A 115343-nucleotide genomic window follows, 5' to 3' on the forward strand; every position below is an offset into this window, starting at 1 on the left:
CCGTCCTGCGGGCGGCCAAGGCGGCGGCGGTTACCAAGGCAACCGTCCTGCGGGCGGCGGCGGTTTCGGCGGCGGCGCGGGCAGAGGTCCGGCACCGGCTCCGGCGGCAGCGGCAGGACGCGGCGGCCAAGGCGGCGGCTTCGGCAGCCGTCCGGGCGGACAGCGCAGCGACAACCGCGGCGGGGACAATCGCGGCGGCGACTTCAATCGCAACGGCGCTGGCGGTGCCAAGCGCAAGGACAACGATTTCAACCGGCGCTTTGAAGAATCCGGGCGAGGCGGTCCCCGCAAGGGCAAGGGCGGTAAGAACGCCAGAGGCCGCAGCAACATGCCTCCGCGCGAGAAGATCGACAACACGCCGAAGAAAATCATTATCCGCGGCGAGATGACTGTCGGCGATATGGCGAAGCTGCTCCATAAAGACGCTTCCGAGGTCATCAAGAAGCTGTTCATGATGGGCGTCATGGCGACGATCAACCAGGATCTCGACATGGATACGATCCTGCTCATCGCAGGCGAATTCGGCGTCGAGACAGAGGTCAAGATCGCAGTCGAAGACACCAACTTCGAGACGATCGAGGAAACGGACGAAGAGGCCGATCTGATCACGCGTCCGGCTGTCGTCACGATCATGGGCCACGTCGACCACGGCAAGACGACGCTGCTTGACGCGATCCGCGAGACGCAGGTCGCGAGCGGCGAAGCCGGCGGCATCACCCAGCACATCGGCGCTTATCAAGTCGAAGTGCACGGTAAAAAAATTACGTTCCTGGATACGCCGGGTCACGAAGCGTTCACGACGATGCGTGCGCGCGGCGCCCAGGTGACCGATATTACGATTCTGGTCGTCGCGGCCGACGACGGCGTCATGCCGCAGACGGTCGAAGCGATCAACCACGCGAAGGCGGCGAACGTGCCGATCATCGTGGCGGTCAACAAGATCGACAAGCCGGGCGCGAACCCGGACAAGGTGAAGCAGGAGCTGACCGAATACGGTCTCGTTCAAGAAGCTTGGGGCGGCGACACGATCTTCGTCGAACTGTCCGCCAAGCAGCGCCTGAACCTCGACGGCTTGCTCGAGATGATCCTGCTCGTGTCCGAAGTGAACGACTACAAGGCCAATCCCGACAAGCGTGCGCGCGGCACGGTCATCGAAGCCGAGCTCGACAAGGGCAAGGGGCCGATCGCCCGTATCCTCGTTCAGAACGGCACGCTTAAGGTCGGCGACGCCTTCGTCGCGGGCGACTGCTTCGGCCGGATCCGCGCGATGACCAACGACCGCGGACGCCGGGTTAAGGAAGCCGGACCTTCGACGCCGGTCGAGATCACCGGCTTGACGGAAGTGCCGCAAGCGGGCGATCCGTTCATGGTGTTCGAGGACGAGCGCAAAGCGCGAGAGATCGCCGACAAGCGGTCGATCAAGACGCGTCAGGAATCGATGCGTTCCAACCAGAAGGTCACGCTCGAGGATCTGTTCAGCAAGATCAAGGAAGGCGAGATCAAGGATCTGAACGTCATCCTGAAGGCGGACGTTCAAGGCTCGCTCGAAGCGCTCAAGGGCTCCCTCGAGAAGATCGAAGTCGAAGGCGTGCGCGTCAAGACGATCCACAGCGGCGTCGGCGCGATCACCGAGTCGGACGTGTCGCTGGCGCTCGCGTCGGCCGCGATCGTCATCGGCTTCAACGTCCGTCCGGAGCCGCGCGCGGCGCAGGCGGCGGAGCAGGAAAAGGTCGACCTGCGTCTCCACCGCATCATCTACAAGGTGATCGAGGAGATCGAACAGGCGATGAAGGGCATGCTCGATCCGGTGTTCAAGGAGAAGGTCATCGGCCACGCCGAGGTCCGCGAGACGTTCAAGGTCAGCAAGGTCGGCACGATCGCCGGCTGCATGGTCACGGACGGCAAGGTCGCCCGCAATGCCGAAGTGCGCCTCGTGCGCGGAGGCGTCGTCGCCTTCGAAGGCAAGATCGATTCCCTCAAGCGGTTCAAGGATGACGCGAAGGAAGTTTCGGAAGGCTATGAATGCGGCATTACGCTCGACAAGTTCAACGATCTTCAGATCGGCGACGTTCTCGAAGCGTTCATCATGGAGTCCGTCGAGCGTTAATCCGCGCATGAAGCAGGGAAGAGGGGATGGACAGTGGCTAAATTCCGCGTCGGCCGTGTCGGCGAACAGATCAAGAAAGAGATCAGCTCGCTGATCCAGACCGAGCTGAAGGATCCGCGCATCGGCTTTATCACGGTGACTGGCGTCGACGTGACGGGAGATCTGTCCCAGGCTCGCGTGTATCTAAGCATATTGGGCAGCGACGAACAGAAAGAAGCGACGCTTCATGCGTTGGCCAAGGCCAAAGGGTTCCTGCGTTCTGAACTCGGCAACCGCATGCGCCTGCGGCATACGCCCGAGATCGAATTTCGGTTCGACAGCTCGATCGCGTACGGCAGCAGGATCGAAGCGCTTCTGGCGGACATCAACAAAGGAAATCAGCCTTCATGAACGCCTGGACAGCGCAGCTCGACGCCGCGGTCGACTTTATCCGGAAGCGGGACGACTTTCTCGTCGTCTCGCACGTTCAGCCCGACGGCGACGCCATCAGCTCTACGGTGACGGTCGCCTGGCTGCTGGGCAAGTTGGGCAAAAGCTACGCCATGTACAATGAAGGCCCCGTTCCCGAACGCCTGCATTACTTGATCGGGAGCGACCAGATCCAGACGAACGCGTCCGGCGAAGCCGGGCGCGCCTATCGTCATGTCATTGCAGTCGATTGCGCGGATTTTAGCCGCGTCGGCAATGCGACGGAGCGGTTCGACGAGAACTTCGAGATGCTGAACATCGATCATCATCCGACCAACAACGGCTTCGGCCTCGTTAACGTGCTGCGTTCGGATGCCGCCGCGACGGCCGAGATCTTGTACGAATTGATCGAGCGGACGGGCATTGCCCTGGATAAGGACGCAGCGACTGCCATTTATACAGGCATGCTAACCGATACCGGTGGATTCCGATACAGCAATACAACGCCGAACGTGCTCTCGATCGCTTCGCGCCTGATCGATCTGGGCGTGGACGGCCCGATGTTGGCCGAACTGTTGCTGGAGCGGATGACGCTGCAGCAGATGCTCGTCCTTCAACGGGCGCTGTCCCGTCTGACCTTCAGCGAAGACAAGCGCATCGCCTGGCTCTGGGTGACGCCCGAGGATATGACGGAGACCGGCGCCAAAAACGAAGACCTGGAAGGCATCGTGAACTTTCCTCGCAACGTCGAGGGCGTCGAAGTCGGCATCCTATTCAAGCAAAACGCGGAAACTTCGGTCAAGGTCAGCCTTCGTTCAACGGGGAAGGTCGACGTCGCTGCCGTCTCTCAGCAGTTCGACGGCGGCGGTCATGTGCGCGCGGCTGGCTGCAAAGTGACCGCGCCGCTCGAGGATGCGATCGGTCAATTGACGGCAGCCGTAGGAAAGGCGTTGGATTCGCATGACGCAAGCCAAAACGCATAACTATGAAGGCGTGCTGGCGGTATGGAAGCCCGCGGGCTGGACGTCTCACGACGTCGTGGCCAAAGCCCGGCGCATTCTCGGCGTCAAGCGGATCGGCCATACCGGGACGTTGGACCCGGCAGTGACCGGCGTGCTGCCGATTTGCATCGGCAGGGCGACGCGAATGGTGGAGTATTTGCAGGAGCTTCCCAAAACGTACGAGGCGACGATCCGGTTCGGCATCGCCACCGACACCGAGGATTTGACCGGCGAGGTGCTGGAAACGTGCGACGCCGGCGGATTGACGGAAGCCGCGATCAGAGAGACGATTCTCTCTTTTGTCGGCGACATCATGCAAGTGCCGCCGATGGTTTCAGCCTTGAAGGTCGACGGCAAGCGGCTATACGAGCTGGCGAGAGAAGGCGTGACCATCGAACGCCAGGCGCGCCCGGTGACGATTCACGAGATCCGGATCGGGGAGATCAAGACCGGCGTGCCGCAGCCCGAGGCTTCGTTTTCGGTGCGCTGCTCGAAGGGCACCTACATCCGCACGCTTTGCGTCGATATCGGCCGCAAGCTTGGCGTACCTGCCGCGATGGCGGTTCTTAAGCGGACGGAAAGCGCGGGGCTCGCGCCAGGCGACAGCTTGACGCTCGAGGAGATCGCGCGCTTGCGGGAGAGCGAAGAACTGGGGAGCCGGCTCGTTCCGGCGGACAGCCTCGTTCCGTTTCCGCGCGCGACCGGCGGATCGCCCGCGGCTTCGAACGCGCGGCAGGGCAAGCCGATTCCGTTCGAACTGCTCGCTCCGGAGCCCGACCAAGCCGGTTTGTGGCGCCTCTATCGCGATGACGGCGCTTTTCTGGGCCTGTTCGAGTCGGACATGCCGGGCCGACGGCTCAAGGCTGTCAAAGTATTTCATCCGGAAGAGTGACTTAAAGGACCGCCTGAAGGCGGTCCGCGCTCTTTCGAAGATGCGGGAGGACGGCAAGGTGGAACGTTACGATTTGACTCATACGATGTTGACGGCGGACGGCGGGCTGCCGCCCGGCGCTTGCCGGGACCGTATCGCGCTGGCGATCGGCTTTTTTGACGGCGTGCACAGAGGGCACGCCGAGGTGATCCGCCAGGCGGTGGCGTCCGCAAGAGAGCAAGGCTTCGCGCCTGCCGTGCTGACTTTCAGCCCGCATCCGCGAACCGTGCTCGGCAAGGACGGTTACCATACCGTTCTGACGCCGCTTGAGGACAAGCTGGCTTTGTTCGCCGAGCTGGGCGTCGAGTTGGCTTATGTCGTGGCGTTCGATCACGGCTTTGCGGAAGTGTCGGCTGAGAGTTTCGTCCGGCGCCTGCTGCTCCCGCTGGGGGTTCGATCCGCCGTCGTCGGCTTCGATTTCAGGTTCGGCCATCGCGGGCAAGGCGATGCGGAGGCGCTCCGGCGACTCAGCGAAGGCGCGATCTCGGTTCGCGTCGTCGAGCCGGTCTTCGAAGGCGATGCGAAGATCAGCAGCACCCGGATTCGCGCTTGTCTGGCGGCCGGCGATTGCGAAGCGGCATCCGTGCTGCTCGGGCGCCCTTACGCGATTTCGGGCGAGATCGTCCACGGCGACGCGCGCGGCCGCTTGCTCGGCTTTCCGACGGCGAACATGCAGCCGGCCGTCCCGTACGTCATTCCGAGGCATGGCGTCTACGCGGTGACCGTCGGCGGCGCGAACGAAGGGACGCTCGAGCTGGGCGGCGTCATCAACGTCGGCGTTCGCCCGACGTTTGACGCGCCGGGCGGCGCGCCGAGGCTGGAGACCAATCTGTTCGATTTCGAAGGCGATCTGTACGGGCGTACGCTGACCGTGCGGTTCCACCGATTTTTGCGCCCGGAGACGAAGTTCGCTTCCTTCGACGAGCTCAAGTCGCAGATCGGCAGAGACGCCGAGCAGGCCCGCGAGGAGCTGCGGGCGCTTGGATTGCGCTGAGGCCGTCGCCTCGGATTCAGGCACTTGTTGCTATGATCATAGGCATTGTGCTATACTATTGAACGTTGTCGGCTGTGCCGGCTTCATAAGAACCTTGGCTTGGCCGGACGCTCTCACCGGCGACAGCTCGGCCACAGGCGATTAGACAAATCGAACACGGAGGTGATTGGGATGGCATTGACGCAAGAGCGCAAACAAGAACTGATCGAGCTGCACAAGACGCACGCTTCGGACACCGGATCCCCGGAAGTTCAAATCGCGATCCTGACGGAAAACATCAACAACCTGACGACCCACTTCAGGTCCCACAAGAAGGACCACCACTCGCGCCGCGGCCTGCTTAAGATGGTCGGCCAACGTCGCAAGCTGCTGGCATACCTGAAGAACAAGGACGTCAAGCGTTACAGCGCGCTGATCGAGAAGCTCGGCCTGCGCCGTTAATTCGCTTAGCGACACAAGCAACCTGCTTAGCCAGTCGGGCATCGGCCCGGGGCGGCGGGTTGCTTTTTTCAAGCTTAGGGGTTGTTATCGACGCCTAAGATTCGTCCGGCAGGAAATAATAGAGAGTATGTCGAATTTACATATGTCTAATTTAGAGGAGGGATTGCACTGGCACACCAAGTAGAGATGTCGCTCGGCGGGCGTCCGTTATCGCTCGAGACGGGACGTCTGGCAAAGCAGGCGAACGGCGCCGTTGTCGTCCGCTACGGAGATACGGTCGTTCTGTCCACGGTCACGGCTTCTTCCGGACCGAAGGATCTGGATTTTTTCCCGCTCACCGTCAACTATGAAGAAAAATTGTACGCCGTCGGCAAAATTCCGGGAGGCTTCATCAAGCGAGAAGGCCGTCCGAGCGAGAAAGCCATCCTGGCTTCCCGCCTGACCGACCGCCCGATCCGTCCGCTGTTCCCCGAGGGCTTCCGCAACGACGTGCAGATCGTCAGCCTCGTCATGAGCGTGGATCAGGACTGCCCGCCGGAGATCGCGGCGATGATCGGCACGTCCGCGGCGCTCGCCATTTCCAACGTTCCTTTCGACGGTCCGATCGGCGGCGTCATCGTAGGCCGCGTCGGAGGCAAGTTTATCATTAACCCGACCGTCGCCGAGGAAGAAAAGAGCGACATGCACGTCGTCGTGGCAGGCACGAAGGACGCGATCATGATGGTCGAAGCCGAAGCCGACGAAGTGCCGGAAGCCGACGTGCTCGAAGCGATCATGTTCGGCCACGACGAGATCAAGAAGATCGTAGATACGATCAATCAGCTCGTCGCCGTCGCCGGCCAACCGAAGATGGAGGTCAAGCTGCATGCCGTGGACGCCGCCGTCGAGAGCGACGTCAATGGGTTTGCACAAGCAAGGCTCGTTGAAGCCGTCCGCATCGAAGAAAAACATGCCCGCCAGGAAGCGATCGACGCGATCAACGCCGAGACGGTCGAGCATTTCTCGGCAGTCTACGCGGACGAGCCAGGCAAGCTCGGCGACGTCAAGGAAGTGCTCTACGACATCGTCAAAAACGAAGTGCGTCGCCTGATCACGCACGACAAGGTACGCCCCGACGGCCGCAAGCCGGAAGAGATCCGTCCGATCTCCGGCGACGTATCGCTGCTGCCGCGCACGCACGGCTCCGGACTCTTTACCCGCGGACAGACCCAAGCGCTCAGCATCTGTACGCTCGGACCGCTCGGCGAAGTGCAAATTCTCGACGGCATCGGTCTCGAAGAATCCAAGCGCTTCATGCATCACTACAACTTCCCGCCGTTTTCGGTCGGCGAAGCCCGTCCGCTCCGCGCGCCAGGCCGCCGCGAGATCGGTCACGGCGCGCTCGGCGAGCGCGCGCTTCTGAAGGTCATCCCGTCTGAAGCAGAGTTCCCGTATACGATTCGTCTTGTCTCCGAAGTGCTCGAATCCAACGGTTCGACGTCCCAGGCGAGCATTTGCGCCAGCACGCTGGCGATGATGGACGCAGGCGTGCCGATCAAGGCGCCCGTCGCGGGCGTCGCGATGGGTCTTATCAAGGACGGGGACCACTTCACGATCCTGACGGACATTCAAGGGATGGAAGATCATCTCGGCGACATGGACTTCAAGGTGGCGGGCACGGCGAAGGGCGTCACCGCGATTCAGATGGATATCAAGATCGACGGCATCGACCGTTCCATCCTGTCGCAGTCGCTCGAGCAAGCGAAGGAAGGCCGCATGTTCATCCTCGGCAAGATGATGGAAGTCATGACCGAGCCGCGCAAGGAACTGAGCAAATACGCGCCGAAGATCATTACGATGCACATCAATCCGGACAAGATCCGCGATGTCATCGGCTCCGGCGGCAAGATCATCAACAAGATCATCGAGGAGACCGGCGTCAAGATCGATATCGAGCAGGACGGCACCGTCTACATCGCTTCCTCGGATGCGGCCGCCAACGACAAGGCTCGTTCGATCATCGAAGGCATCGTCCGCGAAGTCATCGTCGGCGAGACGTATCTCGGCACGGTTAAGCGCATCGAGAAGTTCGGCGCGTTCGTCGAGATCCTGCCGGGCAAAGATGGTCTGGTTCACATCTCCCAGCTGTCGACCGAGCGCGTAGCCAAGGTCGAAGACGCAGTCGCCATCGGAGACAAGATCATGGTCAAGGTCACCGAGATCGACAACATGGGTCGCGTCAATCTGTCCCGCAAGGCGCTGCTTACGACCGAGCAGGTACAGAGCGGCCAGTAATGGCCGCCAGCTCATCCAACCGCATATCACAAGCAAAAGAGACCGGTTTTTTCAGTCTCTTTTTTTATTTGCTTATAAATCGCTGTCCGCAGTCAGGAGTTATTCGCTCGCCGTCCCGTTTCATATTATCCGCCTCATTTGCATAGGATGTAGACAAGCGATGGGCGCATCCGCGCCCGGATGGGAGCTGGGAATCAGCCATGAGCAAAACGCGTTGGCCATCTGCGGTCATGCTGGCGCTGCTCGTCATATTGCTCGGGGCGGGGCGGTACGGTCCGTTGCACGCCTACGTGGAATCCGCCAAGTCCGCGAGCGGAGAGGCGACGTACGCGGAGACGGGATTCCTCGGCGATAAGGACCAGCTGGCGGAAGAGCAAGCGAGCGGGGAAGAACCGCTGAAAGCGTGGTTGAAGGCGGAAGCGCAAAAGCGCGCGATATCGCCAAGGGACGCCGTCGTCGACCGCGTATGGAAGGCAATACCGGGTTATAACGGCAGGGCGGTGGACGTGGACGCGACATATGCCAAAGCAGCGGCCGCGGGTTGGACGGCCGAGTCCGCATCGGCGGCGCCGGACAAGGTGCCGTGGGTGTACAAGGAGATCGCGCCCAAAGTATCGCTGCGGGATCTGCCGCCTTCGCCGGTCTATCGCGGCAATTCGGCGAAGCCTGCGGTCGGTCTGATGATCAATGTCGCATGGGGCAACGAATATTTATCTTCTATATTAAATACGCTGGACGAAGAGCATGTGAAAGCGACGTTTTTTCTGGACGGAAGCTGGCTTAGCAAAAACAAGGAAGCGGCTGATGAGATCAAACGGCGCGGTCACGAAGTATCCAATCACGCGTACTCCCACAAAAACATGAGTACGATTTCGGACGCCAAGCAGCTCGAAGAGATCGCCAAGACGCAATCGCTGCTGAAAAAGACGCTGGACATCGACAACCGCTTGTTCGCGCCGCCCTCCGGCGATTTTGACGCCAGAACGGTACGAATCGCCGCCGGCCTCGGGCTGACCACCGTCCTGTGGACGCTGGACACCGTCGACTGGAAGCGTCCGCCCGCTGCGGGCGTCGTTGCGAAGATCGCGGCTGGCGTAGGTCCGGGTACGCTCATTCTCATGCATCCGACGTCGACGACGGAGCAAGCGTTGAAGGGAATCATCCGTCAGTCCAGGGCGAAGGGGCTCGTACCGGGAACGGTATCCGAGGTGCTGTCCGAACGGCGGTTGGATGCCGCGGCGCTGGGTAATTAATTGTTCATGGAGGCGCTTTGGGGGCATCTTCGGTTGTGAGGGATGTCGATTTTTGATATCATGTTATCATTCATGGCAAGGGGGAGAACGGTTGAACAAGTACACGCTGAAGAACGGCTTGCGCGTGATGATCGAGAATATCCCGACCAGCAGGTCGGTTGCGTTCGGCATTTGGGTGAAGACGGGGTCCCGATACGAGACGACGGCGGACAACGGAATCTCGCATTTCGTCGAGCATATGCTGTTCAAGGGCACGCGCCGCCATTCGGCGAAGGATATCGCCGACCGCTTCGACGGGATCGGCGGCAACGTCAACGCCTTCACCGCCAAGGAGTACACCTGCTACTACGCCAAGGTTCTCGATCAGCATTTGCCGATCGCCGTGGATATTTTGTCGGACATGTTCTTCGAATCCCAACTCGCCGAAGAAGAGCTGGCGAAGGAAAAGAACGTGATCCTCGAAGAGATCGCCATGTATGACGATACGCCGGACGACACGGTTCACGACCTGGCTTCGACGGCGGCATTCGGCGATCACCCGCTGGCCTACTCGATCCTGGGAACCGCAGAGCGCCTGCACGCGATGGGACCGGACGATCTGCGAGGATACATGTCGCGCAGGTATACGATCGAAAATACGGTCGTCAGCCTCGCGGGCAACGTGGACGAGAGCGTGCTGAATTTGCTCGAAAAACACTTCGGCGACTTTGCGATTCATTCGGAAGCGCCTACGTTGTCCGCCCCCGCATTCAGGCCGGACGCGCTGTTCCATGCCAAAAAGACCGAGCAGAATCATTTGTGCCTCACCTTTCCGGGCTGTCCGATCGACGATCCGAAGATGTATGCGATGACGCTGCTCAACAATGCGATCGGCGGCGGCATGAGCTCGCGCTTGTTCCAGGAGATTCGGGAAAAACGCGGGTTGGCTTATTCGGTCTATTCGTACCATACGAGCAATGCGGACAGCGGGCTGTTCACCGTTTACGCGGGCACGGCGCCGAAGCAGACGCGAGACGTATACGATCTGACGATGGAGATGCTCGCCGAAGTGCATGCCAAAGGTCTGAGCGAAGCCGAAGTGAGCCGTGGCAAGGAACAGCTCAAGGGCAACCTCATCTTGAGCCTCGAGAGCACGAGCAGCCGCATGAACCGGTTGGGCAAAAACGAGCTGATGCTCGGACGCCATCTGTCGCTCGACGAGATGATCGAACGGATCGATGCCGTTACGATGGACGACGTCGCGCACATGATGAACCGTATTATGAGTCAGCCGGCTGCTTTGGCGCTTGTCGGTTCGCAAGAAAAGGTGTTGTCGGGAATAGGGAGGGAATTCGTTGTATCCAATCCAGTTGAAGCGGCTGCCGGGGAATGAAGACGTTCCGCTGCCTCGCCGGATGTCCGAATGTGCGGCGGGATTCGATCTGCACGCCGCTGTCGCCGAGCCGGTCGTGCTCGCGCCGGGCGAGCGGGCTTTGATCCCGGCGGGCTTCGCGATGGCGATGCCTGCAGAACTCGAAGCGCAGATCAGGCCGCGCAGCGGTCTCGCCTACAAGCACGGCATTACTTGCCTGAACTCGCCGGGAACGATCGATGCGGATTACCGCGGCGAAGTGAAGGTGCTGCTCGTGAATTTGGGACAGCAGCCTTTCGCGATCGAGCGCGGCGAGCGCATCGCGCAGATGGTGTTCCAGCGGGTGCCTCAGGTTACGATCGAAGAGACCGACGAGCTGCCGGATACGGTACGCGGCGCTGGCGGTTTCGGACATACGGGCGTTTGAACGTAAACGTCTTGCAGGGCATGCTTGCCCAGCAAGACGTTTTTTTATGGCCTGTGAACCATTAGCGCCACTCGGCAGTCTAATGTGGCGAATGAGGTCGGGCGCGTGGCGGCGGAAGGGGAAGCGAAGCGATGCTGAGGCCTGTTGGCAACGGACAGTCGGCGGGAGCCGGAGCTTCCGGCCGCTCGGCGAATCGTTCGTTCGGCGCGAGGCGAAAAACGCTTCGCGCTTTTTTGTTGCCCTTCGCGGCAGCGCCTTACTCCGCACCCGCCGGGGGGCGCCTGCATACGATGAGCTATGCAAGTCGCGATGCGTGCCGCCCGAGCCGCGACGCCATCGCCCGGGAGGCATCGACCTGGGCCGTCTGCGCTGAGGAAGCCGCTAGGCGCCAAGGTCAAAGGAGGGAGAAGTCATGCTTACGGGCGTGCATATTATCGTCGCCGGAGGCGACGCGCGGCAGCTCGAGGTCATTAGAAGGCTTACCGAGCTGGATGCGACGGTAACGCTGATGGGATTCGAGCGTCTCGACACGCCTTTTTCCGGCGTGACCAAGGCGGAATGGACGCCGGATGCTCTTAGAAGCGCCGACGCGCTGCTGCTGCCGGTGGCCGGCACGGAAGAGGACGGTGCGATTTCGGCGATTTTCACGGATCAAGAATTGAAGTTGACGGACGATTACGCGGCCGCTTTGCCGAAAACGTGCAAGGTTTACACGGGACTCGCAAGGAGCTATTTGCGCAAGCTCGGCGAGAAACACCGGCTGACGGTCGTTGAGCTCTTCGAACGGGACGACGTGGCCATTTACAATTCGATTCCGACGGCGGAAGGCGCATTGATGATGGCGATTCAGCATACGGACATTACGATCCACGGTTCGAGGTGCATGGTGCTCGGACTTGGCCGAACGGGGATGACGATGGCCCGTACGCTGCAGGGTCTGGGGGCGTCCGTGATGGCGGGCGTGCGTCGGGAAGACGCATTCGCGAGGGCGTACGAGATGGGCTTCGAACCCTTCTACATCGCTGATTTGGCGCGTCTGGCGGGGAATATTGACTTGATTTTTAATACGATACCGAATATGATAGTCACAGCACAAGTGATCTCCAAACTTCCCCTTCGCGCGGTCATTATCGACCTTGCATCCAAGCCCGGCGGCACCGATTTCCGGTTCGCGGAGAAGCGCGGCATCAAGGCGCTATTGGCACCCGGATTGCCCGGCATCGTCGCCCCCAAGACGGCAGGACGCATCATCGCGAACAGTCTGTGCCAGAGCATTCTGGACGACTACAAACAGGGGGAAGCGCCATGAATTGGCAAGGAATCACGGTCGGGTATGCGTTATCCGGCTCGCACTGCACGTTGCCGGAGATTATGCCTCAGATCCAGCGCTTCGTAGATGCAGGGGCGAACGTCGTGCCGGTCGTCAGCCAAAGCGTGCTGACGACGGACACCCGCTTCGGGGAATCGGCGCATTGGCGTTCCGAATTAACCCGAATGACGGGCAACGAGATCATCAGTACGATCGTGGACGCCGAGCCGCTCGGTCCATCCAAGCGATTCGACGTCATGATCATCGCTCCCTGCACGGGCAACACGACGAGCAAACTCGCCAACGCGATGACGGACGGACCGGTGCTGATGGCCGCCAAGGCACAGATGCGCAACGGCAGGCCGCTCGTGCTGGCGATCTCCACGAACGACGGCCTCGGATTGAACGCCGCTAATATCGCCCGGCTGCTCGTCGCGAAGAACATTTTCTTCGTGCCTTTCGGGCAGGACAATCCGCAGCAGAAGCCGAACTCGCTCGTCGCCCGCATGGATTTGGCGATCGATACGTGCGAAGCCGCCCTTCAAGGCAGGCAGCTGCAGCCGATGATTATCGAACGGTTTTTATACGCTTGATCTTATCCATATAGAGATTTTCGCTTGATTAGAGGGGAGAGTCATCATCATGTCTACGCCTACGTTGTTTAACGTCGCCGTCGTGGGAGCCACCGGCGCCGTTGGGGAACAAATCTTGAAGCAGCTCGCAGCGCGCAACTTCCCCATCAAGGAACTGAAGCTTCTGTCTTCGGCGCGCTCCGCCGGAACGAAGATCGAATTCAAAGGCCAGATCTATACGGTTGAAGAAGCGACGCCAGACAGCTTCAAGGGCGTCGAGATCGCGCTGTTCAGCGCGGGCGGCGACGTATCCAAGGCGCTTATTCCTCATGCGGTAGAGCATGGGGCCGTATGCATCGACAATACGAACGCTTACCGGATGGACCCGACGACGCCGCTCGTCGTGCCCGAGGTCAACATCGGCAAGGTCGCGGAGCACAAGGGCATCATCGCGAACCCGAACTGTTCGACGATCCAGATGGTCGCCGCGCTTAAGCCGTTGTACGACAGGTACGGCATTTCCCGCATCATCGTATCGACCTACCAAGCCGTGTCCGGCGCCGGAGCGCGCGCGATCGACGAGATGCTCCGTCAGTCCAAGGAAGTGCTTGCCGGAGGCGATCCGAAGCCGGACATCCTGCCGGTAGGTTCGCTGCCGGTCAAGCATCAGATCGCATTCAACGCGATTCCGCAGATCGACAAGTTCCAGGACAACGGCTTCACGCTCGAAGAAATGAAAATGATCCGGGAAACGAAAAAGATCATGGACGACGAGACGCTCGAAGTTACCGCGACTTGCGTCCGGATTCCGGTCGTATACGGCCACTCCGAATCGGTCTACGTCGAGCTTAAGCAAGATTTCGACGTCGGCGAAGTCAAGACACTGCTCGCAGGCGCTCCGGGCATCGTCCTGCAGGACGATCCGGACAGTCAACTATATCCGCTCGCGACCGACGCGGCGGGCAAGAACGAGGTCTTCGTCGGACGCGTCCGGCGCGACCTATCCAACCCGCGCGCGCTCAATCTGTGGATCGTTTCCGACAATCTGCTCAAGGGTGCCGCCTGGAACGCGGTTCAGATCGCCGAACACATCGCAGCTTCACGCGCCTAAATCGACAGCCCCAGCCCTTCCCGAAGCCGGGGAGGGCTGGTCTGACGGATGCGGTCTCATTCCCTCCCGCTCCAGGGCGGCTGCCAAGACACCGCGGTTCCGACATTTTTAAGGCGAGGAAGGATGCATCGATGGTTACGGTTCAAAAGTTCGGAGGGACGTCGCTGTCCGACGCTAACGCTCGGGCGCACGTCCTCCGTCATATTCGGCGCGAATACGAGGCTGGCGCCGGTTTGGTCGTCGTCGTTTCCGCGATGGGGCGTCGGGGAGAGCCTTACGCGACGGACACCCTGCTCGAGTGGATCGGCTCAAACGGCGCCGGACTGGCCGAACGGGAGAAGGACTTGCTGATGAGCTGCGGAGAGTTAATCTCCGCAGCTACTTTATGCAGTCTGCTCGGCGCGCATGACCTGCCGAGCGTCGTCTTTACGGGCGCTCAAGCGGGAATCGTCACGGACGACAAGTTCGGCGCCGCGCGCATCGTCGAGGTGAAAACCGAGCGCATCCTCGCAAGTCTTGCGCAAGGCAAGATCGTCATCGTGACCGGATTTCAGGGGGCCACGGCTGACGGGGAGATCACTACGCTAGGACGCGGCGGCAGCGATACGTCGGCTACAGCGCTCGGCGCCGCGCTTCAAGCGAACGTGGTCGATATCTATACGGACGTCGACGGCATTTTGACCGCCGATCCGCGCGTCGTATCCGAAGCCCGTCAACTCGCCGTCGTTAGCTACGACGAGATTTGCAACATGGCCCACAACGGGGCGAAGGTCATTCATCCGAGAGCCGTCGAGATCGCGATGAGGGCGGGCATCCCTGTCCGCGTCCGCTCTACCTTTTCCGACGGAGAGGGGACGCTCGTCACGCATGCCAACGCGGCCGAAGGCCACATCGGCTGGAGCGATCGGACGGTGACGGGGCTTGCGCATGTCAAAGGCGTCACGCAAATCGCCGTATCGGCGGGAGGCGCCTCCTTGAATCCGCAGCTCGAGGTGTTCAGGGCGATGGCGACGAACGGCATCAGCGTCGACTTCATTAACGTCATGCCTGCAGGCGTTCTCTATACGGTGACGGACTTCGATGCGCCGCTCGCGGTGAAGCTGCTCGCGGAGATGGGCTTCGAGCCGCGGGTTCGCAACGGTTGCGCGAAGGTGTCGGTCATCGGCGGCGGCATGAACGGAGAGCCGGGCGTCATGGCGAAGATCGTGGAGGCGCTTGCCGAGCGGCAGATCCCGATCTTGCAGTCCGCGGACTCGAACACGACGATCTGGGTGCTCGTGCAGGAGGAGGATATGGCGGCCGCGCTGACCGCGCTCCATTCCGCTTTTGCCCTGCATGCGGTATCATGAGAGCTAGAACGTATTTGACGATAGGGATCGGCTTATAGACGAAGGAGGATACGGGTATGGATTTCGGCCGCCTGATTACAGCGATGGTGACGCCTTTTAACGAGCAATTGCAAATTGATTGGGAAGCGACCGGTCGGCTGATCGACGAGCTGATCGAGGTTCAAAAGTCGGATAGTCTGGTCGTGTCCGGCACGACTGGCGAGTCGCCGACGTTGACCGAAGATGAAAAGCTGGAGCTGTTCCGCTTCTCGGTGCGCCGCGCCGCCGGACGCGCCAAGATCATCGCCGGTACGGGGAGCAACGACACGGCGCATTCCATTCATCTAAGCAAGCTTGCCGAAGAAGCGGGCGTCGACGCTTTGCTGCTCGTCGCTCCTTATTACAATAAGCCGAATCAAGAGGGCCTGTACCTGCACTTCAAGGCCATCGCCGAATCGACGAAGCTTCCGGTTATTTTGTACAATGTGCCGGGACGCACCGTCGTGAGTTTGACTACGGCTACGACGCTTAGACTCGCGCAGCTTCCGAACGTGGTGGCGACCAAGGAATGCGCATCCGTCGAGCAAATCACCGAGCTTGTCGCAGGCGCGCCGGAAGGCTTCCTCGTTTACAGCGGCGATGACGGCATTACGCTCCCGACGGTTGCCGTCGGCGGCTATGGCATCATCAGCGTGGCCAGCCATGTCGTCGGCGCGGAGATGAAGCAAATGATCGATAGCTTCCTCGAAGGACGACTCGCGGAGGCGGCGCAACTTAACGCCAAGCTTTATCCGGTTTTCAAAGGCTTGTTTCAATGCCCGCATCCCGTGCCGAATCCTGTCGCCGTCAAGCATGCCCTCGCCGTCAAAGGGCTCGACGTCGGCGGCGTGAGGCTGCCTCTCGCTCCCGCTACTCCTGAAGAAAAGGACTTTGTCGCGGCTTTGTTCAACTGAACGTTAGTCGATCGATGGGTCTTATACCATACATGATTCGAGCGACCGATGCCCACGGCATCGGTTTTGCGTTAAATGGAGAAATTAATCGTATTCGGCCGTATTCGTTAGCCTGACTTGTACGAGTGGTTTGGCATCATGTATAATGGGGTGGAGTGAATGGGTGCGGCCAAAATTTGCAACTTGACAATTCCATAGATCGGGATCGTCGAATTATCGTAGGAGGTACTAGACTTGTCCAAGAAAAACAGCACAGACAAATTATTGATTTACGCGCTTGGCGGCGTCGGCGAGATCGGGAAAAATATGTATGTCGTTCAATACGGGAACGATATCGTCGTCGTCGACGCGGGCCTTAAATTCCCGGAAGAAGAGATGCTCGGCATCGACGTCGTCATTCCGGACATTACTCACCTGCTGGAAAACCGCGAGAAGGTTCGCGGCATCCTCGTCACGCACGGTCACGAGGATCACATCGGCGGCCTTCCTTACGTATTGAAGCAGTTGAACGTGCCGATCTACGCCACGCGTCTGACGACCGGACTGATCGAAAACAAGCTGAAGGAAGCGGGATTGCTTGGCGATACGAAGCGAATCCTGATCACCGCGGACTCGGAAGTGCAGATGGGCTCGATCAAAGCGACCTTCTTCCGCACGAACCACAGTATCCCGGACTCGGTCGGCGTTTGCCTCGAGACGCCTGAAGGCGTCGTCGTGCACACGGGCGACTTCAAGTTCGACCATACGCCGGTCAACGATCAATACGCGGACCTGCAGCGGATGGCCGAGATCGGCAAGCGCGGCGTACTCGCGCTGCTGTCGGACAGCACCAACGCGGAGCGTCCCGGATTCACGCCGTCGGAGAGCAATATCGGCAAGGAATTCGAGGAGATCTTCCGCCGGGCGAAGCAGCGCGTCGTCGTGGCCACGTTCGCTTCGAACGTCCATCGGGTTCAGCAGGTCATCAACGCAGCCGCAGAGACCCGCCGCAAGATGGCCGTCGTAGGCCGCAGCATGGTGAACGTCGTGACGATCGCTTCGGAGATGGGATATCTGGACGTTCCCGAGGGCATGATCATCGAGCCCGAAGAAGTGAACAAGCTGCCTGCCGATCGCGTCGTGATTCTGTCGACGGGCAGTCAGGGCGAGCCGATGTCCGCGTTGTCGCGGATGGCGCGCTCGACGCACCGGAAGGTAGACATCCTTGCCGGCGATACGGTCATTATTTCGGCGACGCCGATTCCCGGCAACGAGAAATATGTCGGCCGTACGGTCGACGAGCTCATGCGATTGGGCGCGCACGTCATTTACGGGCCCGGCTCCGTATCCGGCGTACACGTTTCCGGTCACGGCAGCCAGGAAGAGCTGAAGCTCATGCTCAACCTGATCCGTCCGCAGTACTTTATTCCGATTCACGGCGAATACCGGATGCTGCGCCATCATGCCCTTCTCGGCGAGTCGGTCGGCATCGAGCGGGAGAATATCTTCCTGTGCGACATCGGCGACGTCGTCGAATTCCAGAACGGTACCGCGCGCAAGGCAGGCAAGATCCCTTCGGGCAACGTTCTGATCGACGGACTGGGCGTAGGGGACGTCGGCAACATCGTACTCCGCGACCGCAAGCTGCTTTCGCAAGACGGCATTCTGGTCGTGGTCGTGACGCTGTCCAAGCAGGACGGCACGATTCTGTCGGGACCGGACATCATTTCTCGCGGCTTCGTCTACGTGCGCGAATCCGAAGGCTTGCTCGAAGAGGCCAACCGGATCGTGACGGGTACGCTGCACAAGCTGATGAGCGACAACGTCAACGAATGGGCTTCGCTGAAGACCAACGTCAAGGATGCGCTCGGGCGCTTCCTGTACGAGCAAACGAGAAGAAGACCGATGATCCTGCCGATCATCATGGAAGTATAAAACAAAACGCAAGCAACCCTCACACTCAAACCGAAGGCCGCTTCCCCGGACAAGTCCGGGCAGGCGGCCTTTTTGGCATGAATCGGATTTTATGAACCGCGCAAGTCGGGCGTAAGAGGCGACCGGCTGGAAGCCGCGAATCGCATAATGTGCGTCTTAGCGTTCATACTATGTCGGACCGCCGTCGCCTGCGCCCGCGCAGCTTGACGGCGACGGAGGATTCGGGAAGGAAGTGGCAACTTGACGAACAACGAAACGCCTCGCGTATCGGAGCAGCCCGCGACGCCCGACGAAGCCCGCAAAGGCTCGGTCGCCGCGGATAATATCGTCCAGCTCGGCACGGCGAGCGTGCCGCAGGCGGAGTCGAACGTGTTTTGCCTCACCATTATCGGTCAAGTCGAAGGCCATATGATGCTGCCTCCGCAGAACAAGACCACCAAATACGAACATGTCATCCCGCAGCTGGTTGCCGCCGAGCAAAGCCCGAAGGTCGAAGGCTTGCTGATCGTATTGAACACGGTCGGGGGCGACGTCGAGGCCGGTCTCGCGATCGCGGAGATGATCTCGTCGCTGTCGAAGCCGAAGGTGGCGGTCGTATTGGGCGGCGGCCATTCGATCGGGGTGCCGATCGCCGTCGCGGCCGATTATACGTTGATCGCGGAGAGCGCAACGATGACGATTCACCCGATCCGGATGAACGGTCTCGTCATCGGGGTTCCGCAGACGTTCGAATATTTGGACAAGATGCAGGAGCGAGTCGTTCGCTTCGTCACGAGGCACAGCAAAGTAGGGGAAGCGAAGTTCAAGGAACTGATGTTCAAAACCGGCGAGCTCGCCCGCGATATCGGCACGACGGTCGTCGGTCCGGACGCGGTGTCGTTCGGCTTGATCGACGCGATCGGGGGAATCGGCGAGGCGCTGCGCGAGCTTAACCGGCGGATCGCGGAGCGCAAGCTGGCGTTTGCCGCGCCGCAAGGAGGCGAAGTCCAATGACGCTGTATACGCCGATGCCGCTGGAGCTGGTGCTCGAGGGGTGGAGCGACGGACAGGAGCCGATGATCGAGGTGGAATACGGCGCGCTGCGCATGCTCCTGACGCCGGTCGCCCCAGGCGTGGGGAAGCTCGTGCGTCTCGTTGCCGCGCCGCTTAACGCATACCTGCTGCCGGCATTCGAGCCGGGCAAGCTCATTTACTTCGGCGCGGCTCCGTCGAACGCGGCACCGGGAACGCCGTCGATCGACGACGGGGAACGGGGACTTTAGACCGCCTGACGGCCGATGTTCGGCTCATGCTACGCTTCGGTAAACTATGGTATAATGGGTGACCGGAGGTGGCGGAGTTGGCCAAGCGCAAACGAAAAAAAGAAACGCTGGGCGCAAGCCTCAAATACGAGATTTACGGCATTCTGCTGATTACGATATCCGTCATCGCGATGTACGGCGAAGCGGCGGGCGGACGTTCGCTTTCCAAGCTGTTCGGATATTTGCTGGGCAAGTTTTATTTTTTGCTGCCGATCGCGGGCATCTGGCTCGGACTGCACGTGATGATCCGCAGGGCATGGCCGCGCGGCTGGACGATTCGCCGGAGCGGCTTCGTCATGGTCTGCTGCGGCTTGACGCTGCTGAGCTCCATGAGCTTCGTCGATTCGAGGCTCGGCCCGCTCGAAGCGATTCGCCCCTCGGCGATCTTCAGCCAGACGACGCACCAGCTTTACGAGCAGTTGTGGAACGCGCCGATCGAAAACGAAGCCCGGATTACCGGAAAAGATATCGGCGGCGGGCTGCTCGGGGCGATGCAGTATTCGATTTTTTATTGGCTGTTCGGCTATTACGGCGCGAAATTCGTCTTGATCGTCGAGTTCGTGATCGCCTTCATGCTGCTGACGAATCGTTCCTACGTAGACATGATGAAGGGCATCCGCACCTTCGGCAAGCGCCTCCTGCCATTGCTGGCGCAGCGCCTGTCCGGCGGCCGCAAGCTCGCAAACGCCAAGGCGGTGCCGGTTAAGTCCAAGCCGAAAAAAGGCCAGGTCGCTGCGGCGATGGCTACGATCGGCGACGACGATTTTCAGGAGGAGCCGGTTACGAGGAGCGCCGACGCGAAGAAGCCGTATTTCTTTCAGCTTTTTCACGGCAAGCCGGTAGGTCCGGAGTCGGCTGAACCGGACGATATGGACGGCGAACCGGCGCTTTATCCGTCTTCGCCCGCTGTCAACATCGGGGCTCGGCCCGAGGGACGCGGCAAGAGCAAGAAAAAGGAAACGGAGCCGGCATTCGTTCCGGTCGAAGAACCGGTCGTTCAAGCGCCATACATAGAACCCGAAGACGCCTGGCAACCGGCGTCCGCGCAGCCGGATCCGGGTCCGCGATTCCACGATTTCGCCGATCAAGTGCCTTCTTTCGAAGAAGCGGACGAGGCGGCCTGGACCCAGTCCGAGCTGGAGCTGGACGATCCGGCCGGCGCCGATGCGCAGCACGTCGCAGGGGAAGCGCCGGACATGCCGGACGGCGAAGCCGTTCCTGCGCAGGCTGCCGCGCCAGGAGCGGCCGGCGCCGCCGCGGACGATGCTTCAGCGACGGCCGCCCCGGCGCCGGTCAAGCCCAAGCGGGTGTACCGGATGCCGCCGATCCATCTGCTCGGCAAGCCCCAGGGCGGAGGCAAAGGCGGCGCAGGCGACGGCGGGCGGGAAGTGGCTCGCAAGCTAGAGGCGACGCTCGAGAGTTTCGGCGTACGCGCGAAGGTGCTCGACGTGGCCAGAGGCCCTGCGGTCACGCGCTACGAGCTGCAGCCCGACGTCGGCGTGAAGGTCAGCCGAATCGTCAGCCTGACGGACGATATTGCCTTGGCGTTAGCCGCGAAGGATATCCGAATGGAAGCGCCGATCCCCGGCAAGTCGGCCATCGGCATCGAGGTGCCGAACAACGAGGTCAGCGTCGTGACGCTGCGCGAAGTGCTTGAGACGCCGACCTTCCAGGAGGCGCAGAGCAAGCTGACGATCGCCTTCGGCAGAGACATCTCCGGTCAGCCGATCGTCGGCAACCTCGCCCGCATGCCCCATATGCTCGTCGCAGGCGCGACCGGTTCAGGGAAGTCGGTGTGCATCAACGGGATCATTACCAGCCTGTTGTACAAGGCGAAGCCCGACGAAGTGAAGTTTCTTATGATCGACCCCAAGATGGTCGAGCTTAACGTCTACAACGGCATTCCGCATCTGCTCGCGCCGGTCGTGACGGATCCGAGGCGCGCATCGCTCGCGCTGAAGAAGATCGTCGTCGAGATGGAAAAGCGCTACGAGAAATTTTCCAAGTCCGGCACGAGAAATATCGAAGGCTACAACAATCTGATGCTGAGCGGCGACAATCCCGACGGCGTGCTGCCGTATATCGTCGTCATCGTGGACGAGCTCGCCGACCTGATGATGGTGGCGGCGGGCGACGTCGAAGACGCGATTTGCCGCCTCGCGCAGATGGCGCGGGCGGCCGGCATTCATCTGATCATCGCGACCCAGCGCCCTTCCGTCGACGTCATCACGGGCGTCATCAAGGCGAATATCCCGAGCCGGATCGCGTTCGGCGTATCTTCGCAAGTGGACTCCCGCACGATCCTCGACATGGTCGGAGCGGAAAAGCTGCTTGGCCGGGGAGACATGCTGTTTTTGCCGATGGGCGCCTCCAAGCCGATTCGCGTGCAAGGCGCGTTCCTGTCGGACAACGAGGTCGAGTCCGTCGTCGCTTATTCCCGCGGCCAAGCCGAAGCGGAGTACAACGAGGAGCTCGTCCCTGAGATCGAGGAATCGGACGACGCGGCGGTAAACGAGCAGCTCGACGAGCTGTTCGATCAGGCGGTCGGCATCGTGCTCGAGGCCAAGCAGGCATCGGTCTCGCTGCTGCAGCGCCGCATGCGCATCGGATATACGCGGGCGGCGCGCCTGATCGACTCGATGGAGGCGAGAGGCGTGGTCGGTCCGTACGAGGGCAGCAAGCCCAGAGAAGTGCTCGTCACGCTCGAACAATTTCAACAGCGCTCCTCCTGACGCGTCGGGAGGGCGTTTTTTTTGGCCATGAATAGCCATCCATGACCTTCCTCATACTAACCTCAAGCATGCCCGCGGCCCATCGGGGCCGGCGCGCACGAATCACGACAAATGAGAGGAAGGCGTGAATGAAGATGCGCTATCGTTTAGTAATTTTGACCGTGTGCCTCGTCTGCTGCCTCTTCGGGCTGTATACGCTGAACCGTCTCGACAAACCGCAGGCGGCGCGCGAGGCGTTCAGCAGTGCCGTCATCAAGAGCGGCGCATCGGGCAAGGACGTGTACGAGCTGCAGGGAAGACTTAAATACTTAGGCTATTACAGCGGAAAAGTGGATGGGAACTTCGGGTCGACCACGCTGAATTCCGTCAAGTGGTTCCAGTGGAAGTTCGGCATGAAGGCGGACGGCGTCGTAGGCGGCAAAACGAAGCTGAAGCTATGGGAAGCGACGAAGGATTGGAAGCCGACCGCGGCTGACCTGGGCAAGGAGGCCGAGCCGAATCAGAACGCGAACGCAGGCAATGGCGCTTCGAACGAGGCCAACCTGCCTGCGTCGAACGATATGGGCTTATCGGCCAACGATCTGAAGCTGATGGCCAACGCCGTTTACGGCGAATCGCGCGGCGAACCGTACGAAGGGCAGGTCGCCGTGGCGGCGGTCATCTTGAACCGCGTGCGCGCCTCGGAGTTTCCCAACACGGTATCGGGCGTCATCTTCCAGCCGGGCGCCTTCACCGCGGTGGCTGACGGCCAGATCTATCTGACGCCGAACGAGACAGCGGCCAAAGCCGTCAAAGACGCGTTATCCGGCTGGGATCCGACGGACGGCTGCCTGTATTATTTCAACCCGAAGACGGCGACCTCGAAGTGGATCTGGTCGAGACCGCAGTACAAGACGATCGGACAGCATATTTTTTGCAACTGAACCTTTTTTACTGACGCGCCTTATTTGCTTCGGGCTTGACCATGCGCTAGAATGGGCTTGAATCCAGAATCAGGGAAGGGATCTGAGGCCTTGCAGACTGAAGTGTTCCAGCGCGGCGCAGTCGGCCGGATGCGCGTCCACGTATTGCCGACCACCCGATTCAAAACCTTTTCATTGTCGCTTTTCGCGGGCGTGCCGCTCGAAGAATCCCGCGTCACGCCGGTCGCGCTCGCGCCGTTCGTGCTTCGCCGGGGCACCCGTTCCTATCCGGAGACGATTCAGTTCCGCGAACGTCTCGACGAACTCTACGGCGCCGGCTTCGGCTTCGATATTTACAAGCGGGGCGACTATCAGATCGTTCAATTTCGCCTCGATATCATCAACGATGCGTTCGTCTCCTCAAGCCAGTCCTTGTTGGAGGAGGCGCTTCGTTTCCTCGGGGAGGCGCTGACGGAGCCCGCCATCGAGAGCGGCGCGTTCAGCGCTAAGTACGTCGAATCGGAAAAAACGACCGTCCAAAAGCGCATCGAGTCCATCATCAACGATAAAATCCGCTACGCGGCGGAACGGTGCCTGGAGGAAATGTGCAGAAACGAGCCTTACAGGCTGCTTGCGCTCGGACGCAAGGAGGAGCTGCCGCAAATCACGCCGGCCTCCTTGTACGAGAGCTACCGCAAATGGCTGGACGAAGCCGTGTTCGACCTGTACGTGTCCGGCGATACGTCGCTTGAACAAGTGACCGCGTGGGCGGGGCAGTACTTCAAGCTCCCGGACGGACAGCCGGGTACCTACCGCGCTGCCGAGATTAAGTCCGCTTCCGAAGCGCCCCGCACGGTCGTCGAGCGGCTCGACGTCGGGCAAGGCAAGCTCAATCTCGGACTTCGGACCGGGATCGCCTATTCCGACGACCGCTACCCGGATTTGCTCGTATACAATGGCATATTGGGCGCTTTCCCGCATTCCAAGCTCTTTATTCACGTGCGCGAAAAAGCCAGCCTCGCCTACTACGCTTCGTCGCGCCTCGACGGCCATAAAGGCTTGCTCACGATTCAGTCGGGCATCGAGATCGCGAACTACGAACGCGCGCTGGACATTATCCGCGAGCAGCTCGACGAGATGCGCGCAGGCCATATCGAAGAGCAGGAGCTGTCCAAGACGAAGGCGATGCTCGTCAACCAGCTGCGCGAGATCCAGGACTCGGCATTCGAGCGGATCGCATTCGATTACAACGGCGTCGTGTCGGGCAAGCAGCGCAGCGCGGACGCATTGATCGCGGCGATCGAATCCGTGACGGCAGACAAGGCCGCGGCGGTCGCGGGGAACGTCGGACTGGATACGATCTACTTCCTGCGCGACCTGAAGGAGGAGGCGGCCCATGTCCAAGCTTGACTATCCGAAGCTGCAGGAGACGCTTTATCGCGAGGTGTTGGACAACGGCCTCGAGGTGTTCGTTCTGCCTAAGCCCGGCTTTACGAAGACGTATGCGACCTTTACGACCAAATACGGCTCGGTAGACAACCATTTCCGTCCCGAAGGACAGGAAGCGCGTGCCGTACCCGACGGCATCGCCCATTTCCTGGAGCACAAAATGTTCGAAGAGCCCGAAGGCGACGTGTTTTCGCGCTTCGCCGAGCAGGGCGCTTCGGCCAACGCATTCACGAGCTTCGATCGTACGTCTTATTTATTTTCGACGGCGGGAGAACCGCTCGAGAGCCTGGATACGCTGCTCGATTTCGTGCAGAATCCGTACTTCACGGACGAGAACGTGGAAAAAGAAAAAGGCATTATCGTCCAGGAAATCAATATGTACAAGGACAACGCGGACTGGCGCGTCTACTTCGGCTTGATCGAGGCGCTGTATGCGAAGCACCCGGTGCATATCGATATCGCAGGCACGGAGCAATCCGTCCGATCGATTACGAAGGAACAGCTTTACGACTGCTACCATACTTTTTATCATCCGTCCAACATGACGTTGTTCGTCGTGGGCGGGATCGATCCCGAGGAAACGCTCGAGCGCGTTCGGCGCAACCAGGCAAGCAAAACATTCGCGCCCGGCGGTGAGATCGCGCGACTGTTCGAAGCCGAGCCGTCCGGCGTTCGGGAAGAGCGTCGCGTCGTCAAGCTGCCGGTGTCGCTTCCCAAGTGCATGATCGGCTTCAAAGAATCGGGACCGTTTCCCGAAGGGGAAGAAGGCATCCGCAGGGAGCTCGCGACCAAGCTGATGCTCGACGTTCTGATCGGCTCGAGCTCCCCGGTTTATCAGCGTCTGTACGACGACAATCTCATCTCGGACAGCTTCGGGCACGAATACAATACGGGCCCCGGCTACGCCTTTACGGTAATCGGCGGCGACACCAGGGATCCGGACGAATTGCTCGCGCGCGTCGTCGCGGCGATCGACGAAGCGATTCGGGACGGTTTGCCGCAAGCTTCGTTCGAACGAACCCGCGCCAAAAAAATCGGCGCTTATCTTCGCATGCTGAACAGTCCCGAAGCGATCGCGGGCGAATTCACCCGGTACCGCTTCAAGGGCGGGGACCTGTTCGACGTCGTGCGCCTGTACGAGAGCATCACGCTCGACGACGTCCACGAGCGGCTTCGTCTGCTGGCGGGCACCGGCCGCAGGTCCGTCTGCATCGTCCGGTCGGATGCCGAGTGACGATTGAAGGGCAAGAGGCAAGCGCGCGCCGGTCGCCTTACTGCGCGCTTGTCACCGGCGCTTCCCGGGGGATCGGGGCAGCCGTCGCTCGCAGGTTGGCCAGGGAAGGCGCGGGCGTGATCGTGCATTATCACCGGTCGCGCGAGCGCGCCGAAGCGGTGGCCGCCGAGTGCCTGTCTCTCGGAGCCCCGTTCGCGGAAGTGGCGGCCGCCGACGTCCGGCAAAGCGCCGACATCGCAGCGCTCAAGGCCGCTCTCGAGCAGGCGGGCCGCATGCCGGACATTCTGGTGCATGCAGCCGGTACGGCTCACTACGGCTTGCTGGAGGATCTCGAGGAAGATGAATGGGACGACATTCAGCACGTCCACCTCAAAGCCGCGTACGGCCTGGCCAAGCGCTTCGGACCGACGATGTCGTGGCGGCGGCACGGCCGGATCGTGCACGTCAGCAGCGTCTGGGGCGTCGTCGGCGCTGCGGGCGAAGCCGCTTATTCAGCGGCCAAAGGCGGGTTGAACGGATTGACCAAAGCGCTGGCGCGCGAGATGGCTTTTGCGGGCGTTACGGTGAATGCCGTCGCGCCGGGAGTCGTCGACACGGACATGCTGGCGGAGCTTGCCCAATCGGAGCTGGAAGAGCTTCGCGAGGAGGTCCCGATGAAGCGGTTCGCGGATCCGGACGAGGTGGCCGAGCTCGTTCGCTTTTTGACGCTGGGCGACGCCGGTTATATTACGGGCCAAGTCATCGGCCTCACCGGCGGATGGCGGATGTAGCGGCAGGCCGTTTCGAATAAAGTGCGGGGGCGGGGGACATCCTATCAGTGCATTGATCCCACCCATCAAGGAGGATGTCGGATGTCTACCGTGCTCAGCAACTTTGAGTCCTGGAAAAAATTTCTGGGCGACCGGATCGAGGCCGCGAAGGACTTGGGGATCGGCGAAGACGCGATTGCCAAGCTCGCGTACGAGATCGGCGAATTCCTGGATAACAAAGTCGATCCGAAAAACGAAGAACAACGCGTCCTGAAGGAGCTTTGGGACGTCGGCGACGAGTCCGAACGCAAGACGATGGCCGCGCTTATGGTCAAGCTCGCTAAGCATAGCTGAGCAGGGCGAAGGACGGGAAGGAAGGCTCTGCCGATCGAAGGCGGAGCCTTCTTTATTTCTGTTTATGCCTGCATCCGGCGAGTTCTTCACTTGCGAGGAGCGCGGTGGCTTGTAGGACTTTAGTAGGAATCTTTTGCTGACTTTTGCAGGAGCGGGTTCACCGTTGTAGAATGAAGTTTGAAGGAAATGGCGACGAGGTGTCTAATGAATACGAAACAGTGGTATATGGAATATAAGATACATAAAAACCGGCCGGGTCTGCTCGGAGACATCGCGTCTCTGCTCGGCATGCTTGAAGTGAATATCCTGACCATCAACGGCGTCGAAGACCGGACACGGGGCATGCTGCTGCAGACCGACGACGACGAAAAGATCGAGCTGCTCGGTAAAATGCTGGCCAAGGTCGAAAATATCTCGATCGTGACGCTGCGTCCGCCGCGGCTGACGGATATTCTGGCCGTCCGCCACGGAAGATATATCGAGCGGGATTCGGACGACCGCAAGACGTTCCGCTTCACGCGGGACGAACTGGGATTGCTGGTCGACTTTCTCGGCGAGCTCTTCAAGCAAGAAGGCAACCAGACGATCGGGCTTCGCGGCATGCCGCGCGTCGGGAAGACAGAATCGATCATCGCGGGCAGCGTATGCGCGAACAAGCGCTGGGCGTTCGTGTCCTCGACGCTGCTCCGGCAGACCGTTCGCAGCCAGCTGTCCGAAGAGGAGATGAATCCGCACAACGTGTTCATCATCGACGGCATCGTGAGCACGATCCGTTCGAACGACAAGCATTACAACTTGCTTCAGGACATAATGGCGATGCCTTCGACGAAGGTTATCGAGCATCCCGACATTTTCGTCCGCGAATCGAGCTTCGACTACGACGTGTTCGATTGCATCGTCGAGCTGCGCAATACGCCTGACGAAGAGATCACGTACGAGAATTTTACGACCGCGGGCCTTGACGGCGGTTTTTGACGAATTTGAGCAGATCCTAATGGAAACGGCAGGAGGTGAAGTTTGTGTCTGATCTGGGATTGCTGCTTCGCAAGGCGAGGGAGCAACGGGGATATACCCTCGACGACATCCAGGAAATTACGAAAATACGCAAACGCTACCTTGAAGCCATCGAATCCGGCGATTATAAAGTGCTTCCTGGATCGTTCTACGTTCGCGCCTTCGTCAAGACGTACGCCGAGACGGTAGGCCTGGACGCCGAAGAGGTGCTTCGTCTTTATCACAAGGAATTGCCGAAGGCGCAGGCGCCCGAAGCGGGCGCGCCGGAGCCTTCTTATATACAGCCCAAGAGCCGTAGAGTCCAGCACAACGATCGGGTCGGCAAAGTGGTCGTCACCTCGCTCATGTGGCTGTTCCCGATCTTGATCGCGGTCGTGATTTACGTCTATTACGCGAACAACAAGACGGAGACGAATAAGCCTTCGGAGTCGACGCCGCCGTCGCTTACGACGGAGACGGCATTGCCTTCGTCCGCGGCAACGCCGACGCCTACGCCCACCGCGACGCCGACGCCTACGCCCACGCCGCCGCAGACGACGGTCACGTTCCGGGAGAAAAAGAACAGCCGCTATTATTTCGACGTCTCGCCGGCGGGCACGCACCAGCTTAAGATTACGTTCCCCGGCGGGAAGAGCTGGGTCGGCGTGAATGAGAATAACTCGTCCGGCAAGTCGATTTACGGGAAAACGCCGGAGCAGAGCGAGGAGTTGACGTTCGAGCTCGGCGAGACGCCGCTGTACGTGAACCTGGGCTTCGCCAAAGGCGCGCTCATCGAGATCGACGGCATCGCCGTCGACGACGAGGACGTTCCGGGCCGCAGAAGATTCATTTTCACGGTGACGGACGGCGCGGGCCAACCGGCGACCCCGACGCCTTGACCTCCTATGACGGCGCATATTCGCCAACCTGAAGAGACACGCTAGTGTAAGCAACGGATACGCTAGCATGGAGGTTGTCGCGAATGGCAGTCAGTTGGATCGTGGTCGCGGTCGGCGTGGTGGTCAGCCTGCTGGGCTGGTTGATGACGCCGAGCGCTTGGGGGTACGGCATTCTGGGCTTCGGGCTCGCCTGGATCGTACTCGGTTTGCTCGATTTGTTTCGCGAGCCGGCCCGCGGCAGATAGTCCGAACCGAGGAGGAGAATGAGCGCGAATCGCACTCATTCTCTTTTTTTGCGGCACGGAATCCGCTCCTGCTTGTCGTCTTGGAATCCCCGCTTCATTTCGTTTATAATGTACACAATCAATGATACGGAAAGGAAGACTACATATGGCATCCGAGTATTCGTTCGACATCGTGTCCAAGGTCGAGCTTCAAGAAGTGAGCAACGCCGTTCAGCAGGCGGTAAAGGAAATCGAGACCCGGTTCGACTTCAAGGGGAGCAAAAGCAGCATTGCGCTCGAGGGCGAAGCGCTGAACGTCGCGTCGGACGACGAGTACCGGCTGAAGAGCGTCATCGATATTTTGCAGAGCAAGCTGATCAAGCGCGGCGTGCCGATTCGCAATCTGGACTACGGCAAGATCGAGCCCGCGTCCGGCAGCACCGTTCGCCAGAATATCAAGCTCAAGCAGGGCGTCGACCAGGAAAACGCGAAAAAAATCAATATTTTGATTCGCGACTCCAAGTTAAAGGTAAAAAGCCAGATCCAGGGCGATCAGCTTCGCGTGACGGGCAAGAGCAAAGACGATCTGCAAGCGATCATGTCGCTTCTGAAAGGCGCGGATCTGCCGCTCGAGCTTCAATTTACGAACTATCGCTAACGGCGCGCATACGAGATTCGTCAAATTTTGACACTTTGGCGAGGCTTCATTTATACTGACTTGAACATTTAATCTGGCGAAAAACCTGGGGGAAGTCATTCATGGTAGAGACAGTCCGCGGACAAGGGCTCCGCAACTCGCACCGTACCGCGCCCGAGCGCGGCCGGCATGACGATGGGGAGGTGTCCGCATGAATCTGGCGAATCGAATCACGCTCGTTCGTATCTTCCTCGTGCCGATCATGACCTTTTTCCTGCTGATCAAGCTGGATGTGTCTCCGCTCACCATCGGCGACTATTCGATTTCCTACAATCAGGTGTTCGCGCTGCTCTTGTTCATTATCGCGGCGAGCACGGACGGTCTGGATGGGTACATCGCCCGCAAGCACAAGATCGTCACGAACCTCGGCAAACTGCTCGACCCGCTCGCGGACAAGCTGCTGGTGGCCGCCGTTCTGATCTCGCTCGTCGAGATGGGCAAGCTGGACGCTTGGGTCGCCATCGTCATTATCAGCCGCGAATGGGCGGTCACGGGCTTGCGCCAGGTCGCCTTGCTCGAAGGCGCCGTTCTTGCCGCAAGCAAGTGGGGCAAATGGAAAACCGCGATCCAGATTGCGATGATTATCGTGCTGCTGCTGAACAACTTCCCGTTCATTTACGTGCACTTCCCGCTCGATACGATCGCCGTTTGGGCTGCAGCAGCCATCACGGTCTACTCGGGCGTCGATTACTTCATTAAAAACAAAAATCTCATCCCGCTGTCCGATCCACCGGCCGGCGAAGGCAAGAAGGGGCGACCAGGCGCATGAGAGCGGAGATCATCGCGGTCGGCACGGAATTGCTGCTCGGCCAGATCGTCAACACCAACGCGCAGTTTTTGTCGCAGCGACTTGCGGAACTCGGGATCGACGTTTACTTTCAGACGGTCGTCGGAGACAATGAGGACCGTCTGAAGCAAGCGATCGCGATCGCCGAGTCGCGGGCCGATCTCGTCGTTTTCACCGGCGGGCTGGGCCCTACGATGGACGACCTGACGCGCGACGCACTGGCCGCTCATCTGGGCGTCGGCATCGAGATGCACGAGCCTTCGCTCGGCAAGATCGAAGCGATGTTCGCCGGCAGGTCGCCATCGCTCATCGAGATCAACCGCCGCCAGGCGATGCTCGTGGAGGGCGCTTCGCCGCTCCGCAACGACGCCGGCTTGGCCGTCGGCAGCGCGCTGGCGACGGGCGACTCGCTTTATATGTTGCTGCCGGGACCGCCGCGCGAGATGAAGCCGATGTTCCTGAACGACGGCACCTACTGGCTGAAGGGAAAGCTCGGCGATGCGGGGGCGCTTCATTCGGCCATGCTTCGCTTCTGCGGGATCGGCGAGTCCGCGCTCGAGGAGCTCTACAAGGATCTGATCGAGGCGCAGACCGATCCGACCCTCGCCACGTACGCGAAGGAAGGCGAAGTCGTGCTTCGCGTATCGACGAAGGCCGCCACGGCCGAAGCGGCGCTTGCGAGGCTGGAGCCGACGCTTCAGGAGATTCGCAGGCGAGGCGAACGCTATCTGTATTCGGAAAGCGACGTGGCGCTCGAAGCCGAGGTCATCCGGCTGCTCGCTGAACAACGTCGGACGATCTCGTGCGCGGAGAGCTGCACGGGCGGACTGATCGCGACGCTGCTCACGACGGTGCCGGGCAGCGCGGACGCTTTTCTCGGCGGCGTGGTGAGCTATAGCAATCCCGTGAAGCGGGACCTGCTTGGCGTCGATCCGGCGCTGCTGGAGGGCGAAGACGCGCCGGGGGCGGTCAGCGAAGAGACCGCGAGGGCGATGGCAGACGGCATCCGTCAGGCGGCCGACACGGATCTGGCGTTGTCGGTTACCGGCGTTGCGGGTCCGGCTTCCTCCGAAGGCAAGCCTGTCGGGCTCGTTTATATCGGGATTGCCGAACGGGGCAAACCCGCGCGCGCAGAGAAGCTCCAGCTGCAAGGAGACCGCGAAGGGATCCGGATCCGGGCCGCGAAGCGCGCGTTGTACTTGGCTTGGCTGCGGTTGACCGGCAAGGATTGACAGCTCTCTCAATCGAGATTCGCTAGAAAGCAAGCTTGCGCCAATAGTCGAATTATGATAGATTGAATAGGAAAGTTGCGGAAGAACCGTAGCGAAGAATACTTTGCTACGGTTCTTTTTTGGAAGTTTTTCGAACAAATGTTCGCAAAAAGCTTGGCAAACGGTTCGTAAAAAGTTATAATATAACTATCAAAAGATAAGGATGTGGGTGTGTTGTCCGATCGTCGCGCCGCATTAGAGATGGCATTGCGCCAGATTGAAAAGCAATTCGGCAAGGGCTCGATCATGAAGCTGGGAGAGCAAGCCAACCTCCAAGTCGAGACATATTCCAGCGGAGCGCTGGCTTTGGATATCGCCCTCGGGATCGGCGGATTCCCGCGGGGCCGGATTATTGAAGTGTACGGACCGGAATCTTCCGGTAAGACGACCGTCGCCCTGCATGCGATCGCCGAGGTACAAAGGGCCGGCGGACAAGCTGCCTTTATCGACGCAGAGCATGCGCTCGATCCGATGTATGCCCGCAACCTGGGCGTCAACATCGACGAACTGCTGCTGAGCCAGCCGGATACCGGCGAGCAAGCGCTGGAGATCGCCGAAGCGCTCGTGCGCAGCGGCGCGGTCGACATCGTCGTCGTGGACTCGGTCGCGGCGCTCGTGCCGAAGGCGGAGATCGAGGGCGATATGGGCGACTCGTTCGTCGGCCTGCAGGCCCGCTTGATGTCGCAGGCGATGCGCAAGCTGTCGGGCGCCATCAGCAAGTCGAAGTCGATCGCGGTCTTCATCAACCAGCTTCGCGAGAAGGTCGGCGTCATGTTCGGCAATCCCGAGACGACGCCGGGCGGCCGCGCGCTCAAGTTCTACGCCAGCGTGCGTCTGGACGTGCGCCGGATCGAATCGATCAAGCAGGGCAATGATGTCGTGGGCAACCGGACGCGCATCAAGGTCGTGAAGAATAAGGTCGCTCCGCCATTCAAGCAGGCAGAGGTCGACATCATGTACGGCGAAGGCATTTCGCGCGAAGGCAGCATCATCGATATCGGCGTCGAACTGGATATCGTTCAGAAGAGCGGCGCCTGGTTCTCCTATAATGGCGAGCGCCTGGGACAGGGACGGGAAAATTCCAAGCAGTTCCTGAAGGATCATGCGGATCTGTCCGGACAGATCGAACGTCAAATTCGCGAAGCTACGCTGAACGAAGTGGCCGTGGCGGCTCGTACGAGCGCCGCGCAGCCGGACGACGAGGAAGAGCCGGACTTCGAAAACGAATAATAGGTACAGCTTAAGGGCGTCCGCAGCTGCGGATGCCTTTTTGGACATATGCGGTTAAAAACGGCAGCAGCAATCAAAGGCGAGGAGGTTGACCGGCGATGATCAGAAAAAAAGCAAAGCCGAATCCGGCCGACGGGATCGTCGATATATCGGACGAGAGGGAGTGGGAGCAGTCGCGCGCGCGGCGCGCTTCTTCGCCTGCCCGTCCCCCGAAGGAAGAGACGAACTACGATGACGCAGAGGTCACACTATCAGGCCCCGCAGCCGCCGTCATCGTGGCGGTGGAGGCCGATGCGAAGCGGCCTGCCATGTTCAAGCTTGCGATTGCGGTGGAGGGCCAGACGGAGCAGGCGTTGATCGGCGTCCACGAGGACACGCTTGTCGCGTGGCGGCTCCTGAAGGACCGGCGCCTGTCGCCGGAAGAGTGGGAGATGCTTCGCAAAGAGCAAGAAAAAGAAGAAGCCTACCGCTCGGCGCTTTACATGCTCGATTTTAAAGCACGCACGCAAGCGGAGCTGCGGCGGGGACTGGCCCGCAAAGGATATGCGGCCGAGGCGATCGACGGCTGCCTGGAGCGTCTCGCCAGACAAGGCTACGTGAACGACGCCATGTTCGCGCAGCGCTTCGCCGAGCAGCGCGTCACGGGACAAAAGAAAGGAAGCCGACTGGTCCGTCAGGAGCTCATGCAGCGCGGCGTGGACAAGCGGGAGATCGACGAAGCGATCAAGGGGCTCGATGAAGAGGTAGAGCGTAATTCCGCGCTGGCGCTGGCCGTGAAGCGCTGGCCTTCCGTCAAAGGCAAGAGCGAACGGGAGCGCCAAATGAAGCTGATGAACATGCTGCTGCGCAGGGGATTTCCGGGCGCGGCGGCCCGAGAAGCCGTGCGCAAAGCGTCTGCGTCCGCAGCCGAGACGGAGGAATGGGATACGCCGGAGGAGCCGTTCGACGGGGACGGTCTGGAATAGCGGGTTCGAGCAGGGGCCGCATCGCGTTTTTGCGTCCTCGCCTGCCGTTGCGGCTTTTCCGAACCGGCGCTTGGCGCCTCCTGCCGAGTGAATTCGTTCAGGGGGGCAAGCGGGGGAGGGACGTCCTTGCATTGCTTGACAATCCATTTTCACAAAAGATACAATGAGTGAGTATTCCATCATCGCGCTACCGATTCTTTTTCCTTCCAAAAAACGATTCGGATAGTGAATTTTCGACGATTTACGCGAGACTACGGAACGGTTCTGAAACCGGAGCACAATTAAATAGGTGTCCCAAGATTTGCCTTGGTGATGCAACGAGGAGGTGAAGACCATGGAGTCATGGATCTGGGTCTTGATCGTCATCGTTGTTGGCGTGCTTTTCTTTGGGATCGGTTATGTTGTACGCAAGTCCATTGCGGAAGCTAAAATATCCAGTGCCGAAGAGGCGGCCAAACAGATCGTAGAAAATGCGAGAAAAGAAGCCGACGCCCTCCGCAAGGAGACGGTACTGGAAGCCAAAGACGAGGTGCACAAGCTCCGGAACGAAGCGGAACGCGATATTAGAGAGCGCCGCAACGAGATTCAGCGGCAGGAACGACGGCTGGTTCAGAAGGAAGAATCGCTGGACCGCAAGCTGGAGCAGCTGGAACGCAAGGAGGAGCAAGTCGCCAACAAAGAGAAACGGATCGAAGAGACCCAAGAACAGATCGAGACGCTTCATAAGCAGCAAATAACGGAGCTCGAACGCATCTCCAACCTGACGATGGAAGACGCCAAGCAGCTGATTCTGTCTACGGTCGAACAGGAAGTGCGTCACGAGACCGCTCAACTGATCAAAGACATCGAGCAGCAGGCGAAGGAAGAAGGCGACAAGCGCGCCCGCGACATCATCTCGCTCGCGATTCAGCGCTGCGCCGCGGATCACGTGGCGGAGACGACGGTATCCGTCGTGACGCTGCCGAACGAAGAGATGAAGGGGCGGATCATCGGCCGAGAAGGCCGCAACATCCGTGCGCTGGAGACGCTCACCGGCATCGATCTCATCATCGACGATACGCCGGAGGCCGTTATCCTGTCGGGCTTCGACCCGATCCGCCGCGAGATCGCGCGTACCGCGCTCGAGAAGCTCGTCGCCGACGGACGCATCCACCCTGCCCGCATCGAGGAAATGGTGGAGAAGTCACGTCGCGAAGTGGACGAGCGGATCCGCGAATACGGCGAGCAAGCGACGTTCGAGGTGGGCGTTCACGGTCTCCATCCGGACCTCATCAAGATCCTCGGTCGCCTGAAGTTCCGTACGAGTTACGGCCAGAATGTGCTCAAGCATTCGATGGAGGTCGCGTATCTGACCGGACTGATGGCAGCCGAGCTCGGAGAGGACATTTCTCTCGCCAAACGCGCCGGCTTGCTGCATGATATCGGCAAGGCGCTCGACCACGAAGTGGAAGGTTCGCATGTCGAGATCGGCGTAGAATTGGCGAAGAAATACAAGGAGCACCCGGTCGTCATCAACAGTATCGCGTCCCACCACGGCGACGTGGAGGCGACTTCGGTCATCGCGATGCTGGTCGGCGCGGCCGACGCGCTCAGCGCAGCCCGTCCGGGCGCGCGCCGCGAGACGCTCGAGACGTATATCCGCCGGCTGGAAAAGCTGGAAGCCATCTCGGAGTCGTTCGAAGGCGTCGAGAAGTCGTACGCCATCCAGGCCGGACGCGAAGTGCGCGTCATGGTTCAGCCGGAGAAGGTCGACGACGGCGAAGCGTTCAGACTCGCGCGGGATATCACGAAGAAGATCGAGAGCGAACTCGATTATCCGGGACATATTAAGGTCACGGTCATTCGCGAGACGCGGGCGGTCGAATACGCCAAATAACAGCAAGGCTATACGGGGGAGTGGCCGCCACGATTGGCGGCCACTTTCTCCGTTCTCGGGCCTACGGGAATGACAGGCGAAGGAACAGAAAGGTGGATTTCATGAAAGTCGTCTTTATCGGGGATATCGTCGGCCAAGTCGGCCGGGATACCGTCAAGCGGCTGCTGCCATGGCTCAAGGACCGGTATCAGCCGCACATCGTCATCGCGAACGGCGAGAACGCCGCAGGCGGGCGCGGCATCAACGCAGCGATCACCCGCGAGCTGTTCGCGGCCGGCGTGCAGGGCATCACGATGGGCAATCACACCTGGGACAACCGGGAGATCTTTGAATTCATCGACGACGAAGCCCGGATGGTCCGCCCGGCCAACCTGCCTCCCGGCACCCCTGGCCGCGGCTATACGATCATCAAGAGCGGCAGCCGGGAGCTGGCCATCGTGAATTTGATCGGTCGCACCTTTTTGCCGCCGTCCGATTGTCCGTTCCGCAAGGCGGACGAGATCGTGGACGAGCTGCGGCGCAAGACGAAGTGCATCCTGGTCGATTTCCATGCCGAAGCGACGAGCGAGAAAATCGCCATGGGCTGGCATCTCGACGGACGCGCTTCGGTCGTGCTCGGCACGCACACGCATGTGCAAACCAATGACGATCGCATTTTGCCGGAAGGCACCGCGTACGTGACGGATGCCGGCATGACGGGACCGCGGGACGGCGTGCTCGGCATGGAGCGGGAGAGCGTGCTGCGCAAGTTCATTACCGGCATGCCCACCCGCTTCCAGGTTGCAGAGACGAAGTGGCATCTGAACGGTCTGTTCGTCGACATCGACGAAGCCACGGGCAAAGCCGTCAGCGTCCGTACGATACGCGTGGACGAAGACAGCTGGATCCCGGCTTAATGCCTGCGAGTTCGTCATCACGCACAAACGGAGCCGCACCCCAGGGTGCGGCTTTTCGCATATAAAATTGTTTTTGTGTTCCGCTTCAAATTGAAAAACACCGTTTTCTGAATAATGTGAAATTAGATCGTTGCGTCAATCCAGACGGGCAGGAATTAATCGCCGGCATCCCGAATATGATCGGTTAGTGAGCCCATCCTTAACCCCAAGGAGGAACTGGTCATGGATGTATTAAAGGTATCGGCAAAATCGAACCCAAACTCCGTCGCAGGCGCATTGGCAGGGGTGCTACGTGAGCGTGGAGGGGCTGAGCTGCAGGCGATCGGCGCCGGCGCGCTGAATCAGGCGGTCAAAGCGGTGGCGATCGCGAGAGGTTTCGTCGCGCCGAGCGGCGTCGATTTGATTTGCATACCGGCATTTACGGATATCGTCATCGACGGGGAAGACCGAACGGCCATCAAGCTCATCGTCGAGCCAAGATAACCCGCGGGTAGCGACCGTCCGATAAGAGACTTGACCTGCCATCGCATGGGTGCGGATGCCGCGGAGCTTGCCGCGCAGCTCGCTTCTCGCGCGCCCGCAGGTTTTTTTGTCGTGCTCTGAAACGAGAGGGGGAGACGTATGCGAATCGCGGATCTGCATTGCGACGCGCTCAGCAAGCTCGATCGCGACCCGAAGCTGGATTGGGCCGAATCGTCGGGCGGGGGACTGGACGTGACCGCCGAAAGCTTGGGGAAAGGAACTGTCGGACTTCAGGCCTTTGCGATCTGGGTACCGACGGGAACGCCTAAAACGCCTGAAAGCGTACTGCGCCAAGCGGCGCTTTTCCACGATAAAATATTGTCCGCGCCAGGTATGCGCCTCGTGCAGAACGGCGCCGACGTGGACGCGGTACTCGGACCGGAGGCTTCGGAGCGAGGGGCGTTGCTGACGCTCGAAGGCGCGGACGCGCTGCGCGGAGAGCGGTGGGCGCTGCGCTTGCTCCATCGGCTCGGACTTCGGATGCTCGGACCCACCTGGAACGAGGCCAACTGGGCGTGCGACGGCATCATGGAACCGAGAGGCGCCGGCTTGACGAAGGAAGGGCGAAGCCTCGTGGCGGAATGCGAAGCGCTCGGCATCCTAATCGATGTATCGCATCTGTCCGAAAAGGGATTCTGGGATACGGCGGAGCTCGCGCGGCGACCGTTTATCGCTTCGCACTCCAATGCCCGAGCGCTTTGTCCCCATCCTCGCAACCTGACGGACGACCAGATTCGCGCGCTCGTCGCGGCGGGCGGCTTGATCGGGATCACGTTCGTGCCGTTTTTTCTTCAGTCGCTGAGGCCGGCCGTCATCGACGACGTACTGCGGCATGTGGAGCACGTATGCGCCCTCGGCGGAGCGAGCCATATCGCATTCGGGTCTGACTTCGACGGCATCGATACCTATACGCAAGGACTCGCAGGACCGGCCGATTATGCGGCCCTTGCCGATGCGCTGCTGGCGCGCCATCCCGAGCCGCTCGTCCGCGGCTGGCTGTCCGGCCATGCGCGGCGCTTTTTAACCGACAATCTGAAATAAGCGCGATATTCACAACAATGATAGAGGCAAATCGATGACAAATTCAAAAAGTATTATCGCGCCAAATCGCCTGAAACTATTGCATTTTAACATAACGAATCATAAAATTTATTAGATCAACGCGTCGTAAAAGTCAAAAACGGTTTTATATATAGCACGATCGTCAGGCTTTGCCCATATTGATACCAGTCACCCTAAGCATGAGGAGATGGAAGCATTGATCGAGCAACTTTCTTGGAAAATAGGCGGTCAGCAGGGAGAGGGCGTCGAGAGCACGGACCGTATTTTTTCGACGGCGCTGAACCGTCTCGGCTACTATCTATACGGCTATCGTCACTTCTCCTCCCGGATCAAGGGCGGTCATACGAACAACAAGATTCGCATCAGCACGCACCCGATCCGGGCGATCTCCGACGACCTGGACATCCTCGTCGCGTTCGACCAGGAGAGCATCGACCTGAACGCGAAGGAGCTTCGCGCGGGCGGCGTCATCGTCGCGGACGCCAAGTTCTCGCCGGTCGTGCCTGAGGGCGTCGAAGCCCAATTGTTCGCGGTGCCGATCACGGTGATCGCCGAAGAGCTCGGCACGTCATTGATGAAGAACATGGTCGCTTCCGGCGCGTCCTGGGCGCTACTCGGCCTGCCGATCGAGGTTTTCAACCGGGCGGTCGAAGAAGAGTTCGGGCGCAAGGGCGCTGCCGTCGTCGAGAAAAACGTCGAAGCCGTACGCCGGGGCGCGGAATTCGTGCTCGAGCAGGCCGGCGGCCCGATCGAGGCGTTTAAGCTGGCCGAAGCCGACGGCAAACAGAAGCTGTTCATGATCGGCAACGAAGCGATGGGGCTCGGCTCCGTCGCGGCCGGCTGCCGCTTGATGTCCGCCTACCCGATCACGCCGGCATCGGAAGTGATGGAATATCTGATCAAGAAGCTGCCGAAGTTCGGCGGCACCGTCGTGCAGACGGAGGACGAGATCGCGGCGGTCACGATGGCGATCGGCGCCAACTACGGCGGCGTGCGGACGATGACGGCTTCGGCCGGTCCGGGTTTGTCGCTCATGATGGAGGCGATAGGCCTGTCGGGCATGACCGAGACGCCGCTCGTCATCATCGACACGCAGCGCGGCGGCCCTTCGACCGGCTTGCCGACGAAGCAGGAGCAGTCCGATATCAATGCGCTGATCTACGGCACGCACGGCGAGATTCCGAAGGTCGTCATCGCGCCGAGCACGATCGAAGAATGCTTCTACGACATGATCGAAGCCTTCAACATCGCCGAGGAATACCAAGTGCCGGTCATCGTGGCGACCGACCTGCAGCTGTCGCTCGGCAAGCAATCGTGCGAGCCGCTCGACTACAAGCGCATTGAGATCAAGCGCGGCAAGCTTATCCCGCTCGAGCAGGAGCTCGCGCCTACGGAGCCGAACAAGCTGTTCAAGCGCTACGAATTCACCGAGGACGGCGTCTCCCCTCGCGTGCTGCCTGGCGCGAAGCACGGCATTCACCATGTGACCGGCGTCGAACACGACGAGGAAGGACGTCCGTCGGAGAGCGCGGTCAACCGCCGCAAGATGATGGATAAGAGATTGAACAAGCTCGGCGCACTTCGCATTACCGACGCCGTGAAGTCGGACGGGCCGAGCGAGCCCGCCGATCTGCTCATCGTGTCGATGGGCTCCACGGGCGGCACGATCAACGAGGCCCAAAGCCGTCTGACGCAGGAGGGGATCGCGACGAATCACGTGACGGTGCGTCAGATGCATCCGTTTCCGAGCGACCTGCTCGCGCCTTACCTTGAGCGGGCTAGCAAAGTCGTCGTGCTCGAGAACAACGCGACGGGCCAACTCGCCAATCTGATCAAGCAAAACGTCGGATACCACGATAAAATCGTGAATCTGCTCAAATACGACGGCACGCCGTTCCTGCCTTCCGAAGTCTATCAAGCCTGCAAGGAGCTGAAGATGTAATGGCTACTTTCAAAGAATTCCGCAACAACGTCAAGCCGAACTGGTGCCCCGGCTGCGGGGACTTCACCGTGCAGGCTTCGATTCAACGGGCGGCCGCGAACGTCGGCCTAGAGCCCGAGCAGCTCGCCGTCATCTCCGGCATCGGCTGCTCGGGCCGGATCTCCGGCTACATTAACGCGTACGGACTGCACGGCATTCACGGCCGCGCGCTGCCGATCGCCCAAGGCGTCAAGCTCGCGAACCGCGAATTGACCGTCATCGCGTCGGGCGGCGACGGAGACGGATTCGCGATCGGCATGGGCCATACCGTTCATGCGATCCGCCGCAACTTGGACATCACCTATATCGTCATGGACAATCAGATCTACGGGCTGACCAAGGGCCAGACGTCCCCGCGGAGCGCGGAAGGCTTCAAGACGAAGTCGACGCCGGAAGGCTCGATCGAGACGACGTTGTCGCCGCTCGAGATCGCGCTGTCCGCAGGCGCGACGTTTGTCGCGCAGTCGTTTTCCAGCGATCTGAAGCAGTTGACCTCGCTCATCGAGCAGGCGATTCAGCACAAAGGCTTCTCGCTCATCAACGTTTTCTCGCCTTGCGTGACCTTCAACAAGGTCAACACCTACGACTGGTTCAAGGAGAACATCGTTAACCTCGAGCAGTTCCCCGAGTACGATCCGTCCAACCGCATCGCGGCAATGACGAAGATCATGGAGACGCGCGGCATGCTGACGGGCCTGATCTACCAGGACACGACGCGCAAGTCGTACGAGGACATGGCGGTCGGCTTCAAGCCGGAAGCGCTGGCGAAGCAGGATCTGACGCTTCCAGAAGCGGAATTCGACAAGTTGCTCGCGGAATTCAGATAAGGAACAGCAAACCCCTTCATAGCGGCAGCCGGGACATGCAAACTTGTCCCGGCTGCCGCTATTTTTTTGGTTTTTCGCGCGTACACACGAAGGACACAAGGGTACGATAAAGTTAGAGACGTACCGTATGGCAGGACAGAGACGGGGGCGAGGCGATGAAGCGAACGATTGTGCTAGCTGAAGACGACGCGCTTATGCGAGAGTTTATAACGGATTATTTTGTCAGGGAGGGTTGGGACGTGCTCGAAGCGGATAACGGGCGAACGGCGCTGGACCTGTTCGAGCAGAACGCCGTCGACCTGGTCGTGCTCGATCTGATGATGCCGGAGATGGACGGCTGGACGGCTTGCAGGCGCATCCGGGAAAAGTCGGACGTACCGGTGATCATCATCACGGCGCGTGCGGAGGACGACGATCAGATTCTGGGCTATGAGCTCGGCGCCGATGAGTACGTGACGAAGCCTCTAAGTCCGCGCGTACTAGTCGCTCGAGCCGCGGCGCTCATGCGCCGGACCGAAGGGACGGTCGGGCGCGACGGCGAGCAGCTCGTCTTCGGCGATCTGACGATCGACAGACAGTCGCATGCCGCCGCCGTGTCCGGGAAGCCGCTCCAATTGTCGCCGAAGGCGTTCGAATTGCTCGTTTTTCTCGCGAAGCATGAAGGCAAGGTGCTGGCACGCGAATTTATTTTGGATTCGGTATGGGGCTACGAATACGACGGCGATCCGCGAACGGTGGATACGCATATCAAAAAGCTGCGCGCCAAGCTCGGTCCAGAAGGCAAGCTGATCTCCACGGTCGTCCGTACCGGGTACAAATTCGAGAGGGCGCCATGAAAAGGCGAAGCGTCGTCGTTAAGCTTTTCGCGGTGACCGCGGCTCTCGTCCTCCTCGTATTCGTGCTCCTGCTCCTGGCCGAAGGGCTGTTCTTCGAACGATTTTATCGCGCGTCCAAAGACCATGCGATCGAACGAGGCATGACGGCGTTCGGCGATGCGTACCGGCAGGCCGAGCAGACGAAAGCCGGCAGCGGGTCCCGGCTGCTCGGCGAATTCATGAACCGAAACGACGCGAGTATGGCTATGTTGAATGACCGTTTCGAGCTCATTTCCGTTAATCCCTACTTTCTCGAGCTGCGCGCGGACGGCATTACGGTCACCGTGCCGCTCGCAAGCGAAGGAATGACGGCGGACGCGCTCCCGCCAGGTCTGAAGGTCGGGGACCGGCTGTCGGTCGACGGCATTTATATGGACGAGGAAGATACGATCATGCAGCCGATCGCCATCGGGCAAGGGGAGCGCGCACTCGAGGAGGGACTCGTACGAGTAAGCGGGACGATCGCGGATCTCCTCGTGCCGGAGCGCCGTTCGTACAATCCGTTTTATCAGGATCTGCAAATGAAAGAGGCGCTCTCGGCCTGGCTGACAGAGGACGTGCAGGCTTCGATCCGGACGATGGCCAGCGGAACCGTTCGGACGGAATGGACCGATCCATGGAGCGGGGTCCGCTATGCGGCCATGCTGCAACCGTTCGCGCCGGAGCGCGGGGATGCCCGATATTTGTTCGCCATGACGTCCCTTCAGCCGGTAGGAGAAGCCGTAGACATGCTGAAGCGGTACATCGTCTTTTTAGCGCCGGTCGTATTGGTCTTGGGACTTCTGTTGTCATGGATTTATTCGAGAATGGTCTCGCGTCCGCTCGTTCGGCTGACCCGATCGGCCACGAGGCTCTCCGAGCTCGAATTCGACGGGCATGAGGAGATTCGGTCAAACGACGAATTCGGCGAGCTGTCGCGCCGCATGACCGCGATGTCCCGGAATTTGGAGGCTGCGCTCGCGGACCTGAGACAAGCGAACGTGCGGCTGAAGCAGGATGTCGAGGAGAAGGAGCGTTCCGAGCGGCTGCGCAAGGAACTGGTCGCGAACATTTCCCATGAGCTCAAAACGCCGCTCGGCATCGTGAAGGGCTTCGCCGAGGGGCTTCAGGACGGCGTTGCCGCCGACAAACGGGAGCGGTACCTGTCCTTGATCGTGACGGAGACGGATCGGATGAACGCGCTCATCATGGATATGCTCGAGCTGTCCCGATTCGAGGTTAGGGCCGTTTCATTGCAGCCGGAAGCGATCTCCTTGACGGCGACGATTCGAAAGGCGCTGCGGTCGTTTTCCGGGCAGATCGAAGAGAAGGGGCTGCGTCTTACAACGAACGCGGACGAGGAATGGCAAGTGGAAGCGGACCCGAAGCGGCTCGAACAGGTGATTATGAATTTATTGAGCAACGCGATTCGGCACGCTGCCGAAGGCGGCACGCTCACGATTGAAGTGACGCGGCCGGCGCAGGGCAAAGTACGTACGACCATCGAAAACGAAGGTCCGCCGATCGCCGAAGCCGATTTGGACCGGATCTGGGAACAATTTTACCGCGCCGAGCGGTCAAGAGACCGCAAAACCGGCGGTACGGGCTTGGGCCTCGCCATCGTAAAGCATATTCTGACGCTCCACGGGAGCGAGTTCGGGGTTCGCAATACGTCGCGAGGCGTGGCTTTCTACTTTACGTTAAACGAAAACGGAGGAGATTCGAATGATGAACCGTAAAAAATGGATGTATGCCGCCGCGATCGCGGCGCTGCTGATGACGAGCGCCTGCGGGGAGAAAACGAATACGGATGCGCAGGCATCGGCCGGCGCTTCTTCGACCGCCGCGCAAACGACGCCTTTGCCTTCCGCTTCCGCGTCGTTGCCCGCATCGGCGCCTGCGTCGCCTTCCGCAGGAGAATCGACGGACGCTCCCGCATCCTCTCCTGTTTCATCCGCGGCCGGATCGGGAGCGGCGGCGTCCGAGGAGCCGGCCGATCAGAAGATCCTCATCGTCATCGATCAGACGGAGAAGCCGATCGAAGGCAACAGCTTCGACTTTGTCGTCAAGCAGGTCCCGACCGGCTACGCGCTGTCCGAGATGAGCTGGACCTCCGGGGATACGAAGATCGTCAACACGCTGGCGGACGCGATCGCGCACGGCGGCAACGGCGAAGACGGATTTTACATCAGCGGCGACGGGCAGTTCATGGGCTTCTTCTACCCCGACGAGCTGAAGGGGCAGGAGGGCGAGGTCAGCTTTTCGTTCAAGGACGACCAAGGAAACGAAAAGAGCTGGACGAAAAAAATCAAGTTGAAGTGATGCAAGCGCAGAGTACCGTTTATTGCCGAAGAGAGAGGGAGATCCTCTCTCTTTTTTTATTTCAATAAATCTGCGAACTAGGCGCCCGCAGCTGACCAAATCGGCAATCCGCAGATGATTGGCGTTAACGTTCCAATCTCGCTATTCCCGCCCAAACCTGCTTTTGTCGCTTTTTTCACTCCTTCAAGCTTATTATCCTTTTCATAAAAACGATGAAGATCTGAAATTACCGGCGATACGCACCGACGCTCGAATCCAGGCCGGCGTAAGCCGCATCCGCGCGTACTGGCGATCATGTAAAAATCGGACATCCGGTCGTTGCGGACGACGATCGGAATGAGCCTGCGTTCGTCCGTGCGTGCGGAACCGCTCACTTCGGCGAAGGCGGCCGCGGGCAGCACCTCGAACGTGCCCGGGCGCGTAGTTGAAGACGGAGTAAAAAATAAAAGTGACCAATAACGCAATAATGATGAAGAAGCTCAGCAGCAGCCGGATGAACAAGGACGACGTAAAGTCCTTGAGCCTTAGCTTGAACGGCGCGGCGGAGGAGGCGTTCGTGTCTGGCATGAGGGCTTCACCCGCTCCCTTTATGTAGGTTGTCAGATCCATACACATATGCCTTCATTAAACCACGAACGGGCGCGCCGGCGGTATCACCATATTTTTAACTTATTCACGATTTGTGCGTGAATGCTATACTTTCGGTAGACGATAGAAAGGGAGAGAAATGCAAGTTGAAGCACAAGAAAGCGATGATCCTCGACGTCGGCGGCGTACTCGCCACCAATTATACCCCGCAATTTTGGGAAGGCCTCTCGGACGATTACGACGTGCCCTATGATGCATTGATGCAATTCCGCAAAGACGTAAGAGCGGATTTATGGACGGGCGCGATGGCCGAGAGGGAATTTTGGGAACGAATGTCCGGGCGCTTCCACGCGATCGACGGGGCTGACGCTAGGGAGAGGCTGGTCTCGGAGATTCGTCCGCTGCCCGCGCTTGAGCGGCTGGCCGAATGGCGCGACCGGGCGAGTCTGAACATCCTCAGCAATCACCGGACCGAATGGATCGCGCCGGTGCTCGCGCGCATATATCCGCTGGCGGATCATGTGATCGTCTCGGCGGAGGTCGGTTGCCGCAAGCCGGAGCCGGAGATTTACGGCCGCATGGACGCGAGCCTGGCGGACTTCGCGGACATTTTATACGTCGACGATACGAAAAACAATCTGCCGCAAGGCGCCGCGCTCGGATGGAAGACGCTGCTGGCGGATGACGAAGGCGCTTGGATCGCGCAGGCGGAACGTTGGCTGAAGGCAGAATAAGGCCATATAAGGCGGATGTATGACAAGCGCGTGGACGGTTCGTGAACTTGCGTCCTTGCCTGCGTAACGGGCCGATGTTTGCGTTATAATGACATCGTGTACATGTTCAATAAACAAAAGCCGCTCGCGAAAGGCAGGTCTTGTCGATGAACGAAGACAGAAAAATACCGGTCGGCGTGTCCGCCAGGCACATTCATCTCACGCAGGAGCATGTCCGGATCCTGTTCGGCGAAGGCGCCGAGCTCACCGAGATGAAGCCGCTGTCGCAGCCGGGTCAATTCGCCGCGAACGAGACGGTCGCGGTTTATGGCCCGAAGGGCGCTTTTCCGAAGGTTCGCATCCTCGGGCCGGTCCGCAAGGCCACGCAGCTGGAAGTGTCCCGCACGGACGCCTTCTCGCTCGGACTGAAGCCGCCGGTGCGCGAATCCGGCCATATCGAAGGGACGCCCGGCATCCGGATCGTCGGCCCGGCCGGCGAAGTGACGGTTGACGAAGGCGTCATCGTGGCGGCCCGGCACATTCATTTCCATACGTCCGACGCGGAGCGGCTCGGCATCGCGGACAAGCAGCTGCTCAAGGTGCGGGTCGGCGGAGAGCGCGGCCTCGTGTTCGAGAACGTCATCGCGCGCGTATCGGCGTCCTTTGCGCTCGACATGCATATCGACACCGACGAAGGCAACGCCTCCGGGGCGGCGACGGGCGACTTCGCCGAACTGTTGGAATAGGAAATTGAAAGACGCGTTTCCGCGATGCGAGCGGAGACGCGTTTTTGCGTCTTCTTGCAAGTATAGGACGCGATGGACTTTTCATAGATATGGTAAACTGTGTATATTCCTTATCATAAAAGCCGAGGTGGTACCGAAGATGTCCGACCGGGACGAGATCGCGGAGCAAAGAAGGAAAAACCTGAAGCTCATCCAATTCAGCAAGGACGATCAGTCGCTCGTCGAATCGGATAAGCCGAAGGAAACGTTCGCCGACGTCGGCGGCCTTGAAGACGTCAAAAAGAAAATCCGGATGAACTTCATATTGCCGCTGCAGCAGCCCGAACTGTTCGCGGCCTACGGCAAGGAAGCGGGCGGCAGCCTCCTGCTGTTCGGCCCGCCGGGCTGCGGCAAAACGTTTTTGGCCCGTGCCGTCGCCGGCGAGATCGACGCGAACTTCTTGCATATCGAGCTTCAGGCCATATTGTCCATGTATGCGGGCCAGAGCGAGCACAATTTGCACGACATCTTCGATAAAGCCAGGCAGAGCAAGCCCTGCGTCATTTTTATCGACGAGCTCGACGCGATGGGCGGCAGCCGGCATCAGATGAGACAGCATCACGATCGGATGCTGGTCAATCAGCTGTTGCTCGAGCTGGACGGCCTGCAGGCGGAAAACGAGAACGTATTCGTCATCGGCGCGACCAATACGCCTTGGTATCTCGACTCGGCGCTCCGGCGGCCGGGACGGTTCAACCATCTCGTCTTCGTGCCCCCGCCGGAGGAAGCCGAACGGGAGCGGATCCTGGAGCTTAAGCTGTCCGGCAAGCCTGCGGAGGGACTCCAGCTGGGGAAGATCGCGGCGGAGACGAAACTCTTCTCGGGCGCGGATCTCGAGCAGGTCGTCAAGGACGCGGTCGAGTCGGCCATGGAGCGCATGCTCGGATCGGGCCGGATCGAGCCGATCACGAACGACGATCTGCGGCGCTCGGCCAAGATGCGAAAGGCGACGACGCTGGAGTGGTTTTCGACGGCCAAAAATTACGCGACGTTCAGCGATGCCAACGGCGATTATCGAATCGTGCTCGACTACGCGAAAAAGCATGGCATTAAATAAGCGGTCCGGCAAGCGGGGAGGCGGCGCGGTTGGAACAAGCGGCTTGGCAGGCGTCCTATAGGGCGGCCGAGCAACTCATCGAATGGAAAAGATACAAGGAAGCGCTCGAGGAGACGCAGCGGCTGCTGGCGCTCGATCCGGAGGACGCGGACGCGTTGGCGCTTGCCGGTCGCGTCCATCTGTGCATGGACCGGCACCAAGAAGCGCTGCATTGGGCGCAGGAGGCGCTGCGCAGAGATCCGGAGCATCTGCTGGCCTGGTTCGTGCGCGTATCCGCCTACTACGAGACCGGCCGGCTCAAGGAGTTCCAAGAAGCGTTGGCCGAAGCGCTGCGGCTCGATCCGTATGAATCGTTCTATTATTATTTGAACGCCAACTATTACAATAAAAAAGGACAATTCCAGCTTGCCAAGTCCGAGCTGCTTCGCGCGCTGGAGATTCAGCCTCACAATCCCGTTTATCTCGCCCTGCTCAGCTACGTCGAGGCGCTCCTCGGCGACTTCGAGGCATCCGCGAAGATCGACGCCCAGGCGATCCGGCTCGATGCCGAGACGCCGCACGTGCTGCTGCATTTGGCTTGGGCGGCCCGCACGCGCGGCGATTTCAAGCTTGACGAGACGTACATGAAAAGCGCGATCCGACTCAATCCGGACGACAAGCAGTTCCAGGACGAGTATCTGGAGGCGCTGCAACGCGCGCATCCGATGTACCGAATCTTCGCCGTGCCCGGCAATTACGTTCGCAAAATGCGTCCTTGGCAAATTTGGATCGCTTGGGTCGCCGCATGGATATTGTTCAAGCCTTTGTTACTGCTTTTTATCGTGCTGTACGTGGTGTCGAAGTGGGGGACCAAAGCGCTCGTCCATGTGCGCGTGTTCGGTTGGCGGCGGCGGTAACGGCGCGGAAAATCGGGAGAAAGAGACTCGTCATGGTTAAGATTGCGCTTACCCGGGTAATTAATCCATGTCCTTATTCAACCCGGAGGTGGATTCGTATGGCGAACAACGGCAGGTTGGACAGGCAGGGAATCGACGTGCAGGAGGAAGGCAAGCAATGGCAGGCTCACGCGGACAGGGCGAAGGCGAACTTCGAAGCGGTCAAGGAGCAGCGTCCCGTCGGCATCAATAGTCACCCCGACAGGCAAAATCGGATGATAGACACGCGCAATTTGCGCAAATAGATGAAAGACTTGCGACCCGGCAGCCAGCGCTGCCGGGTTTTTCGCGCACTCGCGTGCCGAACGGCTCTTTTTTGCCGCCGGAATAGGCTTGGGCGCCTTAATTTGCTATGCTATAATGGAGAATCGAATGGTCCCAACGCTATGAGGGCGCACGACAGGAGGTATCTCTTCGCATGACGAAGGAAGGCCAAGGACGGCAAGACGCCGGTCCGGCTAAAGATTATGCCAAATACTTCGACTTCTCGGGCGCAAAGGTCATTGCCCAGGAAGACGGAAAGACGACATATCGCATCAACGGCCGCAACGTTCAAATCTCTTCGCCCCCCGATCTTCGGGAAGGCAAGAAACGCGGCAAAGAAGAGATCCGGGTCCACTACGATACGGGTATCGGCGAGGACATGAAGACATTCGGCGCAGGCCGGTATTACTGCATCTTCACGTACGGCTGCCAGATGAACGAGCACGACACGGAGATCATGCGCGGCTTGTTCGAGGAAATGGGCTACATCGCTACAGAAGACAAGCAGCAGGCTGACGTCATCTTGATCAACACTTGCGCGGTGCGCGAAAACGCGGAGGACAAAGTGTTCGGCGAGCTCGGCCACCTGAAGCGGCTTAAGCTCCAGAAGCCGGAGCTGGTGCTTGGCGTATGCGGCTGCATGTCCCAGGAAGTATCGGTCGTCAATCGCATTTTGGAGAAGCACCCGCACGTCGATCTTATTTTCGGCACGCACAACATTCACCGTCTGCCCGAGCTGCTGAAGGAAGCGCATTACGGCAAGGAGATGGTCGTCGAGGTCTGGTCCAAGGAAGGCGACATCATCGAGAACCTGCCGAAGAAGCGGGAAGGCCTTCGCGCTTGGGTGAACATCATGTACGGCTGCGACAAGTTTTGCACGTACTGCATCGTGCCGTATACGCGGGGCAAGGAGCGGAGCCGGGTGCCGGAGGACGTCATCGCCGAAGTGCGAGAGCTCGCGCGCCAAGGCTTCAAGGAGATCACCCTGCTCGGGCAGAACGTCAATGCCTACGGCAAAGATTTCGCGGACCGGAACTACCGGTTCGGCGATCTGATGGACGACATCCGAAAGATCGACATTCCGCGCGTCCGGTTCACGACGAGCCACCCGCGGGACTTCGACGACCATCTGATCGAGGTGCTCGCCAAAGGCGGCAACCTGGTGGAGCACATTCACCTGCCGTTCCAGTCGGGCAGCAGCGAAGTGCTCAAGCGGATGAGCCGCAAGTATACGCGCGAGCAATTCCTGTCCCTGGTCGGACGCATTCGCGCCGCGATGCCGAACGCCGTGCTGACGAGCGATATCATCGTCGGCTTCCCCGGCGAGACCGAGGAACAGTTCGAGGAGACGATCGAGGTCGTTCGCGAAGCGGGCATCTCGATGGCCTATACGTTCATCTATTCGCCGCGCGCCGGCACGCCGGCCGCCGAGATGGAGGACAACGTGCCGTACGAGGCGAAGCAGCGGAGGCTCGCGCGCCTGAACGAGGTGATCGCCGAGATGAGCTTGGCCAGCAACCTGGAGCTGACGGGCCAGGTCGTCGAGGTGCTCGTCGAAGGCGAGAGCAAGAACAACGCGAACGTGCTGTCCGGGCGTACGCGCAGCAACAAGCTGATCCACTTCGAAGGCCCCAAGTCGTGGATCGGTCAGTTCGCCAACGTACGCGTCACGCAGCCGCAGACTTGGTTCATCCGGGCCGAAGCGATCGGCTTGGCGGAAGCGGAGCGCGAATTGCCGAAAACGGCCGGCGGCGTTTAAACTAATAAGAGGAAGTTCACATTCGGGAGGAACCCATTACATGTCTCAGCATTCGCACGATCACCATCACGGCCACGACGGCTGCAGCCACGGCGTACCCGATCTCGGACAACCTGAAGGCTACGTCATTCCCGAGTTCGACAACCGGGAGCTGATCCTGCGCGACGACATCCTCGCGCGGGCCAAGGAGTTGGCCCAGCTCATCACGACGGCCGACGAGGTGCAAACGTACCAGAACGCGGAGCGGCTCATTCAGCGCCATGACAAAGTGCAAGGCTTGATCTCCCAGATTAAAAAGAAGCAAAAGGAACTCGTCGCGTTCCAAAAGACGTTCAAAAATCCGGCGATGGTCGAAAAGATCGAAGGCGAGATCGCGACGCTTCAGGACGAGCTCGACGGCATGCCGGTCGTTCAGCAGTTCCAGCAAAGCCAGACCGACGTCAACTATATGCTGCAGTCCATCGTCAGCATCATTCGCGACACGGTCGCGGAGAAGCTCGACGTCGAAGCGGCGACGCCGCCTGCCGAAGAGCCGGAGACTTGCATCGATTGATCGTCGGACGGTATTAAAGGCAAGGGATTCACGTAGCGCGAGCCTGCCCCGGCAGGATTATCTCGGCTCACGGCAAGAAGGGCCGCGGCATTATGCGCGGCCCTTCGGCATATACGGCGTGGACGCGGCGGCGGGGCCGGACTTGCTTCGCTTGCCGGCGCCGCTTCCCTTGACCGTGCGGAAGACGGGCGCCGGCCGGGTGATTTTCTCCTGCCGGACCGGCTTCGAGACGCGGGCTGCCGGCGGACGGTCGTCGCGAGCCGTGGCGGGAGACGTCGGTTTGCGCGTTCGCGCGCGCGCGTTCGGTTCTGGGGCGGGACGGTTGCCGGCGGCGCCCGTCGAACGTTTTTTTCCGGAAGCGGGGGGATGAGAGACGGAGCCGCCGCCCGAGCGGTTCGCGCCGGCGGATCGATTGACGCCGCCCGAGCGGTTGGCGCCTTCCGAGCGGCTAGCGCCGGTTGAACGGTTCGTGCCGCCTGAACGATTCGCTTCTTTTTTGTCTTGTCCTGCGCCTGCAGACTTGCTTCCGGCCGGCTTGACGACGAGCTCCTTCGACCGCTGATCGTAGCTCAGCTTGTAGGCCGTGCCGGTCCGAAGCTTGAGCGCGCGAACGGCGTCAGGATGCAGATTCAGCCCGCTCTCGAACAGATTGGCGGGCGAACGGACCGCAAGTCGGCGGGATCGCCCGCCGTGCCTGAGCGTCAGCGTGTGATCCCGCCTATCGTCAGGCAAGCCGAGCCGGCTAAGCAGCGCATATCCGATCGACAAGCGGCCGGCGCCGAGCTTGGCATCGCTGCCGATCGAAGCGGACGCCGCCGACAACGGCGACAGGCCGATCTTAAGCGTCTTTCGTTCCGTGTCATAGACGAGTTTGTACCGCTTGTCTCCGGTCAACCGCAGCTGTCTCGCCAAGGCGGCGCCGAGCTCGAAGCTGCCGTGAAAGCATTCGCCTCCGCTGCGCATGCGGACGACCGCTTTTTCGGAATGTCTTCCGTTGACAAGCGTGACCTCGGTACCGTCCCCGATCTCCGTCAAGGCGTTTTCATCGCCGTACGCGCAGCCGGACGTCATTTGGACCGTTCGCTCCGGCAGATCGCTGACGATAAGGTCCAGTATGCTGCTGATCATCGCACCGTTTCACGCTCCCGATTGCAGGACTTTGCTGCCGCGCGGCAGCCGCATGTCATCAGAATATGCCGCTTGGCCGACCGCTGCCTGTACCTTCGTCTATCAGCGGTCCGCCTGGATGGAGACTTGCCCGGCCAGCGTACATTTCCAGGGAAGAAGGTGATTCCGATCTCGGATTTTCTGCAAATCAAAGGCTTGACCGGCGAACTCAAGGTTTCCCACAAAAAAGGCCCGTTCGGGTTGACCTTGTCGACGCGCGAACTGGTCGTGCAAAAGCCGCATATGAACTACTACATCTTGTTCGAGCATATCGTGAGCGTCGTTCCCTGCGAGAGCGTCCGTCTCGACCGGAAGGCGATGAGAGCGGCCCGTACGGCGAGCGGCGAGATCGCCTACGGGTCGATCGCTGCAGGGAGCGCGTACTATGCGGTCTATGCGAAGGAAGTCGTCGTGCATCACCGCGGCGGGATTCACCGCACGGGGCCGATGGAATTCAGGCTGCCGATCTACAAACGGCTGATCGAAGAGCTGGCGAGGTACGGCGGATTGACGGTCATCTGAATGCCTTGCATGAAAAGATCGCCCTTCTCCCCGTCGCAGGACGGGGAGAAGGGCGATCTTTTTCATTACGGATGGCAAGCTTGCAAAGAACGTGCAAAGCAATCGTTCATTAACGTCTCGCCAGACGACTAAGCGTGCCCGAAAGCGCCGGGCGCAGCGCGGCGATGATGACCGCGGCCGCGGCGCCTTTGACGAAGTCGCCGGGAAGGAACGGGTAGCAGGCGCCGACCAGCGCCGTATGCAGCGAGACATGCGCCTTGTGCGCGTACCAGGGCACGCCTCCGACATAAGATAGCGCGATGCCGAACAGGACGATCGATACGATCAGAATGGCGTATGTACGCGACGTCGTCTTGCGGCCTTTGCGGAAGAGCCGATCGGCCGTCATTCCGATAAACAGCGCTTGGAACGGAAACATCCAGATGAAGCCGCCGGTCGGCCCGAATACCGTCGCGAGCCCGCCTCGCCCGTGGAGGAGGGGCAGTCCTGCGGCAGCCAGCAGCACGACAACCGCGATGCTGGAAAAGCCGAGCCGCGCGCCCAGCAGTCCGCCGGCGAGCATGACGGCCAGCGTCTGGAGGGTGATGGGGACGCTCGTGAAGCCTAGCGGAATCGAGACATAGCTAAAGGCGATGAACAGCGCGGCGAACAAAGCCGTAAAAACGGTTTTGCCGATCCAGGCGGAAACGGCGTGTTGCCGTACGACGATCGCGCCGTCTTGAGTCTCGGCGCTCCGATCGGAGGGCCAGCGATTCGGTTGAGACATTGTCAATTCTCCTCTCAAATGTTAACCTAAAATCTAGAAGGTGGTTAACAATTGGAATTCTAGCATGGTATAACCGGTTTGGGAAGAAGGAATTTAAGAATGACGGTAACGATAGATTCGCGCACGAGACATTCGTCCGACGGCTCGCCCCTTGTTATCAAGGCGATGTCCGCCTACCGGGAGGACGCAGCGGGCGATGCGGCAGGGAATGCGCCGGCACTGCTCGACCGGGTCGACCTGACACTGGCGCCCGGCGAGTGGCTGTATGTCGTCGGGACGAACGGCAGCGGCAAGTCGACGCTGGGTAAAATCGTCGCGGGACTCGGCTTTCCCGGCGAGCTTCGCGCCGAGCGTTGGGAGCGCGGCTTTGCCGGGGACGATCCGGCGCCTTATGTGATGCAGCAGCCTGACGCGCAGCTATTCGGGACGACGCCGCGCGAAGAGATCGTATTCGCGCTCGAATGGTTAGCCATCCCGGGTTCGTCAATTATGCGTCTAGCGAACGAGGTGCTGGAGGAAGCCGGCCTTACGGAAGCTGCGGACCTGCCATGGAGCGCGCTGTCCGGTGGACAGCGCCAGCTCGCGGCCGTCGCCGCCGCGGCGGCGGGCCATGCGCCTTTGCTCGTCCTGGACGAAGCGACCTCGATGCTCGACGGCGATTCGCAGTCGTTCGTGCGGGAGCTGGCACGGAAGAGGCAGCGCGAAGGCGCCTCGATCGTCTGGATTACGCAGCGAATCGAAGAGCTGGAGCGAGAGTCCGAACGCCGCGTCGTCGCGCTTGCGGCAGGGAGGCTTGTATACGACGGTAAAGTGAACGAATTTTTGTACGGCGAAGCGCGCGGGAATGCAGCGCCTTCCGTGCCGCCTTGTCTTCTGGCCGGACTCCGGCTGCCGTTCCGCGCCGAGCTGGCAAGGGAAATCGCGCAGCAGCGCCGTACGGTCGGTTACTCCCGGAGCGCCGGGCTTTACGGATTCGAAAGGGAGAACGTTTCGAATGTGCATCAACCCGACGACACGGCAGCGCGCTCGGTTATGTCCTATCTCCCTCTCGCGATGCGCTTGGAGGGTCTGCCGCTGCGCGGCGATACGAACGGCGCCCTGCTTCGCGCGGCGAATTCGCTGACGCTGGCGTCGGGACGAATCTTCGTTCTCCTCGGTCCGAACGGCTCGGGCAAGACCCGGCTGCTAGAGATCGCGGCCGGTCTGCGCGAGGCCGAGGACGTCCGCGCCGAATTTGAGCCCCGGCATATACAGTCGCCGGCAGGAGGCTATTCAAACGCGCGCCGTCATCGTTTATTGGCATACAGCTACGCGAGTCAATCCCCGGAGGATCAACTGTTCGCCCGGTCGGTCGATGAGGAGCTCGATTACGCGCTTCGCCCGTATAAGCTGGATGAGGCGGCACGCGGCGAGAGAAAAGACGATGCGCTGCAGGGCGTCGGATGGGGGACGTCCTGGCTGGAGCGGGATCCGTACGCGATGAGCGGCGGAGAGCGGCGCAGGACGGCGCTCGCTTGCGCGCTGGCGGCGCCGGCGCCGTGGCTGCTGCTGGACGAGCCGACGTCCGGCCTTGATGCCCAAGGCTGCGAAAGGCTGGCTCGCAGCCTTGAGAAAGAACGGCGGGAGGGGCGCGGCATATTGCTCGTTTCGCATGATCCGGACTGGGCGCTGCCGCTCGCGGACGAGCTGCTGCTGCTCGGGGCCGACGGCGAGATCCGGCACTGCACCCGGCGCGCGCTGCTCGAACGTCCCGAATGGTGGGAGGAAGCGGATCTTCGCGTGCCGGAATCGTATAAGGCGTCCAGAGAGGCATGGCGGCATGGATTCGGGGAAGACCGGCTGTGGAAAGCGGCGGACATAGCGGCGTTTAGAAAGAAACGGAGAGGGGACGGCGATGACGTAGCAAATGCGGCGGACGAGCGCCTGGGCGGGCTCGCGAGTTCGGGCGGCAGGCTTGGAGCCGATGGCGGAGAGCCGGCAATGAAGAGGCGGCGGCCTGCGGTCGAGCTGGAGCGCAACCGGCTGTCCGCTTTCGATCCGAGAGCGATATGGCTCGGATATGTGGCATTGTCGCTGTCGATGTTCGCGGCGACGGGCTGGACCGGATTGGCGGCTTCGGCCATCGTTGCGGCAGCGATCGTTTGGCTCGCCCGGCTGCCGCTGCGCGAGTACAAGGGACCGCTTGTCGCGTTCGCGCTGTTTACCGTCGCCTCGACGGCGCTGTCCGGCTTGACGGGAAGCAGCGGCGCGCACGGCGACTGGTGGCACGCTGCGGACGGTCTCGCTACGTTTCGCTCGTTCGCGAAAACCTGGCTCGTGCTCGCCATCGGGATCTCGCTGCCGTCCGCCATTCCGCCGCTTCGCCTGCGGCGCGCGCTCACGCAGATTTTGCCGCGGAAGGGCGGCGCGGCGAGACGGTCGCAGCGTCTCGTCCTGACGGTGACGCTGATCCTGCGATTCGTGCCGCAGCTGTTGGCGGAGTGGGATCGCTTCGCGCGAATCGCCGTCGCGCGGGGCAAAGACACCGGGCGCTCGCCCGCCGCGATGTTTCGCAAGCTGCGCAGTACGGCCGTGCCTTTTATGCTGGCGCTGTTCCGAATGGGCGAGACCGTGACGTTGGCGCTCGAGAGCCGCGGCGTCGGCCGCCGGGACATGCCCAGCGAAGCCGAGCGTCTGCGCTTGCAAGCCAGGGACGGATTGCTGCTGGCCATGATCGCGATCGCGTGCGCGGGTTTGGCGCTTCAAGGCAAGCTCTGACAGCGCTTGGGAGTCGCATAGTCGATCTATTGGAATGCGCTTAGCCAGCGCGTTCGCCTTTAATGGCGAGCCGCGCGACGACGGCAGCGGCGACGGCGATCGCGGCGCCGAACCCGAACCCCGCCTTCAGGCCGCCGCCGGCGTTGAGCCACCCGGCGAGATAAGGTCCGGCGAACATGCCGACGGCGTAGACGGATTGGTAGAATCCCATCGCCGTGGCGCGCTCGGACGGACGAATATCCTTGATCGCCAGGCCGAGCAGAAGCGGCAAATACAAGCCCTGCGCCACGCCGTTGACCGCTTGCGTGGCCAGCAGGCCGACAAAGCTGCCGCTGAACGGTATGAGCGCCGTACAGACGGCGGCCAGCAGGAAGCCGCAAAGGAGTACGCGCCGCGTGCCGAAGCGGGGCGCGATATAACGTCCGGTCCACAGGGAGACGAGCGCGTGCGGCACCATGAAGGAGACGACCAGTACGGTGAGGCCGTTTTTGCCGGCGCCGAATTCGACCGCTTGCAGCGGCGTAAAGCCGAACATCGTAATGAACAGCACGCAATGGGCCAGCAAGGACAGCAAAGAGACGATTTGCAGCTGACGCGATTCCCGGAGAATCGCGAGCGTCGGCCTTTTGCTGGTCTCCACAACGCTTCGCTCGACATTCGTGTCCGCAGCAGGGGCAATGCGAGGCTCGCGTACGAAGGCGACGAGCGCGCCGCCGGCTGCGGCTATGACGATGCCGGCCGCGAACGCCGCGTTCCAGTCGCCGGATCCCGCCAGATAGCCGCTTAAGGTCATGCCGCCAAGCTGTCCGACGACCGTCAGGAAGCTTAGCGTGCTCATCGCTTTGCCCGACTGCGCCGGCGGATAATACGAAGCGTACAGCACGGTGAACGGCACCCAGGTCGACGCGCAGATGCCGGCGACCAGCCTGCCGGACAGAGGACCGGCCCAGCCGCCTACATACAGGAATAACGCGCAGCTCAAAAGTCCGGCGGCCATGCCGGCGAACAAAAACGGTTTGCGCCTGCTGAGGCGGTCCGAGTACAGGCCGAGCGGGAAGCGGATCAGCACCTGCGTCAATCCGTAGCTGCCGACGATAAGGCCGATCGTACCGAGCGGCAGGCCGCGGTCCTCGAGAAATGGCGTCAATATCGGCACGTAAATATACATCGTCGCCCAATATAGCAGCGTGGCCGCCGCGAAGACCACATGGTCCTTCGTTGAGATCGGGCGCTGCTGCGCGACGACGGTTCGACTCGTCGATAACGGCGTATTCAAAATAAAGCCTCCCATTCATTAACCGGTTCTTCTACTGTAACCGAGCGGATGGGCGAGGGGAAGACCGGAAATGCGACGTCGGCGCGGCGCAACGACCGCTCGGTTCGCTTTGTGCCGGCCATTTCTCATAATTAATGGCTTTTTGGGATGCGGCTTCTGCTTCGAACGACCCTCGCGAACCGGTGACGAATCCGATGACCGCCGTAACTGTCGTCATGACGCGCGATGGCGTTATACTCTTTCCGTCAAGGTACAGAAGGAGGGATTGGATGACCGCATCATACGACGTCATCATCGTTGGAGCCAGAATCGCCGGCGCCACGCTGGCTTGGGAGCTGTCGCGGCTGGGGCTGCGGACGCTGCTGCTCGACCGCGCCGAATTTCCGAGCGACACGTTATCCACGCACAACGTATACGCGAACACGCTGTCCAAATTCAGGGAAATGGGCGTCCTGGACGAATTGCTGGCGACGGGCACCCCGCTTTACAACAGAGCGCACATCGATTTCGAGGGCGCCGTCATCGACGGACGTTTTCCCGCGGTGGACGGCATCGACGGCTGCTTGTGCGTGAAGCGCAAATACATCGACGACATCCTGTTCCGCCATGCGCGCGGCCAGCCGGGGGTGACGGCAATCAGCGGAATTAGGGCGACCGCGCTCGTCCGCGGCGAGGACGGCGCGGTGACGGGGGTGACAGGGGTCACGAAAGAGGGGCAAGTTCTGTCTTTTGCGGGCTCGCTCGTCGTCGGCGCGGACGGGCGCCGATCTTCCGTTCGGCAGTGGGCGGGCGCCGAGCGGAGAATGGCCGTGCCGACAGATTATGCTTCCTATGTCGCTTATGTAGACGGCTACGATCAGGGCGAGGATCGATTCGTGGAGTTCTACAAGCAAGGCGACAAGCTCGCCATCGCTTTCCCGACGAGCGACGCGCAGTACGTGCTAGGCTTCATGTTCCCGTTGACCGACGCCGAACGAATCGAACGGCTGCGCGACGAGCCGGAGCAGGGTCTTCGGGCGCTGGCCGAAGAAGGCTTGTCCGCGACGGACTTCCCGACGCGGCTGCGCGGCGCGACGTTCGCGGGTCGCATACGCGCGCTGCTCGGCTACGACAACGATTGGCATCAGGGCATGGGCCGCGGATGGGCGTTGATCGGCGACGCGTTCTCGTTCAAGGATCCGGCGATCGGCCAAGGCATGCACGATGCGGTGTTCGGCGCAGGGCTGCTCGCGCGGACGCTGTCCGACTATCGGCCTGCGGATTGGTCAGGGGCATGGGAGGAGATGGCCGCCCGGTACGAAGAAGGGATGCAGGCCAAATTAATGAGCCGATTCGAGATCGGCTGTCAAATGACCCGAAATGTCCCGTTCCCGCAGGAGCTGCTGAGCGCATACCGGCTGATCGGCGCCGACGAACAGGCGACGCGCACTTTTCTGGGCATGTACAATTACGCCTGCGAGCCGGGAGATATCGATCGCGAGGTGGGACGGCTGCTCGCGGCGCTTCAGGCGCCGGGCGCATAGCTTGTCCGCGCATTTCCAGTGATGTCCAAGACAGCCTCAAGGCTGTCTTTTTCAATTCCTTTGGCGAAAAGGTAGGAATAAAGACGCATACGGCGAATGTATAGCGTCGAACCTTAATCGCGCTCGACACCGAAGGAAGTGTGCAGATGAGTTGCCGATCATGCATGGCGGGAGAGTCCTTGTACGAAGTGCGGCTCTCCGATCCCGAAAACGAAGCCGTGGCCTGCGCGATCGCCGGCTTTTTGGAAAAACGCGGCGCGCCGAAGCAAAGCAATCCGGATACGATCTTGCTTCGCGAATCCGCAGTCGCCGATTTTTACGATTTTTTGTCTCGATCATATGAGCCCGTCGGCAATGGTTTACCGCGTGAACGACGGCGATTGGAAGCCGATGAAAGACTTGCCTGACGATTTGCGCGAGCGCTGGGTGGAAGGCATTATCGCGGAGGAACGCGTCGCGACGTACGCCCAGCCGATCGTGGCGGCGGACGGCGACGTTTACGGGTATGAGGTGCTTGCGCGGTTTTTAGCCGAAGACGGCAAGCTATTGTCGCCGGCCGAGGTGTTTGCCGCGGCGAAGCGGCGCAACCGGCTTTATGCGCTCGATCGCATGTGCCGTATGGCCGCCGTGCGTAGCGCCGTTCATCTGGAGGGTAAAGTATTCATTAATTTCATTCCGACGTCGATCTATTCTCCGCAGCACTGTCTGCGCACGACGACCGCTTTGACGCGCGAGCTGGGTCTGGACGCTTCGCGCTTCGTATTCGAAGTCGTTGAGAGCGAGCAGGTCGAGGACCTTGACCATCTGAAGTCGATTTTGTCTTACTACACCGAACAGGGTTTCAGCTATGCGCTGGACGACGTAGGAGAGGGATTCAGCACGCCGGAGCTGCTCCGCGAGATCAAGCCTCATTATATGAAGCTGGACCGCGGCGCGGCGAACAACGTCAGCGACGACCCGGCCAAGCAGCGGATGGCCGGCGAGCTGCTTCAGGCAGCCTTGCAGGTCGGCGCCGTTCCGTTGGCAGAAGGCATCGAGCGCGAGGAGGATTACCGCTGGCTTCATGCGCTCGGATACCGTCTTTTCCAAGGCTATCTGTGGGGCAAGCCGGAGGCGATACGGCCGCTCGATTGATCTAGCCGCAGTCGCGGCGCCAGCGAATCCTTGCGGATTCAGCCTTTGCGTCCGCGACTGCTTTTTTTATATGCGCTAACTTCCGTATACCTGCAGCCCGAAATTATGATTATAAGCATTGAACGTGTTTCCGTCGTTCGTCTCCACGCCAAAAAAGAAGGCGGGCTCCCTTATTGGGAGCCCGCCTTCTTCGCGAGTAAGCGATTATTCGGCGATCGTAAGCAGCGCGGCCGGTTGATCCAGCTTGCCTGCGCCGACGATGCGTTCCTTCATATCCTTGATGCGGTCGAACGCCGGCGCCATGTATACGTTCGCCTTGACGCGCTCGCCCGGGGCGATGACGACGATATCCGAACCGTCGCCGACGACCGCATAGTCCTCGATAATGGCGCCTTCGCCGATGATGGCGCGGTTGATCTTCGCATGCTTGCCGATCTTCGCGTGCGGCATGACGACGCTGTCCCGGATCAGGCTGTTCGCGCCGATCTGGCTGCCGATCGAGACGACGGAGCGATCGATCTCGCCGCGGGCCGCAACGCCCTGGTGAATGAGGGAACCGCGGATTTGCGCGCCTACGCCGGACGAGAAATGCACGACCGAAGACAGGGCGGAGGCGTTCATCGGCCATTCCGGCGTACCGATGTGAACGGCGCCGTCGAGCAGATCCATGTTGGCTTCCCAGAGGCTGCCGATCGTGCCCACGTCGCGCCAGTAGCCGCCGAATTTATAAGCGCAAAGCGAATCGCCGTCTGCGAGCATGCGCGGGATCAAGTCCTTGCCGAAGTCGCGCGAGGAAGCGGGATCAGCCGCATCCTGCAGCAAAAGGCGGCGCAGCTCGCTCCAGCGGAATACGTAAACGCCCATCGAAGCGAGGTTGCTTTTCGGCACGGCAGGCTTTTCGGAGAAGTCCACGATGCGGCCCGCTTCGTCCGTGCTCATGATGCCGAACCGGCTCGCTTCCTCCCACGCGACGTTTTTGACGACGATCGTCGCGCTCGCGCCGCTCTCGCGATGAGCGGAGAGGAGGGGGGCGTAGTCCATTTGGTAGATGTGGTCGCCGGAGAGGATCAGGACGTCCTCGGGGGCGTGGCCGTCGATGTAATCTATATTTTGATATATCGCGTCGGCCGTGCCTATGTAGCCTTCGCCGCCGAGACGATCGGCCGGCAGCAGGGTTTGGCCGCGCTGCGCGCGCGATCCGGCGCTCCATAGTTTAGCTTCGCTCAAATATTGGTGGATGGATTCGGCACGGTATTGGGTGACGATCCCGATATTATCGATGAAGGAGTTTAAGCAGTTGCTGATCGGAAAATCGATGATGCGTTGTTTTCCACCGAAAGGTACGGCCGGCTTAGCCCATTGCTGCGTTAACGGATGCAGCCGCTTGCCTTCCCCTCCGGCTAATAGCATGGCTAACACGTTATGCTTGCTCATCCTCTGCTCTTCCTCCTTGAAAATGACTGCCAGATCAATCATAGATAGTTATTAACCAACGCATATATAACTTGAAACTCGAACTAAATTTTCAATTGTGAACAAAATGTGTCCGAAAAAAAGATACCTGCATCTGCGATGCAGGTATCCCGGTACAGGTCTCACGCGATCGAACGGCTTAAAATTCGGTATCCGAGCGGCTCCAGGCCGATGCGCATCAGCCCGTCCTCGGGCTTGACCGGTTCGCCGCTAAGCGCGTCGATCCAGTCGTCGGCAACCATCGGGTGAGCGAGGATCGCCTCCTCCTCCGAATTGTTCATCCACACGGTAAAATGATGGCTGGCGTCGATCCGCTCATAGACGACCGCGCTGTCGCCGGATTCCGCCTTCAGGAAGCGGAAGCGTCCCGAGCGAAGCACCTGATTCGATTTGCGAAGGTCGATCAGCAGTCTGTAAAAATCGAACAGCTCGCGATCCTGTCGCTCGAATTCCCACTCCATGCACTTGCGGCAGTCGGGGTCGCCGTCTCCCGCGAGTCCGACTTCGTCGCCGTAGAAGATGCAGGGCGTCCCGATAAACGTAAGCAAAAACACGATCGCGAGCTTGAGCCTCCGCTTGTCCGATCCCATCATCGTCAATATGCGAGGCGTGTCGTGGCTGCTCAGCATATTGAAGACGACTTCGTTCGTCTGTTGCGGGTATCGCATAAGGACATTGTTTATCTTGCTCGCAAAGTCGCCTGCATCGGCGTCGCCCGGACTGAAAAATTCGTTCACGCGATCGGCGAACGGATAGTTCATGACCGAATCGAATTGGTCGCCGAGCAGCCAGCGAAGCGAATCGGACCATACCTCGCCGATAATATAAGCTTCGGGATTGATGCTTTTGACCGTTCGCCGGAAGTCCCGCCAGAACGTATGGTCGATCTCGTTGGCGACGTCCAGGCGCCAGCCGTCGATGCCGACTTCCTTGAGCCAGTATTCGGCGACGCCGAGCAGGTAATTTTTAACCTCCGGATTGGACGTATTGAGCTTCGGCATCTGGGCGAAAAAGCCGAACGTATCGTAGTTCGGATTGCCTTCTTCGACACGGACGGGATAATCGTAAATATGATACCAATGCTTGTATTTGGACTTTTCGCCGTATTTGACGATGTCTTTGAACGGCGGGAAGTCCACGCTCGTATGGTTAAAAACGGCGTCGAGCACGATGCGGATGCCTTTATCGTGCGCGGCGTCGACCAGCTTTTTAAGCGTCTTCGCGTCTCCAAAATGCGGGTCTACTTTTCGGTAATCTATCGTATCGTATTTATGATTGCTGGGCGCCTCGAACACCGGCGTCAAATAGACCGCGGTCACGCCAAGCTCCGTCAAATAATCGATCCGGTCGATGATGCCCTGAAGATCGCCGCCGAAGTGGCTCTCGCGCGTCGGCGCGCCGCCCCAGGGAAGGACGCCTGCCGGATCGTTGGACGGATCGCCGTTAGCGAACCGGTCGGGCATGATCTGATAGAAAACCGCCGATTTCGTCCATTCGGGCGGCTTGAATATATCGATCTCGTGAATGAACGGCATCTCGTAGTAACCGCCTGGAGGGAACGGCTCTTCTCCGAAGATGCCGGATTCGATCATCCATACTCGTTCGTCGCCGGAAGCCATTTTGAACCCGTAAGAAAACCGCTTGCGCTCGGGTTTGACTTCGCATTCCCAATAATCGAACAGGCTGTCGCTGGCGATCTTCTCCATGCGGCAATCGTGATGGTGATGCTCCCAGTCGTACTTGTCGCCGGTGACGGCAACGACGCTCTCGACATCGTCTTTTTTGGTCCTCACTCGCAGATGGAAGGTGTCCTTGTCGTAGGAATAAGCCCAGTTGCTGCGCGGGGAATGGTAGAAGCACTCGAGCTGCATGTCGCGCACCTTCTTTGACTAGTATGTTTGCGGCAGTCTTCCTGGGCATTTCGTGTTGATTTGTGGCGGCTCGAAGCCGCGATCAACCGTGAATGAGCGATTCCGCGCCGTCAATGTAGATAGGCGTTCCGGTAATGTGCGAAGACTCGTCGGAAGCAAGAAACTTCACGAGGCTGGCGACCTGCTTGGCACTGCCCGGCTTGTGCCGCAGCGGCTGGTCTCCCTCGGGGAACTCCACCGGGATCGCGATTTCGTCGACTTCGGGCCGTCGGTCCGTGTTTTCGTCGATATTCGTCTCGATGGCGCCCGGACAGATCGCGTTGACGCGAATGCGGTACTTGGCGAGCTCGAGGGCGGCCATTTGCATGAACGCGACCTGCCCGGCCTTTGAAGTGCTGTAGGCGCTGAAGCCGAAGTTGGAAAATACGCGATTACCGTTGATGGAGCTCGTAATGATAATGCTGCCGCCTTGCTTCTTGAGCGCGGGGACCGCGTATTTGACCGTGAGGAAGGTGCCGGTCAGATTAATGCCGATCGTCGTGTTCCAATCGTCGAACCCCATGTCCTCGATCGGCAAGAGCACGCCGTTGATGCCCGCGTTGGCCACGACGATATCCAGCCGGCCCCACGTATCGAGCACCTTTTTAACGGCGGCTTCCACCTCGGCTTCGACGGAAATGTCGGCTTCGACGGGGATCGCCTCGCCGCCGGCGCCTGCGATCTTATGTACCGCCTGCTCCAGCTCGTCGTCGCCGCCTCGCCCGAGCAACGCCACTTTTGCGCCGTCGCGGGCCAGCCTAACGGCGGACGCGAGACCGATGCCCGATGCGGCGCCGGTGACCAGCGCTACCTTCCCTGCAAGATCGCCGTTTCCGGCACCGGCTTGTGCAGCGTTAGCCATGTTCGATCGCTCCTTTGATTTACAAGTTGGTTTTACTCAAAAAGGTATACCCGCCGCTTTGCTTGCTGCAACAACTCGCGCTTTTTCCGCGATCGAATGATGCTATAATGATGGATACGATCGCGTGAAGGAGGTACTCTGCCTATGCGCAGCAAATGGATCGTCCCGATTGCGGCAGTCGCTTTGGCAGTCGCCGCCGGTCCCGCTGCCGCCGGAGCGGGCACGTTCGGCGAGTCGGCGACGACGGCTGTCGCCGTTTCCGTCCGGATCGGCGCGAACCTGACCGGGACGGATGGGGCGGTCTCGGTCGCCGCGTCGGTCTCGGGATCCGATGCCCAATCCCGCGAACCCGCCGAGCTTCCGCCGGCCAAGAAACGCAAGCTGCCTAAAGGATTCGTCTATCTAGACGAAGTTATCCCTTCGGCCGAATACGATATTCGGTATTATAGCGATTATAATTTTGTAGGCGCCCGCGTCGACGGTTACAAGGCGCCTTACGCGGTCATGTCGCAGCAGGCCGCCAAGGCGTTGAAGGCGGTCGGCGACGATCTCGCCGCCAAAGGCTACAAGCTGGTCGTATACGACGCTTACCGGCCGCAAAAAGCGGTAGATCACTTCATCCGCTGGTCGAAGGATCCGAAGGACCAGAAGACGAAGGAACTATTTTATCCGGAAACGGACAAGAGCAAGCTGTTCAAGCTCGGTTATCTCTCGAGCAAGTCGGGACATTCCAGAGGCAGTACGGTCGATCTGTCGATCGCAAGCGTCAAGACCGGCAAGCTCGTCGATATGGGCGGCAGCTTCGACTTTCTCGGACCGGTGTCGGCGCACGGCGCGAAGCTGGCGAACACAGCCCAGACGGCGAACCGCAGCTTGCTGAAGAAAGCGATGGAGAAGCGGGGCTTCAAGGCCTACGGCAAGGAATGGTGGCATTATACGCTCGCGAAGGAGCCCTATCCGAAGACTTATTTTAACTTCGACGTAGAGTAGGAGCGGATGCGCGATGATATGGATGGTCCCAATTGCAGTCATGCTGGTTTTTTCCGTCATTGCGGCTTTTTCCGATAAGGAAGGCAAAACGCTTGGCAGCCTGGCGCAAACGGCGACGGTTTTCAGTTTGATTTTTGCCGTCTTTTACGGTCATGGGAAACCGATTTTTTGCGTGCTGGCATCCGTGTTCTGGGCGGTGTTTCAATTTTCTAACTCGAATACGCGATGGAGATCGTAATGCATATTTAACGACGATAATTAAAGTGGTTAACTAATGGAGGAGAGGAATGCGCATGCTGGTTGACGTTAAAGACCGACTGGAGCAACGACAAATCTACGAGCTGCTCGAGCTGTCTGTTTTCCCGGATCCGGACCGCCTCGTAGCGGTGCTTAGCGAATACAAGGAGAATTCCCGATTGCATTTACAAGGGTACGAAGATAACGGGGAGATCATCGGCATCATCGGCTACGAAACGGATGAAGATCGAATCGCGACCATACGTCATATCGCGGTCCATCCGGACGAGCGGGGCAAAGGATACGGGAGGGGAATGGTGCTGCACCTGCTGGACGCCGCCGATCCTGAGCGCATCGAAGCGGAGACGGACGAGGACGGCGTGAATTTTTACCGCAGCATCGGCTTCACCGTACATAGCTTGGGCGAAAAGTATCCGGGCACCGAGCGTTTTCGCTGCGTATACGTGGTCGAGCCGGACGAAGAGGAAGACGACTAAACGTACGAGGAGTGGTTCTTCGCATGCGAACGCTGCTCGAAGTATTCGGTTATTTGATTATGGTAGGCGGTACGAGCGTCGGATTGACGAGCGGTTCAGTCACGCTGATCGCATTCAGTATCTTCGGCGGTCCCGTCCTGTTGGGATTGTCTCATCTGATCGGCATCGCGGAGAACGTGCAGGCGCGTATGCTGGATCTGCCGCCGACGCTCGCGACGGTTAGAAGCGTGATCAAAGGGGCGCCTGAATACGTCGTCGAAAGCCCCGATCTCGACATTTATCCTTCGGCCGATACCAAGTACGAATGGATCGATTTGAACGGAGACGTATATATGCGATCCAGGGCGTTCAGGAAGTATATCGAGAACGTCGAAAACCGATTTGCCTTCACGCTGCCTGGACGCGAGACGGTCGTTCTTCACAACGCAGGAACTTATTCGAACGGCGAGGCCTTATTTTCGTTAGACGGTTATTCTTATGTCATGCTCAGCGCGATCGGCCTAGCGGCTGTCCGGGAGCACGGTCGCATCGTGCTTCAAAAGCTGCAAGCTTTTGAAGACGCCGATGAATCGTAGGCGAGGCACTCTTCATATAATTGTGCTTCCGTTCAAAACGAATATTCCGGAGGTGTAACGATGATCCTGCAAACGTCGATGCTTAGCGTCAAGCCCGGCTTGGCCAGCGAATTCGAGAGCAGCTTCCGCAAAACCCAGGAATTGCTCGCAGGTACGCGGGGCTATATCTCGCATGAGCTTCACAAATGCGTGGAGCAGGAAGGCCGATACATGCTGCTCGTCCAATGGCAGTCCATCGGCGACCACGTCGTCGGCTTCATGGGATCTCCGGCCCGGGCGGAATGGCGGTCGGCGCTGCAAGATTTTTACGAGCGTGAGCCGGAGAGCGATCATTATATCCGCATTCGCCTGAACTAACCGTTTTTACTGACGAAAAGAGGGAACGCCTTGTCGCAGCACGAAGACTATCGCATTGAAATCGCAAGGTTCGAAGATCTGGCGGACATCGTCTCCATTTACAATTCGACGATCGCGGGCAGGCAGGTGACGGCGGACCTGGAGCCGGTATCGGTCGAGAGCCGCATCGGCTGGTTCGAGGCGCATCGGCCGATGCGGCATCCTTTATGGGTATTGCGCAGAGATGGACGAGTCGCGGGGTGGCTGAGCTTCTCTGCTTACCATAGCAGGGCTGCATACGATGCGACGGCGGAGCTCAGCATCTACATCGCCGAGACCGAACGGGGGCTTGGCCTTGGCGGCTTGCTTATCCGACATGCCATCGAATCCGCTCCGCCGCTCGGCATCAAGACGCTTGTCGGACTCGTCTTCGGACATAACGAATCGAGCCTCCGATTGCTCGGCAAGCACGGCTTCGAACGGTGGGGACATCTGCCGCGCGTCGCCGAGCTCGACGGCATCGAACGGGACCTGGTCATCGTCGGCCTGCGGATCGTATGAGGCGGACGGAAGGAAGGCCAACAGTAATGGCCGTGTAGCAAGACGCCCTCGGCGAGCGATAACGGTGCTCAGTGCCGCTATTGCTCCAAAGCGCCGCCTTCAGCGAGTAATAACGGTGCCCAGTGCCGCTATTGCACCAAAGTGCCGCTGTTGGCGAGCAATAACGGTGCTCAGTGCCGCTATTGCTCAAAAGCGCCGCTTTCGGCGAGCAATAACGGTGCTCAGTGCCGCTATTGCTCTAGAGTGCCGCCGCCGGTAAGTAATAACGGTGCTCAGTGCCGCTATTGCTCAAAAGCGCCGCCGTCGGTAAGTAATAACGGTGCTCAGTACCGCTATTGCTCCACTGCGCCGCCGTCGGCGAGCAAACGGTGCGCCGTTCGTCTCGTTATCGATCTAGCTATCAACAGAACGCACATGTTTGTTTTTCTTTCAAGAACATCCTCATTTGAGAGGATGTTTTTTTGTTTTTATCCGAAAATGCATATTCAAAAACAAACAAAGATGATATAGTGAAAACAAAAGAAAACAAAACATTTATTCGGAGGTCTCATCTCATGGTTCAAAGCTTGTGGAATTCCTCGGAAGCATCGAAGCAAGAAAACGCGCTGGATCAGCTCGTCTACCGCTCCAACATCATCGGCGCCGATCGCCGCGTCTGCAACTGGGGCGGCGGCAACACGTCCGCGAAGACGATCGTGAAGGACTTCCGCGGCCGCGACGTCGAAGTCATGTACGTGAAGGGAAGCGGCTCCGACCTCGCGTCGATGAAGGCCGGCAACTTTACGGGCCTCCGGATGGAAGACATCCGCCCGCTGTTCGAAAAGGATGAGATGCCGGACGAAGAGATGGTCGCCTATCTCGTCAACTGCATGATCGACGTCAAGCACCCGCGCGCCTCGATCGAGACGCTGCTGCACGCGTTCCTGCCGTTCAAGCACGTCGACCACACGCATCCGGATTCGATCATCAGCCTGTGCTGCGCGGACAACGGCAAGGAGCTGGCCAAGGAAATCTTCGGCGACCGCTTCGTATGGGTGCCGTACATCCGCCCGGGCTTCAAGCTGTCCAAGATGATCGCCGAAGGCGTGCTGGCCAACCCGAACGCCGAGCTCGTCCTGATGGAAAAGCACGGCCTCGTCACTTGGGGCGAGACGAGCGAGCAAGCGTACGCGCAAACGATCAAGATCATCAGCGAAGCCGAAGCGTTCATCGAAGCGCGCGTGAATGCTGCCACGCTGTTCGGCGGCGTTAAGCACGCCGCGCTGCCGGCCGATGTTCGCCGCAGCATCGCGTCGCAGGTCATGCCGACGATCCGCGGCGCCGTCTCCGATGCCAAGAAGATGATCCTTTCGTTCGACGACGCGGACGACGTGCTGACGTTTGTCGGCGGCGAGAGCTCGCCGAAGCTGTCCCAAGTCGGCGCCGCTTGCCCGGACCACCTCGTGCACACGAAGGTCGTGCCGCTGTTCGTCGACTGGACGCCGAACGCGGACGACGTCGAAGGCCTGAAGGCGATTTTGAAGGATAGCGTCGCGGCTTACAAAGAGCAGTACAAAGCCTACTTCGAGCGCAACAAAAACGAAGGCGACGTCATGTTCGAACCCGCGCCGCGCGTCATCCTCATCCCGGGCGTCGGCATGATCAACACCGGCAAGAGCTGGGCGATGTCCCAAGTGAGCGGCGCCCTTTACCACCGGGCGATCGCGGTTATGCGCGGCGCGACGGCGCTCGGCGAGTTCGTCTCGCTCAGCGAGAACGAATCGTACAACGTCGAGTACTGGCCGCTCGAGCTTTACAAGCTGACGCTGGCGCCGGCCGAAGCCGAATTTTCGCGCAAGGTGGCGTTCATCACCGGCGGCGCGGGCGGCATCGGCAGCGAGACGGCTCGCCGCCTCGTATCCGAAGGCGCGCACGTCGTGCTGGCGGACCTTAACCTTGAAGGCGCCGAGAAGATCGCGGCCGAGATCAACGCCCGCTACGGCGACAACCGCGCGATCGCGGTCAAGATGGACGTAACGAACGAAGAAGCCGTTCAAGCAGCTTATGCGGCTACCGCGATTGCCTACGGCGGCGTGGACATTATCGTCAACAATGCGGGTCTCGCGACCTCCAGCCCGTTCGAAGAGACGTCGCTGAAGGAATGGAACCTGAACATGAACGTGCTTGGCACCGGCTATTTCCTGGTCGCCCGCGAAGCGTTCAAGGTGATGAAGGCACAAGCGGTCGGCGGCAGCATGGTGTTCATCGGCTCCAAAAACTCCGTCTACGCCGGCAAAAACGCCACCGCGTACAGCGCGGCCAAGGCGCTTGAAGCCCATCTGGCGCGCTGCATCGCGGCCGAAGGCGGCGAGCACGGCATTCGCGTCAACACGATTCTGCCCGACGCGATCCTTCAAGGCTCCGCGATCTGGAACGGCAGCTGGCGCAACGAGCGCGCCGCGGCTTACGGCATCGAGCCCGACCAGCTCGAGGAGTACTACCGCAAGCGCACGACGCTGCTCGTCAACATCTACCCGCGCGACATCGCGGAAGGCGTAGCGTTCTTCGCTTCCTCGAAGGCCGAAAAGACGACGGGCTGCATGCTCACGATCGACGGCGGCGTACCGGCCGCGTTCACGCGCTAATCGCCCGCTTGGCGGTTCAATAGCCGACGAAGGAGGATTCGCGCATGCCCCAAGCGACTGGCGAAAAACGCTGGTTCATTCCGGACGCCTACATTCCGGAGCACAGCGCAGGCCAACTGACGAGCCACGAATCGGTATGCGTGTTGAACACCGCATCCGACGACGCGCTGCTTCAGTTCACCGTTTATTTCGAAGACCGCGATCCGATCGAGGACATCCTGGTCGTCGTGCCGGCGCGGCGCACGCGTCATATCCGTACGTCGTCGCTGGTCAAGGACGGCAAGAGCATTCCGCCAGGCGTGCCGTACGCGATCGAGGTGCGCAGCGACATCAAGGTCATCGTGCAGTACAGCCGTCTCGACGCGACCCAAGCGGAAAACGCGCTCATGTCGGTCATGGCGTTCCCGATTCAATAACATTCTCGATCCTATAAATATAGCGCGATAGAAAGCCCGAGCGGCGCGGCGCATGACCCGCGTCGCTCGCCTGGCTTATATAAGGAGGAGACCCTTTTGCCATCCACCGAAACGACCAAGCAGTACGAAGCGGCCAAGGCCCAATACGCGGCTCACGGCATCGACGTCGAAGCGGCGCTCAAGAAGCTGTCCGAGATCAAAATTTCCATGCATTGCTGGCAGGGCGACGACGTGCGCGGCTTCCTGAATCGCGACCAGGATCTGACGGGCGGCATCGCGGTCACGGGCAACTATCCCGGCGCGGCGCGCACGCCTGACGAGCTTCGCGCGGATCTGGAGAAAGCTTTCTCGCTCATTCCCGGCAAGCACAAGGTGAACCTGCACGCCATCTATGCGGACACCGACGAAAAGGTGGATCTCGACGCCATCGAGCCACGCCACTACGAGCGTTGGGTCGAATGGGCGAAGGCGCAAGGTCTTGGCCTCGATTTCAATCCGACCTGCTTCTCCCACGAGAACTCCAAGGACGGCTTCACGCTTAGCCATGCCGATCCGAAGGTCCGCGATTTTTGGATCGAGCACTGCAAGCGCTCCCGCCGCGTCGGCGCCTACTTCGGCGAACAGCTCGGACAGACCTGCGTCACGAACGTCTGGGTACCGGACGGCTTCAAGGACAATCCGGTCGACCGACTCGCGCCGCGCAAGCGACTGAAGGATGCGCTCGACGAAGTGTTCGCGGAGGAGCTGAACCCTGCGCACAATCTCGACGCCGTCGAGAGCAAGGTGTTCGGGCTCGGCGCGGAAGCGTATACGGTCGGATCGCACGAGTTCTACATGGGCTACGGCCTGCAAAATAACAAGCTGATCTGCCTGGACGCCGGCCACTTCCATCCGACGGAGGTCATCTCCGGCAAGCTGTCATCGCTGTCGCTGTTCGCCGAAGGCATGCTGCTGCACGTGAGCCGTCCGGTCCGCTGGGACAGCGACCATGTCGTCATTCTCGACGACGAACTGTACGAGATCGGCAAGGAGCTCGTCCGCGGCGACCTGCTCGGCAAGACGCATATCGGCCTGGACTTCTTCGATGCCAGCATCAACCGCGTCGCGGCTTGGGTCATCGGCACGCGCAACACGATCAAGGCGCTGCTTCAAGCGCTGCTCGAGCCGACGGACCTGCTGCGCAAGGCCGAGCTCGCCGGCGACTATACGTCCCGCCTCGCGTTGACCGAGGAGTTCAAGACGTATCCGTTCGGCGCAATCTGGGACTACTACTGCGAATCGCAAGGCGTGCCGGTGCGCGAGCGTTGGCTCGAAGAGGTCAAGGCGTACGAGCGCGACGTCCTGGCCGCGCGCGGCTAAGCAAGGATAGATACTGGAGGTAGCTGAAGATGGCCGACATATTGGCTTACGATCTGGGAGCGAGCAGCGGCCGGGCGCTGCTCGGCAGGCTGAAGGACGGCCGGATCGAGACGGAGGAGCTTCACCGGTTCCCGAACGACCCGGTCCAGGTCGGCGGCAGGCTCCACTGGGACATTCTCAGGCTGCTGCACGAGATGAAGCAGGCGCTGCTGAAGGCCAAGCAGCGCGGCGTCGACATCCAGAGCATCGGCATCGACTCTTGGGCCGTCGACTTCGGATTCGTCGGCGAGAGCGGAGAGCTGCTCGGCAATCCTTATCATTACCGGGACAGTCATACGACAGGCATCATGCCTGTGCTGTTCGCCGAGATTCCCGAAGCCGAGCTGTTCGCCAGAACCGGCATTCAGTTTCAGCCGTTCAACTCGATCTTTCAGCTGTACGCGCTGAAGTCCGCCGGCAATCCGCTGCTGCGCGAGGCCAAGCGCTTCCTGATGATCCCGGATCTGCTGCGCTACTTCCTGACGGGAGACATGCATGCCGAGTTCACCAACGCGACGACCACCCAGTTGTTCAGCGCGACGGCAAAGGAATGGGATCAGGAGCTGCTGGCGAAGCTGGGCTTGCCGGCCGAATGGTTCGGTCCGGTCCTTGCACCCGGAGATCGAGCCGGCGCGCTCAGCGAAGCGGTGACCGAGGAGCTTGGCGTGCCGGCGATACCGGTGTACGCGGTCGCCGAGCACGACACCGGCTCGGCCGTCGTCGCGGTGCCCGCGCTCGACGAGCACTTCGCCTATCTCAGCTGCGGGACGTGGTCGCTCATCGGCACGGAAGTGACCGAGCCTGTGCTCACGGACCGTGCGCGGGAATTGAACTTCACCAACGAAGGCGGCGCGTACGGCACGTACCGTCTGCTCAAGAACATCATGGGCCTGTGGATCGTCAACGAATCCCGCAGAGCCTGGGAGCGGCAGGGCAGCGTCTATTCGTTCCCCGAACTGGTCGCGATGGCGGAGGAAGCGCCGGCGTTCGCCGCCTTCATCGATCCGGACGACGAGCTCTTTCTTCCGCCGGGCGACATGCCGGGCCGCATCGTCGAGTACTGCCGCCGTACCGGACAGAAGCCTCCGGAAGGCGTCGGCCAGACGATGCGCTGCATTCTCGAGAGCCTCGCGCTCAAGTATCGTTACGCGCTCGAGCGGGTCGAGGAGCTGACCGGCGTGCGCTACGGCGGCCTCCATATGGTCGGAGGCGGCATTCAGAACACGCTGCTCTGCCGCTGGACCGCATCCGCCATCGGCAAGCCGGTCTGGGCTGGCCCGGCCGAAGGCAGCGCGATCGGCAATCTCGCGGTCCAGTGGATCGCGTCCGGCGAATTGGCCGACCTGCGCGAAGCGCGCCGGGTCATCCGCGACTCGTTCGACGTCGTGACCTACGCGCCCGTTGATACGGCAACCTGGGAAGAAGCCTACGGAAAATTCTTGCGGACGACGTCGCTATAGAAGTAGGATAGAAGAAAGGAGGACGCCGAATGCTCGTCGCGGAACGTTATGAAAAAATCGTAGAGCTCGTTAACGAACGCGGCAGCATCCGCGTGTCCGAGCTGTCCGAGCAATGCCGCGTGACCGAGGAGACGATCCGCCGCGATCTCGACCGGCTGGAGCAGGCCGGCCGGCTGCGGAGGTCGCACGGCGGCGCAGTAAGCGTTAAGGATGTAGACGCGCAGGCGCAGCCCGAGACGCCTTACTCCGAGCGCGAGATCATCCGCGCGGACGACAAGCGGCGCATCGCCATCGAGGCGATCAAGCTCATCTCGCCCAAGGACCGGATTCTGCTGGACGCGAGCTCGACGGCCTGGTACATGGCGCGCGAGATGCCGGACTTTCCGCTCACCGTGCTGACCAACTCCATCAAGGTCGCGCTCGAGCTATCCGGCAAGGAGAAGATCGAGGTGATCTCGACGGGCGGCCAGCTCGCGCGCGGGTCGCTGTCGTACGTCGGACCGCTCGCCGAGCGCTCGCTCGACGCCTATCACGTCGACAAGCTGTTCCTCTCGTGCAAGGGCGTTCACCTGGAGCGGGGGATCAGCGAGTCCAACGAGCTGCAGGCGCGGATCAAGCACAAGATGATCGGCATGGCTGATGAGGTGCACGTGCTGGCCGACTCGAGCAAGTTCGGCGTGCAGGCGTTCACGCACGTGTCCGAGTTGTCCGAGGTGGACCGGATCGTCACCGACAAGCGCTTGCCGGGCGAGATCGTGCGCGAGCTCGAATCTCGCGGCATCGTTGTGAGTACGGTCTAGCGTTTTGTTCGGGGACGCATGCGAGCAGTGGGCGCCGAACGCCATTAAGGCCTGTTCATCGCGATTCATGCAGCTGCATGCGCATGCCGATTGCTGTAACCTTTCGACGTAGTAACTGCAATTTTAAACTTATTTTTAGATAAACGATTCGTTCTTGGATAGATGACTGCAAAAATACATCTATTTTGAGAAAAGAGGGCAGTTTTTGCTCATCATTTTCGATCTAGCTGCATAATTGCAGGTCTTCATCCGGCTGACCGAATCGCCTAACCGATAAATGTATATTTGCAGTTATTTGCTGAAGAGCTTGCCGAGTACTTCGCGAAACCAGCGCAATAAGCGAAGCTCGCACAATGATCAATCTTTTGTCCTGCCCGTTTTATGGCGCAGACTTGTCTGCGCCTTTCCCCGTCATCAACTTGTCTGACAACCTGACATATCCAATCGAAATCGCGAGGTGTCACGCTATGAAGGTCTCATTGTTCATCACCTGCCTTGGAGACGCCATCTATCCGCGCGTCGGCGAGGCGATGGTCCGGGTGCTCGCGCAGCACGGCGTATCGCTCGAATTTCCCCGGCTGCAAACCTGCTGCGGCCAGCCCGCCTTCAACAGCGGCTATTGGCAGGAGGCGCGGGCCAGCGCCAAGACGATACTCGACGCGTTCGAGGACAGCGACTTCGTCATCTCGCCGTCCGGCTCCTGCACGGGCATGATCCATCATTATCCGAAGCTGTTCGAATCCGATCCGATCCAACTCGCGCGGGCGGAGCGGCTGCGGGACAAGTCGTACGAATTCACGCAGTTTCTCGTTAACGTGCTCGGCGTCACGGACGTCGGCGCCAGCTTTCCGCACAAGGTGACCTATCACCCGTCCTGCCACGGCACGCGACTGCTCGGCGTCAAGGACGAGCCGATGGCGCTCATGTCGAACGTACGCGGTCTCGAATTCGTGCCGCTGCCGTTCGCTGAGGACTGCTGCGGCTTCGGCGGCACGTTCGCGGTCAAGATGGCGGATATTTCCGGGGCGATGGTGTCGGAGAAGGTCGATCACGTGAAGGAGACCGAGGCGGAGGTGCTGGTCGGACTCGACATGGCCTGCCTCATGAACATCGCGGGCAACCTGCGTTTTCGCGGCGAACAAGTACGGGTCATGCACCTGGCAGAGGTGCTGGCGGAAGGAGCGGGTCTGGCATGAGCGCGCAAAAGGGAAGAGCGACGGTCAAGGAACGGGCGGAGCTGGCGCTGAACGACGAGTTTCTCGTCAAGGCGGTCAAGTTCACGACCGAGCGGCTTCGCAACGGGAAAAAAAACGCCTCGGCCGAGCACGGGAACTGGGATGAATGGCGGGAGCGGGGGCGGCAAATCCGGCTGCATACGATCGCCCATCTTGACTACTATCTGAATTTGTTCGTCGACAACGCGCGGGCGAACGGCGTGCACGTGCACTTCGCCGACAAGGGCGAGGACGCGGTCGCCATCGCGATGGACATCGCGCAGCGCAAGGCGGCCAAAACCGTCGTCAAGTCGAAGTCGATGGTATCCGAGGAGCTGCACCTGAACCATGCGCTCGAGAAGATCGGCGTCGAGGCGATCGAGACCGATCTCGGCGAGTACATCATTCAGCTGGCGGGCGAGATGCCTTCGCATATCGTCATTCCGGCGATCCACAAAAACAGGTACCAGATTGCCGATCTGCTCTCCGAGGTGGCGGGAGAGAAGCTGGAGGCGGACACGACCGTGCTCGCGGGCTTCGTGCGCAAGAAGCTGCGCGAGAAGTTTCTCGAGGCGGACATCGGGATGACCGGCTGCAACTTCGCGATCGCGGAGACGGGCTCTATGGTTCTGTTCGAAAACGAAGGCAACGCGCGCATGGTTACGACGGTGCCGAAGACGCAAATTACGCTCATGGGCATGGAGCGCATCATTCCTTCGTTCGAGGATCTCGAAGTGATGGCGACGCTGCTGCCGCGCTCGGCGACCGGCCAGAAGCTGACGATGTACATGTCGGCGATCACCGGTCCCAAGCGGACGGCCGACGCGGACGGTCCCGAGGAGATGCACATCATCATCGTCGACAACGGGCGTTCGCTGCAGCTCGGCGATCCCGAGTTTCAAGAGCTTCTTAACTGCATCCGCTGCGGCGCTTGCCTGAACGCCTGCCCGGTGTACCGGCATATCGGCGGCCACGCTTACGGCAGCACGTACAGCGGCCCGATCGGCGCGGTGCTCACGCCGGCGCTCAACAAAAACGTCGCCGAGTGGGACGACATCGCCAACGCGTCGAGCTTGTGCGGCGCCTGCTATGAGGCATGTCCGGTAAAGATCCCGCTTCATGAGATGCTCATCTACCTGCGGCGCCGCAAGGTGGAGACGGGCAACGGCAAGGCGGTCGAGACGGCCAGCATGAAGGGCTTTGCGGCGCTCACGGGCTCGAGCGCGGCGATGAAGGCGGCGCTCGCGATCGGCAAGATCGGCCAGCGCCTCGTCGTCCGCGGCGGAGAGATCCGCACGAAGCTGGGACCCTTGAAGGGGTGGAACAGCTACCGAGTAACGCCGAGCTTGCCGAGACGCTCCTTCCGCGACCGTTGGGAGAAGCTCGACCGCGAGATTGACGCCAATCGGCCGCAGATGGCGCCGGACATGAAGCGCAGAATGGAACAGATCGTCAAAGAGCGGGGACAAGGAGGCGGCGGACATGGCGGACATTAAGCAGCAGGCGGAACTGGCTGGCGGAGAGGCAGAGCACGCGGACTGGCTGGCGGAGATGGAGCGCGCGTCCCGGGCCAAGCAGGAGTCGTTCATGAACGGCATCGCCGCGAAGCTCCGCCATCCGCGGATGACGTCCAAGCCTGCGCAGCCGGCGCGGGGCGCGCCGGACTTCTGGCGGACGTTCGATTGGACGCCGGAGGAGCGCGTCGAACGCTTCGAGGCGAACTGGCGCAGCGTCGGCGGACATACCGCCCGCGCCAAGGATCTGGCCGACGCCGGTCGCTTTATCGCCGAGCGTGCGCAAGAGCTTAGCGCGCGCATCATCGTGCGGCAGGACCAAGAGGAGTTGGAGTCGCTTGGTTTGGAGTCGTCCGTGCCGGAGGCGGAAGTGTCCGTCTGGAACGCGGACGCCGACGTCTCCTGGAAAGCGCGGGCGGCCGAAGCGGATATCGGCGTCGTAATGGCCGATCAGGCGCTGGCCTACACGGGCACGGTCGTCGTCCGTTCGGCATCGAATAAGGGCCGATCGGTATCATTGCTGCCTACCGTGCTGTTCATTCTGATTCCCGTGGAGCGGCTCGGCACCCGGCTCGGCGAAGCGCTCATCCCGATGGACGAGGGCGGACGCGAGGCGCTGCCGGCCGGCGTCCATTTCATCACGGGGCCGAGCCGGTCTTCGGACATCGAGAACGATCTGACGATCGGCGTCCACGGACCCGGCGTCGTCTACGCGGTCATCATCGGCTGAAGCGAAGCCGTTCAAGGAGGCGAGACCGATCGAAGCGAAGCGGCTGACCAAGCGCAATCATTATGAAGAGATCGCGATGCAGATCCGTCGCCAAATCGAAGACGGACGGTTGAAGCCCGGCGACAAGCTTCCGTCGACGCGCGAGATCTCCGAGCAGTTCGGCGTCGGCCGGTCGACGACGCGCGAAGCGCTCAGCGCCCTCAAGGCGATGGGGCTCATCGACATCCGCCAAGGCGGCGGCTGCCGGGTCGCGTCCGCCCCGGAAGCCGGCGCTTCGCGGCTTGGCGCGTCGGGCGTCGAGCCGCCCGAGCTCTTGTCGCTGCGGGACGGCCGCAAGACGCTGCTCGAGCTGCTCGAGGTGCGACAGACGCTTGAAGTGTCGATCGCTTCGATCTCCGCTTCCAAGCGCACGTCCGAGGACCTCGCCGCGCTGCGATCGCTTCAGGTCGAGATGGAGGCCGCCATCGGCGACGACATCGAAGGGGAGCGGACCGATCTCAAGTTCCATCTGCTGCTAGCCAAGGCGACGCGCAACGAGATCATGATCTCGCTGTTCGCGTCGATCACGGGCCAGATGGAGCGGGCGATCCGCGATATCCGCCGCGTCGAGCTGTACGCGAACCGCTCGGTGGCTCGGCGGCTGTTCGAGGAGCACTCGGCGATCTTGGACGCCGTCGCGGAGCAGGAGCCGCTCGCGGCATCGCTGCGCATGAACGAGCATCTTGCGCATGTGGAACGAATGCTGCTGCGCCATTTGTGAGCGGGAAGCGGCACGGCAATCGGAAAAAGCAAAACGGGATGGAAGAGATCTTCTGATTCATCCCGTTTTGCTTTTTTGCATTCACGCGCCACATTCTCGGAGCACGCCGTCAAACAGGGCAAGGAAACGCTGTACAACGCCACCTCGCCGATGCACGCCGCCAACTGAGGCAAGGAGACGCTGTACAGCGCCACTTCCCTGAGCAAGCCGCCAATCAGTGCAAGGAGACGCTGTACAACGCCACATCGGCGCATCACGCCGCCAATCAGGGGAAGGAGACGCTGTACAAAGCCGAATCAGCAGCTCAACCCAGCAGATATCCCAGCAGCTTCTCCCCGGCGAATGCGTAGACGGCCATCATCGGCAGCTTGCCGAGCGCGGTGCCGGCGATATACGGCAGCGGCCGGATGCCGGCTGCGGCTGCATACAGGTTCACGAGCGGCTGGGGCAGGAAGGGGACGAGCCGGGCGACGAAGACGAACCAGAACGGCCTGCGACCCAGCCGCTCGGCGAACGCCTTCAGCCTCGGGCTGCGGTCCAGCCCGCCTTCGGCGGCGTCGGCGAGGAACAGGCGCGCGTAAAAGTACATGAGCAGGGCCGCAACCGTCGCGCCGAACCAGCTGATCAGCGCGCCGCCAGGCGCGCCGTACGCGTAAGCGGCGAGAGCGATGAACAATTTATAAGGAAGCACGGGAAATAAAGCGAGGGCTACCGCCAGCAGCAGCATTGTCCACAACGAACCGGATCCGCTCTGCATCAAGGCGAGCAGCTCGTCCTTGTATTGCCAAAATCCCCAAACGATTAGGCCGTAAATAACTATTGCCCATACGATTTTTTTCATAGCTGCACCTTTCGCCGCCGAACCGCCGTATTCGCTCCCGATTCGCGACATTCGCCGGCTCTGTTTCACCGACGATCGCTCTGTTCAGACTACCGCAAACGGACGTAATGCCGCAACCGTCGCGGTTTGGGTAGACAAGCTGCCGCCGAGCTTACATCAGGCTTGCTTCATCTCCGGTTGGCGCATATACTAATCCAGATATCAACGCCGTTTGGACCAAGCATAGCCGTTCAGACCGCAGAGGAGCAAGAGGCCGATGACCCTCCATAAAGGACAAACGAATCTCCGCAAAATGAGATTGTTCGATACCGAAAACATCCATTCCGGCGAGGACCGCGACGAATACGAAAAGGACTACGCGAGACTTATCCAATCCCCGTCGTTCCGGCGGCTGCAGGGGAAATCGCAAGTGTTCGGCGCAGGCAGCGGGGACTACTACCGGACGCGTCTGACGCATTCGATCGAAGTATCGCAAATCGCCCGCGAAGTGGCCCGCCGGCTGGGGAAGCAGTACGAGCTGCTGAGCAGGCGGGAGCATCCCGGCCTCATGCTCGATCCGGAGGTGGTAGAGGTAGCGGCGCTCGCGCACGATCTCGGACATCCCCCGTTCGGCCATAAGGGCGAAGAAGTGCTGAACGACCTGCTGATGGAGGAGTTCGGCCTGAAGTACGAGGGCAACGCGCAAAATTACCGGATCCTGATGTTCCTCGAGAAGCGGGCCGGCAGCGACAGCGGGCTCGATCTAAGCGCCTCGGTGCTGCTCGGCATCAACAAATACCCTTACAATCTCGACGAACCCGGACGGCTCAAGGGCGTCTACCACATGGAATGGGAAGGCATCCGCTACCTGCGCGATCTATGGGGCATGCCCGAAGGCTGCGCGACGCTCGAGGCCCAGCTCATGGACTTGTGCGACGACATCGCGTATTCGACGCACGATCTGGAGGACGGCATTCGGGCGGGCAAGATTCCGATGAGCCGGACTTTGTTCGAGGACGAACGCATCGTGGCGGCGCTCATTCAAGAGATCAAGGACGATCCGGGCAACCATAGCATGAACTGGGAGCAGATCGATTTGCCGTCCATGGTGCGCACGGTGCTGAGCGGTTACCTGGAACAGTGGGAGCAGATCTACATTGATTGCGGCGGCGAGCCCTCTCGGGCGAGACGCGAGATGAAGGCGCGATGGGTGCGCAAGTTCGCCAATCAAGTGGGCATCATCGACGACCCGGCGAAGGGTTGGAAAAAGGTGACGTTCATCCGCGACGGCGCGCAGGACATCGAGCTGCTGCGAACGATGGAGATTTTGAAAAAACTGGCTTGGGTGACGCTGATCAAGGATTTCCGCGTGCAGCGGCTGCACAAGCGCAGCGAAGTGATGATTCGCAGGCTGTGGAGCAGCTTCAAGGAATACGAGACCGGCAAGCTGATCATCCCGCCGGACTGGCACGAGAGCTTCGAGCAGCACAAGGGAAGCTGGCAATGGGAGCGGCTCGTGGCGGATTATTTGTCGGGCATGACGGACGCGTACGCGGAAAAGGTTTACGCCGAATTTTACGCCAGCCGCTCGGGGTCGATTTACGAACGCGACTAAACTCGTCCCGACGCTGCTTGACCCTGACATTAATGGCAGGGTGTATGCTGGATTCAGCCGGGAAGGAAGGAGGGCGGTCGTCATGAAAATCGGCGAGCTGTCGCGCAGGACCGGAGCGAGCATCCGTTCGCTTCGCTACTATGAAGCGCAAGGTCTGATCGCGCCGTTGCGCGAATCGAACGGATACCGGGAGTATTCGCCGATGGCCGAGGATCAAGTGCGCACGATCCGCTTTTATTTGCAGCTCGGGCTGACTACGGAGCAGATCGCGGGCTTTCTGAACTGCGTGCTCAGCCGGCCGGAAACGTTTTGCACCGAGGTGCTGCCGGTGTACGAGAGCAAGCTGGCGGACATCGAGGCGCAGATCGCGCAGCTGAAGCGCATCCGGGACAATCTGGTCGACCGCATCTCTTCCTTCCGCGGCGAATCCGAGCAAGGCGAAGGAGTGTCGACGCGGGATGAGAGAAGCGAACGATATGAATTTTGAAAACGCGGTGAAGCGCACCGGCGTGACCCTGGTGGACTTCGGGGCGACCTGGTGCCCGCCATGCAAGGCGCTGCTGCCGGTTATCGAAACATTGGCGGAGGAGTACGGCGAGCGGGTGTCCGTCGTGAAGGTCGATACGGACGATTCGCCCGAGACGGCCTCGACGTTCGGCGTGATGGCCAATCCGACGGTCATCGTGTTCAACGACGGCGAGCCGGTGGAAAAGCTTGTCGGGCTGCGCCCGATCGATGCTTACAGAACGGTGCTGAACCGTTACGTTTGAACCGTTCGATTAGCCGGAAGCCCTCAATGCCGAGAATTCGGCTTGAGGGCTCTTTGGCGTGCCTTCTAAAAAGGAAGTTCCCCTCTTGACATACCATACGGGGGTATATTATATTTAGATTATCAACTAACCGAGGAGGCTATAACAGTGAATACGACTCTAAAAGTAGAAGGCATGTCCTGCGGGCACTGCGTGAATAGCGTTGAGGGCGCTCTTAAGAAGCTTGGAGCGGAGGCAAAGGTCGATCTGGCGGCCGGCTCGGTAGCCGTGAGCTATGACGAGAGCAAGCTGGGGCTCGCGGATATTAAGACGGCGATCGAAGATCAAGGCTACGAGGTCGTTTAACGAGGATCATGCATGCGAGTACCTACGAAGGAGCCATCCGCCGATGGCTCCTTTTTTTGGCATAGGAGAAGCGAAAGCCGGGATTCAGAATCTGCCGCCCAATTGCTGTTCGGCGATTTGCACGAGCCTTTTCGTGATGTTGCCGCCGATCTGGCCCGCTTCGCGCGTCAGCATGTTACCGTAATAGCCGTCCTGCGGAATCTGGATGCCCAGCTCCCGGGCGATCTCGAACTTGAGCTGCTCGAGCGCGGCGCGGCATTCGGGGACGACGAGTTGGTTATTTCTGGCCATGTCTATCACCTCCGTTGATGGAGGTTATTATATCGATTGGCAGTTCCTTCTATACAACGCCAAACGGCTTTTAAGGATACGAATTGTTTCACGTGAAGCAACATTTTATGCCATTAATCGACTTTAAACGACCGTTAACGATATTAATTACTTCGCGTTTCGCTCGTTCATGAAGGAAGCGGGCGGGAAACCCGTCAGTTTTTTGAATATTCGGTGGAAATAAGACAGATCCCGGTAGCCGAGATATTCGGATATCTCGCCGGCCGTAAGCAGCGATTCTTTAAGCATGTAAACGGCCGTCTTGATCCTCACCGCATGCAAGTATTCGCTGATCGTCTGGCCCGTCGTGCGCTTGAACAGCGCCGCCGCATGATTGGGCGTCCGGCCGATCGCCGCGCCGAGTTCTTCTTTCGTGATTTTCTCCCGATAATGGCCTGCGATATAAGCTTTCATCCGTTCAGTCAGCAGCAGGGAGGACGGACTGGGCGGCTCCTTGTACAGCTCCCGGCTCCACACGGCGGCCAGCTCGAGCAAGATCGCCTCGCAGCGAACGACGGCATAAGGAGCCTGCTCCTGCCACTCGCCGAGCATCGCGCGAAGCCGGTCGGCCATCCATTCGAACGGCGCGTATTTCGCGACCCGGGGCACGCCTTCGTCGAGCAGCGGCAGTCCGGCGGCTGTCTCGCGCGCAGCCAGCAAGGCAACGTACTTTTCGTGAAAAACGTTCGCGGACGTGTCCATGTCGTACGAGGCGTTTGCGGGGACGTAGACGATGTCGCCCTTCGATGCAACGTAAGGTCTACCATCGATGCGTATATGGAGTTTGCCGTACGTGACAACGGCTAACCAATCGAATGGTTGACCTGCGCCGACCGCGGCCGCGCTCGTATGACCCCGGTCGAGCTGAAAATCGATCAAGCGGATGCTGGTCATCTGTGGCTTCCTTTCCAATCGTACAATAATTCATCAATCATACTATGATTCATATTCAATCGGCAATTCAACGTCTAATATAGAGGGATAATGTCGAAACAGGCGATGAAGAGAGGAAGAGCAACTTGAGAAAAACGAAAATCGTATGTACGATGGGACCGTCCTGCGACTCTACGGAGACGCTGAAAAGAATGATCGGAGCCGGCATGAACGTCGCGCGTCTCAACATGGCGCATGGCGAGCTAGCCGACCACAGCGGCCGAATCGCGCGAATCCGCGAAGCGGCGGCCGAGATGAACGCGCTCGTGCCCGTGCTGATGGATATCAAAGGTCCAGAAGTCCGGATCGGCAAGCTGGCCGAACCCGGCGAACTGAAGGCCGGCGATACGCTCGCGCTCACGACGGAGATCATCGTAGGCGATTTGAAGCGCATTTCGGTCAACTATAACGAGCTGCCGCTCGTCGTGAAGCCGGGCAACCGGATTCTGATCGACGACGGACTGATCGAGCTGACCGTCACGGAAGTTACGCAGACCGAAGTGATTACGCGCGTCGTAAACGGCGGCGTCATCAAGTCCAACAAGGGCGTCAATCTGCCCGGCATTAAGACGACGCTTCCAGGCGTGACCGAGCGCGATATTATGCACATCAAGTATGGCGTCGGCGAAAACGTCGACATCATCGCGCCATCGTTCGTCCGCCGCGCCGAGGACATTTTGCAAATTCGCGGCTTGCTTGAAGAGCTGGGCGCGACGCATATCCAGATCATCTCGAAGATCGAAAACGAAGAAGGCGTCGAAAACTTGGACGCGATCATCGAAGTTTCCGACGGCATCATGGTCGCCCGCGGCGATCTGGGCGTCGAGATTCCCGTCGAAGAAGTACCGATGATTCAGCGCCAGATGATCGAGAAGTGCAACCGCGCGGGCAAGCCCGTTATCGTAGCGACGCACATGCTGGATTCGATGCAGGTCAATCCGCGTCCGACGCGCGCCGAGGTGAGCGACGTAGCGAACGCCGTCATTCAGGGCGCGGACTCGGTCATGCTGTCCGGAGAGTCGGCAGCCGGCAAGTACCCGGTCGAATCGGTCGCGACGATGTCGAACATCGCGCTCAAAGCCGAATCGATGCTCGATTACAAAGAAGAGTTTTTGCAGCGGGCCAAAGTTCAGCCGCAAGCGACGACCGAGGTCATCAGCCAGGCGGTCGTCAGCTCGGCGCTCGAGCTGAACGCGAAGGCGATCCTGACGCCGACGGAGAGCGGCTTCACCGCGCGGATGGTGTCCAAGTACCGTCCGAAGGCGCCGGTCGTCGCGATCGCGTACGACGACAAGACGTTGATGCGTCTATGTCTGTTGTGGGGCGTCGTGCCCGTCAAGGGAACGAAGGAGCAGTCGACCGACGACGTCATCGCGGCAGCGGTGCGGCACGGCCGCGCTAGCGGACTGATCGCCTCCGGCGATCACGTCGTCATCACGGCGGGCACGCCGATCGGCAAGTCGGGCGCGACCAATCTGATCAAGATCGAGCAGGTTGTTTAAGGACGTTAATGAAAGGCGCCGAACCTAAAAAGGCGCATAGCGGGATCCAGCGGACGAGAAGTACGCGGGATCCCGTTTTTTCATAAGGAACGCAGCATGAACGCTCCCCGGACGACCCGCTTCATTATGGAAATCTTCGACCGTATGTTACAATCGGCACCAACGGCACGGCCGCGAGCATCCAATACGGTGAAGGCGAGGGAAGCAAAATGAACTTTCGGATCGAACGGGACTTTCTCGGAGAAAAAGAGGTTCCGATCGACGCGTACTACGGCATTCAGACGATGCGGGCGGTCGAGAATTTTCCGATTACCGGCATTCCCGTGCATCATGAGTTGATCATCGCTTTGGCGCATGTAAAGAAGGCGGCGGCCCGCGCGAACGCGTCCACCCATATGCTGACGCAGCCCATCGCGGACGCGATCGTGCAGGCGGCGGACGAGATTATCCTTGGCGGACTAGCCGACCAGTTCATCGTCGACTCGATCCAGGGCGGCGCGGGCACTTCCATTAATATGAATATGAACGAGGTGCTCGCGAACCGGGCGCTCGAGCTGATGGGCAAAGAGAAAGGCGATTACTTTCACTGCAGCCCGAACAATCACGTCAACATGTCCCAATCGACCAACGACGCGATCCCGACGGCGCTCAAAATAGCGGCTTACCTGCAGGCGCATCGCCTCCTCGACACGCTGCAAGCGCTGCAGCAGGGCTTCGAGCGCAAGGCGACGGAATGGGACGGCATCATCAAAATGGGACGCACTCACCTCCAGGATGCCGTGCCGATCCGGCTCGGCCAGGAGTTCGGCGCTTACGCGGCCGTCCTCGGGCGCGACGTGAAACGCATCGCCAGCGCGACCGGGCACCTGCTGCCGGTGAACATGGGCGCGACGGCCGTCGGTACGGGCTTGAACGCCAAGCCCGAGTACATAAAAGAAGTCGTGCGGCTCATGGCGGAGGATCTGGGCATCGCCCTCGAATCCGCGGACAATCTCGTCGACGCGACGCAGAACACGGACGCGTATACGGAGCTGTCCGCAGCGCTCAAGGTGTGCGCGGTCAATTTGTCCAAAATTTGCAACGACATTCGCCTTATGGCTTCCGGTCCGCGCGCGGGGCTCGGCGAGCTCGCGCTGCCGCCGAGGCAGCCCGGTTCGTCGATCATGCCCGGCAAGGTCAACCCGGTCATGGCGGAGGTCGTGAACCAGACCGCCTTCCAGGTGATCGGAAACGACCATACGATTTGTCTGGCCTCGGAGGCGGGCCAATTCGAGCTCAACGTCATGGGACCGGTCATCGCGCTCAACCTGCTCCAGTCGCTGCGCATTTTGCGCAACGCCGTCGACGTGTTCATCCAGTTCGCATTGGACGGCATGGAGGCGAATCTCGAGCGATGCGCGACCTACGTGCGGGACAGCTTCGGCATCGTGACCGCGCTGAATCCGCATCTCGGCTACGAGGTTGCGGCAGGGCTCGTCAAGGAAGCGCTCAAGAGCGGACAGCCGATCCGCGACATCATCCTTGAGCGGGCGCTATTGACGCCCGAAGAGATCGACGTCATCCTCGATCCGTATCATATGACTTCTCCGGGCATATCCGGGGAGTGGCTGATCGGCAAAAACGGGGATTTGTAGCATAAGAGTTCGACCGATTCGACGATCGAAGCCCATGGGAGGGGATGGCATTGCATTTGGAAAAAAGAACGCTGGGCCGCACGGGCTTGAAGGTAACGCCGATCGGATACGGATCCATGGAGCTGCGCGGCGACCGCGTATGGAGCGGTCGGCCGGTGGACGACGCCGAGGCGGGACGCGTGCTGAACGAGGTGCTCGATCAAGGCATTAACTTTATCGACACGGCTTATTCTTACGGCATCGCGGAAGCATTGATCGGCAAGCATCTCGCCCATCGCCGGGACGAATATTTGCTCGCGACCAAATGCGGCCGCGAAGTCATCGACCGCGGCGATCATGTCGACACGCCCCATTGCTGGGATCGGCGTTTTCTGGCGGAGAGCTTCGACGAGAGCCTGCGGCGGATGAAAACGGACTACGTGGATCTGCTGCAGCTGCACGGGCCGATGCCGGAGGATGCGGAGCGCGAATCGCTCGTCGCGTTTCTGAACGGCCTTAAGGAGGCGGGAAAGGTGCGCTGGATCGGCATCTCCAGCTTTTTGCCGGCCGTGCCGCATTTTATCCGCGCCGGCGAGTTCGATACGATCCAAATGCCATATTCGGGTCTGGAACGCGCGCACGAGTCGCTGATCTCCGAAGCGGCCGCCCAAGGCGCGGGCGTCATCGTCCGCGGCGGCGTCGGCAGAGGCGAGCCCGGCGCGGGACTTGGCCAGCAGGACCAGTGGGAATTTTGGGATCGCGCCCGCGTGGACGAGCTGCTGGAGGAGGGAGAGAGCCGAACGGGCTTCATGCTGCGCTTCACGCTTAGCCATCCGGACATTTCGACGATTATTATCGGGACGAAAAACCCGGCGCATCTTCGCGACAATGTCGCGCAAGCCGCGCGCGGCAAGCTGCCGGAGGACGTTTACGAGGAGGCGAAGCGCAGATTGTCGGCGGCCGGCTCCGTCGTCGCGGAAGCCTAGTCGGCAAGCGATCTTCGCGCGCAGGATTATACAGCTCTCCTAGGGGGTAAGAAAGGAGCATAGCTATCCATTCTGCCACCTGGGAGTGATAAAATATGAATCAAACGAATCGCGTGCTGATCGTCGTGACGAACGGCAAACAGCTGGACGGCGGGCCGCTCGCCGGCGTATGGTGGTCGGAAGTCGCGGAGCCGATCGAGGAATTCGCCGCGCGGGGCTATGAGGTGACGATCGCGAGTCCCAAAGGAGGCGAAGCCCTGGTCGATCCGGCAAGCATGAAGGACGCCGGCGATAAGGCGGAGCATTCATATAGAAAATGGCTGTCGGACACGATGCCGCTGCGCAAAGCGAAAACGCAGGATTACGAAGCGATTTTTCTCGCGGGCGGCCACGGGGCCATGTTCGATTTCCCGCATGACGTCCATTTGCAGAACCTGCTGACGGACTTCGTCACGGCGGGCAAGCCGATCGGCGCCGTCTGCCACGGCGTCGCCGGCCTGGTAGGAGCGAAGCTCGACACCAGCAACCCGCTCGTAGAGAACAAGACCGTCACCGGGTTTACGAATGCGGAGGAAGCGCAGACCTCGCTCCAGGGCAAGCTTCCTTTCCTGCTCGAGACGAAGCTGAGGCAGCTGGAGGCGAAGTTCGTGGCGGGGCCCGACTATGCCGAGCACGTCGAAGTCGACGGCGGTCTCGTGACGGGACAAAATCCGGCGTCCTCCCGGGTGGCTGCGCGTGCGGTGGCCGATCTGATCGTCGCCGACAAACCGCTTGAGCATCGCCAAGGCCGCGTGCCGGGAGGTGTGGCGCGATGAACGGACTGAACGAAAAGCAGCTCGCCAAGCTGAAGGAGCTGCTGCTGGCGGAAAAGCACGAGATCGATCGCCATTTCCTCCTGGAAGCGGACGACGGCGCGACGACGATCACCGACGATACGGGCGAGCTGTCTTCTTACGACAATCACCCGGCGGATCTGGGTACGGAGACGTTCGAGCGGGAGCGCGACGCCGCGATCGACCAGCGATATTTCGAACGCAGGGACGACGTCGAACGCGCGCTCTCCAAAATGGAGGACGGCACGTACGGTCTGTGCGAGATCAGCGGAGAGCCGATCGGCTTTGATCGCCTGGAGGCGATGCCTGCCGCCCGATACAGCATCGCGCATGTCCCGAGCGAGGAGACGGCGACGGGCGAATATCGGCCGGTGGAAGAAGACGTCATGACGCAGCCGCCTTCGGGCGCCGGCGAGCATCGCCAGCGGCAGGCCGGACGCTTCGACGATGCCGATGCCTGGAAGACGCTGGAGGAGTACGGCAACGCCTCGGATACGCAGGCGACCGGCCTCGAGAACAATCATAAACGTTGATCGGCTCGCGCGGAGAACGCGCGAACACGGCGGATGAGAGCTTTCTCATCGCGCCGTGTTTTTTATTTTAGCAACAATTGGCGGGCTTTGTCGTCTATACACCATAGAGTCGATAGCTCCTATCGATCACAACTTGGTGCTTGGAGGCTGTACGATTGAAACGGATTGTTAAAATGGCGATGCCGCTGTTGTTCGCGCTGCTGCTGAGCTTGCCGACGGTGCATGCGAGCGCCGCCAAGCTCGCCGACATCACCGTCTATCTGGACGGCGTGAAACTGCCTGCCGACGTTCCGCCCTATATAGACCCCAAAGCGGGGGCCACGATGGTGCCGATCCGCACCGTAAGCGAAGGCTTGGGCGCATCGATCCTATGGACGCAAAAGACGCAGACGGCCACGATCGCGAAGGACGGGGACACGATCGTCCTGACGAGCGGCAAGACGACGGCGGCCGTGAACGGCAGCGCGGTTCCGCTCGATGCGTCGGTACAGAACAAGGCCGGCCGTATTATGGTACCGCTTCGCTTCATCGGCGAAAATCTCGGTCTAGACGTCGTCTGGGATCCGGCGGTCAGATCGGTCATCATGCGCTCGAGGAGCGGCGGCGAAAACGAAGGCGAAAACGGAGGCGGCGAACAGGGGGGCAACCAGGGCGGCAACGAGGGCGGCGGCGGATCGACGAACGAAGGCCTGCGCGGCGCCTGGATTTCGACCGTCTACAACCTGGACTGGCCGTCGACCGCGGCGTCCGGCAACGAAAACAAGCAAAAGCAAGAATTTTCGGCCATGCTGGACCAATTTCAGCGGATGGGCTTGAACGCGGTATTCCTGCAGGTGCGTCCCGCTTCGGACGCCTTGTACCGATCGTCGCTCGTGCCTTGGTCCAAAGTGCTGACAGGCACGCAGGGGCGCGATCCCGGCTATGATCCGCTGGCGTATCTCGTCGAGGAGACGCACCGGCGGGGCATGCAGTTCCATGCCTGGTTCAATCCGTTCCGGGCGAATACGGACACGAAGACAGCCGCCCTCGCCGGCAACCACGTGGCGGTGCAGCATCCCGAATGGATCGTGACGACGGGCACGACCTCCTACATCAATCCGGGCATACCCGAAGCCAGGCAGCACATCATCGATACGATCATGGAAGTCGTGAACGGATACGATATCGACGGCGTCCACCTCGACGATTATTTTTATCCGTCGAGCGGCGTCTTCAGCGACGACGCGACGTTCGCCTTGCACAATCCTTCGGGCATCTTGCTCAAGACGGATTGGCGGCGGGACAATATCAATGCGTTCGTGCGCGATCTCGGCGTCTCGATCCATGCGGCCAAGCCGAGCGTATCGTTCGGGATCAGTCCCTTCGGCGTCTGGAGGAACGCCGCGGCCGATCCGACCGGCTCCGACACGAAGGCGGGGGTCACGGCCTATGACAGCATGTACGCCGACGTGCGTACGTGGATCAGGCAGGGCTGGATCGATTATGTCGCTCCGCAGATTTACTGGAGCATGTCCAACGCCGCCGCGCGATACGACAAGCTCGTCGATTGGTGGTCAAGCGAGGTCGCGGGCACGAGCGTGAAGCTGTATATCGGCCATGCCACCTATAAGCTTGGCACGACGGAGGCCGGTTGGCAGTCGGCAGGCGAGATCGTTAATCAGCTTAAATATAATGCCGCGCATCCGATGGTGCAGGGAGATGTTTACTTCAGCGCATCGTCGCTGCTCAAAAATACGCTCGGCATCGTACAGGCGCTCCAAAATTATTACGTTCCGAACACGAACTCTTAATCTTTTGCGAATCCCCCGACATTGACGTCCGGGGGATTTCTTTATGGTTAAGGGTCAGATCTTAACGGGTAATGAGGGACAATCGCCGGGTTCGGTTGAAAGGAGTGTTTGTCCATGATTGAGATGATCGCCTTTAAGCTGATCATCGCGATTTTCGGTCTTTGGATCATGACGCGCTTGCTCGGGAAGAAAGAGATCTCGCAGCTGACCGCTTTCGATTTTGTGTCTTCTCTCATGTTAAGCGAGCTGGTCGGGAATACGATCTACGACAAGGACGTCAAGCTATACCATTTGCTGTTCGCGCTTGCGCTCTGGACCTGTCTATCCATCGGCCTCGAGAAGCTCAGCATCCTATTTCCGCGCCTGGGCCGTCTTGCGAGCGGCAAACCTGAACTGATCATACATAACCGTAAGATCATTTATGCCGCGATGAGGCGCAACAATCTGGATTTCGAGCAGCTCCATGCGATGCTCAGGCAGAGCGGCGTATTCGCGATCAGTCAGGTGGAATACGCGGTGCTGGAGACGAACGGCAGCCTGAGCGTCATGCTGAAGTCCGATGTCGAGGAGGGAGAGCGCGAAGACCTTCAGCCGCCGACCTCGGAGGTCGTGCTTCCGGTAGCGCTCGTCGTTAACGGACGGGTCGACGCCGCAGGCTTGCGGGATCTCGGCAAAGACGGCGGATGGCTGGTCCGCGAGCTGCTGAAGCATAACGTTGAGGACGTCAAAAAGGTGCTTTACGCCGAATGGAGCGAGGGGGAGGAGCTGTACGTGCAGCTCAAATCCTGACAAAAGAAGGCAAGCCGACTTGCTTGGCCCGCTTCAAGTGCGTTATAATTTTGTAGCCAATTCTATTAATGAGGAGTATGAAGATGGGAAAAGTATTGATCTTCGGACACAAAAACCCGGATACGGATACGATCTGCTCCGCGATCGCTTACGCGGCGCTGAAGAACAAGCTCGGCGTAGACGCTGAAGCCGTTCGCCTGGGCAACGTCAGCGCCGAGACGCAGTTCGCGCTCGATACGTTCGGCGCGGCCGCGCCGCGTCTCGTCGAAGCCGTCGCTTCAGAGGCGAAGCAAGTCATCCTCGTCGACCACAACGAACGTCAACAAAGCGCCGCCGATATCGACCAAGTGCAAGTGATCGAAGTCATCGACCACCACCGGATCGCCAACTTCGAGACGAGCGCGCCGCTGTATTACCGTGCCGAGCCGGTCGGCTGCACGGCTACGATCCTTAAGAAGCTTTACAAGGAAAACGGCGTCGAGATCGAAAAGAACGTCGCGGGCCTGATGCTTTCCGCCATCATCTCCGACTCCTTGCTCTTCAAGTCGCCGACCTGCACGCAGGAAGACATCGAAGCCGCTCGCGAGCTGGCCGAGATCGCAGGCGTAAACGCCGATACGTACGGCCTTGACATGCTGAAGGCGGGCGCGAACCTGATCGACAAGTCGATCGACGAGCTCGTCGCTCTCGATGCGAAGGAGTTTTCGATGGGCTCCGCCAAGGTCGAGATCGCGCAAGTGAACGCGGTCGACGTGAACGACGTGCTCTCCCGCCAAGGCGAGCTCGAGGACAAGCTGAACGGCATTATCGCGGCCAAGGGCCTCGACCTCTTCCTGTTCGTCGTGACGGACATCCTGAACAACGACTCGGTCGGCGTCGCCCTCGGCAAGTCCGCAGCGGTCGTCGAACAGGCATACGGCGTCAAGCTCGACGGCAACAAGGCGGTCCTGAAAGGCGTCGTCTCCCGTAAATCGCAAATCGTGCCGGTATTGACGGACACGTTCAACAAGCAATAATCGGACCGGTCGCGATTTTTCGATCGCGGACCAGCAGAAGAAGCCGCCTCGCGAGGCGGCTTCTTTGCGTCATGTATTCGAAAAAGCGGTCATGCAGCAAGGCAGGGACGGTCAAGCGCGGTCTAGCGTCAGGCCGAACGCTTCGGCGACGAGGCGGTACGAGCGCAGCCGCGCCTCGAAGTTATGCGTCACGGTGACGATCATGAGCTCGTCGATGCCGAGGCGCTCGGACATCTCTTCGAGCTGCCGCTTGACGGACGCCGGCGTACCGACGATTCGGCGGTGTGCGCCCGAGGCGATCCGCATCCGATCGTACTCCGTATACGGATAAGCCTCCGCAGTCTCGACGCTCGGGAAGCGGTCGAGCAGACGCCCGTTCTCGAGCGACAGGAAAAACAGCTCGGTGCTTGCGGCCAGGCGGCGCGCTTCCTCTTCGGTATCCGCGCATATGACGTAAACGGCCGCGAGCAGCTTCGGAACGTCGTTTAACGCGGACGGCTTGAAGCGATCTTTATAATGCTGAACCGATACTTCGCTGTCCGGAACGCCGAAAAACTGGGCATAGCCGTAGGCGGCTCCGATCTCCGCGGCGATCGCGGCGCTGCCGAAGCTCGAGCCGAGCAGCCAAAGCTCGGGCGTCGTCGGGATGGAGGGCGAGGCCGTCAGGCCCTTGAACCTGTGCTTTTCGGGCAGCGCGTCGTTCAAGTAGCCGATCAGGTCGGCCACTTGCTGCGGATAATTGTCGATATGAGAAATCTTGCCTTCCTGCAGCGCGCGCGTAGAGATCGGCATCCCGCCCGGCGCGCGCCCGAGTCCGACGTCGATGCGGCCCGGATGGAGCGCCTCGAGTACCCTGAAATTTTCGGCGACCTTGTACGCGCTGTAGTGGGACAGCATGACGCCGCCAGAGCCGACCTTGATGCGCTGCGTGTTCGCGGCCAGGTGGGCGATCAATACTTCGGGGCTGGAGGACGCGAGGGCGTGGGAGGCATGATGCTCCGCCACCCAATAACGGTAATAGCCGAGCCGATCCGCTTCCTTAGCCAGCTCGGTCGTCTCTCGAAGCGCGTCGGAAGCCGTGCGTCCTTCTGCGATCTGCGACTGATCCAATATGCTTAATTTCATGAAGCCTTCACCTCGGCGTTCGGATTTGTTCGTGCTAGAATGCGTCTTTTATCTGTGATTTATAATCGCACATTTAAAGTGAAAATGCCAGCGCCCATTATTCGCAAGGCGAAGAGGGAAATGCGCGCATCCGCGACGGTTGGACTTTTCAAATCCGGTGGACTAATATTATGGAATAAAAATCGGACTCGCGGGAGGTGCCGGGATGGAGCTGACGCTGCAGGACAAGCCAGACGATTCGAGTTGGCGACAGGCGCTTGCTCTTTATCGAGAGGCCTTTCCCGCCGAGGGACGAAAGCCCGACGCGATCTTGGAACGCATGTTCAAAAAGCGCATCAGCATGCTGGCAACCGGCATCGAAGAAGGCAAGATGAAGGCGATGGCCATTTGCGGCGTCTTGGCCAAGCCGAAACTGCTGCTGATCGATTATTTGGCTGTTCGCGCGATAGATCGAGGCCAGGGGACCGGTACGCGGTTCGTGTCTATGATCGCCGAGTGGGCAAAATCGCAAGCGCTGGATGGTCTATTGATCGAAGCGGAGGCCGACGACACGCAGGAAAATGAAACCCGAGTCCGATTTTGGGAGAAATGCGGGTTCCTGCGAACGGAATACGTCCACCAATATATTTGGGTTCCCGAGCCTTATCGCGCGCTGGTTCGTTACTTCGAACCGGAGCGCTTTGCGACGCCGGACGGCGAGGCGCTGTTTCGACATATCAGCGAGTTTCACGGGAGGTCATTCAGATGAAGGAATCCGTATATCGGTCGCTTGACCGTGATTATATTATTGCTTGGCTGGCGCGACTGCTCGGCTGTCCCAGCCCGAGCGGCTATTGCATGGAGATCGCCGCGATGCTGCGGGACGAGTCCGCGAGACTTGGCTACGCCAGCGAGACGACGCCCAAAGGCAACGTGATCGTCACCGTGCCGGGCCGCGAGGCGGGGCAGGCCATCGGCTTGTCCGCCCACGTCGACACGCTCGGCGCGATGGTTCGATCGGTCAAGGCCGCCGGCGCGCTGCGGTTCACGCCGATCGGCGGCTATGCGATGCAGACGGTCGAAGGCGAGTATTGCACGGTGCATACGCGCGACGGCCGCCGATACGAGGGGACGGTACTGTCGACGAAGCCGTCGGTTCACGTGTATTCGGACGCGCGGGAATGGAAGCGAGAGGAAGAAAACATGGAGATTCGGCTGGACGAGGACGTCCGTGCCAAGGACGACGCGCTAGCGCTCGGCATCGCGCCGGGCGACTTCGTGTCTTGGGATCCCCGGACCCGGATCTATCCGAACGGTTGGATCAAGTCGCGCCATCTGGACGACAAGGCGAGCGTCGCCGCGTTGTTCGGGCTTCTCGAATGGTTGAAGCGCACGGGACAAGCGCCGGTCAGGACGCTTAAGCTCGTGTTCTCGACGTACGAAGAGGTCGGTCACGGCGCCGCCTGGATTCCCGCCGACATCGAGGAGCTGATCGCCGTAGATATGGGCGCGCTCGGCGACGATCTGTCCGCGACGGAGCGGGACGTATCGATCTGCGCCAAGGATTCCTCAGGGCCTTATGATTACGGGATGACCACGCGTCTAGTAGAACTCGCGAAGCGGGAGGGCATCCCGCACGCGGTCGACATTTACCCGCATTACGGCTCGGATGCCACCGCCGCGCTGCGCGGCGGCGGCAATATCCGCGCCGCGCTCATCGGTCCCGGCGTGCATGCCTCGCACGGCATGGAGCGCACGCACGCGGACGCTATACTGGGAACGGCGGCGTTGCTGATCGCTTATGTCACGGATGAAAGGTAAACGAAATGGCAGCTTCGAAACCAAAGCGAGCCGAGTGTCCGCGTTCGCCGGACCGCGCGGCGGAAGGGCACCGATCCGAATGCCCCTTCGGCTGCCGGCGGCTTACCTGATCCTGACCGCGTTGCTCTGGATCAAGATGGCGCTGCTTCGTTATTTCACGTTCGGCGAGATTGCATGGCGCCATGTCGGCGCCGACGCCGCCGCGGCAGCCGTGCTGACAAGTCTCCTGGCTTTGCTTCTGCCGGGGCGCGGCCGCGGCGTCGCGTGCTGGCTTCTCGACGCGCTGGTCTCGACGGTTTTGTTTGCGGCTACGCTTTACTTCGCTCATTTCGGCTCGATGCCGACCTATACGGCGCTGCTTGAGCTGCACCAGGTGCCCCAGGTTCAGGCCAGCGTACAGTCGACGATGGACCCGCTCTATTATTTGTTTTTCGCCGATTTGCCCGTCTGGGTAGCTGCGGGCTTCATCTTGCGGAAGCTTCCAATCATGCGCGACGCTTCCATGGCATACGGCAGATGGGTGGCGGCGATCGCGCTCGTCGCTTGCGCGGGCATCGTCGCAGGCGGCGTCCGACAGGGCCTCGGCATCGACAACGAGCTGGCTGCCGCCGACAGCGAAGGCTTCCTGGGCTACCAGGTCATCGCCGCGATCAAGGCGGACCGCGAATCCCGCCAAGCATCCGCGGCAGACCTCGCGCAGACCGTGAGCGAGGTCGAAGCGCTGCAAGCTTCGTTTCCTTACCGAAAAAGCGCAAGCGCGGGCAGCGCGCCAGCGCATTTCGGCGAAGCGGCCGGAAGCAACCTGATCGTGCTGCAGCTCGAGGCGTTCCAGAACTTCCCGCTTCATCTAAAAGTCGGCGGTCAAGAGGTGACGCCCGTCCTGAACGAGCTGGCGGACGAATCGTATTATTTCCCGCGGGTCTACCAGCAGATCGGGCAGGGCAACACGTCGGACGCCGAATTCATGGCGAACACTTCGATCTATCCGACCGCGAAGATCGCGATGTCCACGGGGTACGGCGACAGAGCGTTGCCGAGCCTCCCGAGGCTGCTCCAGCAGGACGGCTACAAGGCGTTTACGTTCCATGTCAACGACGTCAAGTTTTGGGATCGCAACCGGCTGTATCCGGCGCTTAACTTCGATCGTTACTTCGACAAGCCTAACTTCGTAAACGATCGCTTCAACGAATTCGGGGCTTCGGACGAAGAGCTGTATCGCTTCGGGCTCGAGGAGATGGCCAAGACGAGCGCGGCGGGAACGCCATTCTACGCGCAGTTCGTGACGGCGTCCAGCCACTTTCCGTTCAAGGTGCCGAAAGACCGCCAGCGGCTGCAGGTGCCCGAATCCCTTGAGGGCACGCAGCTAGGCGATTATTTGATCGCGGCGAATTATACGGATTATGCGATCGGCCAATTGATCGAAGGGCTTAAAAAGGAAGGATTGTGGGATCGTACGACGCTCGCAGTCTACGGGGATCATTACGGGCTGCAGCCGGACGACAACGATCCGGCTTGGGTCGGCAAGGAGCTTGGAATCAAATACGACTCGCGCGTCTCCCGTTTGAATATCCCGTTTATCGTCCATACGCCGGGTCAATCGGGCGGGCAGCGGGTCGAGCAGGTCGGCGGCCAGCTCGACATGATGCCGACGATCGCCAACCTGCTCGGGAAAAAGCCGCGCGACGCGGGCATCGTCGCTTTCGGTCAAGACCTGTTGAACATCGACCGGAACGTGGTCGGCAGCCGCTATTATTTGCCGACGGGCTCGTTTTTTAACGACGAGGTGCTATACGTGCCGGGGACGGGCTTCGACGACGGCACGGCGGTGTCGCTGGATACGATGGAGCCGGTCAAGGACTTGTCGCCGTACCGAAGCGACTACGACTATATCATGAAGCTGATGGGGCTTTCGGACCGATACGTTCGATTGCTTCCGAAAAGGTAACAAGCGGCATGAGCTTTGCGCATCAATGAAGCATTAAAAGAAGGGCAGCTTGATCGACTTGCGGTAAAGCGGATACAGCCATTTGACGCCGAGCGAGGTCAGCGTATCGGCGACCAAGTGAGACGCATAGCCGGCCGCCGCGACGACGGCGATGCCCGGGATGTCCCGCTCGGCCTCGAGCTCCCGGCCGAGCCAGTACCAGAGCGCCAGCGCCCATACGGTATGGGTCATGCCGCGGTGCTTGAGCCAGGGCGCCCATGCCGTATAGGCGCCGAGGCCGATCAGCCAAGTCTCGCCGCTCCGGGCGCCGGCGACGGCCAGTCCGATGCCGACGAGGGAGACGAGGCCGTTGCGGATCGTGCCCGAGGAGACCGACATGAGCACGAGCATTAGCGGGATGCCGATCCAGCCGAGCACAGCCGGCACGGCTTGGCCGGTCGCGTACAAGTAGAGCGCGGCCGCGGCGGCGATCACGCCGCCGCCGAGCGCGCCGCGGTGGATCGCCCTGGAGAGGCCGCCGAGCTTGGCGCTCAGCATGTTCGTGCCGTCCAGGTCGGGGGCGAGCGCGGACATGGCCGCCGCCGCGACATAGGCGGCGGATTGGACGGGGCCGGGCGGATAATAGCAGGCCGCGGCCGCGCCGACGACGAGACCGATGACGAGATGGGTGGAACCTTTCATGAAGAGAACCTCCGTATAACTGGATTGCAGATCGCATGGACAGGCATGCGAACATTTGTTTGATCATTATACCTGCAGGACGAAGTTTCCACAACCGCGCTATAATACGAATAGAGGTGATCGCGATGGCGAAGAAAAAAGCGGGCGCGCCGCGTCGGCCGGCGACCAGGCAGGAAGAACCGAGCGCGTCGGGGTCGACGCTGAAGGAGCTGCTCAGCGCGGAGACGCTGCAGAAGCTGAAGGCGCATGCGGATTCGATCAAGGAAGAGGACCGCAAAAAGGCGGAAGAAAAGCGCGCGGCGGAGGAGGAGGCGAAGCGGGCCGAGGAGAAGCGGCTCGCCGGCGACTTCGGGCATCTGCTGGACAACAGCCGTCTCGACTGGAAATCGTTCAAGTAGGAGAGAGCTAGGCGAAAAAAGGGACCGACACCGCGCATAGGCGGCGATCGGTCCCTTTGGCGTTTTTCCCTGCCATTATTCGTAGGAGAGCGTGTCGATCATTTCGCCGACCGTATCCTGATATTTTTCCAAGTTGCCCGGCTCGGCCGTGTAGGTGACGATATACGCCTTGTCGCCTTCGATGATCGCGGCTTGCTGCCAATGCAGATCGTATTGGCCTTGCGTGCCGGTATACTCGAGGAAGAAGGCGTGGTCTTCATCGGATTTTTCGGAGCTGACGAGCTTAAAGTCCGTGATCATTTTTTCAAGCGCCTTCTGCGTCTCGTCCGCATATTGATCGATCGAGCCCGTGGCCGCGCTTCCCAGTTCCTGTACGACCAGGGTCACGTTTTCTTTGAAGGGATCCGCATCGCTATCGGCAGGCGACAGAAACGCCGCGCTTACGCCCTGAATGTCGGTCTGAACGGTCCAATCTTTCGGATATTGAATGCTGTAGCCGTCATCGGCATCCTCGTACAGCTGAAAGCCCGATTTAAGCTCCCCGGACGGATGAGCGGCAGCCTCGGAGGCGGAGCCGGTATCCGTACTCGCGTCAGGGCTAGCGCTGGCGCTTGCTTCGATGCTCGCGCTTGGACTGGCGGGGAGGCTCGCGGTCGCGGTCGCCGTGGCGGGCGGGCTCTCGGTAGACGAAGGTTCGTTATTGTCGCCGTTGTTCCCGCACGCGGCGAGGATTAGCGCCAGACCCAGCGGGGCGGTCCATTTAAAGTAAGAGTTCGTTTGTTTGGCTTGCGTTTTCATGGTTTTTCTCTCTCCCTTGTTTTGAGCGGATGTTCAAAGCAGATAAAAACAGTACCTTGTTGAATGTACACCGCTACGCCGTATCGAAAACGCAAAAACGCGGTTTTAAGGAAATCTTTAGTGAAAAAAGCTGCCGCGCGATCGGAAACGATAGCTTCCTATGCATCGAACGGTCCTGTCCCGCGTATAATCCTTTTGCTTGTATGCCCGCCATCATGGTAAGGTACAAAGAGAGCCTGCGAGCGGAAACGGTTATGCGGCGCAAGAATAAGAGAGAGAGCAAAAGGGGGAACGGGGTTTGAGCGATATGTTCAACAACGCCATAGACTGGCTGCTGGAGACGACCAATCTCCAGGGATTCTATGTGCTGCTGCTCACCGTGCCTCTGGCGATCATACAAGGATTTTTCGGCATTTTTCCTTTTTCCACGCTAATCTTTTTGCAAATTTCCGCATTGGGCCTGGTCAACGGCCTGATCACGAGCTGGCTCGTCGGCATCGTCGCTTCTCTGGTCGTCTATTACGCTTGCAAGTATTTGTTCGCGGACTGGTTCGACCGCAAGATGAAGGCGAAGGCAGGCCGTTATGAAAAGTGGCAAGGCTATTTCATGAAATACGGCGTATGGTCGATTATTTTTTTGCGCACGCTGCCGATCATGCCGAACAACGTCATCTCGTTCATGGCGTCGCTGTCCAAGATTTCCCACCGATCGTACATGGTATCTTCGCTCGTCGGCGTCATGTCCCACATTTGGCTGTTCGGCATCGTCAGTTCGTCGATTTTATTCCCGGAGACCGATATCGGGCTGTTGATCGGTTCCTATTTATTGTTCTGCGCGGCGCTGACCGGCATTTTCGCGGCGCAGCTGCTGCGGGAGCGCAGAAGGGCAAGAGGCGTCTGACGACGGACGCGCAGAAGGAGCGACATTCGTTTGAAAAGGTTTAAAAAGTTTTATATCGAAATCACGAGCGTATGCAACCTGGCTTGCTCGTTTTGTCCGCCGACCGAACGCAAGGCGAAGTTTATCCGGATCGAGGACTTTGCGCATACGCTAGATCAAGTCAAGCCGTTTACGGACCATATTTATTTGCACGTGAAGGGCGAGCCGATGCTTCACCCGAAGCTGGATCAACTGATGGATCTGAGCCACGAAAAAGGGTTCAAGGTCAATCTGACTACAAACGGCACGCTGCTGCACAAGGCGGGACCCAAGCTGCTCGGCAAGCCGGCGCTGAGACAGATCAACTTCTCGCTGCATAGCGAGGGGCCGCATATGGACGAGCCGAACAAGGAAAATTACGTGCTCGGCATCCTCGCGTTCGCGAAGGAAGCCGTGCGGACCGGGGGCGTCACGATCTCGCTGCGACTGTGGAATCTGGAGACGGACAACGCGGAAAACGCGGCGCGAAGCCGCAACCGGGACATTCTCGCGCTCCTCGAACGGGAGTTCGGCCTCGCGCGTCCGATCGAAGAGAGCTGGGAGCGGGGCAAAGGCTTGAAGCTGGCCGACCGCATCTATTTGAACCAGGATCACGAGTTCAAGTGGCCGGATCTCGCCGAGCAGGAGGACGAGGGCAGGGGCTTCTGCCACGGGCTTCGCAATCAGGCCGGCGTGCTGTCCGACGGCACGGTCATTCCTTGCTGCCTGGACGGCGAAGGCGTCATTAATCTGGGCAATATTCACGAGCGGCCGTTCGCCGAAATTATTGAAGGCGAGCGGGCGCAGCGCATGTACGACGGTTTTTCCCGGCGCGAAGTCGTCGAGGAGCTGTGCAGGAAATGCGGCTACAGGCAGCGCTTCGGCATCCAGAGCCGCGCATGAACCGCAGATGAATCGAGTCTAAGCCTCTTTCCCGGCAACTGGGGAAAGGGGTTTTTTGGTATACAAAAAACATTAAAAAAATCTTACTTTACCTTGAACATTGGACAGGGGTACGACGTCTAATGTTTGAATGTCAAAAACAATGGAAATTTGTCCGATTCGCGGGACAAGGGGAGGGATGCCGGAGCAGTCGCATAGTCGGATGTTAGACCGAACGCAGCGCTAGTCCTTGACACGCAAGTGACCGCTAGAACGCCGCATGATCAGGCATCGCCCGGGCATTTCGCGCCGGCAAAGGCAACATCCCCGTCAACGGGGCGCTAACGTACGATCGCAAGTTTTACCGAGGTTCATTCAGGTTTTTATAAGCAAGTGTCAAGAGCTGCCAAAGGAGTCCGCTAAGCATGCATACAACTAAATCAGAACCATCCCGCTACATGCCGGGTTTGGATGGGCTTCGGGCGATCGCGGTCGTCGCGGTCATCGCCTATCATCTGGACTTCGACTGGGCCTCGGGAGGCCTATTGGGCGTCGGCGTGTTCTTTGTGCTGTCCGGTTACCTCATTACGGATCAGATCGCCTCCGAGCTTCATTGGGAAGGCCGGCTGGACCTGAAGCGGTTCTGGATGCGCCGCGCCCGGAGATTGCTGCCCGCCATGCTGCTCGTCATGGCCGCCGTATCGCTTTATCTTCTGTTATTCGACCGTGACCGGCTGCCGTCGCTGGCAGGCGACGTGTGGTCGGCCGTCACTTATACAAGCAACTGGTACTTAATTTTTCATCACGTGTCTTACTTCGAAAGCTTCGGACCGCCCTCGCCGTTCGGACATCTGTGGTCGCTCGCGGTCGAAGAACAGTTTTACCTGCTCTGGCCGTTGCTGCTGCCGGGGGCGGTCCTGCTCCTCGGACGACGGGGCAAGACGGCCTTGGCCGTCATCGCGGCCGCAGCCGCGTCAGCCGTTCTGATGGCCGTGCTCTACGTACCTGGCGCAGATCCGAGCCGTATTTATTACGGCACCGACACGCGCGCGTTCGGGTTGCTGATCGGCGCGGCGCTCGCGCTCGTGTGGCCGAGCGCCAGGCTGTCCGCGGGATTGTCCAAGGGCTACCGCATCGGCCTCGATTCCGTAGGCGTTGCCGCGCTTGCGGCCATCGTGCTTATGATGCGGTACACGAGCGAATACGATCCTTTCCTATACCGGGGCGGACTGGTTCTGCTGTCGCTCTGCGCCGCGGCGCTCGTCGCCGCGCTCGCTCATCCGTCTAGCCGGCTCGGCGCCTGGCTGGGCTGCGGACCGATGCGCTGGATCGGCAAGCGATCCTACGGCATCTACCTGTGGCATTATCCGGTCATCGCTTTGTCCGGGAAGCAAGTGAACACGGACGGACCCGAGCCGCTGCGCATCGCGCTTCAGCTCGCCGTCAGCGTCGCGCTTGCCGCCTTGTCCTACCGTTACGTCGAGAATCCGATTCGCCGCCGCGGCCTCGCCGCCGTCAGGGATGGCTTATTCGCTGTCGCGGCGAGCTTCGCGAGCGGCTTGCGTCCTGGACGTTCGTCCGCGCCGAACCGCAGGGCCGCGTGCCTGTCCGTCGCGGCGCTGATCCTGCTTTGCGTGTCTTGCACGGGCGGCGCGCAGCCGCTAGGACAAGGCAGCGCAGCCGCCCCGTCGGACGGGGCCGCGGGCGTTATCGTCGACGCCGGCATCGGCGCCGGCGATCATTCGGGCGGCGCCGGGACTGCGGTCGGCGCCGGGGGAGATGGGGGCGCGGACGTGCGCCCCGCGAATGATCACGTCGGCACGTCCGAACCGACGGCAAAGCCGACGCCTAAGCCGACGACGTCGGCATCGGCGAAGCCGCCTGCGAAGCCCGTGCGCTCGCCTTCGCCGACGCCGAAGCCGTCCGGATCTCCGGCGCCGCAGCAAGGCGCAGGGGCCGGAGAGGGAAGCGGCGGCGCTGAGGCGCCGCGCAGCGGAAAAGGCATTACCGTCATCGGCGACTCGGTCATGCTGAACGTGAAGCCGTATCTGGAGGCGCAGCTGCCTGGCATCGTCGTCGACGGCGAGGTCGGCCGACAGATGCGGGAGGCGCCGGACGAGATCGATGCCCTCGAGAGCAAGGGGCAGCTCGGCAGCCGTGTCGTCGTAGAGCTGGGTACGAACGGCTCCTTTACGAAAAAACAGCTGACGAAGATGCTCGACGCGCTTGGCGATGCGGACGAAATCATTTTGATGAATACGCGCGTCCCCCGCAAATGGCAGGATACCGTAAACGACATGCTGGACGAGATCGTCTCCGATTATCCGAACGTCTCGATCGGCGACTGGTACGGCGAGAGCGCGGGCCACGACGAATATTTCGGCAAGGACGGCGTACATTTGGGGAAAACCGGCTCGCAGGCATACGCGAAATTGATTGCGGACCTGCTTGGGACGAAGCGTTAATTGCCTAGCGGTTAACGTATGAGCATAGGAAACGAATTTCGCTACAAATTCAAAAAAGGCCGCTCCCTTCGTGGGAGCGGCCTTTTGAATGTTTATTTGCCCAGAAACGCATTCAGCATCCAGATCGTTTTCTGCAGGTCGGCCGTCTGGCCGATGAACAGGTCGGCCGTCGCTTCGTCGCCGGCCGCTTGCGCCGATTCGATGCCGGCGGCGAGCTCGTCTGCCAGCTTGGCATAGTCCGCAATGACCGCGCCGACCATCTGGGCGGCGGATTCGCCGCCAGCAGCCTCGTCGACCGTTGCGAGCGAAAGGCTTTCCTTCAACGTCGAGACGGGGCTGCCGCCGATGGCGAGGAGGCGCTCGGCGATCGCGTCCATGCGCTCAGCCGCTTCGGTATACAATTCCTCGAACTTCGCGTGAAGGGTAAAAAATTCGCTGCCTTTCACGTACCAATGGAAATGATGGAGCTTCGTGTACAGCACGGTCCAGTTGGCGACTTGCCGGTTCAGGACGACGCTCAGCTTTTCGGCTTGTTGGGTTGCGGACATTCGGAATCCCTCCATATATTATATTTAGACTTAATCTAAGTTCTGAAGTGATCATACCACAAACGCCATCGCCGAAGCATGAAGATCAGATGAAGATGGCTTCGCTTCGATCATCCGCTTTTTGCTTTTGAACCGCATCGCGGCAAGTGCTATTCTTGGAAGTATGGTTGTTTAACATGCTTTTTATGAAGGAGCGATGCAAGATGAGCGTGCGCAAGCACCTGTGGATCGGCGGCGCCGAGCGCGAGACGAAGTCGTACGTCAAATTAACGGCTCCTTACGATGGAGAAGAGCTGGCGGAGATCGCCGACGCGGCGCCGGCGGACGTGGATCTGGCGATCGCGTCCGCGGCGGATGCCGCGAAGACGATGCGCGCGATGCCGGCGCACCGCCGGTCGGCGATCTTGGAGAGGCTGTCTGACCTGTTGACCGAGCGCAGGGAAGAAGCGGCGCGCATCGTCGCCCGGGAGGCGGCGAAGCCGCTAAAGGCCGCTTACGCGGAGATCGACCGCACGGCCGCGACCTATAAGTTCGCTGCCGAGGAGGCCAAACGGCTCCATGGCGAGACCGTCCCGATGGACGCGGCGCCGGGGGGCGAAGGACGCATCGCTTATACGCGACGCGAACCGATCGGCGTCGTCGGCGCGATTACGCCGTTTAATTTTCCGATGAACCTGGTCGCCCACAAGGTCGGCCCCGCGCTTGCCGCGGGCAATGCGGTCGTGCTGAAGCCCGCGCCGCAGACGCCGCTGTCGGCTTTTTTTGTCGCCCGGCTGCTCCATGAAGCGGGATTGCCAGGCGGGGCGCTGAACGTCGTGACGGGCGACGGCAAGCGCGTCGGCGAGCAGATCGTCGCGGACAGGCGCGTAGGCGCCGTGTCGTTTACGGGCAGCGCTGCCGTAGGCGAATCCATACGGGCCCAAGCCGGCCTTAAGCGGGTGACGCTCGAGCTCGGCTCGAACAGCGCCGTCATCGTCGACGACGACGCGGATCTCGATGCCGTGGCGCGCCGCTGCGCGGAAGGCGCATTCGGCTATCAAGGCCAGGTATGCATCTCCTTGCAAAGGATATACGCGATGGCCTCGGTGGCCGACGAGCTGGCCGCGCGTATCGCGGATGCGGCCTCGAAGCTCGTCGTCGGCGACCCGCTCGATCCGAGGACGGATCTATCGGCGATGATCGCGCCCCGGGAGGCGAAGCGCGCCGCCGACTGGATCGACGACGCCGTAAGCCGCGGCGCCATGCTGCTGGCCGGCGGCGCGCCGAGGGGCGGCTTGCTGCCGCCGGCGGTGCTTGCCGACGTGCCCGACGATGCCGTGCTGTCTCGGCGCGAAGCGTTCGCCCCCGTCGTGCTGGTGAACAAGGTCCGTTCGATCGCGGAGGCCGTGAGCCGCGCGAACGATTCGGATTACGGGCTGCAGGTCGGCATCTATACGAACCGGATCGATGCGGCGATGCAGGCGATGGAGGACCTCGTCGCCGGCACGGTGCTCGTGAACGACATCCCGACCTTCCGGCTCGACCATATGCCGTACGGCGGCGTCAAGCAGAGCGGATTGGGGCGCGAGGGCGTTCGCTATGCGATCGAGGAGCTCACCGAGCCGAAGCTCTTGATTTGGCGCTCGGCGGGCAAGTAGACGGGCGGGGAGGCCAGCGAGTTGCATTATTTGCGCAAATACCTGTCGAAATACGGCCTGCTTTTTACGCTGTCGCTCGCGCTCGTCGCGCTTGAAGGCGTCTGCGACCTGCTGCTGCCGACATTGATGTCCCATATGATCGACCGGGGCGTGCTGACGGGAGAGTTGAACGTCGTGGCGCAGTACGGCGTCTGGATGCTGGCGATTACCGCCGCAGGCGCGCTCTCCGCGCTCGGTCGCAACGTCGTCTCGAGCCGGGTATCCCAGCGGTTCGGGGCGGATCTGCGCGGCGATCTGTTCCGCCGCGTCCAGTATTTGTCCCTCCGCGACGCGGACCGCTTCGACCGGGCGTCGCTCGTGACCAGGCTCACGAACGACGTTACCCAGGTTCAAAACTTCGCCAACGGCATGATGCGGATATTCGCCAAGGCGCCGCTCCTTTGCGTCGGGGGACTTTTCATGGCCGTTCGGCTTAATCCGCAGCTGTCGCTCGTGCTCGTCGTCGTCGTGCCGATCGTTATTTTGCTTATCGTTTTGAACATGCGCGTCGGATTCCCGCTGTTCCTCAAGGTCCAAGCGGCGCTCGACCGGTTGAACGGCGCGATGCGCGAATATTTGTCGGGCGTGCGGTCGGTCAAGGCGTTCAACCGCTTCGGCTACGAAGCGGACAAATTCGAAGCGATCAACGGCGAATACCAGGCGCGTTCGACGACGACGCTCCGCGCGATGTCCGGCTTCGGTCCGGCGATCGCGCTCGTCGTCAACCTGGGCGTCGTCGCCATCGTCTGGCTTGGCGGCATCCGGGTGGACGAAGGCGGCATGCAGGTCGGTAACATCATCGCCTTCGTCAACTATATGACGCAGATTTTATTCTCGCTGATGACGATCTCATGGGTATTCAACATGTTCATCCGCGCGCGGGCTTCGTCGGGACGAATCTCGGAGGTGCTCGCGCTGCCGGAAGGGGAATCCGCTTCCAAGCCCGAGGATCGGGAGCCCCGAGAGACTGTAGGCGCTGCAGCGACCCGACTTCGGACGCCATCTGCATCCGAAGCTTCCGCAGCTGCGGCAAGCGTCTCATTCGAGAACGTCGGATTCTCTTACGAGGGTACGGACGGGGAGCGCGCGCTGCGCGGCGTGACGCTCGAATGCAAGCCCGGAGAGACGCTCGCCATCGTCGGATCGACCGGCGCCGGCAAGAGCACGCTCGTGAATCTGGTGTCGCGCCTATACGACCAGACGGAAGGCATCGTGCGCATCGGCGGCGTCGATCACCGGCTGCTGGACGTATCGGACCTCCGCGAAAAGGTGGCGATCGTGCCGCAGCGCACCGTGCTGTTCACGGGCACGATCGCCGACAATTTGCGTTGGGGCGACGAGTCGGCGACGCAGTCGGAGCTGGAGGCGGCGGCCAAGTCCGCCAGCGCCCACGACTTCATCATGGCGCTTCCGGACGGCTACGAGGCGATCCTCGGCCAGGGCGGCGTCAATTTGTCCGGCGGCCAGAAGCAGCGGCTGTCCATCGCGCGCGCCTTGATCCGGCGCCCGCAGATCCTGATTCTCGACGACTGCACGAGCGCGCTCGACGCCGTCACGGAGAGCAAGGTCAAGGCGGCGCTCCGAGCGAACGGGTCGAAGCCGACCTGCCTGCTGAGCGCGCAGCGCATCTCTTCCTTCATCGATGCCGACCGGATCGCCGTGCTCGACGACGGAGAGCTGGTCGGACTCGGCACCCATGAAGAGCTGCTGCACGGTTGCGGCGTGTATCGGGATATTTGCCGCTCGCAATTCGGAGAGGAGGCGATTCCGCATGCCTCAGGCATCTAACGGATCAAAAGCACGGACTCCGGCGCCAGCCGTACCGGTTCGCGGACCCGGCGGACCCGGAAGCCCGGGCGCTTCGGGGGCGGGACCGCGGGGGAGAGGGCCCGTGCAGAAGCCGAAGGCGTTCGGCGCGACCGTCCGCCGCCTGCTGTCTTATCTTCGGACCGAGCGAAGGCTTCTCGCGGTCGTCTTCCTTTTCACGCTCGCGAGCGCAGGAGCCGCGCTCATCGGCCCGTACTTGATCGGCCGCGCCATCGACGCGATGCACGGACAGGGAAGCGTCGACTTCGGCGCGCTTCAAGCGCTGATCGCGTTAATGGCCGCGGCTTACGCGATGGACGCTTCTTTCACGTTCGTTCAAAGCTGGCTCATGTCCGGCGTATCCCAACGCGCCGTGAGCAAGCTGCGGAGCGGCCTGTTCGCCAAGCTGCACGGTTTGCCGCTGTCTTACTTCGACACGCGCAGGCACGGAGAGATCATGAGCCGGCTGTCCAACGACATCGACAACGTGAGCACGAGCCTTTCGCAGACGGTCGTGCAGCTGATGTCGGGCGGCGTGGCGATCGTCGGCTCGCTGGTCATGATGCTCGTCCTCAGCCCGCTGCTCACGCTGGCCGGTCTCGTGACCGTGCCGCTCGTCTACCTGCTGGCGCGCATCGTTACCCGTAGGACGGGCAAGCTGTTCAAGGAACAGCAGGCCTACCTCGGCAGGCTGAACGGGCAGATCGAGGAGAGCGTCACCGGCCTGTCTCTCGTCAAAGCGTTCGGCAGGGAGCGCCGTTCGGTCGCCGAGTTCGACGAGGTCAACCGCAACTTGAGCGAGATCGGCATCCGGGCGCAGATCTGGTCGGGGCTGCTCATGCCGCTGCTCAGCGTGATCAACAACATCGGATTCGCGACGGTGGCCGTCGTCGGGAGCGTGCTGGCCGTCAAAGGCCACATATCGGTCGGCGTCATCGCCAGCTTCTTAAGCTATTCGCGGCAGTTCGCAAGACCGCTGAACGACATCGCGAACGTATACAACGTGCTTCAATCCGGCGTTGCCGGCGCCGAACGCGTCTTCGAGGTGCTGGACGAGGCGGACGAGACCCGCGACCGTCCGGGCGCGGCGGAGCTCAAGCCCGGGGCGCTGAACGTCGTCTTCGACGACGTGTCGTTCGGCTACGATCCGGCGCGTCCGATTCTAAGCGGCGTGAGCTTCGAGGCGGAGGCGGGCAAATGCATCGCGCTCGTCGGCCCGACCGGCGCCGGCAAGACGACGATCGTACAGCTGCTGAACCGATTTTACGACGTCACCGGAGGCGAGATTCGCATCGGCGGACGCGATATCCGCGACTATACGCGGAGCAGCCTGCGCAGCGCCTTCGGCGTCGTGCTGCAGGATACGTACCTTTTTTCCGGGACGATCCGCGACAACATTAAATACGGCAATCCCGGCGCGAGCGACGAGGAGATGATCGAAGCGGCGCGGCTCGTCGGCGCGGACGCCTTCGTCAGGCGCTTGCCCAAGCGCTACGACACGCCGCTTGCCGAGAACGGCGGCAGCCTGAGCCAAGGGCAGAAGCAGCTGCTCGCGATCGCCCGCGTGATGCTGGCTCGTCCGTCGATCCTGATTCTGGACGAAGCGACCAGCAGCGTGGACACCCGGACCGAACTTCAGATCCAGAAGGCGCTGCTGACGGTCATGCGGGGACGTACCAGCTTCGTGATCGCCCACCGCCTCAACACGATCCGGGGAGCCGACCAGATCCTCGTCGTCGCGGACGGCGGCATCGCCGAACGCGGGACGCACGAGGAGCTGCTGGTAAGCCGCGGCGCTTACTACCGCATGTTCGAGAGCCAATTCGGCACCGGAGCCGCCCCTGGGCTGTCGGGCGAGGCGTCGGCGACGGGAACTTGACTCTAGCGGCGGAACGGCCTATATTAGGTCAGTTGACTTTAAACCGGTTTTGAAAGGAAGGCACCCGAGATTGACATCGCAAGATGAAGGCGGCAAGCTGTTTTTGACGAAGATCTGGAAATGCAAAAGTCCCGACTGCAAAGCATGGGTTCGCGAGGAATTCGCGACAGAGGAACAGAAATGCCCGATGTGCAAGGGAGATATGCTCCGCACGATGAAGCATTTGCCTGCGCTCGTGAAAAAGGTAAAGTCGAAATCCCGCTGAGAGGCGGCGAATCGAATGACCCCTCTCGGGTGTAATAAGCTATAATAGCTCTATTGGCTGCCTCCGCAGGATCGGGTAGCGCTCACTCGAGAGAAGGGAGACCGCCGTTATGTCCATACTCGCCAATTTTCCGCTCATCGCCGCGATCGTCTCCATTCTGTCCGCGCAGGCCGTCAAGGTGCCGATCCAGTTCGTCGGCAGGCGTTCGTGGCAGGGCGGCATGGCTTTCAGCACCGGCGGCATGCCGAGCTCGCACTCCGCCGCCATGGCAGGACTCGCGACCGCGCTCGGCATCGAGGACGGGCTCGATTCGCCCACGTTCGCCGTCGCGGCCGTCGTCGGGATGATCATCATGTTCGACGCCGCCGGCGTCAGACGGCATGCGGGATTGCAGGCATCCGTGCTAAACCGGTTTTTGCGCAAAATGCCCGATCTGCACGGCGAACTGCATCCGGTCAAAGAACTGAAGGAGCTGCTCGGCCACCGGCCGATCGAGGTGTTCGCCGGCGCGATCTGGGGCATCGGCATCGGCGTGGCCGTCTACTATTTGTTTTATGCCTGAACGTATGTTCCGCAAACGAAGAAAAGAGACCCGTACCCCCGGCGCGATGCGCCTGGCGGACGGGTCTCTTTTCATATGCGCGGCGCGTTTACAGCTCCAGACGATCTCCCGGCTTGAGCACGGTGCCTTTAATGCCTTTTTGTTCAAGCGCGCGCGCATAGGCGGCCGCGTCCTGCCGAAGCGGCGGGAAGGTGTCGTAGTGGACGGGGACGACCTGCTTGGGCTTCAGCCATTCGGCCGCGGTCAGCGCGTCCTCCGGACCCATCGTGAAGTGATCGCCGATCGGGATGAACGCCAGATCGATCTCGTGGCGATCGCCGATCATTTTCATATCGCCGAACAGTCCGGTATCCCCCGCATGCAAAAGGGTATGTCCACCCCAGGTGACGATCAGGCCCGTCGGCATTCCCAGGTAGACGATGCGCTGCTCGTCGCTTAGCGTATAGCCGGAGCTGTGGAACGCCTGCACCATCTTCACCTTGGCGTATCCGAGATCGTAGGTGCCTCCGATGTTCATGCCGACCGTGTTCGCGACGCCCTGCCAGCCCAGGAAGGCTGCCAGCTCCGGCGTACCTACGACCTGGGCGCCCGTGCGCTTCGCGATGGATACCGTGTCGCCGACATGGTCGCCGTGGCCGTGGGTGAGCAGGATGTGATCCACCTGAATATCGTCCGCCGAGGCGGCCGCGAGCGGGTTGCCGGTGAGGTACGGGTCGATGATAAGCGAGCGGCCGTCGTGCTCGAGCTTCACGCAGGCATGTCCGAGAAAAGTGACGATCAAGCTGATTCCCTTCTTTCCGTCAAAATTGGATAGGTCCGCAATCGTAAAAGATACCCGCGCCGGCCGAAGCCTAAACTACGGAGACAGGCCCTTGACCAAAAAGGAGACGGTCGCTTCGCGCTCCGCCTCGTCGTCCCATCCGGGCTCGCCGGTCATGAGCATCCGGGGCAGCACGTAGCCGATCAGCGTCGAAGCCGTCAGGCGCGCGACCGTATGCGCCGGCAAGGGGGCGATCTTGCCCGCCCGCTGGAACTTCTCGATCACGACCGTCACGCGCGCGAGCACCTGCGTCAGGATGATCGATTTGAACCGTTCGCGCATCTCGGGGTGGAAGGGAAGCTCCTGAACGACGATGCGGAACAGACGCTTGTTGCGGCTCACGAACTCGATGCGGTTGTCGATCATGCGGCGGACGAACTGCTCGAAGCTGTCGTGTTCGGCATCAAGCACGTCGCCGAATCCGCGGATGACGAACGGCGCGATCATCCGCATCATGGCCGGGGTGACGATGGACACGAGCAAATCCTTTTTGGTCCTGTAATGCCTGAAAATCGTCCCTTCCGCGACGCCCGCAAGCTGCGCGATCTCGCTCGTGGAGGACCCGGCGTACCCCTTCGCGGCGAACACCTCGATCGCGGCTGCCAAGATGCGCGCCTGCTTCTCCGTCTTCACCGGCCGGTCATCGCCGAGCGAGCCCTCGCGCAGCAGCTCTTCCATCCATGGCTCCTTCGAGCCGCCTTTCGCGTCCATCAAGCTGTCGCTCCTTCATTCGTCTTGAAGCCGGGGAGCGCCGCGCCAGGCAGCGCCCTGTCCTCCATATCGTACCACACGGCTAGCCGTCGCGCTAAATGGCCCGCTGCTTCTTGAGCGCGACGACATTCAGCGCCGCGAACAGCAGGGAGAAGCCGAGAAGAACGCCGACGTCGACCGCGATTCCGCCGAAGCCTTCGCCTCTGATCATAATGTCCCGAAGCGCATCCCCGCCATAGTAGAGCGGCATCGCGTACGTCAGCTTGTGCAGCCAAGGCGACATGCCGTCCAGCGGGAAAAGCCCGGAAAAGAAAGCCTGCGGCACGATCACGATCGGCACGAACTGGATGATTTGAAATTCGGAGCCGGCGAACGCGGAGAGCAGCGTGCCCAGCGTAAGGGCCGTGAGCGTCAGCAACAGGTTGACGAGCAGGATGAGCCAGATCGAGCCGGTCATGTACATGCCGAGCGCATAGATTGCGAAGCAAGCGACGAGCGCAGACTGCATAATCGCGAACAAGCCGAAGCCGCCCAAGTAACCGAGCACGACCTCGTGCCGGCGGATCGGCGTCGCCATGAGCCGTTCCATCGTGCCCGTCGTGCGCTCGCGAAGAAAAGCGACGCCCGCGAGCAGGAAGACGAAAAAAAAGGAGAAAAAGCCGATCATGACCGGTCCGAAGGCGTCGAAGGAGGACATCCCGGGCTTGCCGTGGAGATATTCGATCTGGGGTTTAAAAACGTCGGCGGCAGTCGTTCGCTGCATGGCCGATACGGCGAGCATTACGGCGCGGCTGCGCGACGGATCGCTGCCCTCGAGCAGCAGCGTCGGTTTGCCGTCCGACACCGTCAAGAGGGCGTCAAGCTTGCGGTCCGTCAATTCGGCGCGCGCGGCGGCTTCGGAATCGTAGGAGACGATGTCGGCGGACGACGCGCGCAAGGCGCCGGAGATCGTATCGGGCAGGCCGGCCGTTCCGATCTTAGGTACGCTGCCGGTACCGCCGAAGATGCAGTAAACCAGCGTCAGAATGAAGAGCGGCGCGACGAACAGGAGCGCCAGCGTACGTTTATCGCGCATGAATTGCCTGAAGATGCGCACGGACAAAGCGCGAACTCTCACGGGCGCTCACCTCCCAAACGGATAAAGGCTTCTTCGATGGTCCCCGCGCCGGTGTTCGCCTTGAGGTCGGCCGGGCTGCCGACGGCGGTCAGCGAGCCGTCCCGGATCAGTCCGATACGGTCGCAGCGCTCGGCTTCGTCCATGACGTGCGTCGTCAGCAGGATCGTCGTGCCTCGCTCGCGCAGCGCGAGCAGAGAAGCCCAGATGGACACGCGCAGCGCCGGATCGATGCCGACGGTCGGCTCGTCGAGAATGAGCAGCTCGGGCTCGTGGAGCAGCGCGACGGCCAGCGACAGCCGGCGCTTCATGCCGCCGGAAAATCGCGAGACGAGCTTGCCGGCGTCCTGCGAGAGGCCGACGGTCGCCAGGGCGTCGGCGATCCGCTCCGCGAGGCGGGCGCCGCGCAGCTCGAACATCGCGCCGAAAAACATCAGGTTTTCCTTCGCGGTGAGCTCGCCGTACAAGGCGTCGGACTGCGCCATGTAGCCGATCTTGCCGAGCAGCGGCAGAGAGGGGACCCGGTAGTCCAGCACCGTGATCCGACCGCCGTCCGCAGCGTCGATGCCGGTCATGAGCTTGATCAGCGTCGTCTTGCCGGAGCCGGAAGGACCGAGCAGGCCGAACAGCTCTCCGCGGCGGATTCGCAGCGAGATCTCCTTTAAAATCGTTCGATCGCCGAAGCTGCGGGAGACGCCTTCGAGCTTGATCGCATCTTGCGGTTCGAGTACGGTAGACATACTGTCGCGGCGTTCTTCATTGGGCCGGTCTGCCATCTCATCATCTCCATATGAGTGAGTGATTACTCATTTCTAATTCATCTTAACAAATCATATCGGAGAGGGGAAGCCCGTATCCGTCATATTGGGGAATCGAAGGTCATTTTTCGGGCTTAGGAAGCGGGAGGGCATAAAAAAAGATGACCCTGAATCGTGCGAGGGTCACCTAAATGCAACTGGATATCAACAAACATCAAAAAATCCATTGAACGAAAAATAACGCTATGATACAATCATTAGCGCTACTGGGCAAATCAAAATATGAGAGCTTCCAATTCTATTCCTACTTTAATTGTATAATTGGAACTTTGATTTGTCAAGCAGCTGATTTTGGCCCCATATTACACCATACCCCGCTCTATGAGCAGAAAGCAGGGACTTATGTCAGCTTCATCGCCCCGAAAACCGATCGCATCCGGCGAGGTACCCTTTTCGCTAAAAGCCATTCTGCCGCCTCTGATGGCGATCATCGTCGGCATGATCATGGTTATTTTGGACAGTACCGTCGTAAATAATGCGATACCGAAGCTCGTCGACTATTTTCATACCGACTTGAAGACGATTCAATGGACCGTAACCGGTTATACGCTTGCCTTGTCCGCCGTTATCCCGCTGGCAGGCTGGATGACCGATAAATTCGGCTCCAAGCAGATTTTCATGATTACGATATCCCTCTTTACCGTCGGCTCGCTGCTTTGCGGCATCGCGCAAACGCCGGAGCAGCTCATCGCTTTCCGCATCGTTCAAGGCTTGGGCGGCGGCATGGTCGCCCCGATCGGAATGGCCATGGTGTTCAAGATCGCGCCGCCGGAGCGCCGCGGTTCCATTATGGGCGTCCTTGGCATTCCGATGCTGATGGCGCCGGCGTTCGGTCCGGTGCTGTCCGGCTGGCTGGTCGATTCGGTCAGCTGGCACTGGATCTTTATCATCAACCTGCCGATCGGCATTATCGCCTTGATACTCGCATCTAAATACTTGCCGCGGTCCGACCGCCATGCGGCGCCCCATTTGGACGTCGTAGGCATGTGCCTCGCCCCGATCGCCTTTTCCATGCTGGCGTACGGCGTCAGCGAAGGCGGCACCAGCTGGTCGCAGACTTCTACGATTACGGGGCTGACGGTCGGCGGCATCGCGCTCATCGCTTTTATTTTCGTGGAGCTGAGGCAGAAGCAGCCGCTGTTGGAGCTGAAAGTGTTCAAATCGTCCGACTTCACGCGCAGCATCATTTTGACATGGATCGTTCAGCTCGCGCTGTTCGGCGCGATGCTCATCGTGCCGTTGTATTTGCAACTCGTCATGCACTATTCCGCGCTTGAGACGGGCTGGATCCTGATGCCGCAGGCGCTGTGCGCGGGTCTCGGCATGCCGATCAGCGGACGGCTGTTCGACAAGATCGGCGCGCGTCCGCTCGCATTTGCCGGATTGACCGTCATTTCCGTGTCGTTGTTCGTATTGTCCGGCATAACGGTGGATACGCCGTTGTGGAAGATCATCCTGTGCATCTGCTTCATCGGGCTCGGCATGGGCTTCTCCATGATGCCGCTCAATACGCATGTGTTGAATTCCGCGCCTCGGCGCCTCGTGAGCCGCGTCACGCCGCTGACGACGGCTGCCCAGCAAGTCGTCGTCTCGTTCGCG

At 60.4% G+C, this 115343-nt stretch carries 111 protein-coding genes (1 of these 111 running past the window's edge); 93 read left to right on the top strand and 18 right to left on the bottom strand.

What is annotated here, in order from left to right; all coding sequences use genetic code 11:
* The 41 genes from infB to BM235_RS18935 form a co-directional block, all read left to right on the top strand.
* On the top strand, window positions 1–2107 hold a 2107-nt coding region (infB, locus tag BM235_RS18740), incomplete at its 5' end, for a translation initiation factor IF-2 (protein ID WP_143106703.1).
* Window positions 2108–2140: 33 nt separating this feature from the next.
* Window positions 2141–2497 carry a 30S ribosome-binding factor RbfA gene (gene rbfA / locus BM235_RS18745; protein ID WP_090115762.1) on the top strand — a complete coding sequence of 119 codons (357 nt, stop codon included), beginning with the start codon at window positions 2141–2143 and terminating at the stop codon, window positions 2495–2497.
* On the top strand, window positions 2494–3498 hold the full coding sequence (locus BM235_RS18750) for a DHH family phosphoesterase (RefSeq protein ID WP_090115763.1): 1005 nt from the start codon (window positions 2494–2496) through the stop codon (window positions 3496–3498). The genes rbfA and BM235_RS18750 overlap by 4 nt, the downstream gene beginning before the upstream one ends.
* Window positions 3476–4408, top strand: a complete 933-nt coding sequence (gene truB, locus BM235_RS18755) for a tRNA pseudouridine(55) synthase TruB (RefSeq protein WP_090115764.1) — start codon at window positions 3476–3478, stop codon at window positions 4406–4408. The genes BM235_RS18750 and truB overlap by 23 nt, the downstream gene beginning before the upstream one ends.
* A 58-nt stretch (window positions 4409–4466) precedes the next feature.
* The gene (locus BM235_RS18760) at window positions 4467–5441 is read left to right on the top strand and encodes a bifunctional riboflavin kinase/FAD synthetase (protein ID WP_090116056.1); all 975 of its coding nucleotides are present in this window, start codon (window positions 4467–4469) and stop codon (window positions 5439–5441) included.
* Between the two features lie 171 nt (window positions 5442–5612).
* Complete coding sequence (gene rpsO / locus BM235_RS18765) at window positions 5613–5882, top strand: 30S ribosomal protein S15 (RefSeq protein WP_090115765.1); 270 nt, start codon at window positions 5613–5615, stop codon at window positions 5880–5882.
* A 168-nt stretch (window positions 5883–6050) separates the two neighbouring features.
* Complete coding sequence (gene pnp / locus BM235_RS18770; RefSeq protein WP_090115766.1) at window positions 6051–8156, top strand: polyribonucleotide nucleotidyltransferase; 2106 nt, start codon at window positions 6051–6053, stop codon at window positions 8154–8156.
* Between the two features lie 200 nt (window positions 8157–8356).
* Window positions 8357–9409 (top strand): polysaccharide deacetylase family protein, encoded by a 1053-nt coding sequence (locus BM235_RS18775; protein ID WP_090115767.1) that lies wholly within the window; start codon window positions 8357–8359, stop codon window positions 9407–9409.
* Between the two features lie 91 nt (window positions 9410–9500).
* Window positions 9501–10781: a M16 family metallopeptidase gene (locus tag BM235_RS18780; RefSeq protein WP_090115768.1), complete on the top strand. Its 1281-nt coding sequence runs from the start codon at window positions 9501–9503 to the stop codon at window positions 10779–10781.
* Window positions 10744–11187 carry a dUTP diphosphatase gene (dut, locus tag BM235_RS18785; protein WP_090116057.1) on the top strand — a complete coding sequence of 148 codons (444 nt, stop codon included), beginning with the start codon at window positions 10744–10746 and terminating at the stop codon, window positions 11185–11187. Before BM235_RS18780 ends, dut begins: the two co-directional genes overlap by 38 nt.
* Before the next feature lie 412 nt (window positions 11188–11599).
* On the top strand, window positions 11600–12496 hold the full coding sequence (gene dpaA, locus BM235_RS18790) for a dipicolinic acid synthetase subunit A (protein WP_090115769.1): 897 nt from the start codon (window positions 11600–11602) through the stop codon (window positions 12494–12496).
* Window positions 12493–13089: a dipicolinate synthase subunit B gene (locus tag BM235_RS18795; RefSeq protein ID WP_090115770.1), complete on the top strand. Its 597-nt coding sequence runs from the start codon at window positions 12493–12495 to the stop codon at window positions 13087–13089. The genes dpaA and BM235_RS18795 overlap by 4 nt, the downstream gene beginning before the upstream one ends.
* A gap of 49 nt (window positions 13090–13138) precedes the next feature.
* Entirely contained in the window at window positions 13139–14179 is a 1041-nt protein-coding gene (locus BM235_RS18800; RefSeq protein ID WP_090115771.1) for an aspartate-semialdehyde dehydrogenase, read from the top strand.
* A gap of 131 nt (window positions 14180–14310) precedes the next feature.
* Window positions 14311–15528: an aspartate kinase gene (dapG, locus tag BM235_RS18805; RefSeq protein WP_090115772.1), complete on the top strand. Its 1218-nt coding sequence runs from the start codon at window positions 14311–14313 to the stop codon at window positions 15526–15528.
* Between the two features lie 56 nt (window positions 15529–15584).
* Window positions 15585–16460, top strand: coding sequence for a 4-hydroxy-tetrahydrodipicolinate synthase (dapA, locus tag BM235_RS18810; protein ID WP_090115773.1), 876 nt, complete (start codon window positions 15585–15587; stop codon window positions 16458–16460).
* A 234-nt stretch (window positions 16461–16694) separates the two neighbouring features.
* On the top strand, window positions 16695–18374 hold the full coding sequence (locus BM235_RS18815) for a ribonuclease J (protein ID WP_090115774.1): 1680 nt from the start codon (window positions 16695–16697) through the stop codon (window positions 18372–18374).
* A 240-nt stretch (window positions 18375–18614) separates the two neighbouring features.
* The gene (locus BM235_RS18820) at window positions 18615–19367 is read left to right on the top strand and encodes a ClpP family protease (protein ID WP_090115775.1); all 753 of its coding nucleotides are present in this window, start codon (window positions 18615–18617) and stop codon (window positions 19365–19367) included.
* Window positions 19364–19636 carry a YlzJ-like family protein gene (locus tag BM235_RS18825; protein WP_090115776.1) on the top strand — a complete coding sequence of 91 codons (273 nt, stop codon included), beginning with the start codon at window positions 19364–19366 and terminating at the stop codon, window positions 19634–19636. Before BM235_RS18820 ends, BM235_RS18825 begins: the two co-directional genes overlap by 4 nt.
* A gap of 77 nt (window positions 19637–19713) precedes the next feature.
* Window positions 19714–22407, top strand: a complete 2694-nt coding sequence (locus BM235_RS18830; RefSeq protein ID WP_090115777.1) for a DNA translocase FtsK — start codon at window positions 19714–19716, stop codon at window positions 22405–22407.
* A 134-nt stretch (window positions 22408–22541) separates the two neighbouring features.
* Window positions 22542–23330: a spore cortex-lytic enzyme gene (sleB, locus tag BM235_RS18835; protein WP_090116058.1), complete on the top strand. Its 789-nt coding sequence runs from the start codon at window positions 22542–22544 to the stop codon at window positions 23328–23330.
* A gap of 90 nt (window positions 23331–23420) precedes the next feature.
* On the top strand, window positions 23421–24719 hold the full coding sequence (gene yfmF, locus BM235_RS18840; protein ID WP_090115778.1) for an EF-P 5-aminopentanol modification-associated protein YfmF: 1299 nt from the start codon (window positions 23421–23423) through the stop codon (window positions 24717–24719).
* Window positions 24706–25992 (top strand): EF-P 5-aminopentanol modification-associated protein YfmH, encoded by a 1287-nt coding sequence (yfmH, locus tag BM235_RS18845; RefSeq protein ID WP_090115779.1) that lies wholly within the window; start codon window positions 24706–24708, stop codon window positions 25990–25992. Before yfmF ends, yfmH begins: the two co-directional genes overlap by 14 nt.
* Complete coding sequence (ymfI, locus tag BM235_RS18850) at window positions 25989–26762, top strand: elongation factor P 5-aminopentanone reductase (protein ID WP_255374472.1); 774 nt, start codon at window positions 25989–25991, stop codon at window positions 26760–26762. Before yfmH ends, ymfI begins: the two co-directional genes overlap by 4 nt.
* 81 nt (window positions 26763–26843) lie before the next feature.
* The gene (locus BM235_RS18855; protein WP_090115780.1) at window positions 26844–27095 is read left to right on the top strand and encodes a DUF3243 domain-containing protein; all 252 of its coding nucleotides are present in this window, start codon (window positions 26844–26846) and stop codon (window positions 27093–27095) included.
* 204 nt (window positions 27096–27299) lie between these two features.
* The gene (locus tag BM235_RS18860) at window positions 27300–28070 is read left to right on the top strand and encodes a DUF3388 domain-containing protein (protein WP_090115781.1); all 771 of its coding nucleotides are present in this window, start codon (window positions 27300–27302) and stop codon (window positions 28068–28070) included.
* A gap of 44 nt (window positions 28071–28114) precedes the next feature.
* Entirely contained in the window at window positions 28115–28987 is an 873-nt protein-coding gene (locus BM235_RS18865; protein ID WP_090115782.1) for a helix-turn-helix domain-containing protein, read from the top strand.
* Between the two features lie 83 nt (window positions 28988–29070).
* Window positions 29071–29232: a hypothetical protein gene (locus tag BM235_RS32105; RefSeq protein WP_177244254.1), complete on the top strand. Its 162-nt coding sequence runs from the start codon at window positions 29071–29073 to the stop codon at window positions 29230–29232.
* Window positions 29233–29377: 145 nt separating this feature from the next.
* Window positions 29378–29869 (top strand): YajQ family cyclic di-GMP-binding protein, encoded by a 492-nt coding sequence (locus BM235_RS18870; RefSeq protein ID WP_090115783.1) that lies wholly within the window; start codon window positions 29378–29380, stop codon window positions 29867–29869.
* 190 nt (window positions 29870–30059) lie between these two features.
* The gene (gene pgsA, locus BM235_RS18875) at window positions 30060–30677 is read left to right on the top strand and encodes a CDP-diacylglycerol--glycerol-3-phosphate 3-phosphatidyltransferase (protein WP_090115784.1); all 618 of its coding nucleotides are present in this window, start codon (window positions 30060–30062) and stop codon (window positions 30675–30677) included.
* Entirely contained in the window at window positions 30674–31927 is a 1254-nt protein-coding gene (locus BM235_RS18880; RefSeq protein WP_090115785.1) for a competence/damage-inducible protein A, read from the top strand. The genes pgsA and BM235_RS18880 overlap by 4 nt, the downstream gene beginning before the upstream one ends.
* 213 nt (window positions 31928–32140) lie before the next feature.
* The gene (gene recA, locus BM235_RS18885; RefSeq protein ID WP_090115786.1) at window positions 32141–33196 is read left to right on the top strand and encodes a recombinase RecA; all 1056 of its coding nucleotides are present in this window, start codon (window positions 32141–32143) and stop codon (window positions 33194–33196) included.
* 98 nt (window positions 33197–33294) lie between these two features.
* Window positions 33295–34161 (top strand): regulatory protein RecX, encoded by an 867-nt coding sequence (locus BM235_RS18890; protein WP_090115787.1) that lies wholly within the window; start codon window positions 33295–33297, stop codon window positions 34159–34161.
* A 334-nt stretch (window positions 34162–34495) separates the two neighbouring features.
* Entirely contained in the window at window positions 34496–36037 is a 1542-nt protein-coding gene (rny, locus tag BM235_RS18895) for a ribonuclease Y (RefSeq protein WP_090115788.1), read from the top strand.
* Between the two features lie 101 nt (window positions 36038–36138).
* A complete protein-coding gene (locus BM235_RS18900) occupies window positions 36139–36933 on the top strand; it encodes a TIGR00282 family metallophosphoesterase (protein WP_090116060.1) in 795 nt (264 codons plus the stop codon).
* 222 nt (window positions 36934–37155) lie between these two features.
* A complete protein-coding gene (locus BM235_RS18905) occupies window positions 37156–37416 on the top strand; it encodes a stage V sporulation protein S (protein WP_044877525.1) in 261 nt (86 codons plus the stop codon).
* A gap of 138 nt (window positions 37417–37554) precedes the next feature.
* Window positions 37555–38496, top strand: coding sequence for a dipeptidase (locus BM235_RS18910; protein ID WP_090115789.1), 942 nt, complete (start codon window positions 37555–37557; stop codon window positions 38494–38496).
* 217 nt (window positions 38497–38713) lie between these two features.
* A complete protein-coding gene (locus tag BM235_RS18915; RefSeq protein ID WP_090115790.1) occupies window positions 38714–40459 on the top strand; it encodes a 2-oxoacid:acceptor oxidoreductase subunit alpha in 1746 nt (581 codons plus the stop codon).
* Window positions 40459–41325 carry a 2-oxoacid:ferredoxin oxidoreductase subunit beta gene (locus tag BM235_RS18920; RefSeq protein ID WP_090115791.1) on the top strand — a complete coding sequence of 289 codons (867 nt, stop codon included), beginning with the start codon at window positions 40459–40461 and terminating at the stop codon, window positions 41323–41325. Before BM235_RS18915 ends, BM235_RS18920 begins: the two co-directional genes overlap by 1 nt.
* Before the next feature lie 155 nt (window positions 41326–41480).
* The gene (locus BM235_RS18925; RefSeq protein ID WP_090115792.1) at window positions 41481–42161 is read left to right on the top strand and encodes a response regulator transcription factor; all 681 of its coding nucleotides are present in this window, start codon (window positions 41481–41483) and stop codon (window positions 42159–42161) included.
* Window positions 42158–43918 (top strand): sensor histidine kinase, encoded by a 1761-nt coding sequence (locus tag BM235_RS18930; RefSeq protein ID WP_090115793.1) that lies wholly within the window; start codon window positions 42158–42160, stop codon window positions 43916–43918. The genes BM235_RS18925 and BM235_RS18930 overlap by 4 nt, the downstream gene beginning before the upstream one ends.
* Window positions 43905–44501 (top strand): hypothetical protein, encoded by a 597-nt coding sequence (locus BM235_RS18935; RefSeq protein ID WP_255374474.1) that lies wholly within the window; start codon window positions 43905–43907, stop codon window positions 44499–44501. Before BM235_RS18930 ends, BM235_RS18935 begins: the two co-directional genes overlap by 14 nt.
* Before the next feature lie 201 nt (window positions 44502–44702).
* On the opposite strand, the gene BM235_RS18940 is transcribed toward BM235_RS18935, so the two are convergent.
* Window positions 44703–45110 carry a hypothetical protein gene (locus BM235_RS18940; protein WP_090115795.1) on the bottom strand — a complete coding sequence of 136 codons (408 nt, stop codon included), beginning with the start codon at window positions 45108–45110 and terminating at the stop codon, window positions 44703–44705.
* Between the two features lie 125 nt (window positions 45111–45235).
* Between BM235_RS18940 and BM235_RS18945 the strand changes: the two genes are divergently transcribed.
* The 7 genes from BM235_RS18945 (at window position 45236) to BM235_RS18975 (ending at window position 51155) form a co-directional block, all read left to right on the top strand.
* Entirely contained in the window at window positions 45236–45823 is a 588-nt protein-coding gene (locus BM235_RS18945; RefSeq protein WP_090115796.1) for an HAD-IA family hydrolase, read from the top strand.
* 146 nt (window positions 45824–45969) lie between these two features.
* The gene (locus BM235_RS18950; RefSeq protein ID WP_090115797.1) at window positions 45970–46548 is read left to right on the top strand and encodes a phosphate propanoyltransferase; all 579 of its coding nucleotides are present in this window, start codon (window positions 45970–45972) and stop codon (window positions 46546–46548) included.
* A gap of 139 nt (window positions 46549–46687) precedes the next feature.
* Complete coding sequence (locus tag BM235_RS18955; protein WP_090115798.1) at window positions 46688–47644, top strand: ATP-binding protein; 957 nt, start codon at window positions 46688–46690, stop codon at window positions 47642–47644.
* Between the two features lie 29 nt (window positions 47645–47673).
* Window positions 47674–48540 (top strand): tetratricopeptide repeat protein, encoded by an 867-nt coding sequence (locus BM235_RS18960; protein ID WP_090115799.1) that lies wholly within the window; start codon window positions 47674–47676, stop codon window positions 48538–48540.
* Window positions 48541–48638: 98 nt separating this feature from the next.
* Window positions 48639–48824 carry a hypothetical protein gene (locus BM235_RS18965; RefSeq protein ID WP_090115800.1) on the top strand — a complete coding sequence of 62 codons (186 nt, stop codon included), beginning with the start codon at window positions 48639–48641 and terminating at the stop codon, window positions 48822–48824.
* Between the two features lie 173 nt (window positions 48825–48997).
* Complete coding sequence (gene miaB, locus BM235_RS18970; protein WP_090115801.1) at window positions 48998–50602, top strand: tRNA (N6-isopentenyl adenosine(37)-C2)-methylthiotransferase MiaB; 1605 nt, start codon at window positions 48998–49000, stop codon at window positions 50600–50602.
* Between the two features lie 40 nt (window positions 50603–50642).
* On the top strand, window positions 50643–51155 hold the full coding sequence (locus BM235_RS18975; protein WP_090115802.1) for a YlbF/YmcA family competence regulator: 513 nt from the start codon (window positions 50643–50645) through the stop codon (window positions 51153–51155).
* Between the two features lie 90 nt (window positions 51156–51245).
* Here BM235_RS18975 and BM235_RS18980 read toward each other — a convergent pair whose 3' ends face one another.
* A complete protein-coding gene (locus BM235_RS18980; RefSeq protein WP_090115803.1) occupies window positions 51246–52283 on the bottom strand; it encodes a hypothetical protein in 1038 nt (345 codons plus the stop codon).
* A 159-nt stretch (window positions 52284–52442) separates the two neighbouring features.
* Between BM235_RS18980 and BM235_RS18985 the strand changes: the two genes are divergently transcribed.
* Entirely contained in the window at window positions 52443–52844 is a 402-nt protein-coding gene (locus tag BM235_RS18985; protein WP_090115804.1) for a hypothetical protein, read from the top strand.
* A gap of 109 nt (window positions 52845–52953) precedes the next feature.
* Here the strand turns inward: BM235_RS18985 and BM235_RS18990 are convergent, their stop codons facing one another.
* Entirely contained in the window at window positions 52954–53610 is a 657-nt protein-coding gene (locus BM235_RS18990; RefSeq protein ID WP_090115805.1) for a biotin transporter BioY, read from the bottom strand.
* A gap of 99 nt (window positions 53611–53709) precedes the next feature.
* Here BM235_RS18990 and BM235_RS18995 point away from each other — a divergent pair, with 99 nt between their 5' ends.
* Window positions 53710–56367, top strand: coding sequence for an ATP-binding cassette domain-containing protein (locus tag BM235_RS18995; protein ID WP_090115806.1), 2658 nt, complete (start codon window positions 53710–53712; stop codon window positions 56365–56367).
* A gap of 40 nt (window positions 56368–56407) precedes the next feature.
* On the opposite strand, the gene BM235_RS19000 is transcribed toward BM235_RS18995, so the two are convergent.
* Window positions 56408–57643, bottom strand: a complete 1236-nt coding sequence (locus tag BM235_RS19000; protein ID WP_090116061.1) for an MFS transporter — start codon at window positions 57641–57643, stop codon at window positions 56408–56410.
* A gap of 269 nt (window positions 57644–57912) precedes the next feature.
* Here BM235_RS19000 and BM235_RS19005 point away from each other — a divergent pair, with 269 nt between their 5' ends.
* The 3 genes from BM235_RS19005 (at window position 57913) to BM235_RS19010 (ending at window position 60300) form a co-directional block, all read left to right on the top strand.
* On the top strand, window positions 57913–59166 hold the full coding sequence (locus tag BM235_RS19005) for an FAD-dependent oxidoreductase (RefSeq protein ID WP_090115807.1): 1254 nt from the start codon (window positions 57913–57915) through the stop codon (window positions 59164–59166).
* 188 nt (window positions 59167–59354) lie between these two features.
* The gene (locus tag BM235_RS32110) at window positions 59355–59573 is read left to right on the top strand and encodes a hypothetical protein (protein WP_177244252.1); all 219 of its coding nucleotides are present in this window, start codon (window positions 59355–59357) and stop codon (window positions 59571–59573) included.
* The gene (locus tag BM235_RS19010; protein WP_255374475.1) at window positions 59521–60300 is read left to right on the top strand and encodes an EAL domain-containing protein; all 780 of its coding nucleotides are present in this window, start codon (window positions 59521–59523) and stop codon (window positions 60298–60300) included. The genes BM235_RS32110 and BM235_RS19010 overlap by 53 nt, the downstream gene beginning before the upstream one ends.
* Before the next feature lie 204 nt (window positions 60301–60504).
* Here BM235_RS19010 and BM235_RS19015 read toward each other — a convergent pair whose 3' ends face one another.
* The 3 genes from BM235_RS19015 to BM235_RS19025 form a co-directional block, all read right to left on the bottom strand.
* Entirely contained in the window at window positions 60505–61734 is a 1230-nt protein-coding gene (locus tag BM235_RS19015; protein WP_090115809.1) for a sugar phosphate nucleotidyltransferase, read from the bottom strand.
* Between the two features lie 161 nt (window positions 61735–61895).
* Window positions 61896–63644, bottom strand: a complete 1749-nt coding sequence (locus BM235_RS19020) for an alpha-glycosidase (protein WP_090115810.1) — start codon at window positions 63642–63644, stop codon at window positions 61896–61898.
* An 82-nt stretch (window positions 63645–63726) separates the two neighbouring features.
* Complete coding sequence (locus tag BM235_RS19025) at window positions 63727–64545, bottom strand: SDR family oxidoreductase (RefSeq protein WP_090115811.1); 819 nt, start codon at window positions 64543–64545, stop codon at window positions 63727–63729.
* Window positions 64546–64689: 144 nt separating this feature from the next.
* On the opposite strand from BM235_RS19025, the gene BM235_RS19030 reads away from it, so the two are divergent.
* The 15 genes from BM235_RS19030 (at window position 64690) to BM235_RS19100 (ending at window position 78657) form a co-directional block, all read left to right on the top strand.
* Entirely contained in the window at window positions 64690–65535 is an 846-nt protein-coding gene (locus BM235_RS19030) for a M15 family metallopeptidase (RefSeq protein ID WP_090115812.1), read from the top strand.
* A gap of 13 nt (window positions 65536–65548) precedes the next feature.
* Complete coding sequence (locus BM235_RS19035) at window positions 65549–65773, top strand: hypothetical protein (protein ID WP_090115813.1); 225 nt, start codon at window positions 65549–65551, stop codon at window positions 65771–65773.
* Window positions 65774–65828: 55 nt separating this feature from the next.
* Window positions 65829–66269 carry a GNAT family N-acetyltransferase gene (locus BM235_RS19040; RefSeq protein WP_090116062.1) on the top strand — a complete coding sequence of 147 codons (441 nt, stop codon included), beginning with the start codon at window positions 65829–65831 and terminating at the stop codon, window positions 66267–66269.
* 23 nt (window positions 66270–66292) lie between these two features.
* Entirely contained in the window at window positions 66293–66844 is a 552-nt protein-coding gene (locus BM235_RS19045) for a hypothetical protein (protein WP_090115814.1), read from the top strand.
* Between the two features lie 60 nt (window positions 66845–66904).
* Window positions 66905–67201 carry an antibiotic biosynthesis monooxygenase family protein gene (locus BM235_RS19050; RefSeq protein WP_090115815.1) on the top strand — a complete coding sequence of 99 codons (297 nt, stop codon included), beginning with the start codon at window positions 66905–66907 and terminating at the stop codon, window positions 67199–67201.
* Window positions 67202–67231: 30 nt separating this feature from the next.
* Entirely contained in the window at window positions 67232–67741 is a 510-nt protein-coding gene (locus BM235_RS19055) for a GNAT family N-acetyltransferase (protein WP_090115816.1), read from the top strand.
* A 554-nt stretch (window positions 67742–68295) separates the two neighbouring features.
* Entirely contained in the window at window positions 68296–70365 is a 2070-nt protein-coding gene (locus BM235_RS19060; protein WP_090115817.1) for a bifunctional aldolase/short-chain dehydrogenase, read from the top strand.
* A gap of 44 nt (window positions 70366–70409) precedes the next feature.
* Complete coding sequence (locus BM235_RS19065) at window positions 70410–70781, top strand: sensory rhodopsin transducer (RefSeq protein ID WP_090115818.1); 372 nt, start codon at window positions 70410–70412, stop codon at window positions 70779–70781.
* A gap of 96 nt (window positions 70782–70877) precedes the next feature.
* On the top strand, window positions 70878–72140 hold the full coding sequence (rhaA, locus tag BM235_RS19070) for an L-rhamnose isomerase (protein ID WP_090115819.1): 1263 nt from the start codon (window positions 70878–70880) through the stop codon (window positions 72138–72140).
* A gap of 29 nt (window positions 72141–72169) precedes the next feature.
* The gene (locus BM235_RS19075; RefSeq protein ID WP_090115820.1) at window positions 72170–73639 is read left to right on the top strand and encodes a rhamnulokinase; all 1470 of its coding nucleotides are present in this window, start codon (window positions 72170–72172) and stop codon (window positions 73637–73639) included.
* A 29-nt stretch (window positions 73640–73668) separates the two neighbouring features.
* Window positions 73669–74439, top strand: a complete 771-nt coding sequence (locus BM235_RS19080; RefSeq protein WP_090115821.1) for a DeoR/GlpR family DNA-binding transcription regulator — start codon at window positions 73669–73671, stop codon at window positions 74437–74439.
* Between the two features lie 467 nt (window positions 74440–74906).
* Window positions 74907–75635, top strand: coding sequence for a (Fe-S)-binding protein (locus tag BM235_RS19085; RefSeq protein WP_090115822.1), 729 nt, complete (start codon window positions 74907–74909; stop codon window positions 75633–75635).
* Complete coding sequence (locus BM235_RS19090) at window positions 75632–77149, top strand: LutB/LldF family L-lactate oxidation iron-sulfur protein (RefSeq protein WP_090115823.1); 1518 nt, start codon at window positions 75632–75634, stop codon at window positions 77147–77149. Before BM235_RS19085 ends, BM235_RS19090 begins: the two co-directional genes overlap by 4 nt.
* Complete coding sequence (locus BM235_RS19095) at window positions 77136–77897, top strand: LutC/YkgG family protein (protein WP_090115824.1); 762 nt, start codon at window positions 77136–77138, stop codon at window positions 77895–77897. Before BM235_RS19090 ends, BM235_RS19095 begins: the two co-directional genes overlap by 14 nt.
* 43 nt (window positions 77898–77940) lie before the next feature.
* The gene (locus BM235_RS19100; RefSeq protein ID WP_369803531.1) at window positions 77941–78657 is read left to right on the top strand and encodes a FadR/GntR family transcriptional regulator; all 717 of its coding nucleotides are present in this window, start codon (window positions 77941–77943) and stop codon (window positions 78655–78657) included.
* A gap of 304 nt (window positions 78658–78961) precedes the next feature.
* Here the strand turns inward: BM235_RS19100 and BM235_RS19105 are convergent, their stop codons facing one another.
* The gene (locus tag BM235_RS19105) at window positions 78962–79498 is read right to left on the bottom strand and encodes a TVP38/TMEM64 family protein (RefSeq protein WP_158543814.1); all 537 of its coding nucleotides are present in this window, start codon (window positions 79496–79498) and stop codon (window positions 78962–78964) included.
* Window positions 79499–79754: 256 nt separating this feature from the next.
* On the opposite strand from BM235_RS19105, the gene BM235_RS19110 reads away from it, so the two are divergent.
* The 4 genes from BM235_RS19110 (at window position 79755) to BM235_RS19125 (ending at window position 82207) form a co-directional block, all read left to right on the top strand.
* On the top strand, window positions 79755–81092 hold the full coding sequence (locus BM235_RS19110; protein ID WP_369803528.1) for a deoxyguanosinetriphosphate triphosphohydrolase family protein: 1338 nt from the start codon (window positions 79755–79757) through the stop codon (window positions 81090–81092).
* Window positions 81093–81174: 82 nt separating this feature from the next.
* The gene (locus tag BM235_RS19115) at window positions 81175–81579 is read left to right on the top strand and encodes a MerR family transcriptional regulator (protein WP_090115827.1); all 405 of its coding nucleotides are present in this window, start codon (window positions 81175–81177) and stop codon (window positions 81577–81579) included.
* Entirely contained in the window at window positions 81551–81862 is a 312-nt protein-coding gene (locus BM235_RS19120) for a thioredoxin family protein (RefSeq protein WP_090115828.1), read from the top strand. The genes BM235_RS19115 and BM235_RS19120 overlap by 29 nt, the downstream gene beginning before the upstream one ends.
* A 147-nt stretch (window positions 81863–82009) precedes the next feature.
* The gene (locus BM235_RS19125) at window positions 82010–82207 is read left to right on the top strand and encodes a cation transporter (RefSeq protein WP_255374476.1); all 198 of its coding nucleotides are present in this window, start codon (window positions 82010–82012) and stop codon (window positions 82205–82207) included.
* A gap of 84 nt (window positions 82208–82291) precedes the next feature.
* Here the strand turns inward: BM235_RS19125 and BM235_RS19130 are convergent, their stop codons facing one another.
* Together BM235_RS19130 and BM235_RS19135 are read right to left on the bottom strand one after the other, a co-directional pair.
* Window positions 82292–82498 carry an alpha/beta-type small acid-soluble spore protein gene (locus BM235_RS19130; protein ID WP_090115829.1) on the bottom strand — a complete coding sequence of 69 codons (207 nt, stop codon included), beginning with the start codon at window positions 82496–82498 and terminating at the stop codon, window positions 82292–82294.
* Between the two features lie 147 nt (window positions 82499–82645).
* Window positions 82646–83431, bottom strand: a complete 786-nt coding sequence (locus BM235_RS19135; RefSeq protein ID WP_090115830.1) for an AraC family transcriptional regulator — start codon at window positions 83429–83431, stop codon at window positions 82646–82648.
* 125 nt (window positions 83432–83556) lie between these two features.
* On the opposite strand from BM235_RS19135, the gene pyk reads away from it, so the two are divergent.
* From pyk to BM235_RS19175, 8 genes are all read left to right on the top strand, one after another.
* Window positions 83557–84972, top strand: coding sequence for a pyruvate kinase (pyk, locus tag BM235_RS19140; RefSeq protein ID WP_090115831.1), 1416 nt, complete (start codon window positions 83557–83559; stop codon window positions 84970–84972).
* A gap of 209 nt (window positions 84973–85181) precedes the next feature.
* A complete protein-coding gene (gene aspA / locus BM235_RS19145) occupies window positions 85182–86606 on the top strand; it encodes an aspartate ammonia-lyase (RefSeq protein WP_090115832.1) in 1425 nt (474 codons plus the stop codon).
* A gap of 56 nt (window positions 86607–86662) precedes the next feature.
* Entirely contained in the window at window positions 86663–87571 is a 909-nt protein-coding gene (locus BM235_RS19150) for an aldo/keto reductase (RefSeq protein ID WP_090116065.1), read from the top strand.
* 95 nt (window positions 87572–87666) lie between these two features.
* Window positions 87667–88386, top strand: a complete 720-nt coding sequence (locus BM235_RS19155; protein WP_090115833.1) for a type 1 glutamine amidotransferase domain-containing protein — start codon at window positions 87667–87669, stop codon at window positions 88384–88386.
* Window positions 88383–88937 carry a TraR/DksA C4-type zinc finger protein gene (locus BM235_RS19160; protein ID WP_090115834.1) on the top strand — a complete coding sequence of 185 codons (555 nt, stop codon included), beginning with the start codon at window positions 88383–88385 and terminating at the stop codon, window positions 88935–88937. Before BM235_RS19155 ends, BM235_RS19160 begins: the two co-directional genes overlap by 4 nt.
* A 173-nt stretch (window positions 88938–89110) precedes the next feature.
* A complete protein-coding gene (locus BM235_RS19165; protein ID WP_090115835.1) occupies window positions 89111–90727 on the top strand; it encodes a family 10 glycosylhydrolase in 1617 nt (538 codons plus the stop codon).
* A gap of 114 nt (window positions 90728–90841) precedes the next feature.
* Entirely contained in the window at window positions 90842–91516 is a 675-nt protein-coding gene (locus BM235_RS19170; protein ID WP_090115836.1) for a DUF421 domain-containing protein, read from the top strand.
* Window positions 91517–91599: 83 nt separating this feature from the next.
* Window positions 91600–92532, top strand: coding sequence for a manganese-dependent inorganic pyrophosphatase (locus tag BM235_RS19175; protein WP_090115837.1), 933 nt, complete (start codon window positions 91600–91602; stop codon window positions 92530–92532).
* A 111-nt stretch (window positions 92533–92643) separates the two neighbouring features.
* Here the strand turns inward: BM235_RS19175 and BM235_RS19180 are convergent, their stop codons facing one another.
* Window positions 92644–93657 (bottom strand): LLM class flavin-dependent oxidoreductase, encoded by a 1014-nt coding sequence (locus BM235_RS19180; RefSeq protein ID WP_090115838.1) that lies wholly within the window; start codon window positions 93655–93657, stop codon window positions 92644–92646.
* Window positions 93658–93862: 205 nt separating this feature from the next.
* On the opposite strand from BM235_RS19180, the gene BM235_RS19185 reads away from it, so the two are divergent.
* From BM235_RS19185 to BM235_RS19195, 3 genes are all read left to right on the top strand, one after another.
* Complete coding sequence (locus BM235_RS19185) at window positions 93863–94405, top strand: GNAT family N-acetyltransferase (protein ID WP_090115839.1); 543 nt, start codon at window positions 93863–93865, stop codon at window positions 94403–94405.
* Entirely contained in the window at window positions 94402–95457 is a 1056-nt protein-coding gene (locus BM235_RS19190) for a M42 family metallopeptidase (protein ID WP_090115840.1), read from the top strand. The genes BM235_RS19185 and BM235_RS19190 overlap by 4 nt, the downstream gene beginning before the upstream one ends.
* A gap of 79 nt (window positions 95458–95536) precedes the next feature.
* Window positions 95537–97402 carry an LTA synthase family protein gene (locus BM235_RS19195; RefSeq protein WP_090115841.1) on the top strand — a complete coding sequence of 622 codons (1866 nt, stop codon included), beginning with the start codon at window positions 95537–95539 and terminating at the stop codon, window positions 97400–97402.
* A 33-nt stretch (window positions 97403–97435) separates the two neighbouring features.
* Here the strand turns inward: BM235_RS19195 and BM235_RS19200 are convergent, their stop codons facing one another.
* Window positions 97436–98083 (bottom strand): metal-dependent hydrolase, encoded by a 648-nt coding sequence (locus BM235_RS19200; protein WP_090115842.1) that lies wholly within the window; start codon window positions 98081–98083, stop codon window positions 97436–97438.
* Window positions 98084–98208: 125 nt separating this feature from the next.
* On the opposite strand from BM235_RS19200, the gene BM235_RS19205 reads away from it, so the two are divergent.
* Entirely contained in the window at window positions 98209–98481 is a 273-nt protein-coding gene (locus BM235_RS19205; RefSeq protein ID WP_090115843.1) for a YqkE family protein, read from the top strand.
* A gap of 75 nt (window positions 98482–98556) precedes the next feature.
* Here BM235_RS19205 and BM235_RS19210 read toward each other — a convergent pair whose 3' ends face one another.
* Window positions 98557–99279: a PsbP-related protein gene (locus BM235_RS19210; protein ID WP_090115844.1), complete on the bottom strand. Its 723-nt coding sequence runs from the start codon at window positions 99277–99279 to the stop codon at window positions 98557–98559.
* Window positions 99280–99586: 307 nt separating this feature from the next.
* On the opposite strand from BM235_RS19210, the gene BM235_RS19215 reads away from it, so the two are divergent.
* The 3 genes from BM235_RS19215 (at window position 99587) to BM235_RS19225 (ending at window position 103545) form a co-directional block, all read left to right on the top strand.
* Window positions 99587–100180, top strand: coding sequence for a TVP38/TMEM64 family protein (locus BM235_RS19215; protein ID WP_090116066.1), 594 nt, complete (start codon window positions 99587–99589; stop codon window positions 100178–100180).
* A gap of 30 nt (window positions 100181–100210) precedes the next feature.
* Window positions 100211–101101, top strand: a complete 891-nt coding sequence (locus BM235_RS19220; protein ID WP_090115845.1) for a radical SAM/SPASM domain-containing protein — start codon at window positions 100211–100213, stop codon at window positions 101099–101101.
* A 404-nt stretch (window positions 101102–101505) separates the two neighbouring features.
* Entirely contained in the window at window positions 101506–103545 is a 2040-nt protein-coding gene (locus BM235_RS19225; RefSeq protein WP_090115846.1) for an acyltransferase family protein, read from the top strand.
* A gap of 92 nt (window positions 103546–103637) precedes the next feature.
* Here the strand turns inward: BM235_RS19225 and BM235_RS19230 are convergent, their stop codons facing one another.
* Window positions 103638–104093: a Dps family protein gene (locus BM235_RS19230; protein ID WP_090115847.1), complete on the bottom strand. Its 456-nt coding sequence runs from the start codon at window positions 104091–104093 to the stop codon at window positions 103638–103640.
* A gap of 209 nt (window positions 104094–104302) precedes the next feature.
* On the opposite strand from BM235_RS19230, the gene BM235_RS19235 reads away from it, so the two are divergent.
* The 5 genes from BM235_RS19235 to BM235_RS19255 all read left to right on the top strand — a co-directional run bounded on the left by BM235_RS19235 (window position 104303) and on the right by BM235_RS19255 (window position 110281).
* Entirely contained in the window at window positions 104303–105730 is a 1428-nt protein-coding gene (locus tag BM235_RS19235; protein WP_177244258.1) for an aldehyde dehydrogenase family protein, read from the top strand.
* Window positions 105731–105751: 21 nt separating this feature from the next.
* The gene (locus BM235_RS19240) at window positions 105752–107557 is read left to right on the top strand and encodes an ABC transporter ATP-binding protein (protein ID WP_090115849.1); all 1806 of its coding nucleotides are present in this window, start codon (window positions 105752–105754) and stop codon (window positions 107555–107557) included.
* Window positions 107541–109454 (top strand): ABC transporter ATP-binding protein, encoded by a 1914-nt coding sequence (locus tag BM235_RS19245; protein ID WP_090115850.1) that lies wholly within the window; start codon window positions 107541–107543, stop codon window positions 109452–109454. Before BM235_RS19240 ends, BM235_RS19245 begins: the two co-directional genes overlap by 17 nt.
* A gap of 103 nt (window positions 109455–109557) precedes the next feature.
* Window positions 109558–109719, top strand: a complete 162-nt coding sequence (locus tag BM235_RS19250; RefSeq protein ID WP_369803532.1) for a cold-inducible protein YdjO-related protein — start codon at window positions 109558–109560, stop codon at window positions 109717–109719.
* A gap of 109 nt (window positions 109720–109828) precedes the next feature.
* Window positions 109829–110281 (top strand): divergent PAP2 family protein, encoded by a 453-nt coding sequence (locus BM235_RS19255; protein ID WP_090115852.1) that lies wholly within the window; start codon window positions 109829–109831, stop codon window positions 110279–110281.
* A gap of 88 nt (window positions 110282–110369) precedes the next feature.
* Here BM235_RS19255 and BM235_RS19260 read toward each other — a convergent pair whose 3' ends face one another.
* The 4 genes from BM235_RS19260 to BM235_RS19275 all read right to left on the bottom strand — a co-directional run bounded on the left by BM235_RS19260 (window position 110370) and on the right by BM235_RS19275 (window position 113666).
* Window positions 110370–111062 carry a metal-dependent hydrolase gene (locus BM235_RS19260; protein ID WP_090115853.1) on the bottom strand — a complete coding sequence of 231 codons (693 nt, stop codon included), beginning with the start codon at window positions 111060–111062 and terminating at the stop codon, window positions 110370–110372.
* Between the two features lie 75 nt (window positions 111063–111137).
* Complete coding sequence (locus tag BM235_RS19265; protein WP_090115854.1) at window positions 111138–111812, bottom strand: TetR/AcrR family transcriptional regulator; 675 nt, start codon at window positions 111810–111812, stop codon at window positions 111138–111140.
* Between the two features lie 94 nt (window positions 111813–111906).
* Window positions 111907–112929: an ABC transporter permease gene (locus tag BM235_RS19270; RefSeq protein ID WP_090115855.1), complete on the bottom strand. Its 1023-nt coding sequence runs from the start codon at window positions 112927–112929 to the stop codon at window positions 111907–111909.
* Complete coding sequence (locus BM235_RS19275; protein WP_090116067.1) at window positions 112926–113666, bottom strand: ABC transporter ATP-binding protein; 741 nt, start codon at window positions 113664–113666, stop codon at window positions 112926–112928. Before BM235_RS19275 ends, BM235_RS19270 begins: the two co-directional genes overlap by 4 nt.
* 420 nt (window positions 113667–114086) lie before the next feature.
* Between BM235_RS19275 and BM235_RS19280 the strand changes: the two genes are divergently transcribed.
* Window positions 114087–115343 carry the 5' portion of an MDR family MFS transporter gene (locus BM235_RS19280; protein ID WP_090115856.1) on the top strand. The gene runs 237 nt beyond the window's last position, so 1257 of the gene's 1494 nt are visible here — the first part of the coding sequence; its start codon is at window positions 114087–114089; the stop codon falls past the right edge of the window.

The sequence above is a fragment of the Cohnella sp. OV330 genome (genome assembly GCF_900112065.1).
Classification (GTDB): Bacteria; Bacillota; Bacilli; order Paenibacillales; family Paenibacillaceae; genus Cohnella.

Excerpts from the sequence above, each read along its gene's own strand:
- BM235_RS18750 (WP_090115763.1), top strand. The coding sequence starts at position 2,494 with ATGAACGCCTGGACAGCGCAGCTCGACGCCGCGGTCGACTTTATCCGG.
- truB (WP_090115764.1), top strand. The coding sequence starts at position 3,476 with ATGACGCAAGCCAAAACGCATAACTATGAAGGCGTGCTGGCGGTATGG.
- rpsO (WP_090115765.1), top strand. The coding sequence starts at position 5,613 with ATGGCATTGACGCAAGAGCGCAAACAAGAACTGATCGAGCTGCACAAG.
- BM235_RS18775 (WP_090115767.1), top strand. The coding sequence starts at position 8,357 with ATGAGCAAAACGCGTTGGCCATCTGCGGTCATGCTGGCGCTGCTCGTC.
- dpaA (WP_090115769.1), top strand. The coding sequence starts at position 11,600 with ATGCTTACGGGCGTGCATATTATCGTCGCCGGAGGCGACGCGCGGCAG.
- BM235_RS18795 (WP_090115770.1), top strand. The coding sequence starts at position 12,493 with ATGAATTGGCAAGGAATCACGGTCGGGTATGCGTTATCCGGCTCGCAC.
- BM235_RS18800 (WP_090115771.1), top strand. The coding sequence starts at position 13,139 with ATGTCTACGCCTACGTTGTTTAACGTCGCCGTCGTGGGAGCCACCGGC.
- dapG (WP_090115772.1), top strand. The coding sequence starts at position 14,311 with ATGGTTACGGTTCAAAAGTTCGGAGGGACGTCGCTGTCCGACGCTAAC.
- dapA (WP_090115773.1), top strand. The coding sequence starts at position 15,585 with ATGGATTTCGGCCGCCTGATTACAGCGATGGTGACGCCTTTTAACGAG.
- BM235_RS18825 (WP_090115776.1), top strand. The coding sequence starts at position 19,364 with ATGACGCTGTATACGCCGATGCCGCTGGAGCTGGTGCTCGAGGGGTGG.
- sleB (WP_090116058.1), top strand. The coding sequence starts at position 22,542 with ATGCGCTATCGTTTAGTAATTTTGACCGTGTGCCTCGTCTGCTGCCTC.
- yfmH (WP_090115779.1), top strand. The coding sequence starts at position 24,706 with ATGTCCAAGCTTGACTATCCGAAGCTGCAGGAGACGCTTTATCGCGAG.
- BM235_RS18855 (WP_090115780.1), top strand. The coding sequence starts at position 26,844 with ATGTCTACCGTGCTCAGCAACTTTGAGTCCTGGAAAAAATTTCTGGGC.
- BM235_RS18860 (WP_090115781.1), top strand. The coding sequence starts at position 27,300 with ATGAATACGAAACAGTGGTATATGGAATATAAGATACATAAAAACCGG.
- BM235_RS32105 (WP_177244254.1), top strand. The coding sequence starts at position 29,071 with ATGGCAGTCAGTTGGATCGTGGTCGCGGTCGGCGTGGTGGTCAGCCTG.
- BM235_RS18870 (WP_090115783.1), top strand. The coding sequence starts at position 29,378 with ATGGCATCCGAGTATTCGTTCGACATCGTGTCCAAGGTCGAGCTTCAA.
- pgsA (WP_090115784.1), top strand. The coding sequence starts at position 30,060 with ATGAATCTGGCGAATCGAATCACGCTCGTTCGTATCTTCCTCGTGCCG.
- BM235_RS18880 (WP_090115785.1), top strand. The coding sequence starts at position 30,674 with ATGAGAGCGGAGATCATCGCGGTCGGCACGGAATTGCTGCTCGGCCAG.
- BM235_RS18890 (WP_090115787.1), top strand. The coding sequence starts at position 33,295 with ATGATCAGAAAAAAAGCAAAGCCGAATCCGGCCGACGGGATCGTCGAT.
- rny (WP_090115788.1), top strand. The coding sequence starts at position 34,496 with ATGGAGTCATGGATCTGGGTCTTGATCGTCATCGTTGTTGGCGTGCTT.
- BM235_RS18900 (WP_090116060.1), top strand. The coding sequence starts at position 36,139 with ATGAAAGTCGTCTTTATCGGGGATATCGTCGGCCAAGTCGGCCGGGAT.
- BM235_RS18905 (WP_044877525.1), top strand. The coding sequence starts at position 37,156 with ATGGATGTATTAAAGGTATCGGCAAAATCGAACCCAAACTCCGTCGCA.
- BM235_RS18910 (WP_090115789.1), top strand. The coding sequence starts at position 37,555 with ATGCGAATCGCGGATCTGCATTGCGACGCGCTCAGCAAGCTCGATCGC.
- BM235_RS18920 (WP_090115791.1), top strand. The coding sequence starts at position 40,459 with ATGGCTACTTTCAAAGAATTCCGCAACAACGTCAAGCCGAACTGGTGC.
- BM235_RS18925 (WP_090115792.1), top strand. The coding sequence starts at position 41,481 with ATGAAGCGAACGATTGTGCTAGCTGAAGACGACGCGCTTATGCGAGAG.
- BM235_RS18930 (WP_090115793.1), top strand. The coding sequence starts at position 42,158 with ATGAAAAGGCGAAGCGTCGTCGTTAAGCTTTTCGCGGTGACCGCGGCT.
- BM235_RS18935 (WP_255374474.1), top strand. The coding sequence starts at position 43,905 with ATGATGAACCGTAAAAAATGGATGTATGCCGCCGCGATCGCGGCGCTG.
- BM235_RS18940 (WP_090115795.1), bottom strand. The coding sequence starts at position 45,110 with ATGGATCTGACAACCTACATAAAGGGAGCGGGTGAAGCCCTCATGCCA.
- BM235_RS18950 (WP_090115797.1), top strand. The coding sequence starts at position 45,970 with ATGAACGAAGACAGAAAAATACCGGTCGGCGTGTCCGCCAGGCACATT.
- BM235_RS18955 (WP_090115798.1), top strand. The coding sequence starts at position 46,688 with ATGTCCGACCGGGACGAGATCGCGGAGCAAAGAAGGAAAAACCTGAAG.
- BM235_RS18965 (WP_090115800.1), top strand. The coding sequence starts at position 48,639 with ATGGCGAACAACGGCAGGTTGGACAGGCAGGGAATCGACGTGCAGGAG.
- miaB (WP_090115801.1), top strand. The coding sequence starts at position 48,998 with ATGACGAAGGAAGGCCAAGGACGGCAAGACGCCGGTCCGGCTAAAGAT.
- BM235_RS18975 (WP_090115802.1), top strand. The coding sequence starts at position 50,643 with ATGTCTCAGCATTCGCACGATCACCATCACGGCCACGACGGCTGCAGC.
- BM235_RS18980 (WP_090115803.1), bottom strand. The coding sequence starts at position 52,283 with ATGATCAGCAGCATACTGGACCTTATCGTCAGCGATCTGCCGGAGCGA.
- BM235_RS18990 (WP_090115805.1), bottom strand. The coding sequence starts at position 53,610 with ATGTCTCAACCGAATCGCTGGCCCTCCGATCGGAGCGCCGAGACTCAA.
- BM235_RS18995 (WP_090115806.1), top strand. The coding sequence starts at position 53,710 with ATGACGGTAACGATAGATTCGCGCACGAGACATTCGTCCGACGGCTCG.
- BM235_RS19005 (WP_090115807.1), top strand. The coding sequence starts at position 57,913 with ATGACCGCATCATACGACGTCATCATCGTTGGAGCCAGAATCGCCGGC.
- BM235_RS19010 (WP_255374475.1), top strand. The coding sequence starts at position 59,521 with ATGGTTTACCGCGTGAACGACGGCGATTGGAAGCCGATGAAAGACTTG.
- BM235_RS19015 (WP_090115809.1), bottom strand. The coding sequence starts at position 61,734 with ATGAGCAAGCATAACGTGTTAGCCATGCTATTAGCCGGAGGGGAAGGC.
- BM235_RS19020 (WP_090115810.1), bottom strand. The coding sequence starts at position 63,644 with ATGCAGCTCGAGTGCTTCTACCATTCCCCGCGCAGCAACTGGGCTTAT.
- BM235_RS19025 (WP_090115811.1), bottom strand. The coding sequence starts at position 64,545 with ATGGCTAACGCTGCACAAGCCGGTGCCGGAAACGGCGATCTTGCAGGG.
- BM235_RS19030 (WP_090115812.1), top strand. The coding sequence starts at position 64,690 with ATGCGCAGCAAATGGATCGTCCCGATTGCGGCAGTCGCTTTGGCAGTC.
- BM235_RS19035 (WP_090115813.1), top strand. The coding sequence starts at position 65,549 with ATGATATGGATGGTCCCAATTGCAGTCATGCTGGTTTTTTCCGTCATT.
- BM235_RS19040 (WP_090116062.1), top strand. The coding sequence starts at position 65,829 with ATGCTGGTTGACGTTAAAGACCGACTGGAGCAACGACAAATCTACGAG.
- BM235_RS19045 (WP_090115814.1), top strand. The coding sequence starts at position 66,293 with ATGCGAACGCTGCTCGAAGTATTCGGTTATTTGATTATGGTAGGCGGT.
- BM235_RS19050 (WP_090115815.1), top strand. The coding sequence starts at position 66,905 with ATGATCCTGCAAACGTCGATGCTTAGCGTCAAGCCCGGCTTGGCCAGC.
- BM235_RS19060 (WP_090115817.1), top strand. The coding sequence starts at position 68,296 with ATGGTTCAAAGCTTGTGGAATTCCTCGGAAGCATCGAAGCAAGAAAAC.
- BM235_RS19065 (WP_090115818.1), top strand. The coding sequence starts at position 70,410 with ATGCCCCAAGCGACTGGCGAAAAACGCTGGTTCATTCCGGACGCCTAC.
- BM235_RS19075 (WP_090115820.1), top strand. The coding sequence starts at position 72,170 with ATGGCCGACATATTGGCTTACGATCTGGGAGCGAGCAGCGGCCGGGCG.
- BM235_RS19080 (WP_090115821.1), top strand. The coding sequence starts at position 73,669 with ATGCTCGTCGCGGAACGTTATGAAAAAATCGTAGAGCTCGTTAACGAA.
- BM235_RS19085 (WP_090115822.1), top strand. The coding sequence starts at position 74,907 with ATGAAGGTCTCATTGTTCATCACCTGCCTTGGAGACGCCATCTATCCG.
- BM235_RS19090 (WP_090115823.1), top strand. The coding sequence starts at position 75,632 with ATGAGCGCGCAAAAGGGAAGAGCGACGGTCAAGGAACGGGCGGAGCTG.
- BM235_RS19095 (WP_090115824.1), top strand. The coding sequence starts at position 77,136 with ATGGCGGACATTAAGCAGCAGGCGGAACTGGCTGGCGGAGAGGCAGAG.
- BM235_RS19105 (WP_158543814.1), bottom strand. The coding sequence starts at position 79,498 with ATGAAAAAAATCGTATGGGCAATAGTTATTTACGGCCTAATCGTTTGG.
- BM235_RS19110 (WP_369803528.1), top strand. The coding sequence starts at position 79,755 with ATGACCCTCCATAAAGGACAAACGAATCTCCGCAAAATGAGATTGTTC.
- BM235_RS19115 (WP_090115827.1), top strand. The coding sequence starts at position 81,175 with ATGAAAATCGGCGAGCTGTCGCGCAGGACCGGAGCGAGCATCCGTTCG.
- BM235_RS19120 (WP_090115828.1), top strand. The coding sequence starts at position 81,551 with ATGAGAGAAGCGAACGATATGAATTTTGAAAACGCGGTGAAGCGCACC.
- BM235_RS19130 (WP_090115829.1), bottom strand. The coding sequence starts at position 82,498 with ATGGCCAGAAATAACCAACTCGTCGTCCCCGAATGCCGCGCCGCGCTC.
- BM235_RS19135 (WP_090115830.1), bottom strand. The coding sequence starts at position 83,431 with ATGACCAGCATCCGCTTGATCGATTTTCAGCTCGACCGGGGTCATACG.
- aspA (WP_090115832.1), top strand. The coding sequence starts at position 85,182 with ATGAACTTTCGGATCGAACGGGACTTTCTCGGAGAAAAAGAGGTTCCG.
- BM235_RS19155 (WP_090115833.1), top strand. The coding sequence starts at position 87,667 with ATGAATCAAACGAATCGCGTGCTGATCGTCGTGACGAACGGCAAACAG.
- BM235_RS19160 (WP_090115834.1), top strand. The coding sequence starts at position 88,383 with ATGAACGGACTGAACGAAAAGCAGCTCGCCAAGCTGAAGGAGCTGCTG.
- BM235_RS19165 (WP_090115835.1), top strand. The coding sequence starts at position 89,111 with ATGGCGATGCCGCTGTTGTTCGCGCTGCTGCTGAGCTTGCCGACGGTG.
- BM235_RS19170 (WP_090115836.1), top strand. The coding sequence starts at position 90,842 with ATGATTGAGATGATCGCCTTTAAGCTGATCATCGCGATTTTCGGTCTT.
- BM235_RS19175 (WP_090115837.1), top strand. The coding sequence starts at position 91,600 with ATGGGAAAAGTATTGATCTTCGGACACAAAAACCCGGATACGGATACG.
- BM235_RS19180 (WP_090115838.1), bottom strand. The coding sequence starts at position 93,657 with ATGAAATTAAGCATATTGGATCAGTCGCAGATCGCAGAAGGACGCACG.
- BM235_RS19185 (WP_090115839.1), top strand. The coding sequence starts at position 93,863 with ATGGAGCTGACGCTGCAGGACAAGCCAGACGATTCGAGTTGGCGACAG.
- BM235_RS19190 (WP_090115840.1), top strand. The coding sequence starts at position 94,402 with ATGAAGGAATCCGTATATCGGTCGCTTGACCGTGATTATATTATTGCT.
- BM235_RS19195 (WP_090115841.1), top strand. The coding sequence starts at position 95,537 with ATGCCCCTTCGGCTGCCGGCGGCTTACCTGATCCTGACCGCGTTGCTC.
- BM235_RS19200 (WP_090115842.1), bottom strand. The coding sequence starts at position 98,083 with ATGAAAGGTTCCACCCATCTCGTCATCGGTCTCGTCGTCGGCGCGGCC.
- BM235_RS19205 (WP_090115843.1), top strand. The coding sequence starts at position 98,209 with ATGGCGAAGAAAAAAGCGGGCGCGCCGCGTCGGCCGGCGACCAGGCAG.
- BM235_RS19210 (WP_090115844.1), bottom strand. The coding sequence starts at position 99,279 with ATGAAAACGCAAGCCAAACAAACGAACTCTTACTTTAAATGGACCGCC.
- BM235_RS19215 (WP_090116066.1), top strand. The coding sequence starts at position 99,587 with ATGTTCAACAACGCCATAGACTGGCTGCTGGAGACGACCAATCTCCAG.
- BM235_RS19225 (WP_090115846.1), top strand. The coding sequence starts at position 101,506 with ATGCATACAACTAAATCAGAACCATCCCGCTACATGCCGGGTTTGGAT.
- BM235_RS19230 (WP_090115847.1), bottom strand. The coding sequence starts at position 104,093 with ATGTCCGCAACCCAACAAGCCGAAAAGCTGAGCGTCGTCCTGAACCGG.
- BM235_RS19245 (WP_090115850.1), top strand. The coding sequence starts at position 107,541 with ATGCCTCAGGCATCTAACGGATCAAAAGCACGGACTCCGGCGCCAGCC.
- BM235_RS19255 (WP_090115852.1), top strand. The coding sequence starts at position 109,829 with ATGTCCATACTCGCCAATTTTCCGCTCATCGCCGCGATCGTCTCCATT.
- BM235_RS19265 (WP_090115854.1), bottom strand. The coding sequence starts at position 111,812 with ATGGACGCGAAAGGCGGCTCGAAGGAGCCATGGATGGAAGAGCTGCTG.
- BM235_RS19275 (WP_090116067.1), bottom strand. The coding sequence starts at position 113,666 with ATGTCTACCGTACTCGAACCGCAAGATGCGATCAAGCTCGAAGGCGTC.